The following is a 115,343-nucleotide window of genomic DNA, read 5'->3' on the forward strand; positions in this document are numbered from 1 at the left end:
CGGCGCGGAAGTGCAGATGCTCGCCGCCGGCAAGGTGGACGCGCTGTGGGGCTATTCCTTCGGCCAGGCGCTGACGCTGGAAGACAAGGGATTCCCGGTCAACATCATGGCCATGAAGGACAATGGCCTCGTGAATTACGGCACGGTGATCTACACCAACGAGGCGCTGGTGAAGAGCGACCCGGGCCTGGTGCAGCGCTTCGTGACCGCGACCCTGCAGGGCTACATCTGGGCGCAGAAGAACATGGAGCCGGCGGTGGCCGAGGTCATCAAGGCGGCGCCCGACCGGGACCTCAAGCTTGAGACCCGCAAGCTCGCCATCATCTACGACCTCTACAATTCCCCTGATTTTGCCGAGCGCTTCGGCAAGATGAACGATGCCAAGTGGGCGGCCACCATCGACTCCCTGGCCGAGGACCTGCCCACCAAGCCCACCCCCGCCAGCATGTACACGAACCAGTTCGTAGACGCGGCGGACGAGGCCAAGACCCTTTCGGCGGCCGTGCGCAAGCCGACCAACTGACCTTCCTCCGCGCGGCGGTCCTCCCGCCGCGCTTTTTCATGACCTGGGACACGCACGCCGGAGCGGGCTCGCGCCGGCAACGATCCCGCACGCTTGGCGAACGACCGGGAGTACCTTTATGAGCGACGACCAGCACAAGATCGAAGTCCGCGACGGCATGAGGGTGGAATGGGATGCGCCCGTTACCATGCCCGACGGCATCGTGCTCCGCGCGGACATCTTCCGGCCGCTGGACGACGGCAAGTATCCCGTGATCCTCCATTACGGCCCCTATGCGAAGGGCCTGCATTTCGAGGACGGCTACAAGAGCGCGTGGTCGCGCATGGTCGCCTCCTTCCCCGAAGTGCTGGAAGGCACCACCAGCGCCTATCAGAGCTGGGAGCTGTGCGATCCCGAGCGCTGGGTGCCGGACGGCTACATCTGCCTGCGCATCGACAGCCGCGGCGCCGGCCGCTCGCCGGGCTTCCTCGACCCGTTCGGCCCGCAGGAGACGCAGGATCTCCACGACTGCATCGAATGGGCGGGCGTCCAGCCCTGGTCGAACGGCAAGGTCGCCGTCTCGGGCATCTCCTATTATGCGGTGAACCAGTGGTTGGTGGCGCCGACGCAACCCAAACACCTCGCCGCGCTGTGCATCTGGGAAGGCTATTCGGACTTCTACCGCGAGCAGCTTCGCTCCGGCGGCATCCTCAACGAGTTCATGGGCAACTGGTACGAGCGCCAGGTGATCTCCATGCAGCACGGCCAGGGCGAGCGCAGCAAGAAGAGCCGCGTCACCGGCGAGCATGTGGGCGGCCCCGAGACCCTTTCCGAGGAGGAGCTGAAGGCCAACCGCATCGATCTTCTCGGCGAGATGCGCGGCAAGAAGCTCATCGACAAGTTCCACAAGGACCGCTCGCCGGCGGACTTCTCCAAGATCACCGCGCCGCTGCTCTCCTCGGGCAATTGGGGCGGCGTCGGCCTGCACACGCGCGGCAATTTCGAGGGCTATCTGAAGGCTGGCACCAAGCAGAAATGGCTGGAGGTGCACGGCGACACACACTTCTCGCATTTCTACTCGAACTATGGCCTCGCGCTGCAGAAGAAGTTCCTCGGCTACTTCCTGAAGGGCGAGGATACGGGCTGGGACAAGCAGCCGCCGGTACAGCTCAACATCCGCCATCCCGGCGAGAAGTTCGTGCTGCGCGACGAGCAGGAATGGCCGCTGGCACGCACCCAGTGGACCAAGTTCTATCTCGACCCCGACACGATGACGCTGGGCACCGAAAAGCCCGCCTCCGAGACCACGCTGACCTATGAGGCCATGGGCGACGGGCTCTATTTCACGACCCCGCCCTTGAAGGAGCCCATGGAGATCACCGGGCCGCTCGCGGCCAAGCTGTTCCTCTCCTCGCAGACCGAGGATGCCGACGTGTTCCTCGCCATCCGCGTCTATGACGAGGAGGACAAGGAGGTGGTATTCATCGGCTCCAACGATCCGCGCACGCCGGTCGGCCTTGGCTGGCTTCGCGCCTCCCAGCGCAAGCTCGATCCCGCGCAGACCCTGCCGTACCGGCCCTGGCACACCCATGACGAGACCTGGCCGCTGGAGCCCGGCAAGCCGGTGGAGCTGGACGTGGAGATCTGGCCGACCTGCCTCGTCATCCCGAAGGGCTATCGCCTCGCGCTCAACATCCGCGGCAAGGATTACGAGTATGACGGCACGCCGGCGGACCTGCCGTACAATTCCTACAAGATGTACGGCGTCGGCCCCTTCACCCACAACGATCCGGTGGACCGGCCCATGGACGTCTACGGCGGCAAGAACACGCTGCATTTCGGCCCCGGCGGCGAGACCTATCTGATGCTGCCGGTCATTCCGATGAAGTGAGTGTCGTCGGAGTACGCAGCAGACTCCCTCTCCCGCTTGCGGAGGAGGGCTGGGGAGGGGGCCGGGGCCTCACGACAAAAGCCACACCCGCCCATTCCTCACCATTTCCCCCTCCCTAACCCTCCTCCGCAAGCGGGAGAGGGAACAAGGCTTCGGCGGAGACCTCCCATGTTCGAATATTTCCGCGGCAATTATCCCTGGAACCTCGCCATCTGCGCGGCGCTCAACAATGGCGCTGTGATCTCGGAAATCGACGAGGTCTGCCGGCCCTTGGTGGAGAAAGCGGGCGACGGCGTCGCGGCCTCCGGCGACTGGGGGCGGGCCTGGGCGATGCTCGGCGAGCGGCTGGAACGCCTCGCGGAAATCGACGCGAAGGCCGGCCACCGGCGCAGCGCGGGGCGCAAGTACCGCCGCGCGGCGCTCTATGATTTCGTCGCCGAGCGCAACATGTCCTCGGAAGACCCCCGGCGCCTCGAATTCTACGAGAAGGCGCTCGGCCAGTTCCGCAAATATGTGGAGTTCATGGACGAGCCGGTGGAGTTCGTGGAGGTGCCCTACCGGGGCGACACGCTCCCCGCTTTGTTCGTGCCGGCCAAGGGCGTGGACGGCCCCGCGCCCTGCATGATCCATTTCGACGGCTTCGACGTGATGAAGGAGATCCTGTTCCTGCGCGGCATCGCCCATGAGCTGCGGGAGCGCGGCATCTCGGTGCTGCTGGTGGACCATCCTGGCGTCGGCGCGGCGCTGCGGCTGAAGGGCATGAAGCTGTTCCCGGAGACCGAGGTCCCCGCCAGCGCGTGCGTCGACTATCTGGAGACGCGGGCGGACGTGGACCCGAAAAAGATCGGCATCATCGCCATCAGCCTCGGGGGCTATTTCGCGCCGCGCGCGGCATCGTTCGAGAAGCGCCTCGCCTGCTGCGTCGCCTGGGGCGCCATCTGGGATTACGGGGCGATCTCGCAGAGCCGCGCGCAGAAGCTGGAGGGCAAGGCGCTTTCGGTCTCCGACTGGGTGGACCACATCAAGTACGTGTTCGGGACCGAGACGGTGGAGGAGGCGCTCGCCATTACCCGGCGCATGACGCTGGAAGGGGTGATCGAGAACCTGACCTGCCCGCTCCTCATCACCCACGGCGCGGCGGACAAGCAGGTGCCGCTGGACTATGCCGTGAAAACCTATGAGGCGGCGGTGAACGCCTCCCGGCGCGAGCTGAAGGTGTTCACGGCGGACGAGGGCGGCATCGAGCATTGCCAGGTCGATAACGCGCCGAACGGCACGGACTATATGTGCGACTGGATCATGGACGTGTTGAAGTAGGAGCGGGCGTCCTCCCCTGATTTGGGGGCCGTGCTGGCACGAGCCCGGCGCAACCTGCGGGCGCGACGATGTGCATGCGGACACGGCCCGGTGCGCCCCTTAACGTTGGTGGCGCAGGCGGTGTCCGGCGCATCCTGCAAAAGACAAAACCGTCAAATTCCGACCCGCGCCGAAGACGGCCTGCGGCAGGATTGCGCCTTTGTCCGACCACGGTTATTCGATCTTTATACAGACAAGCCCCAGCCAGCGGCGGGATGGAGGTCCTGAATTGAGGGTTGGCGAGGAAGAAGGGTAATGCTGGATTTCACATCCCTCCTTCTTTCGGTGTGCCTGTCCACCGCTGGCGTCAGCGCGGTCCTGTTCTCGGCATGGTTGTCCTCCCAGCGTGACGGCTTCCTCCTGACCTGTGCCGTGGGCGCGGTGATGGTCGGGCTGAGCGGCATCTTTTCCGCCTTCTATGCGCAGTCCCCTCAGGTCTGGCTCGTCACCGGCGCCTATGTGCTGCTGCTCAGCGGCCTTGCCACGATCTATGGCACCGCCTGGCAGTTCAGGAACGATGCGTCTCCCTGGCGCGTCATCCTCTGGGCGGCGGGGCTGACCATCGGGGTGACTGTCCCGTTTCATCTGCTGGGGTACAACGGGATCGGCTTTGTTGTCGGGTTTCTCTCCGCCGCCGTGCTGAATTTCCTCACAGCCTTCAATTTCTGGAAGGCGCGCTCCGAGGCGCCCGGGACGCTCATCACGCTAACGGTGTTCTATTCCGCCATCGCTCTCTCGCTCCTGGTGCGGGCGAGCCTGGTCGCAATGGAGGGCAGGGCCATCATGCCCGGGCCGCCGCAGAATTGGGCGCAAACCCTCAGCCTCGCGCTTGCCGTCGCGGTCGTTCCCGTCCTCGGCGCGCTGACGTTTTCCCTCAATCAGAAGCGTCTCATCCGCGACCATCGCCAGCAGGCTCTGACCGACCCCCTGACCGGCCTGCCCAACCGGCGCGCCCTGTTCGAGAGCGTGGCGGCATTCACCGGCACGGTCGCGCTCGTCGTGTTCGACATTGACCGGTTCAAGGCCATCAATGACAGCCGGGGCCATGGGATGGGCGACGAAGTGATCGCGCTGTTCGCGCGCACATTGCGCCGCCACATCGAGCCGGGGCAGGTCATCGCGCGGCTGGGGGGCGAGGAGTTCGTGCTGGTCTGCCCGCGGGGCGACATCGCGGCCCTCGGCGCGCAGGCCGAGCGGCTGCGCCACGACTTCGCCGAGCGGGTCTCCGCCGATCTCCATCTTGAATGCGCGGCGAGCGGGGGCATTGCGTGCGGAGAGGTCACGGGCGATCGCTTCACGCGGGTGATGGCCGCGGCCGACAAGGCCCTCTACCGCGCAAAGCGGCTCGGCCGCGACCGGCTGGTTGTTGCGGAAAAGGACATGTACCGGCTCGCGCCGGCGAAGGATTAGCCCAGCCGTCGAAGAGACTTTCGGGACGACGGCGTCCGCGCTTTCAGATCACCGCCTCGATCAGGAACGGCCCGCTCTGCTTCAGCGCGGTGTCGAACAGGTCCATGAACTCTTCGATGGTGGTGGCGCGCGCGGCTTCCACGCCCATGCCCTTGGCGAGGCTTACCCAGTCGAGGTCGGGCTCGTTGAGATTCAGCATGCGGCTGGCGTTCCGGCCAAAGGCGTTGACGCCCACATTGCGCATCTCGCCCTGGAGGATGGCATAGGCGCGGTTCGAGAAGACGATGGTGACCACGTCCAGCTTCTCGCGTGCCTGGGTCCACAGGCCCTGCACGGTGTACATGCCGGAGCCGTCTGCCTGGAGGGTCACCACCTTCCGCCCGGGGGCTCCCACGGCGGCGCCCGTCGCCAGCGGAATGCCGATGCCGATGGAGCCGCCGGTGATAGGCAGATGATCGTGGGGCGCCATGGTGGGCGCCAGCACGGCATAGCGCCCGCCGGAGGTGAGCGCCTCGTCACAGATGATGGCGCCCTCGGGCAGAGCACGGGCGACGGTGAGGGAAATGTTGTCCGGGTTCAGCGCGCCAGTGGGGCGAGGCAGGTCGCGGGCGGTCCAGCCGCTGGTCGCCGGCTTTTCGCGCGGGGCATTGAGCGCGTCCGCGAGCGCGTCCAAGGCTGCGGCAAGGTCCTGGCCTTGGCGCGCCAGCTCCACCACCTCGCAGCCCGGCGGCAGCAGCACGCCCGGCTTGCCGGGATAGGCGAAGAAGCCCACCGGCGCGCGGCCGCCGATGCACACCACCACCTCAAGATCGGCCAGCGCGGTGATGGCCATGTCGATGGGGTAGGGGACCGGGCGCGCATAGACCCGTCCCGCGCCCCGCTCGCCGCGCCCCGACACCTGCGAGAACAGGCTCGCTCCCGTGGCGGCGGCGATGCGGCCGGCCGTCACCAACGCGCCTTCGCGCAGCGCCCCGCCGGCGAGGAGGAGCGCGGCCTTCCGGCCGCTTCGCAGGGCGGCGACGGCGGCCTTCAGCGCATCCGCCGAAATCGCCTCCGGCACCGGAATGGCGGTTGGGCTCAGAGGCGTGTCCTTCGCCTCGCTCCAGGCGGCGTCCGCCGGCAGGATCATGGTGGAGATGCCCGGCGTCGACATGGCGGCCGCATAAGCGGCAGCGCAGGTCTGCGCCACGTCGTCCGGCCCGGTGGCGCGGCCCACCCAGTGGGACATGGGACGCGCGAGGCCTTCTATGTCAGAGGTGAGCGGGGCATCGTGCTGGAGATGGTAGCTCGCATGGTCGCCCACCACGTTGATCATGGGCGTGCGGGCGCGCTTGGCGTTGTGGATGTTGGCAAGGCCGTTGGCGAGGCCGGGGCCGAGATGGAGCAAGGTTGCCGCCGGCTTCTCCGCCATGCGGGCATAGCCGTCCGCCGCCCCCGTCACCACGCCCTCGAACAGGCCGAGCACGCAGCGCATCTGCGGCTTGCGGTCCAGCGCCGCCACGAAATGCATCTCAGACGTGCCGGGATTGGCGAAGCACACATCGACGCCGTTCACCAGCAAAGCGTCGCACAGACGGTCCGCACCATTCATCACGCAATACTCCAACGCAGGGGGCGGATTGATCGTCAGGCGGCGACGGCGGGCGCCGCGGAGAAGGCGGCTTCCACCGCCTGCTCCAGGATCGCCAGCCCCTCGGTGAGGGTGTCGTCGCCGATGGTGAGGGGGGTGAGAATGCGGATCACGTTCGCCCGCGTGCCGCAGGAGAGCAGGATGAGTCCGCGCTTCTCGGCCTCCTCGACGATCCTGTTGGTGAGCGCCGGCGCCGCCTGCTTGGAGGCGCGGTCTTCCACCAGCTCGAAGGCCACCATGGCGCCGAGGCCGCGCACGTCACCGATGCGCTCCATGCCCTGGCGTTCGGCAAGGCCCTTCAGCATGGCGGTGATGCGCTCGCCGATGCGGGTCGCGCGCTCGCACAGGCCTTCCTCGGCGATCACGTCCAGCACCGCGTTGGCTGCCGCCACCGCCATGGGGTTGCCGGCATAGGTGCCGCCGAGGCCGCCGGGATGGGCGGCCGACATGATTTCCTTGCGCCCCACCACGGCGGAGAGCGGAAAACCCCCGGCGAGGCCCTTGGCAAGCGTGATCACGTCCGCCTGGACGCCGGCATGCTCGAAGGCGAACATCTTGCCGGTGCGGCCCATGCCGGCCTGCACCTCATCGGCGATGAAGACGATGCCGTGGCGGGTCGCGATCTCGCGCAGGCGCGCCAGGAAGTCGAACGGGGCGACGTTGAAGCCGCCCTCACCCTGCACCGGCTCCACGATCATGGCGGCGACGCGCTCCGGGTCCACGTCCGAGGCGAACAGCCGCTCGATGTCGGCGATGGCATCCTCCGTGGAGATGCCGAGATAGGGGTTGGGGAAGGCCGCGTGGTAGATCTCGCCTGGGAAGGGGCCGAAATTACGCTTGTAGGGCATCACCTTGCCGGTGAGCGACATGCCGAGCAGCGTGCGCCCGTGGAACGCACCGGAAAAGGCGAGGATGCCCGAGCGCTTGGTATAGGCGCGCGCCACCTTGATGGCGTTCTCCACCGCCTCTGCCCCGGTGGTCACCAGCATGGTGCGGTTCTCACCGCCCGTCGGGGCGATGGCGTTCAGCCGCTCGGCCAGCGAGATGTAGCCCTCATAGGGCGCCACGTGGAAGCAGGTGTGGGTGAAGGCGTCCGCCTGCGCCATCACTGCCTGCATCACCTTGGGGTGACGGTGGCCGGTGTTCACAACGGCGATGCCGGCGGCAAAGTCGATGAAGCGCTTGCCGTCCACGTCCCAGATTTCGGAGTTCTCGGCCTTCGCCGCGTAAATCTTGCGGGTGGCGACGCCGCCGGCCACGGCCGCGTTCTGTCGCTCCATGAGCTGAGCCGTATGTGTCATGGGGGAAGCCTCGGGGAAGGAGGAGAGGAGGGCGGGGACATGATCCTCCCAGACGGCCCGAGGTTCAATCGGTCGTTTGATCTTTTTCTTCGGATATTAGCGTCCTGATGGCCTCGAGATTGAACTCGGCGTGCCGGCGGCTCAGCTCGCGCAGCCCCTCGAAATCGCGTGCAATGATGAGGCGGATCATCTCCTCATGCTGCGCGGTGGCCTCCGACACGAATTCCAGCCCGCGCTTGAACACCTGGGAGCCGCGCTCCCCCCGGTCCCACACATCCTCGATTATGGAGATCAGCTTCTCATTGGGGCAGAAGGCGAGGATGGTGCGGTGGAAGGCGCGGTTCAGCTCGGAATAGCGCGTCGCGGTCTTGATCTTGCGGCGGTCGGCCATCTCCGCATTGATGGATTTGAGCTGCTTCACCGCCGCCTTGTCCACGAGGGGACCGGCCAGGAAATTGGCCTCGGGCTCCAGAAGGGTACGGATCTGCGTGTAGTCGAGGATCTCGTCCACTCGCAGCTTGGTGACATAGGCGCCCGAATGGGGAATCAGCTCCACGAAGCCCCGCGCCTCCAGCGAGCGGAAGGCCTCGCGCACGGGGATCTCGCTGCAGCGGAACTCCTCGGCCACCGCTTTCAGGAGAAGCCGCGCGCCGGGCTGAAGGCTCCCTTCCACGATGCGCTGCTTCAGTTCGGTGAAAACCACCTGGGTCTTGGTCTGGAAGTCCGCCGGCTGCACCCTGGCCATGGAACGGGTCCTTGTGGAAACGGCCCGGGAATCCCGGGCACCGCACGCTGCGGACAATGAAGTCTGCCTTACGGCATATACCAGCCGCCGTTCACATCCAGAATTGCGCCTGTGACATAGCTTGCTTCATCGGACGCAAGATACATGGCGCACGCCGCCACTTCCTCCGGCCCGCCGAGGCGGCCGGCGGGGATGAAGGTGTCGATGAGCTGGTCCGAAGTCCCCTCGGATTTGTTCATCTCCGTGGCGATGCGGCCCGGCGCGATGACGTTCACGGTGACGCCCGCCCGCGACACTTCCAGCGCCAGGGTGCGCGACATGCCGATGAGCCCGGCCTTCGACGCGGAATAGTGCATGCCATTGATGCGCGAGCCCACCCGCCCGCCCATGGAGGACATGTTGATGACGCGCCCCCAGCGCGCATCCACCATCAGCGGAACGAAGGCACGCACGAACAGGAAGGCGCCGGTGAGGTTCACGGCGAGCACCCGGTTCCAGTCGTCGAGGCCGAGCTGAAGCGCCGGCACCTTCCGTCCCTGCTTGCGCAGCACGATGCCGGCATTGTTGATGAGGATGTCCACCTTGCCGTGCCGGGCCTTCACACGGTCGGCGAGGAGGTCGACGGCGGCTTCGTCCGAAACGTCGCAGACCATGCCCTCGGCCTTGAAGCCGGCCTCCTCCAGCTCCGCGGCAAAGGCAACAGCACGGTCCGACTGGTCCACGACGATGACATGGGCCCCCGCTCCGGCAAGGCGCCCGCAGATCTGGCGGCCGATAGAGCCGGCGCCCCCCGTGACGAGTGCGACGCGGCTGTCATGCATACCCATGATGGTTCACTCCGGGCAAAGAAAAGGCGGCCGGCGCCCGCATGCGCGCGCCGGGAGGTTCGAGCGGGACGGCCGGCGGGCGCCGGCCGGGGATCACTGGGTGGTGTTGGACTTGATCTTCTGCGCGAGGTCGGCGGTGTCCTTGGCGCCGTCCACGAACTTGTTGGTGTACATGTCGGACGGCTTGAGGGCCTGCCCGAGATCGCCGCCCTCCTTCAGATAATCGATGGTGGACTGCCAGCGGTCGTCATTCATCTTGCCGAAGCGCTCGGCGAAGTCGGGCGACTTGTAGAATTGGTTCTGGATGATCTTGAGCTTGGTGGTTTCCAGCTTCTGGTCGCGGTCCGGAGACACCTTGATCACCTCCGCCACGGCGGCGTCGGGATTGTCCATGGCGGCCATGATCGAGCGCGTGGTCGCTTTCACGAAACGCTGCACGAGGTCGGGATTGGTCTTCACCAGGTTCTCGTTGGTGTAGATCAGAACCCCGTAGAATTTCACGCCATAGTCTTTCAGCGCCATCACGTTCATGGGGAAGCCGCGCATTTCCATGGTCAGCGGCTGGCCGTGGATCTGCGCCCACATCACGTCGGTCTGGCGCGCCGCCAGAAGCTGCGTCTCGGTGCCGGGGGCGATGACCACATATTCCACGTCGTCCACTTTCAGGCCGCCGGCTTTCAGGAGCGGCAGGAGCAGGCTCTTCACGTTCTGGTGAAACCAGGAGATCTTCTTGCCCTTCAGCTGGCTCGGCTGGGTGATGTTGTCCGCCTTGAGGGACGCCACCGCGAAGGGCGTGTCCGGCTGCTCCGCCATGATGGCGACGATGGGCAGGCCGCTGCCCTTGGCGCGGGTGAAGGCGTCCGCATTGGTGACGCCGAACTGCTCGCGCCCGGAGGCGATGAAGCCCTCATTCTGCTGGCCGGTGGAGGGCGGGCGGATTTCGAGGTCGATGCCCTCCTCGCGATAGATGCCCTTGGCGAGGCCGTAGAAATAGGGGGCGTGCATGCCCCAGGGCGTGAAGTTGATGCGCAGGATCACCTTGTCGAGGGGTTTCTGCTGCTGGGCTTGGCCCGGCCCGGCGGCGGCGAAAACCCCCGTCAGCGCGAGGGCGAAACCCCATAACCACGAACGTCGGCTGCACGTCATCGTACTCCCTCCATCGCGCTGGTCGGAACGGAACATCGGTGATTTGCTCGTAGAATGCAACCTTAAGTAGTGCATCGCCCTCAATGCCGCCATTCCGGGGCCGGCATCGGGATCCAAGTGCGCTCAAGCCCAAGATCATCCACGACAGCATTGGCGGCAATATAGCCGGGCGCGCCGTTGAGCCCGCCGCCGGTGCCGGTGGTGGAGGAGCCGCAGAGATAGAGGCCGGCAATGGGCGTGCGCGTGCCGGACAATTCAGGATGCGGCCGGTTGATGCCGAGCTGGCTCGGCACCCAGGCGCCCATGCGCGCCGCACCCTGCACCATGTTGATGTTCAGCCTCTCATAATCGAGCGGGGTGCACAAATGGCTCGCGCGGATATTGTCGCCGTCCAGATTGTCCGCGTGGACGCGCCAGTTCTCCAGAAGCCGGGCAGCGTATTCCTCGCCGCGCGCGTCCCAGTTGGCGGGGCTGCCATCCACCGAATAGGGGGCGAAGGGCCACCAGAAGGCCACGTGCCCGTCCGCCGGGCTGTAGAGGGGATCGACCGCGCTGTTGCAGGCGCCATTGCCCATCAGGATGTCGGGGAAGCGGCCGGTCTCGCAGGCGTGGAAGGAGGCCTCGATATCGTCCAGGCTCTCCATGCCGAAGAAGGTGTTGAACGCCTTGCCCACGTTCGCGTCATAGGCCGCGCTGCGATAGGTGGGCGGGCGCTTGAGGGCGAGGTGCAGGGTGACCGAGGAATGGTTGCCCCAGTACCAGTTGTTGAGCTTGTCGCGCACGCTCTGGGAATAATGTTCCTCGCCGGAGATGCGCATGGTGGTGGGCGCATCGATGCCGGAGGCGATGAAGCGGGTGCCTTCGAGATATCCGCCGTCATCGAGCCTTACGCCGGTGGCGCGGCCGTCTTTCACCACGATCTCGCGTACGTCGGCATCGGTGATGATGGTGCTGCCGCCGGCCTCCAGCACCCGCGCCAGCGCCCGTGTGAAGGAGGCCGAGCCGCCGACCGGCAGCGTATAGCCGCGCACGGCCGCCATGGTGCCGGGGAACATGGCGCCTGCGCCCGGCGCGTTCTCGATGGTGCCCACATGCATGAGCGCGGCGAACATGGTGCGCACGCGCTCTTCCTCGAAATAGTGCTTGATGACGCCGAAGAGGTCGTACTGGGAATGGGAGAGGAATTCCTTGCCCTGCGGCCCGGGGAGGCGGTCGCGCAGCACGTCCGGCGCGAGTGGCGCGCAGTAGCGCAGCGAGGTGAGGAGGGGGCGCATCTCCCGGTCATAGCGGATGGAGAGGTCGCGGAAGGTCTCCGCGTCGCGCTTGGAGAAGCGGGCGATGGCCGCGCAGCTCGCCTCCAGATCCTGCTGGAGCACGATGCATTTGCCGTCCTTGAACATGGTGCCCTGCTGCACCAGCGGCTCCACGAAGGAGAAGCCGAAGCGATAGAGTTCCAGGTCCCGCATTAAGGGCGCGTGGCGGAAGCCCATGTAGAAATTGGAGTGGATGTTGAAGCGATAGCCGGGGAGGGTGGGCTCCTCCGTGGTGCAGCCCCCGCCGATGCGGTCGTTGCGCTCCAGCACCGCGACCTTCAGGCCGGCTTTGGTGAGATAGGCCGCCATGACCAGGCTGTTGTGCCCCGCGCCGATGATCACGCCATCATAGGTGCTCATTTCGACCCCATCCCCAGATGTTGGCTTCTTTCGATATCATATATTTGATATCTTTTTCAGGATCGTCAACAAGTCGGTTAGACTGTGGCCTGGAAAGGTTTGTTCTGATGAAAAATATTGCGAAATATCAATTGGATAATTCAGGTCCGGTACTGGTCTGGGGCGCTGGCGCCATCGGCTCTACCATCGGCGCCCATCTGGTGAAGGCGGGTCGCGATATCGTTTTCGTGGACGTGAACGACGCGCATCTCGCCGCCATCCGCGACGGCCGGCTCTCCATTGACGGGCCGGTGGCGCAGATGACGGTCGGCGCGCCCGCGCTGCGGCCGGAGGAGGTGGAGGGCACGTTCGGCCTCGCGCTGCTGGCGGTACGGCTTCCCCAAACCACGCAGGCCATGGCCGCTTTGCTGCCGCATCTGGCGCAGGATGGCATCGTGGTGTCCTGCCAGAACGGCCTCGGCGCCCGCGACGTGGCGCGCGCTGCCGGCGTTGAGCGCACCGTGGCGGCCTCTTTCTTCCTGCCCGCCGACTATATCGGGCCGGGCCATGTCACCTATGGCGCGCGGGCCAGCCTCACCCTCGGCACCCTGGACCCGCAGCGCGGGCCGTCGCTGGACCGGGTCCTCGACGTGTTCCACGACTTCGATCCCGACATCCATGTCTCCGACGACATTTTCAGCGTGGTCTGGACCAAGATGGCCTATGGCGCGCTCCTGGGTGCAGCGGCCATGGATGATGGGCTCACGGCAAAATTCCTGAGCGACCCGCGGCTGCGGCCCATCGCGGTCCGCATCGCCCACGAGGTGACCGCGGTGGCGGCGGCGAGCGGCCACCCGGCGCAGGACGCGCCCTGGTTCCAGCCCAATGCGCTGGGCTCCAGCGATCCGGTGCGGCAGCAGGCGTGCGTCGACGCGGTGCTGGCGCGGCTGAAGGGCTCCGCCAAGCAGCACAGCGGCTACTACACCCAGATCGTGAACGGTGCCGTTCCGGAACTGGGCGTCCAGTTCGAGCCCATGCTGACCCTGGCGAATGCCTATGGGCTCTCCGTGTCTGTGGCCCGGAGGATGCTGGAATTGCTGAGCGAGCTTGAAGCGGGACGCCGGACGTTCGGGCCGCACACGATGGATGAGCTACTGGAGGTGGCGGTAGCAGCATCCAGGGCCGCTCGCGCTTATTAGGAAAATATACCTTGATTCTTTGCGTGTCTTTTGATAGGAATAATAGCCTACATCGACTCCTGGAATGAGGTGGCTATGTCGATTAGAGAGGGTATCTACCGGGACATTCTAAGGTACAGGTCGCTTGTTGCCGCAGAAGTTTTTCTTCTGAAGCTGGCGGTAAACAATCCAATTTGTGTAAGAAAATCAGAGATTGCTCGAATAAATTCAAATCTTGCAGCACGCAAGTTCCAGTTGGCATGCGCTCTCTATTTCGAATCCCAGCAGAAGGCTGGTTACAGAGAGGGCCAGCCGCGCTGGTCCGCTGGAAATGGCATATTCAGCGGCCGGTGGTCTGGCGGGTCAGGCGCTGGCCTTTCCGCGGAAGGATCTCCGAGCCCGCCGATCAGGGGGCATCATTTCGTTCCGAAAGAAGTATTTAATGATCCGGAGATGGGTTTATCAGAGGTAGCTCGTAATGTATTTAACGAATCTGTAACAGGGCGTCTTCAATACGGTCATCATCGATGGAGTGAATCTCATCGCAGATACAATAAAGCAATAAAAGAAACGCTTGATTCATTTTTACGAGAGCGAGGAGTAAATCCATCAAGTATGACAGATAATCATGCGAAGGAGTTTATTGATGTAGTAAAAAGATCGAACGATCCTCGGATCCGTGATTTTAATCTCAAAATATTCCGACGCGAAATAATGTATTGGCTTCGCCGCGCCCCACGTGGAAATGAATGAGGATTTTCATGGCCAAGCACAATGATGATGACGCAGCTATTGCGATCTTTGAGGATATATGCGGACACGCTCGGGCCGAGCTGCAGCGTCATGGAAAAGAGGGGACATTCGAAGGAGACTTTTGGATTCTTCAGAGTTATTGGGGTGAGCCTCAAGTCAGGCTGTCGATACAGAACCTCGATCTGCTGCGACCGCACGTCGTTCATGCACTTCGGGCTATCGTCAAAAAATTTCCCGGATGGGAAATTGTTGTTGTTGTGGAGGTTGACGAGCACCTGGACGACTGGCCAAGTATGGGCCTTTATATTCGCTCGCATGAGATCATTGACGGTCTTCAGCGGCAATATTTTCCTTTGGAACTCCAAAATATAGAGTATGATGGAGCAAGGCGTGGCACGGAGATGGACTAAACTAAACTAAACGGCATCGATACTCGATGAAGTGCTTTTAGAGAAGAGAATGTCATGGCCGAGCTTGTCCTGGCCATTCACGCGGTTTCGCTGGGCATAGGCTAATGGTTGACGGGCGCGCGCCTGGGACGGACCCAGGTGCGCGCCGTGGCCGCCGCGAGCGGCCATCCGGCGCAGGGCACATCCTGGTTCCTGTACAATTGCTGGGCTCGGGCAATCCCATGCGGCAGTGGGCGCGCGAGGATCTGGTACTGCTGCGCCTCAAAGGGTTGGCCAAGCAGCACAGCGGCGACTGAACCCAGATCATGCAGGGGGTAAGCCGGAACTGCTCGGTGAGCCTTGAGGAGGGCCGGAGGCGCATTAGGCCGGAGGCCATGGACCTTCTGCTCGCGGCAAGGTGAGGGCCGATCCGTCAGCGCCGCACGTTCGCGGTGGTATTTTGCCCGCACACTTGCATTGCCGGCGATGGTCAGCCTCGCGCAAGCTTCGAGTATAACTTTACCTTAGGTTCGAGCCTCACGCCGCGTGGTCACAGGGGGATGCCATGCTCATCGTCTCGCCGATGATGCCACCCGTAAATCCCGGCAGGGCCGGGAAATTGGCCATCGATGACGCGATGGTCAGGCTGAGGATTAAGAAGATCGGGCTGGACAGTCAGCTTGATAAAGCGATGACAGCGCCTCGCGCCACCGGCGAGGAGGGAATCGCGCAGAAGAAGCTCATCAAGCGTCTGGAGGACGAACTCAGGGAGCTTAAAACGCAGCTCGCCGAATTGTCAGCCAAGCTCGATATGATCAAGGCCGAGACGGTCAAGGAACAGAACTCCCCTTCCACGGCCCAGACTGGCAGGGCAGCCAAACCGGAAGAAAGCCGGAAGCTGGAAGATGGCAGGGAAAGCAAAGATCCCTATGCCAGAGTTACGGCCGACCTGACGCCGTTTGGCGAAGACGCAGATGCAAAGACGGCGAAAGCCGGGCCGAATAAGGATTCGGTGCAGGGACGCGCGCTCCTGGATGCGTCAGAAGAGGATCCCAGAGATCCAAGGACCTTCGACAGGGTTCCGGGCCGGGACGCGAACCACGACGGGCGCGACGACAAGGAGGCCAAACAGGCCCATGCCGCCAGGGAGCGCCGGTCGGGCAACCTGACCTATTGGCTGGACGGCCGCCGCTAACCGGGGCTCCCGGTTCCCATGCGCTCTACGGCGTGAGCGGCCGGTCGGTCCAGCGTCCCTCGCGGCTGGAGCAATAGCAGGTATCTACGGATTGCAGCCGCTTTGCGCCCTCGATGGGCGCTGAGGGGAAGGGCGTGTCTCGCTACACCTTCGCTGATCCTGCAGATTCATTGCCGACAATGGTCAGCCTCGGGCCAGCTTCCGTTGCGAACCTACTCTGAGTTGTATTTTTTATCTGAGATTGCCATGGTTTCCGTGTCTGCGACCAAACCGCCCGCCCCCACCGGACCGGCGGGAAAGGCTGACATCACGGCTGCGATCGTTACCCTCAAGATCAAGCAGCAGGAATTGGAAAAACAGCTGGAGGAGCTCAAGCAGGCGGGGGTTCCCGCTGACAGCGGGGCCGCTGCCGATCAGCGGAACGACATCAAGGACCTGGAAGACAGGCTCAAGCTGATCAAAGGGCAGGTCAGCCAGTTGTCCATGAAGCTTGAAATGACCAAGAGCGACGAGAGGAAGAAGGAAGAGAAATCCGGGTCGGAGGCGGGAAAGGCCGGGATGCAAAAGGCCGAAGAAAACAATGCGAGGAAAAATCCCTACGCGCCTCTGTTCAAGAACGATCTGACGCCTCTCAGTGAGGAGACCGATCCTAAGAAAATCGAAGCCGCGAAGAACGGCAAGGATGTGGTGCGCATCCTCCACAAACGGGGCGATCGCGACACCATGGACAAGAATGCCGTCGCCACGGCCCTGCTGGTGCCCCAGGCCGGCGCGGCGCGGGCCGCTGATGAAGAACGCAAGGCTGACGACCGGAACCCGCTGCATGTGGGCACGGCCGGGGACAAGAACCGCCCGGGGTACGACGATGAAGACAAAACAGGCGTGCGCGGAACCAGGGAACGCCGCCCTGGCGACCTTCCCGAGTGGATGGACGGCGACCGCTGACGCCAGCGCCGACACCCCTTTCCGTCATCCCCGCACTTGATCCGGGGATCTCTTGAAAGTCCTGGCACACCGGTCCTGGGAGAGAGGCCGGGGGTGTCGACCTAGAGCGTCAGCTCCGGCAGGTCGATCCAGCGCCGCTCGCGGTTCGAGCGATAGCAGGCATCTACCAGTTGCAGGCCCTTGGCGCCCGCGAGCAGCGGGGAGGGGAAGGGCGTGCCCTCCACCACATGCTTCAGGAACAGCTCCCAGCCGCAGCGATAGCTGTTCTTGAAGGGATCTACGTCGGGCACCTCCTGCCAATGGGCAAAGAGGTCCTGGTCGAGCTTCGTCTGCACGTCCCAGGCGGGCTTGGGCGTGGCCACCTCCGGCTGGATGAAGCAGCGGTGCAGGGTCGCCACCGCCGAGCCCTTGGTGCCGTCCACCTGGAGGGTCAGCATGTCGTCCTTGCGCACGCGGGTCGCCCAGGAGGAGGAGACCTGCACCAACGCGCCGCCCTCCAGTTCGAAGGTGGCGGCCACCTCGTCCTCAACGTCCACGTCATAGGGCCGGCCCGCCTCGTCGCGGCGCTTCGGCGTGACGGTGGAATGGCGGCAGGTGACGGCCGTCACGGGCGCGACGAGACCGTCGATCATGTAGCGCCAGTGGGGGAACATATCGAGGATGAGGCCGCCGCCCTCCGCCTTCTTGTAGTTCCAGGAGGAGCGCTGGGCGGGGTGCATCTCGCCGTCGAAGATCCACCAGCCGAAGTCGAGCTTCACGGAGAGGACGCGGCCGAAGAAGCCGGCGTCCTTCAGCTTGCGCAGCTTGCGGAAGCCGGGGAGGAACACCTTGTCCTGAACCACCCCGTTCTTCACCCCCGCTTTGTCCGCCGCGCGGGCGATGGCGAGGGCGTCCTCCAGCGTGTCTGCGATGGGCTTCTCGAGATAGATGTGCTTGCCGGCCTCGATGGCCTGGAGGGAGCGGGGAAGCCGCCCGGCGGTGGCCGCCACGTCGAAATAGATCTCGACGGAGGGGTCGGCGAGAACCGCCGCCATGTCGGTGGACCATTCGGCCACATTGTGGGCGGCCGCCAGCTTTTCCAGCTTCTCCGCATTGCGGCCGACAAGAATGGGCTCCGGCACCAGCCGGTCGCCGTTGGAGAGGGCGATGCCGCCCTCCTTGCGGATGGCGAGGATGGAATTGACGAGGTGCTGGTTCTGGCCCAGCCGCCCCGTCACACCGTTCATCGCGATGCGGATCTGACGTGCAGCCATGGTGCTTTTGATCCCGTCAGGCCTTGGCCTTCAGCGCGGCTTCCGCCGCCACATAGGCTTCCGCGATCTCGGTGCCGGTGGCGAACCACACGCCGGGGAAGCGCCGCACCTCCTGGATGAACTTGCGCAGATTGGCGATGCGCGAGGGCCGCCCGGAAATCTGCGGGTGCATCACCACGTCAACGAGCCCGCCCCAGCGGTAGATCTCGTAGAATTCCTCGAGCCAGCATTCGAGGATGTGGCTGTTGGGCTGGATGGTGCGCGGATTGCGCACCGAGAACAGCGCCATGGGGGAATCGTCGATGGACCAGTGCCAGGGGATCTCCACCACGCCCGGCGTGCCGTCAGCCAGTTCGTGGCGATAGGGCACGATGCCGTCCATGAGGGTGGAATCGTAGAGGAAGCCCTTTTCCGTGAGCATGCGGATCATGTTGGGGCTGGATTCGCCCGCCGGCGAGCGGAAGCCCTTGGGGGTGACGCCCACCACGCGCTTCATGGCGTCGAGGCCCTTGTTCATGGCCTCCTCTTCCTGCTCCGGGAAGTCCGGGTCGATCCATTCGTGGAGATAGCCGTGGTGGCCCAGTTCATGCCCCTCGGCGAGGATGCGCTCCACTGCCTGGGGATAGCGCTCGATGGTCCAGCCGGGCGTGAAGAAGGTGGCCTTGATCTCCTCCTCCTTCATGAGGTCCAGCACCTTATGGACGCCGACGCGGCCGCCATAGATGCCCTGGCTCAGGATGCCGGGCTTCCTCGCATTGTCGGGATCGCGGGAGAACCACAGCGTCTCCGCATCGAAGTCGAAGGTGAGCATGACCGCGCAGCGTGCCCCGTTCGGCCAGGGGAACGGCTCGTCCATGCGCGAGAAGGGCCGCTCGGTAATGGGTGTCGGCGGGACCGGGATGGCCGGATGCATGTTCTTATTCCTCCCCATCGATGGTGAACGGCACGTACGGATAGGTGCAGGGCGGGCCGTTCGCGACGTGCATGGTCCGCGTGTTGAGGTCGATCAGCACTGCGCCGGTGGTCATGGTCCTTTTGGCGGGCGGCTGGGTCTCGTCGGGATGCCGGCAGATGGCGTTCGGGAAGCCGAAATGGTCCTGCGCCGCCGCCTTCATGTCGTCGAGCGAGATGGCGCCCGCCGTGCGCGTCAGAAGCCGACGGATGCGCGAGGAGCGGTAGAGCGTGTTGGGGGCGATCTTCTCCATCTGCGATTCCCCATGGCCCGTTCCCACGAAATGGTTGGAATGGGTGAGGACGCCGCCTTCGGGATGGAGATAGGTGAGGTGGTTCGGCGAGGTCTCGATGTCGATGATCTCGCCGTCCGCATGGCCGATCATGAAATTGGCCGAGCAGGTGCGGCGGGTGTCCACGATGGGGCGCAGCGCATTGTCGTAGCGCCCCGCGTCCAGCACCTCCCGGCAGCGCATATGGAACGGCTTCTCATAGGGGTTCACGCCGTCATTGGAGGAGGCGAGGCCGTTCTCCACGAGGCCGATGCCCTCTTCGTTCACTCCCATCTTGCCGCCGACGATGCCCGCCTCGGTGAGGCAGACGAAGCTCGGGCGGTCCTTGCGGCGGACGCGCAGGACAAGGTTGCGGTTATGCACGCCTTCCAGCCAGTCCCAGTTCTGGCCGAGCCAGGTGTGGCCATCGGCGGTGGTCTCGGGGAGGAGGCCGAACGTGGTGCAGCCGTCGGGGCCGACGGTGAGCAGTTCCTTGCGCAGCGCCTCGTTGCGCGCCGCATCCTGGCCGAACAAGGTGAAGGCCAGCTCATAGCGCGCATTCAGCACGGCGATGGCGGGATCCCCATGCCGGGAGCCCTCGGCGATGCCGCGCATCTCCTCGGCATATTCCTCGTTCTGCCGCCGGATGGAGGCGAACCAGCGATTGCCTTCCAGGAAGGCGGTGTCGCGGTCGAGGCCGGAGGCCTCGAAGCGCCGGAGATAGGTTTCGAGATTGGAGGCGATGTCGTCGGCGAAGCGGGCGCCGTGGAGGCGCCCGCGCTCGCGCGGATCATCGCCGACCGTCAGTGAGGGAACGGCCTGCATGGCGTCAAAGCCCCTTTGATCGGAAGGATGCGTCAGGACATGACCTCGTAGAGCTCGCGGTTGAGCTCCAGCACCAGCTTGGAGAAGCCCTCGGTGAGCCGGGTCTCCGGCGTGCGGGGGCGGGGAAGATCGATCTCGAAGACGCGGTGGATGCGGCCGGGGCGGGGGCTCATGAGCACCACGCGGTCGGAGAGCAGCACCGCCTCGCCGAGGCTATGGGTCACGAACAGCACCGTCTTGCGATACTGCTGCCACACCCGCATCAGCTCGAAGGCCATGCGGTCGCGGGTGATCTCGTCGAGGGCCGCGAACGGCTCGTCCATCAGCAGCACGGCCGGGTCGAGGGCGAGCGCGCGGGCAAGGGCCGCGCGCTGCTGCATGCCGCCGGAAAGCTGGTGGGGGAACTTGTCGCCGAAGCCGGTGAGGCCCACCACATCGAGCAATTCCTCCGCCGAGGCGCCGGTGGTGGAGACCTTGCCCCCGTGCCCCTTCACCAGGGATTTCAGCAGCCCGATGTTCCGGCGGATGGTGAGCCAGGGCATCAGATTGGCCTGCTGGAAGACAAGGCCGAGCCGGCCTGCCTTGCGCATCTGGCTGGGGGACGCCCCGGCGATGGTCACCTGGCCGCCGGTGGGCCGCATCAGATCGGACACCACCTTCAGAAGGGTACTCTTGCCGCAGCCAGAGGGGCCGATCAGCGAGACGAACTCGCCGTCCTTTACCTGGAGGTTGATGTTCTTCAGCGCGGTGACCGGCTCGGTGCCGCCGGCGCCGTAGACCACCGTGACGTTGGAGATGGCGATGGAGGCGCCCACATCCGCGGGCGCGGCCACTGCACGATCTGCATCCATGACTGTCATGACCTGCTCCTATGCTGTGGCTGTTATTCCTGGGTGGTCTGGTCGCCGGACGCCCGCCGTTTCCACGACAGCCGGCTTTCGATGAGCGACATGAGCCAGAAGAAGCTCGTGCCGATCACGGCCAGGGAGATGATGGCGGCGAAGGAGCGGGCGGTGTTGAAGTTGAAGCTGCCCGACAGCACCAGATAGCCGAGGCCGTTCGAGGCCGCGAGATATTCGGCGACGATGGCGCCCAGCACGGCCAGGGTCGTGGCGATGCGCAGCCCGGCGAAGATGTAGGGCATGGCATAGGGCAGGCGGAGCTGGAAGAAGATCTGCCGCTCGGTGGCCGCCACCGAGGTGAAGACGTCCCGCAGGCCCCGGTCCACTTCCTTGAACCCGGTCATGGTGTTGATGACGATGGGAAAGAAGGCGATGGCGGTGACCACGAGAAGCTTCGAGTGGAAGCCCGCGCCCACCCACACCAGGATGAGAGGGGCGATGGCGATCTTCGGCACGCTCTGGAGCGCCACGAAGATGGGCATCACGCACTTCTCCACCAGGGGGAAGCGGATCATGATCGAGGAGACCAGAAGCGCGAAGAAGACCGCGCACAGATAACCCGAGACCATGCTGGTGATGGTGGCGGTGGCGTGCATCTGAAGCAGCGACCACTCATTGTACATGAGCACCGCGATCTGCGAGGGCGCCGGGAGGAGGAAGGCGGGCACCTTGAAGAAGCGCACCGCGAATTCCCAGAAGCCCAGGAGGAAGGCCGTGAGGATGAACGGGCCGAACCTCTCGATCACGCCCCGCAGCGTGATGCCGCGCGCGGCGGGGGCGGGGGTGGCGATGGAAGCTTCGGTGTTCTGGATGTCCGTCATCGTGCCCACCTCCCGGATCGGGAGGTGCCGGCCGAATGACGCCGGGACGTGAACAGCGGGACGTCATCCCCGCTTGAAGCGAGACCGCTTGCCATGAAAGTCCCCATCTGATATTTGCGTATCGATATACAATACGATCGTTTTTATTCTATGAGAAAGGAACGCCCCTTGGGTGGGTTTGTCAACTCCCTCGCGACACCGGAGGAGGCCCCTGTGGAAGAGGCTCCGGGGATCGATCCGCGGCAGTTCGTCAACTCGCTCGGCAAGGGGATCGCGGTGCTCGAAGCCTTCTCGGCGCATCCCGGGCCCATGAGCCTCCAGGAGATCGCCGGCCTTGCGAAGCTGGACAAGAGCACGGTGCAGCGCATGGCCTATACGCTGCACCAGCTCGGCTATCTCAGGAAGGGCCTCGACGGGCGCGGCTTCTGCCTCGGCCCCAAGGCGCTGGACCGCTCGTTCGACTTCCTGCGGAGCTGGCCTTTGATCGAGCGGGCGACGCCGGTACTCAACGAGCTCCAGCAGACCTCTCACGAGCGCGTCGATCTTTCCATCTTTGACGATCTGTCCATCTGCTACGCCATCCGTCGCCAGAGCAAGCGGCAGACCTTCTATGCGACGCTGATCGGCCGGCGCATTCCCACTTATTGCTCCTCCGGCGGGCGCGCCATCATGGCGAAGCTCTCGGATGGGGAAGTGGACAGCATCCTGAAGCGCTCCGACCTCGTGGCGCTGACCCCGAGGACCATCACCGACCCCGCCGAGATCCGCCGCCAGGTGGCCCGCGCCCGCAAGGAAGGCTATTCGCTGGTCTATGATGAGAGCCTGATCGGCGAAGTGGCGGTGGCCTGTGCCATCCTCGACCACCGTGCCCGCCCGGTGGCCGCGATCCACATTGCCGGCACCCTTTCGGAGTGGGACCCGGAGAGCTTCGCCAAGCGCTTCTCGCCTTTGGTGGCGGAGGCTGCGGGCGCGCTCAGCGGGGCCATCGCGCCGTTCTGAGGGGGCCGATCCTCACAGGATGAGGAAGAGGCCGGTGGCGGCCAAAGCGGCGGTCCAGATCAAATCGAGATTGATCCAGCCCCGCCGCAGGAAGGCGAGGCCGGCCCATTCATAGACGATGCCCGCGACCGCCGCGGTCACGGCCAGCGTCGCGCCCGCATGCACGGCCACGGCCGCAAGGGAGATGGGGAGCGATCCCGCCGCCAGCAGCTCATGGGACGGCGATGCCGAAAGGCACAGCGGAATGACCACGGGGAGGAGCATGAGCCCCGCGCCATGGGCGGTGGCCATCATGAACGACCATAGCCCGAGCCCCACAAGGCCCGTCCGCATGCCCACGCGCACGCGGTGGCGGTGCCCGTAGAGCGCATAGTACAGCGCCCAGCCGAGGAGCATGGCACCGGCCGCGAGATTCAAAATGCGGGGGTCCACGATCAGCCCGAGGGTCACGACCGCGGCCACGACCATTGCGATCGAAACCGTATGGCCCACGGCGATGGGGATGAGCGACAGCCACACCACCCGCCGGCTGTGCCGGTTGAGCCCGAGCCCGACCGCGAACAGCCATCCCATGGCCGGGTTGATGCCATGGAACGCGCCAAGGCCCGCGAGCACGAGCCAGGGCGAGATGTTCGTCATGGATCGCCACCGCCTGCGCCACCCGCTCCGTCACGGGTAGCAATAGGAATCCGACGAGCAGTCGCCGCCCTCCAGGCGCACCTGGTGGGGGCGGTGGCCCTTCGGCCAGTCGACGAAGAATTTTTCATCGAACCCGATGCCGCCATTCTCCCCGACATCTAGCTTCACCATCCAGCCGTCGATGCCCTCGGGATAGAATTGCGGATCGATGGCGCCGTAGAGCGAGTTGGTGAAATAGACCCGCTTCCCGTCCCGGCTGATCTCCACCATTTGCGGGCCGCCATTGAGCGCGCCGTTCGCCGCTTTCGGGTGGGTGGCCTTCGCCACGATGCCGCCGATGCGGACCTTGCCGGCGAGCTTCGGGCTCATGGGGTCCGACACGTCATATTGCAGCATGTCGCCGGTGCCCCAGCAGGACACGTAGAGGAAGCGGTCGTCCATGGACAGATCGATGTCGGTGACCAGCGGCGGAACCGCCTTGAACCCCTTCAGGAGCGGCGGCAGGTCGTCGGCGTCGGCGGGCTCGGCCGGGATGTCGATGATCTTCCTGACCGCCCATTTGTCGCCGTCGCGGTACCAGGTCCAGATGGAGGAGGACAGGTCCTTCAGGCTGATCACGCAGCCCACGAATCCATAGGCTTTCCTCGGATCATGGGCGGGCCGAAGCTCGAACACGAGCTGGTATTCCGCGCCGAGGTCGATCTCCTGGAGGTGCTTGCGCGTGTGCAGATCCCAGAAATGCAGCCGGCGCCCATATTTGCTGCCGAGCAGGATTTCCGGGACGAGGCCGTTCTCGAAGGTATCAGGCGTTCCCCACTCGCTGGTCACCATGGTGTCGTGGCCGAGGTGCCACCAGAAATCATAGGCCAGCTCCTGGGACCCGCGGTCGATCTCCCATTTGCCGAGCACGTTGAAGCTCTCTGGGTCCAGCAGGAAGATCCCGCCGGGCCGCTTGCCCTCGCGATTGCCGAGCGCGTTGACGTAGATGCCCTCCGGCCCGCAATGGATGGTGTGCAGCCGGGAATAGCCGGCTTTCTCGGCGATCTCCTCGGGCTCGATCACCCGCACGATCTTCGGGTTCCGGGGATCGGGCTTGGTGTCGATGATATGCAGCCGGGACGAGCGAAGCCCCGGCACCACGAGATAGCGCCGCTCCATGTGCGGGTGCGGCGCGTTCGGGCACAGGCAGGACGAGCAGGCGTTCCAGCCGAAATGGTGGAGTTCGTCCCCCACATTCGGCATCTCGACCTGGCCGACGATCTGCGAATAGCGCGAGGACTTGGGGTCGACGTCCACCACGGCGATGGCGTCCGGTCTTTTGCGATCGGGATCGAAGGCCGCCACATAAGCGAGGCCTTCGCGGGGCGCCTTGGCCGCCATGCGTGGTGAAGGGTAGAATGAGGGGTCCGGTTGCCACGCCGCCATAACTCATTCCTCCCTGTTGCGCCGCTTTTGGCCGCCATGGGGACTAAGTTAAGCCTGACACCGGAAATTGTCGCCCGAGCCTTCGTACCCATTTGGGATAGTCGAAGAGGGTAAATGTTACCCCCATGCTCTCCCAATGCTGACGAAGTCCTTTCAGGGTTTCTGTCTAGGCCACTGCGACCGACCGCAAGAACCCGTCAATCTCCACTTCAAGTTTGTCGGTGACGGTGTTCACCGTGCGCGACACGTCGAGCACGCGCACCGCGGAAGAATTCGTGCCGATCACGGCCGCGTTCAGCTCGGCGATGTCCTCGGCCACCGCGCCCGTGCCGCTTGCCGCACTGTCGATGTTGGAGACGATCTCGTTCGTGGAGGCGCTCTGCTGCTCGATGGCGGCGGCGATGGCGGCGGCGAACCCGTTCACCTCTTCCATGGTGGTAGCGATGGCGCGGATGGAGAGGGCGGCCTCCTTGGTCTCCGTCTGGATGGCCGTGATCTGCCCCGCAATCTCCTCGGTGGCGCGCGAGGTCTGCGTCGCCAGCGTCTTCACCTCGGAGGCGACCACGGCAAAGCCGCGGCCGGCATCGCCCGCGCGCGCTGCCTCGATGGTGGCGTTGAGCGCAAGGAGATTGGTCTGCTGGGCGATGGCCTCGATGAGGCCGATCACCTCGCCGATGCGGTTGGCCGCCGCCGCGAGGGCCGCCACCTTCTCGTCCGCGCCGCGTGCCCCTTCAGCGGCCGTGCCGACCATGGCAGAGGTGCGGGCGATCTGCCCGGCAATCTCGGTGATGGAGGCGCCGAGCTGCTCGGCGGCGGAGGCCACCGACTGCACATTGGTGGAGGCGCGGATGGAGGCCACCTTGGCGGAATCCGCCCTCGACCGGCTGGCCGTGGCGGAGGCGGTCAGTTCGCTCGACACGGCGTTGAGGTCGTCGGACGCCCGGTTCGCCTGGTCGATCATGTTCTTGGAGGCTTCGCGGAAGCGGGCGATCATGTCCTCCACCGCCTGCTGGCGCGCGCGCTGCTCCGTCCGCTCGCGCTCCTTCTCGGCCTCCTGCGTGATGCGCTCCACGGCATGCAGGCGGAAGATGTCGATGGCGCGGGCCATGTCGCCGATCTCGTCCTTGCGGTCGGTCCCGTCCACCACGATGGAGGTGTCTCCGGCGGCGAGCGCGCGCATCTTCTCCGTCATGCGGGAGATGGGGCGGGCGAGGAGGCCGGCGCCGAAGAAGACCAGCGCCATGACGACCACGAGGGTCACGGCGGCGGCGAGAAGCAGCTTGTTCCGCGCCTCGGTGACGGTGGCGTAAAGGGTCGCCTGCGGGATGCTCATCAGCAGCACCCAGCGCTCCCGAACCCCCGGAAGCTGGATCGCGCCCGCGATGACGTGATGGCCGACGCCGTTCGCATCGACCACATCGAGCCTGGGGATCGCGTTGCCGATGGCGCCGCCCATGAGGGTCTTTAGGGTGTCTTCTTCCACCGGCTTGCCGAGGAGCTTGTCGTTCTCGTGCGCGATCCACAGGTCGCCGGTGCCCACGAGCGAGACCTTGCCGTCACCGAACGGCTGGAGCGCGGTCACGAACTGGGCGATGCCGGTGAGGGACAGGTCGGCCGTCACGATGCCGATGGGGGTGCTGCCCCGGTGGATGACCATGCTGGTGGTGGTCATCAGCACGTCCTTGCCGTCGACCGGATAGTGATAGGGCGGCGTCGCGAGCGCGCGGTTCTCCGCCATGGGCTTGTCGTACCAGCTCTCGGTGCCGGCCTCCTTGGTCATGACAAGCTTCTCGACGCCGATGCTGCCGTCCAACTTATGGAAGAAGTAGGGGACGAAGCGCCCGGTGGCGTCCGAATAGGGGTGGCCGACGAATTGGGCATCCTTGCCGTCGAGCGCGTTGGGATCGAAGCCCAGCGTCATGCCGACGAGCTGCCGGTTCTTGTCGGTAATGCTGGTCATGAGGGCGCCGAGCGCATCGCGGTCGACGTCGCCGTGCGCGACCAGCCCTTCCACCGCTTGCCCGGTGGTCCGCGCGGTGGAGATGGTGCGCTCCATCTCGCCCGAGATGGTCTTGGCATATTCGCCGAGCAGCGCCTCGGCGCGCGCTTCCGCATCGGCAGTGGCCGTGCGGGAAAGGATCCATAGGGACACCCCGACCACGACGAGCATGGATGCGGCGGTCAGGGCGCCGGCGGCGAACACGAGCTTGGTGCGGATGGGAAGATCGGCAAGACGCATGAGGGGTCTCCCGCTGCGCGAAATGGGGTGTCCCCCAGCGCGTCATGGGCTGCCGAATACCGTCCGCATGTGACAAATCGATTTTGAAGCTTGCGCGAGGCTGACGTTTTGGTGCGTCGCACAAATTAGTGATCGAGCGATAAGCTTGCCTCTGTGCGTGCCTGCAGCTGCGCCAGGGTGCGCCCGAAAATTCCATCATCATTGAGCGCGCGGGCGAGGGTGAGGGCGCCCTGGATGCCGACCACCGCTTCCTCCGCCAGAAGGCGGGCACGGGCCGTCTCGACCCCGCCCCGCACGAGCGCGCCTTCCAATGCCTTGATCCAGCGCTGGAAATACAGCCGGATAGGCGCGGCAAAGCGGTCGCGGGTTTCATCCAGCGCGAACGCGCCGATGAGGCAGACCCGGCGGCCGGAGCGGAAATAGGCGTCGGTGGCTTCCCACATCTGCGCGATGGCGGCGCGCGGCTCGTCCTGTTCCAGGGGCACGAACATCTCGGTGACGAACCAGCCGTCCACATGGGCCAGGATTTCCGCCGCCATCTCCTCCTTCCCGCCGGGGAAGAAGTGGTAGAGGCTGCCCTTGGACAGCCTGGTGCGGGCCGTGATGGCGCTCATGGACGCGCCCTCATAGCCGAGCTCCCGGAAGACCTCGGCCACGAGGGGAATGACGTCCTGCTTCTCGAAGACGGTCCGCACCATGAAAGTCCTGTCTGAAGGCTACAGGCCGAGATCGGACAGGCCCGGATGGTCGTCGGGGCGCCGGCCGAGGGGCCAGTGGAATTTGCGGTCGGTTTCCTTGATGGGCATGTCGTTGATGGAGGCGAAGCGGCGCTGCATCAGGCCCTCCGCATCGAACTCCCAGTTCTCGTTGCCGTAGGAGCGATACCACTGGCCGCTGTCGTCGTGCCACTCATAGGCAAAGCGCACGGCGATGCGGTTGCCCTCGAACGCCCACAGTTCCTTGATGAGCCGGTAGTCCAGCTCCTTCGCCCATTTGCGGGTCAGGAACTCGACGATCTGCTGGCGGCCCACCGGGAATTCGGCGCGGTTCCGCCAGCGACTGTCTTCCGTATAGACCTTCGACACCCGTTCCGGGTCGCGGCTGTTCCAGCCGTCCTCGGCCATGCGGACCTTTACGATTGCAGTCTCCCGCGTGAAGGGGGGCATGGGTGCGGGCATATCTGTCTCCTTTTGTAAACCGATAGGACTATTCTGTACCGATCGGTTTATGAAGGCAAGGCCGGAATGATCCGGCTGTCGGACAGGATCCCCTCTCCCGCTTGCGGTGGAGGGCTGGGGAGGGGGCACTTCAAGCAGAGCAACGCATCCAGATCTGCGGCGAGCACCCTTCCCCCTCCCTAACCCTCCCCCGCAAGCGGGAGGGGGGACGCGGCAAGCGGGCGCCCTAAGGCGCCGCGCGGCTGAGGGGAGAGCGGCCGGTGGCCGGTGGCACGTCGCTCGCGGGGATGGCCGGAAGGTCGAAGCTGACCTTGCACCTTTGCCCGCCGGGGAGCTTGTTGCCGGGATTGGGCAGCTTCAGGCGCACGCCGAACGTATTGCTGGCGGGATCGAACACGCGGTCCACCACGGCGACGGTCGCGGCATAGGCGCCGCCGATGGGCGCCTCGGGGCGGACCGTTCCCGTCATCCCAAGCTCCAGCTTGGTGTAGAGGGCGACGGGCAGGAACACCTCCACATACAGCGGGTCCAGCTTGGCGACGGTGACGATGTAGCCGTCCTGGTTCACGAACTCGCCCGGCCCGAGCTTGCGCTCGGTGATGACCCCGTCGATGGGGCTCTTGATGGCGCGCTGGTCGAGATCGGCCCGGGAGCGGGCCGCGTCCAGCTCGGCGAGGCGCCGGTCCAATTGCTTGCTGGCGAGATCCTGGCGCGCCACTTCGAGGTCGGCGGTGATCTCCTCGAATTTTTCCTGCGGCACGAGCTTGCGGTCGAGCAGTTCCTTCGCCCGGTTCACGCGGCTGAGCGCATAATCCACCTTGGCGGTCGCGGCATCGATCTCCGCCCGGTTCTCCGCCTTTGCGCGGTTCAGCGCGAGCGTCGCCCGCTCCACCCCGGATTCCAGCTGCGCCAACGGCTGGCCCGCCGTCACCTTGTCGCCGCGCGCGATGGTCACGTCCGCCAGGATGCCCGTGACTGGGCTGCCGATCTTCAGCACCTCGGAGGGATCGATCACACAATCATAGCCGCGCGGCTCCTGCGCGGCCGCCGGGACCATCGACAGCAGCACGGCGGCGGGGAGGGCCCACCACATGCGGTTATTCCGGTGAGCCAGTGAACGCCAACGCATGATCCAAGCTTTCGTCCGTGTTCAGAAGATCGCGCCGCATGCGCGCATGCACGTGCTCCGCCTTGCGCTGGGCGGCGCGGACCGACCAGCGCAAGGCCGCGCCGCCGGCGAGCCCGGAGACGAGCGCCGCGAAACGCCGGAGCCAGCCGCCGCGATCCCATTCGAAGATGGCATCCTCCAGCGACAGGATGGCCTGGAAAGTGCCCGGCTGTCCCTGGCGGGCGGTGCGGCCGGCGAGCTGGCGGTCGATGCGGCCCGCCTCGTGGCGTTCCGACATGATGACGAAGATGCCGCCCAGCGCCGCGACGCCCTCGCCGGGTTTGATGTCCGTGCCGCGGCCCGCCATGTTGGTGGCCACCGTGATGCGGCCGCGCTCGCCCGCCACCGCGATGATGTCCGCCTCCTCGCGGTCCTGGGCGGCGTTGAGCACCTGGTGCGGCAAACCGGCGGCGGCGAGATGCCCGCTCGCGACCTTGGAGGCCGCGACCGAGCGGGTGCCGAGCAGCACCGGGACGCCGTCCGCGTGGAGCCGTTCGACGAGACGCGTGATCAGCGCCCATTTCTGCGCCTCGGTGGCGCAGACGATATCGGGCCGCATCTGCCGCAAAGGCGGGCGGTGGGTGGGAATGTGCGTTACGGCCAGCCTATAGACACGCCACAACTCGCCGGCGATCTCGCGGCCCGTGCCGGTCATGCCGGAGAGGCGGCGATAGCGGCGGAAGAAGCGCTGGTAGGTCATGCGCGCCAGCGTCACGCGCCCCCCGGAAAGGGCGCAGCCTTCCTTGGCCTCGATGGCCTGATGGAGGCCGTCGCTCCAGGCGCGGTCGGGCATCACGCGGCCGGTGGATTCGTCCACGATGGCCACCTTGCCCTCGCGCACGATGTAATGCTCGTCGCGATGGAACAGCAGCAGGGCGGTCAGCGCCTGGATCGCCCGCTCCTCCCGTTCGAGGCGGCTGCGCCAGGGGCCGCCGAGCGGGTCCGCGAGCTCCTGGACGCGCTTTGTGCCTTCCGGCAGCAGGAGGACGCGCCGCTCGTCCAGCCGGAGCTGATAATCGGTGCCCTCGCGCAGCGCACGCGCAAGATCGAGGGCCTGGTGGAACAGCTCTTCTCCCGCCTCCAGCCGCACCTCGCGGGAGATGATGAGGGGCGTGCGGGCTTCATCCACCAGCACGCTGTCCGCCTCGTCCACAACAGCAAAATGGAGGCCGTTGAGCAGCAGCGGCGTGTCGTGGCCTGCGGCGAGCAGCCGGTCCATCTTCAGGCTGAGATTGCCCCGCATGTTGCCGAGCGCCATGCGGTCGCGCAGATAGTCGAAGGCCAGCTCCTTGTTGGTGCAATAGGTCACGTCGCAGGCATAGGCCGGGCGCTTCTCCTCCGGCGACATGCCCTGCACCACGACGCCCACCGACAGGCCGAAGAAGGCGTAGAGCGGCGCCATCAGCTCGGCATCGCGCTGGGCGAGATAGTCGTTCACCGTCACCACATGCACTGGCATGCCGGCGAGCGCCGCGGTCACCACGGCGAGCGTCGCGGTGAGCGTCTTGCCCTCGCCGGTCTGCATCTCGGCGCAGCGGCCTTCCAGCAGCGCCGCGGCGCCCAGCATCTGCACCGGAAAATGCGCCATGCCGAGGCACCGACGGGACGCCTCGCGCACGATGGCGAAGGCTTCCGCCACTGCCGCCACCTCGCGTGCGCCGCTGAGCCGGAGCGGGTGCCGCAATTCACCGGCGCGCAGCCGCAGCGCCTCGTCGCTCGCGCCGAGGAGCACCTCCTCCATGGCGCAGGCCCGGGCCACAAGGCGCTTCAACCGCCGGCGCCGCCAGGGGGCGAGGGGGAGCACGAGGCTGGCCGCAAGGTTGCGCGCGATGCGGTCGAGCGGGCCGTCGTCTGCGGGCGGGCGCTCTGCGAAGGCCACCGGGCGGGGCAAAGCGAAGAGGGCGCGCTCAGACATTGAACTCACGCAGGAACAGCTGGCGCAGCGCGCGCACCATGCGGAAGCCGATGGGTTCCCACCCATGGTCGAACCGCACATAGACGCGCCCGCCGATCCGCTCCGTCGCGCTCAGGCCCGGCACCTGAAGCTCGAACTGGAACAGGCTTTCCAGAGCGCGCGGCGCGTCGGGCTTGGAGGCATCGACGGCGATCTCGCCGCCGCCCATGGTGCTGAGCGCCGGGCTCGGCAGGTCTTCCTGGGCGGCCGGCACCTCGCGCGACAGGCTCGCGGGAACAGGGTGGTCGATATTGTCGGCGAAGCGCACCAAGACGGCACCGGTGCGCCGCCGCACGAGGTCCACATCGGCCTGAGGCACCACCGTTCGCACCACGGGATCGTCGGCCCCGACCACATAGCCGAGCATGTCCCCCTGGCGCACATAGCGGCCGGGCAGATCGGACGCCTCGGGCACGAGGAAGCGCCCGTCATGGCTCGCCGTAACCGTGCGCTCCTCGTTGCGCTGGCGGTTCACCTCGAGCTCCCCGCGGATCTGCCGCACCTGCTCCTGAAGGATGTTGGCCTGGACCAGATCGACGGTGCGCACCGCATCGAGGCGCAATTGCAGCGCCTCCGCCTGCTTCTCCAGCACCTCGGCCTCGGCGGAAAGTTCGGGGTCGTCCAGCTGGAACAGCGGCGTGCCTTCGCGCACGCTCTCGCCGGCATTGGCTGTGATGGCACGGACATCCCCGCCGGTGCGGGCCCGCACCACCGCCCGCTCGGGCAGCCAGACCACGCCCTGCGCCACGGTCGCATAGGGCACGGGAACCACGAGGAGCGCCGCGAGGATGATGCCCACGACGGCCGCGGTGAAGGTGAGGGCACGGCCGCGCCGGCCCTGCAATTGCGGGCTGAAGGCGAGGTAGCGCAGCCCGGTGACGAGGGGCATGACAAGGCCGTTGATCAGGCCCCAGGCGGCCAGCGCGATGCCGAGGAAGAAGAATTTCGTCCCCACCATCAGCGCGACGCCCAGCATCACCAGGAGGCGATAGAAGAAGGCGGAAACCGCATAGGCCACGAACCAGAGGGGCTCGCCGCGCGCGGTGGCGGGCGAGGTCAGGTCGGGAATGCGGAAGATGTAGCGCTGCACGAGATAGAAGACGTAGCGGTTCGCCCGCGATCCCAGATTGGGCATCTCCAACAGGTCAGCGAGCACGTAATAGCCGTCGAAGCGCAGCAATGGGTTGCCGTTGAAGGCGACGGTGGAGACGCCGCAGATCAGCATCACGTTGAAGGCGACGGCCCGCACCGCGCCGGGCTCCACCAGCGTCCAAACGATCATGGCGAGAGCCGCCAGCGCCGCCTCCACCATGATGCCGGCGCCGCCCACGATGATGCGCCGCCATTTTTCGCGGAACGCCGCCGAAGAGGACGCGTCCACATAGGGCATGGGCACGAAGACCAGCAGCATCACGCCCAGCTCGTGCACCTCCCCGCCCCAGACCTTGGCTGCATAAGCATGCCCCAGCTCGTGGATGGCCTTCACCACGGGGTAGATGAGGATGATGAGGATGAGATTCTGGGCGCTCAGCAGGCGGTCCAGAAGGTCGCCGGTCAGCGCCCCCCAATGCATGGTGGCGAGCACGATGCCGGCAACCACCAGGGCGGCCCAGGCGAGGAAGCCGAGCCGCGTGAAGAGGGGGCGGACCAGCGGCAGGGTCAGGTCGAGGAAGCGGTCCGGATCGAGCAGCGGCACCTTCAGCGACAGGGGATTGCGCAGCTTCATGAGCATGGCCCGCTCGGCCTGCTTCTGGGAGCGGTGCGCCAGCTCGTCCATGTGGGGGAGCACTTCCCCCATCAGAAGGTCCGCGCCGTGAAGCTGGGTGAGCAGCCCGATCACCTCGGTCTGGGTGGGCTGGTCCTCGCCGAGCCGGGTTCCCACCTGCTGCCAGATCTCGTGCACGGTGCGGCGCCCGTCCATGAGGCAGACCACCAGATGCGCGGCGGGGGACAGGCGGTGGAAGCGGCCGCTCTGGTGGTCCTGGAGGATGTACCAGACCTCGCCGCGAAAGCGCTGGCGGTGGAGCTGCGCGTAGGAGCGCAGGCGCGGGCGGAGGTTCGCGACCCGGTACCAGGAGGGATTTTGCAGCGTCCGCGCCATGGCCTTACCCGGTCCAGCGCCAGGTCCAGAGCTTCAGCCAGGAGACGAAGGAGCGGGTCCAGATCCAGACCAGCCGCCGCTCGTCCACATTGATCTTGCCGACGCCGCGCATGCCCGGGCGGATCTGCGGGGGCACGGTGTCGAGCTGGGCCTCCACTCGGAACAGGTTGCGCCCTTCCTTCGCCTTCGCCACGGGCGTGATCTTCGTCACCTTGAAGCCGAACGCCTCGTTGGGCAGCGAGGTCACCACCAGCTCCCCGCTCTCGCCCGCATGGACATCGCCGATCTGGCTTTCATCCACTTCGAGGATGACGCGGTAGCGGTCGAGCGGCGCGACCTCGAACAAAAGCTGGCCCCGCTGCACCGCCCCGCCGATGGCCTGGGAAAGATCGCCCGAGACCACTAGGCCGTTGAACGGCGCGTAGAGCTTGGCCCGTGCCATCTGCTCGTCGATGAGGTTGATCTGCGCCTGGGCCTGCTCCGCCTCGGTGGAGGTAATCTTGGCCTCGGCCCGGTTCCGCTCGCCGAGCGCGCGCTCGTATTCGTACATCTTGCGCTGGCGCTCGGTGACCCAGCGCAGGCGCTGCAAGGCGAGGTCGCGGTCATCGAGGGTCGCCAGGATCTCGCCTTCCGCGACCCGGTCGCCCGCCCGCACCGGCGCCTCCCGGATGAAGCCGTTATAGGGCGCGACCACCGCGCGCTGCACCTCGCCCTCCACATTGGCATCCGCGACGATGCGGTAGGGGCCGGTGGCGAAATAGCTGAAGGCGGCGGCTGCGGCGAGGGCGACCAGGATCGCCTTGCGCACGAGATGGCCGGGCCCGAACAGGCGCACCGCCTGGGTCCCCAGCGCATCCGCCGCCTTGGCCGCCAGCCAGCGGTCGTTCAGCCGCTTCTCGTCGAGGATGGCGCCGAGCACGGAGGCGACGCATTCGGCGGTGGCGATCTCGTCCGCCGTGAACGGACGATCTGCGGGCCGCTCGAAGGTGACCGCGCCGACGAACCTGTCCTTCACGAAGAGCGGGGTGGTGAGGATCGCGCCGCACCCATGGCTCTCCGCTAGAGCGGCGTGGGCGCGCGTCACGTGCGGGTCGGGTGCCAAGGGCGGGAAGAGCAGGACCGCCTGCTGGTCCAGCGCCTCGTCCATGGCCTCACCCAGCTGGCGGACGAGGTTCATCTGCTTGCCGAATTCGGCGCTGTGGGAGACGGCCACCACATGGGCATAGCCGCGCCGCACGAAGCCGATGCCGACCCGCTCGCAACCAAGCTTCAAGGCGAGGCGCGTCACCACCGTGCGGCACGCGGACTTGAAGCTTTCCTGGTCGAGCCCGGCGGCCAGAAGATCCAGCACGGTTTCCAGGCGCGCGCGCGCATCGACTGCGTCGGCGCTCGCATCGCGCAGCAGATGCTCCCGCATCCAGGCGGTGCCCCACTGGAGCTGGCGCATGGCGGCATGGAGGCCGGGCAGGCCCGACGCGCTCATTTCCAGGCCGACAGCGCCCCGCGCCGCGCCGGCCACGAGGATGGGGTAGGCGATCTCTATGGGGGCGTCCGGCAGGTCCGGATCCCGCTGCACCACCCCCTTGCCGGCGGCGAGGGCTTCCTCCATGGCATCGGCAAGCCGCAACGCTGCGTCCGAACCCTGCGGATGGACGGCAAGGGGCGTCAACGCTGTGCCCGGCGCGCCCATCGCGACCACGCCGCACCGGATCGCCGGGATCATGGCGCATTGCAGCGGCAGCCAGGCGGCGGCGAATTCAGCCGGGGGCGCGTTGGCGTCTTCGGCCGCGGCCGACAGCCCGAGCCAGAGCGCCTCATCGATGGTCGCTGAACCGCGCGCCACGCCGTCTTCGGCGGCGCGCCGCGCCGGCCCGCTCACGGCGACGGAGGATATCTCGGCTCTGCTCGCGCTCATCACCCTTCCCGAACCGACCGGAACCCGTTGTCGCGCCTTGGCGGCAGGGGCGGCCGGCGCTTATCGCATATCCACCTTCAGGATGCCGTGCTTGGTCTCATAATCCTTCAACACGCCGCCCAAAGCGAGCCACAGCCGCTTTGCCGCATGGGGGCTGAGGATGATGCGGTCGGTCAGCTCGATCCTCACCTGCTTGTCGTTGGCGACGTTCCAGGTCTTGTTGGTGCCGAAGAACAGGTCCACCTGCTCGAGCGTGCTCTGGATGTTCACCACATTCGCGAAATGGGTGGTCATCTTGCTGTCGTCCCAAAGGACGGCGGCGCGCGGCGCCTCCGCTTGCTCCACGGTGCTCGGGGCACTCGCGGTGAGGTCTTCGCCCGTCTGGCTCATCTGGCTTCTCTCTTCGCTCTCACTCAAGGCTTCAACCCGCCGGCATCCGCCGGCGCGGCATGGGTCGCCGGCAGGAGACACGCATCGCACCATCCGCCTTTGAAAGGTGCAACCCGTCATCCTGTTTCCGGATGACGCCGGCGCGCTATGGTCCTTCCGCCGCCAGTGTCAGACGACGCGCTTCTGTGTCCTGCCCTTGTCGCGCACCGACCAGCCGGATATCCGCGCCGCGTCATTGTCTGCGCGCGCGGGAAGCGCGGCCAGCGAGCCGAGGTAGAGCCAGTCCGGCACGGCATTGTCCACGCGCCGGCCGGAATCCTCCGATGCCGGCTCGGGAGCCAGGACCTTGTCCTGGCCGCCGGGGGCAGGGGGCTCGCCGCTCTGCTGCTTTGCGGGCTGGCCATCCTGCGGGAGGGCGCGTTCCGCCGGTGCAGGCGTGTCGCCCAGGCCTTGCGGCGTGCCTTCGGACGGCTTGTCGTCCTCCGGAGCCTTACCCTGCGGAGCGTCGCCCTTTGCGTCAGGCGCGTTCTGCTGGTCCTGGGCGGGCTTCTTGGCCGCCGCCGGCTCCGTGCGTTGGCTGCTCGCGGCCGCCTTGCCACCGCCCTGGAAGGCGAACTGGTAGGAGCCGGGGATGATCTGCTCCAGATCGGGGAAGTCCGGCGCGAACGGCGCGAAGGTCGCCACGATGCTGAGGGGCGCCTGGAGCTTGAGCGCCAGGGCAGCGCCGCGGGCGGCCGGCGGAGAGGTGGCGGGCGCCGCCGCCGCCAGGTCCACATTGACCACCGTGAGGCGGGTGATGGCCGTGGGGCCGGCGTCGCCGTTCTGGTCGAACGCCTGTGCCGCGATGGTATAGATGCGGGACTGCATGGCCCCGGTGACGTCGCCGTAATGATGGCTCGCGGTGAAGAGGCGCGTGACGGGATCCACCGCCACGTCCTCGAGCGCGGTGCCGTCGCCCCAGTTGATCCGCACCGTCACGATGTCCCGCAGGCCCGGATCATCCACACGGCCGCTCACCGTCACGGTTCCGTTCTCGTTGATCTCCGGGATGCTCGTGGACAGATCGGCCACCACCGGCGGCACGGCGGCCACCGTGACGGCGGTCGTGAGGCTGGTGCTGGCGCCGTCATCGTCGGTGGCGGTGATGGTCACGAGGAAGGACGTGCCGTCGGCCGGCTGGTCCAGATAGCGGTGGGTTGCGCTGAAGGCGCCATTGGCGCCCACGGTCGCGAGCGAGCTGGTCCCGTCGCCCCAGTCGACCATGACCGTCTGGGTGTCGAGGGTGCCGATATCGACGATGGTGCCCGTCAGCGTGACGCTCTCGCCTTCCCGGATCGAGGCCGGCGTGATGGCGATATTCGCGATGGCGGGGGCGGTGTTGAGTACGGTGGCGGTGGTGGTGGCGGCAGCGCTGCTGGCGCCATCGCTGCCCTGCGCCGTCACGCTCACCGTATAGGTGGCATTGTCCTGGTAGGTGTGGGTGGCGCTGAAGGTGCCGTCCGCATTCACCGTGACGCCCGCGCTGGTCGTGCCGTCGCCCCAGGCGATGGTGACCAACTGCGTGCTGCCGGCACGGGCATCTGTCACGACGCCCGTAAGGGTGAGGCTTCCCCCTTCGGCGGCGGGGTTCGGCGTCACCACGAGGCCCTGCACCACTGGCGCCACGCTGTTGACCATCACCGTTGCGGTGACGGCAGCGCTGGTGGCCCCGTCGCTGTCCTGCGCCGTCACGCTCACCATATAGGTGGCGTTGTCCTGGTACGTGTGGGTGGCGCTGAAGGTGCCGTCCGGGTTCACGGTGACGCCGGTGCTGGTCGTGCCGTCGCCCCAGGCGATGGTGACGGTCTGCGTGTCGGCGGTGCCGGCATCGGTCACGGTGCCGGTGAGGGTGAGGTTTGCCCCTTCGGCGGCGGGGTTCGGCGTCACCGCCAGTCCCTGCACCACCGGCGCCACATTGTTGATCGTCACGGTAGCGGTGGCGGCGGCGCTGATGGCTCCGTCGCTGTCCTGCGCCGTCACGCTCACCGTGTAGGTGGCATTGTTCCCATAGGTATGGCTGGCGCTGAAGGTGCCGTCCAGATTCACCGTGACGCCCGCGCTGGTCGTGCCGTCGCCCCAGGCGATGGTGACGGTCTGCGTGTCGGCGGCGCCGGCATCGGTCACGGTGCCTGTGAGGGTGACGTTTGCCCCCTCGGCGGCGGGGTTCGGCATCACAGCCACGCCCTGCACAACCGGCGCCACGTTGTTGATGGTCACGGTAGCGGTGGTGGGATCGCTGATGGCCCCGCCATTGTCCTGCGCCGTCACGCTCACCGTATAGGTGGCGTTGTTCTGGTAGGTGTGGGTCGCGCTGAAGGTGCCGTCCGGGTTCACCGTGACGCCGGTGCTGGTCGTGCCGTCGCCCCAGGCGATGGTGACGGTCTGCGTGTCGGCGATGCCGGCATCGGTCACGGTGCCGGTGAGGGTGACGCTCGTTCCTTCATCGGCGGGGTTCGGCGCCACCACCAGGCCCTGCACCACCGGCGGCGTATTGGCCACAGTGAGCGGCACCGAGAGGCTGGTGCTGGCGCCGTCATCGTCGGTGGCGGTGATGGTCACAAGGAAGGACGTGCCGCTGGCTGGCTGGTCCAGATACTGGTGTGTGGCGCTGAAGGTGCCGTCCGGGTTCACCGCCACATTGGTGCTGGGGGTGCCGTCGCCCCAATCGACCGAAACCGTCTGGATGTCGAACATGCCGGCATCGACGATGGTGCCCGTCAAGGTGACGCTCTCGCCTTCGGATATTGAGGCCGGCGTGAAGACGACGTTCGTGATGACGGGGGCGGCGTTGAGCACGGTGGCGGTGGTGGTGACGGGTGCGCTGGTGTCCCCGTCGCTGTCCTGCGCCGTCACGCTCACCGTATAGGAGGTGCTGGCGGTGGAGCCGGGCTGGTCGTTATAGGCGTGGGTGGCGCTGAAGGTACCGTCCGGGTTCACTGCGACGTTGGTGTTGGCGGTGCCGTCGCCCCAATTGATGGTGACGGTCTGCGTGTCGGCGCCGCCGGCATCGGTGGCAATGCCGGTGAGGGTGAGGCTCTCCCCCTCGGTGGTGGGGTTCGGCATCAAGGTGAGGTCGCTGACGGTCGGCGCCACGTTGGGAATGGTGGCGTTCACGGTCGCCGTCGCCGTACCGCCGTCGCCGTCGGACACCGTCACGGTCACGCTCACCGCGCCGCTCTGACCATAGCGGTGGGACAGGTCGAAGCCGGTGGCGCCGCTCGCCAGGGTCACCACCTCGGGGTCGCTGCCGTCGCCCCAATCGATGGTCAGGGTGAAGGTGTCGGTGCCGGGGTCGGAGATGGTTCCGACCAGGTGGCTGACGCTGCCCTCGGGGGCGGGGTCCAGCGCCACGCTGGAGAGAACGGGGACGGCATTGGACACCGTCACGGTCTTGTCGACGCTGTAGCTGCCGTCATTGTCGACCAGCGTCACCTTGATGTTCATGACGCCTTCGTCGGCGAACACATGGGTGAGGGTGGCGGTCGGGGTGGTGACGGTGCTGGTGCTGCCGTCGCCCCAGTCCACCACCCAGCGGATGACGGCATCCGCGCCGGGATCGGTGCTGCTGAGGGTCAGCGTATAGGGCGCGCCTTCCACTGACGTGGAGGCGCCCGAGACGGTGATGGACGGCACGACTTCGGTCACCGTGACGGTGGCGTAGACGTCCGTGCTCAGGCCGTCGCTGTCGGTGACCCGGCCATGGATGACATGGGTGCCGGCGACTGTGAGGTATTGGCTGGGAATGACTGCGCTGGATGCGCTGGAGCCGACGATCTCGAAAACCCCATCATCGTCGAAGTCGTAGCTGTAGGTGAAGGTGTCGGTGCCGGACGGATCCCGGACGTTCACGAACGAAACCGTCGCCGACCCGCGCTCGGGCACGCTCGCCGGGTTGACCTCCAGGGTGGCCGTGGGGGCGACGGCATCGACCGTCAGCGTCGTGGCCTGCGCCGCCGTCACGGTGATGTTGCCGGCATAGATGGCAGTCACGCTCACCGTAAAGGTGCCGTCATCGGAGACGCCCAGAGCGGAGAGCTGTGCCCAGGTCAGCGTGGCGCTTGCGCCGGATGTCGGATAGCTGGCCCCGTTGATGGTCCATGTGAACGACACCGGCGTGCCGGGGGCGCTGGCCGTCAGGGTCACGCCGCTGCCTTCGTCAGTCACATAGGGGCCGCCCACGCCGATCTGGCTGGGAGCGACCGTGGCGGTGATGGGGAAGGGATTGGCCGAGACGAAGTTCGAGGAATCCTCGTCCATGGCGCTGACGACGATGCTGCGCGGGCCGGGTGTCAGATAGACATGGCTGGCGCCGGTGGCGTCGGCCCCCAGTTCCTCCACCACGCCGTCGCCCCAGTCGATCTGCCACTTGACGATGGTGTCGTCGCCGGGGTCGGCCGCGGAGAAGGTCAGGTTGTAGGTGCCGCCCACGTTCGCCGTGGACGCGCCGGTGACGGTGATGGTCGGGCTGGCATTGGTGATGATGAAGAAGACCTGCGCGTCCGAGGACAGGCCGTCCCCATTGGTCGCGCGCACCCAGACCGAATAGGTGCCGTCGTCGACGATGCCGATCTGCGCCAGCTGCGCCCAGGTGAGGGAGAGGCTCCCGCCGCTGGTCTCGAATGTTCCGTCGCCGTCCAGATCCCACGCCACGCCGGTGAGCTGGTTGGTGGTGCCGAGCGGGGTGATGGAGACCGAGAGCGTCAGGCTTTGCCCCTCGGCGATGGTCACCGGGTTCGTGGGCGCCGTAATGAGGGGGGCCGCGACCACAGCCGTGGATGCGAACCCATCATAGGTGAGCGTTCCCGCGCCATCGACGGTCAAGGTGCCGGCGGAGGGGTCCGGAACCGTGGGCAGGTAGTTCGGCGTCTGCGGGTTCGGGTTCTGGGGATCGAAGATCAGGGCGTCGTCGGCATTCGTTCCGCCGCCATGGGCGGTGGTGGTGGCGCTCGCCGGCAAGTTGGCGCCCGAGACGATGACCTTGTCTTCCCCCGCGCCGCCGGAGACGGTGGTGTTGGCATTCGCCCCGACGCGCGAGATGCGCAGGGTGTCGTCGCCATTCCCGCCATCCACCGTGACGGTCGCGCCTGCGGTGGTGAAGGAGAGGATGGCTTCGTCCGCGCCGTCGCCGAGGTCCACGCTGGTGGTTGCAGCCGCGGCCTTGAGTGTGACGCGGTCGTCTCCCCCGCCCGTCGAGATGGTCAGCGACGTGGTCCCCGCGCCCGGTGCGGCATCCACGGAGATGGTGTCCGCGCCCGCGCCGGTGGAGATGGAGAGCTCTTCGATCCCGGAATGGTCCACCACAAGATCGGAGCGGCGCGCATCGGAAAGGTTGATGTTCAGCCAGGCGAGGCCGCCTTCGCCGCCCGCGCCGCTAGCCACCAGAAGCCGCGCGCCGTCCACGGCCAGCGCGGCCGGCGCGCCGATGCCGGAGACGCCGCCGACTGCGTCGGTCACGATCTGCACGAAGGTCAGCTTGCCGGTGTCCGCGTTGCGCTTGAACACGGAGACGCTGTTGCTGCCGGCGCCCGAGACGAGGACATATTGCCCGTCCTGCGTCGCCACCACGTCGCTCGGGCCCTCAAGCCCCCGCACGCCATTGACGCCGTTGGCGAGCGTCTGCTGGTGGGTGACGGTCACGCCCGACACGTCGAACACCGTCAGGGTGCCGCCCGTGGCGCTGGTGACGTAGAGATCGGTGCCGCTGAGTGTGAGGTCCGAGGCGCCCGCAAGGCCGAGGCTTGTGCCGGCGAGCGTCTGCTGGACGGCCAGCGTCTGGCTGTCCAGCACCAGGAGGGCGTTGTTGGCCGCGCTGGCGACGAACACGCGCGCGCCGTCGGCGCTCACCGCGATCTCGCTGACGCCGGAGATGCCGGTAGTGCTGGTGCCGGCGCTGAGGGCGCCGGTGGCAATATCGACATTGAAGACCGCAAGGCCACTGGCGCCGCCCGCATAGAGGCGGGTGCCGTCCGCGCTCAGGGTGATGGTGTCGAACATGTTGTTCGCGCCGGTCACCGTCTGGAGGAAGGCGAGGTCGCCCGTGCTGGTGGAGCGGGAGAAGATGGCGATGGAATTCGAGGTCGGCGAGGACACATAGACGAACCGGCCGTCGGCGCTGAGGCTCACATCGCTCGCGCCGGCAAGGCCCGAAACCCCCGCCGCGCCGTCATGGAAGGCCTGGCGCTGGCTGCCGTCCGCATTGATCACCACCAGGGCGTTCTCCTGGGCCGAGACCGCATAAGTCTGGTCCAGGGTGTCATTGCTGGCGGCGATGGCGGTGAGGCCCGAGATCGGGTTCTGCGCCGGCGCGGCCGGCGCGTCCGCGCGCAGATAGAGCACTTGCCCATCGACGATGGTGACGTTGGAGAGGCTGCCGCCGATGCCGCCAATGCTGGCGCTCACCGTGGTGGCGCTCTCGGGGATCAGGGTCGCCCACACGGCATGGGAGGCGAGCAGCGACATCACACTGCCGGTGCCATTGCCGCCGAAAATCTGCTGGGCGCTGTAGCCGCCGGTCATCAGCGCCTGAGCCGCCTCGCCGACACCCAGTGAAGGGTCGGCGAGGGCGAAGCCGGTCAGGTTGACGTACAGCAGCATGTCGTAGCCGGTGTAGTCCTCCCCGTCCGCCCCGATGTCGAGCCGGATGACCGCGATCAGCGCGTCGCTCGGCGGCGTGGTCATGGCCGACATGATGTCGGTGGCGGTGATGCCGTCCAGCACGCCGTAGATCCAGGAACCGCCCACCATGTCGGCGATTAGCGACGTCTGCCCGTCGCCCGCGAGGTAGGTGTTCGCCTCGCGCGGGCCAGTGGAATAAATGGTAGTCGAGCCGGTCACATTGGCGCCGCTCGGCGCGCCGCCCACGGAGGTGATGACGTTGCCGGGGCCGGTCACGATGGACGTGTTGCCGGCGAAGATGAAGCGGCCATTGCCGCCCACCGTGCCGCCGGTTCCGCCTGATGTGTTGACCTGGATGCCGTCCGCCACGATGTCGGTGGCGTAGAGCTTGATGGTGCCGCCCGCCCCGCCTGCGCCATCGCCGCCCTGGCCGCCTGCGCCACCCACGCCGCCCGCGGCGCCCGTACCGCCCGCGGCACCGTCTCCGCCGTCGCCCGCGCCATCGACGGGCTTGTCGCCCGGCAGGCCAGCGGTTCCGCTGCTGCCGCCGCCGCCGGTAGAGCCGCCGGTGCCCGACTGGCCCGTCGTGCCGTTGCCGCCGGTGGCTCCGAAGCTGGTGGACGCACCGGTGGAGACCGTGATGCGCCCGAGCGCGCCGATTTCAAGCGCGCCGCCGCCAGCACCGCCGACACCGCCCGCGCCGCCCGATCCGCCGACACCGCCCGCGCCGCCCGCGCCGCCGCTGCCACCGGCCCCGCCATTATTGCCGGTGTCCGGGGCTGCGGGATTGCCCGAGGCGAAGCCGCCAGCACCACCGCCGCCGCCGCTGGTGCCGCTCGCGCCACCACCGCCGCCTGATCCGCCGGCTGCACCGCCGCCCGCGCCGCCACCACCACCGCCGGAAAGCTGGGTGCCGGCGCCGGTGTTCTGACCGGCGCCACCATCGCTGCCGTCGTTGCCGCTGCCGCCCGCGCCGCCGCCGTTTCCGTTGTTGCCGCTGGAACCGGCGCTGCCGTTATAGCCGGTGCCGAAGTCCCATTCGCCGCCCGCGCCGCCTGCGCCGCCGCCGCCGGTCGTGCCTGCGCTGCCGCCGCCGGTGTGGGTGCCGGCCGTGCCGCCCGCGCCGCCGCCGCCGGACGCTGCATTCACGCCGGCCCCGCCCGCCGCGCCCGTGCCGCCATTATTGCCTGTTCCGCCGGTCTGTCCCGCATTTGCGGTGCCGTTTCCGCCGGGATTGCCGTCATCGTCGGTCCCGGTGCCACCCGCGCCGCCATCCGTCGCGCCGCCGCCGGCACCCGCCGTGCCGCCCGTGCCACCGGTGCCGGCCGTGCCGCCCGCGGTGCCGCCGCCGGCGCCGGCCGTGGTCCCGCTCGCGGACACGTCGAATATGACGCCCGCGCCGATGGTCACATCGTTGCCGGCAAAGAGCGACAGGGCATGGGCGCCGGTGGCGCTGATGCGGACGCCCGCCGCGATCACGAGGTCGCCGGTGAACGCGAAACGGGTGATGCCGCCCTGTGTGCTCACCACAATGCCCGCCGCCGCGATCTCGGCGGACGAAGAGCTGGCGTTGAGCGTGACGCTGCCGGCCACGATGGAGCCACTGGCGATCCGGCCGGTCGCGGTGTTGAAGGAGATATTGCCGGCGATCTGGAACTGCTGGATCTGGTTCGTCGCGGGCGGGACCTGGGCGATGATCACGTCCTGGGCGACGATGTTGTCCACCGATACGCCGGACGCGGTCCACGTGACCTGCGTCACCGTCGCGAACGCCGCGCCGAGCGTGTAAGTCCGGAAGCCGACGCCCGCCGCCACGCTGATGGTGGTGGTGACCGTCTGCCCGTTTGCCGTGAGGCCCGTGAAGGTGACGTTCCGCGTGCCGGTGCCGTCGGCCGCGAGCGAGATGGAATAGAGCGCGAAGGCGTTGCCGGTGGCCGTGCCGTTTGCATTGGCCGAGCGCAGGGTGAGCACGTCCGCGTCGGATGCGCCCGACGCGGATGGGCTGAAGCCGTCATTGCGCACCAGTGTGCTGCCGGAAGTGGAGAGGCTGAAGCCGTCCTCCACATAGGCGACGAGGCCGTTCTGCATGCCGTCGAAGGTCAGCGCGTGCGTGTAGTCCACATAGGTCGCGGACCCCTGGCCGGAGACCACCTGGAGGCCGGCGTGCAGCTCCACGCTGTCGCCGTCGATGGTTCCGTCCACGTCGCCGGCATCGGACACGATGGAGAGCGTGTCGCTCTGGCCGCCGCCGATGATCTTGGTCCGTTCGGCGCCATCGGTGGAGACCACGGTGGCCAGCGCGCCGCCCGCCCGGGGGGCCGCCTGGATCACGCCGTTCGCGACCGTCCAGGCGATGGCGCTGGAGGTATTCGCCGAATTGTCCACCACAAGAAGTTCGAGATCGAGGCTGAGGCCCGTGAAGCCGCCGCCCGCCGGGATGCCGGGGATCTGCAGGGTCAGGCTGTCGCTGCCGCTGCCGCCGGAGATCACGGTGGGCGCGGTGCCGATGGTGGAGGCGAAGAAGGTGTCGTTGCCGCCGCCACCGTCGATCTGGAGCTTGGTGGCGGCGAAGCTCTCATTCAGGCTGAGCGTGTCGTTACCGCCGCCGAGGGCGATGCTGACGAGGCCGAGGCCGGAGAAGGTGATGTCGCCGGCCGTCAGGCCCTCGATGACGCCTTCGCCGGCGCTTGCGCCATCACGCACCTTGCCCGCCGTCACGGCGCTGGTGCGGCTCGCCTGGTTGATGGCCAGGGTGTCGGCGGCATCGCCCGTCACGCGGATATCCGCGGCGGTGTCGATCACCGTCAGCGTGTCCGCGCCCGCGCCCAGGTTGAAGGTGCCGCTCTGGGCGAGGCCGCGCACCTCTATGGTGTCGTTGCCGCCATTGGCGTTGACCGTGATGGGAGCGGAGCTGCCCAGGACGACCAGCGTGTCGGCGGCCTCGCTCAGCGACACGGCAAGCGACTGCATGCCCGAGAAGGCGACCCCGCCCGCCATGCCGCTGCCGGTGATGAGGCTGCCGCCGGCCGCGTTGGCGATGGTGAGGTTCGCGGCCTGGAGCGACGACACGGAGAGGGTGTCGAGACCGTCGCCCGTGAGCGTGAGGAGACCACCCATCTGCGTGAGGTTGGTGCCGACCAGGAAGGCATCGGCGCCACCACCAGCATCGATGGTGGTGGCGGCGGAGGTGCCGGAGACGGAGATCGTGTCGCCGAGCGTGCCGAGCGAGAGCCCAACCTGTTCGAGGCCGCCATAATAGAAGCCGCCGGAGGCATTTCCGGGCGTGAGGCCGAGAATGCTGGTGGCGCTCACGGCCACGTTGCGGGCGACCGTGTCCGCGGTGTCGACGATGGTCAGCGTATCGCTGCCTGTTCCGCCTGATATATCCAGGCGGCTCGCGAAGGCGGCCAGCGTGTTGTCGTTGCCGGCGAGGCGGATCTGGTCGTCGCCGCCGCCGAGGTCCATCTGGACATTGATGTTGGCGCCGGTGACCGTCACCCCATCCGCGCCCGAGCCGAACTGGAGGGCAAGGCTGGCCAGCGTGCCGAACTGCACCGAGGCGCCGAGGCCCATGCCGGTGATCTGGGTCGTCGACAGGGTCGCGGTCCGGCCGGACGTGGCGCCGCTGTCATCGAGCAGCAGCGTGTCCATGCCGTCGCCGCCCTGCAGCACGACTTGGCCGAGAATGGTCGAGAGGACGCCCCCGCTGGCGCCCGCCGCGGTGGCGGTGCTGCCCAGCAGGATGGCGTCGGTGCCGAAGCCGGCATTGATGGTCAGGGTCGAACCGTTCTGCAGCCGGCGCAGCGAGATAGTGTCGTTGCCGGCGCCGGTCGCAACCGAGATGGCGGTGGCCGCGATGAGGCCGCGCAGATCGACGGACGCGCCCGTCGCCGGATCCTGGTCCCCCGCGTCCCCGACGATCGAGACGGTGCCGCCGGCGGAGATGGTGCTTGTATCGGAGGTGAGGACATTGTCTCCGGCCTGCAGCGTGACGGTGCCGGCCAAGGCCGAGACCTTCGCATTGTCGGAGAGGGTGAGGTCCTCGCCCGAGGCCAGGCTGTCCAGTACGGAGAGCACGACATTGCCGCCGGTCGAGATCACGCTGTTGACCGAAAGCCCGCCGCTGACATCGGTGATGAAGATGCCGCTGGAGGTGCCGGTCGTCAGCGCAGTGAGTGCGCCGGACGCGCCGCGCGCATCGATCAGGAGCGCCTGCTGGGCCGTGCCGATGCTGCCGGTGGTCGCGGTGAGCGATATGGTCTCGGCCACAATGCTCGCGCCGGAGCCGGACCCGGTGATTGAGCCGGCATTCAGGCTCACCGTGCCGTTGCTCGCGGTGGCGGAGGCGACGGCGAGCGCCCCGGCGGCGCTCACATAGACGCCGCTCAGCGCATTGGCCGTGAGCCGGGTAGAGCCGCCGGGATTGGCCGAGATCAGGATCGGCGCGGCGGAGGAGCCCACGGAGCCGGCCAGCGCGGACAGCACCACCGCGGCGCTGACGATGCTGCCGCCATTCGCCAGGATGCTGCCGCCGGCATTGGTGATCGTGGTGGTGCCGAAGGGATTGGAGATGACGCCGGAGATGAGGACGTTGGCGGCGCTGGTGTTGACGATCTGTATGTTCGTCGCCGTGGTGATCGCACCATAGGTCGGCGTGAATCCTGAATAGCCGGCGGTGCCGGTCACTTGCGGCCGCTGGTTGGAGGCGCCGTAGACCGCGTTGATATTGCCGATGGCCAGCGTCATCGCCGAATTGTTGGTGATGAAGACGTTGGCGAAATTGCCGATGGTGTTGATGGTGGGCGCGCCGGTGAGGCTCGCGCTCGACACGGACGGCACCACGTCCAGGGTCGAGGAGGACAGGACGAACGCGATGGTGCCGCTGGAGGACGCGCTTCCGGCGATCGACCCCACGGTGATGGTGTTATTGGCGATGGTGGCGGTCGCGCCGCCGCTCGCCGTCACCTGTCCGCTGGCGTCCACCACCAAAGTCGGGTCCTGAGCGCCGAGCATCGTCACCGTCCCGTTGAAGACGATGGTGCGCGTGTAGGTGAGGGTCCGCGCGCTGGACGTGTTGCCACCGATATTGATCAGGCCGCCGCTGACGGTGCCGCTGGGGTTGAGGTTCGGCGTCGCCTGGGCGGAGGCTTCGACGGTGAGGGCGCGGGTGGAGATCTGCGCGCCCTGCGCCACGCCCACGCTGGTGGTGAAATTGGCAATGAGGGTGGCGAGGCCGTAGGGCGTGGCGATGAGGTTCCACGCATTGGAGAAGGCCGTCGGAGTGGCGGTGAGGTTCGACTGGTTCGCCGTCAGGGCGACGCTGGTCGTTCCCGTGATGGCCGCGCCGGCATTGACGTTCACGGTCGCGGACGAGGTGACCGTCGCTGTCGCCTCGGCATCGAGATAGCCATAGGCGCCGCCGGCAAGGGTGTTGAAGCTTGGTGCGATGTTGAGCTTCGCCACCTGGGCCGTGACCGCGACCGTCACGCCGGTGAGGGAGGCGTTGTTCGAGATGGTGACCGTGGTGGCCCCGGTGAAGGTGATGCTGCCCGTGGCGACGGGCGCCGCCCCCAGCGCCGAAATGGTGGTGGCGTCTCCGCTCAGCGTCGCCGCATTCGACGATGTGGCAGAAACCGAGAGATTGCGTCCGGCCGCAAGCGCGGCGCTGCCACCCACCGTCACGCTGGTGGTGTCCGTCATGGTCGCCCCGACCGTGGCGGAATCATAGCTGCCCAGCAGGGCCCCGCCGCCGGTGACAGCCGTCTGGGTGAGGGAATTGTTGGTGGTGGCGGAGATGGTGATGTCGCGGGACGCGGTCAGCGCCGCGCTGGTTCCGAGCGTGATGGTGTTCGTGCTGCGGAGCGATGCGTTGGCGTTGGTGCCGCCATAGGCGATGCCGACGGCCCCGCCATAGCCGCGGGATTCGACGGACCCGGAGATTGCGACGTTCGTCTTGAGGCTGATGTCGCCCGCGGTCGCGGTGAGCACGGCGCCTGTGCCGATGGCGATGGTGGTGCTGGACGTGATGGTGAGCGTGGAATAGAGCGCCGCGACATTGGCGATGAGCGAGCCCGTCGCCGCGAAGCCTTCGAGCTGCGGCGTCACGGTGTTGGAGGCGTTCACGCTCAGCGATGCGCCCCGGACGCGGCTGTTGTTGCCGATATTCGCCTGGACCGTGTTCGCGATGGTGTTGTTTGCCGACACCACGCCCACGCCCACCAGCGACAAGAGGCCGGAGCCCACCTTCATCGAGGTCGTGATATGGTCGCTCGCGGCAACGGACACCGCGCCGGTGCTGGTGAGGGTGACGGAATTGCCGATCTGGGCCGACACCGTGCCGGACACCTCGACGCCGGCATAGGCCACGGGAACGGCGCCGATGGCTGCCGCCAGGGCCGCCGCCACATAGCCGAACGAATTGCCCGGGGGCGTGATGGTGACGGAGCGCGTCGCGCTCAGCGTCATCGGCCCGGTCACATCCATCTGCGTGTTGTCGGAAATCTGCGCGCTGACGCCGCCGTCATAGGTGGTGTGCAGCACCGTCACGCCGACGCCCGCGAAGGCGGACCCGCCCAGCGAGCCGGCGAACACTTCCTGCGTTACGGTCGCCGTGGCGGCGACCGTGGTCGCGCCATAGCCGGAAAGGGTGGCGCCGCTGGCCCCGGTCGCGCCGGGCTGGTTGCCCACCAGCGCTGTCACCGCGGAATGGTCGTTGATGACCGCCACCGCAGCGCCGACGCCGGCGTAAAGGCCGCCGCCCACCGCCATGCCGGCGACCCAGATGTCGGCGGTGCGCGACGCCGTGACGGAGAGCGCGCCGCCGCTGCCGGTGAGCACCGCGCCCGCGCCGATATAGGCCTGAACCCCGGCGTCCACATAGACGATGGCGATGCCGGCGCCGACGCCCGCCGCCGCAAGGCCGATGCCGACGGCGCCGGTGAGGGCGACGAGGTTGACGCTCTGCGCGGCGTTGACGGAGAGGCTCCGCGAATTGATCCGGGCGCCGGCCTCGACGCCCGCCGTGGTGCCGCTGGCGACGGGGCCGGCGGAGAGCACGCCGTTGCTGAGCTGGTTCTGCGGCGCCCCGGCAATCATCTGGTTGCGGGCCTGCGCGCCGCCCTGGCCGTCGAGCGTGAAGCTCTGGGTGGCGCCGGTGGCGGCCGGCGTGAGCTGGATCGACCGGCCGTTCAGCGCGTCCGCAAGGCTGGTCGCGAGCGCGATCCTGTTGGGATTGCTGGCATCGACGATGGCGTAATAGGTGCGGCCACTGGTCAGGCCGCCGATGGGCGCGCCGCTGCCGGCATTGTAGATGACCGCCTGTCCGGTCGCGAGATTGTAGTTGGCGCCGAGATTGATGGTGTCCGTAGTGGGATCGACGGCGGTGCTGGAATTGAAGCTCGGCGCGGGGTTCGTGGTGGCGGCCGACTGGATGGCGCCCGACAGGCTCTGGTCGAGGAAGGAGCCGACATTCCCGTTGCTGTTCGCAAGCACATTGGTGGTGTCGTCGGCACCGGTGATCTGGCCGTCGCCATTGCTGTCGGTCTGGTAGGTCCCGTTGACGTTGCCGCCCACATTGTAGACCACGACCGAGCCCTGCACGCCCACCGTGCCGCCGCCGCCGCCACCCACGGCATGGCCCTTGAACGTCCAGTCATTGAGCGCGTTGACCGAGACCGCCCCAGCGGCTGAGACCTGCGTGCCCGCGCCGATGAGCGCGACCGTGTTGTTGTCGATGGTGCCCACATCCACGCTGGCGCCGACACCCACCGCGCCGCCGATGGCGAGGTTTCCGGCGAAGCTGTAGATGTTCATCCTGTTGGTGGCGGAGACGTCCACCGCCTGGTTGGCGTTGGTCCCCGCGCCGGTGTTCTGGTTGATCTGGGCGGCGCCGGAAATGGTCGCCCAGGTGCCGCTGTTGATGCTCTCCACCGTGACCGCGCCATAGACCCCGACGCTGCCGCCGCCGCCGGCGCTTCCGCCGACATTGGTCACCGTCTCGGAGGACGACGCCTCCACCGCCACGCCCACGAGGCTGCCGGTGCTGTTCGCGCCGGGCCAGTTGGCGTTCGGGATGCCGGTGATGCTGCCGGGGCCGTTGCCATAGGCATCGACGCTCGCGCCGCCGCCGATATTGGCGCTGGTCTGCTTGTCGACGATGACCACGCCCGCGCCGGCGCCGATGCCCGCGCTGCCGCCGATGGAGATGGAGCCGCCCACATTGACGATGGAGGTGTTGTCGCTGGCCCCCACCAGGACATTGCCGTTCGCCGTCACCGCCACAGCGCCGCCGATGCTGGCCTGGGTCTGCAGGTCCATGCCCACCCAGCTCATGGAGCCGGCGATGCCCGCGCCCCCCGCGGCCCCGCCGACGCCGGCGGCCACGCTCACCACATTCTCGCTCGCCCGCGCGGTGACGGACACGTTGCCCTTCGCGTTCACCACGGTGCCGGTGCTGCCGTTGCCGGCGATATAGGCCTGCGTGATGCCGTCCAGATAGACGCGCGACAGTCCCGGCATCACGGCGGCGCCGCCGGAGCTGTAGCCGGCGACGGCGGCCACCGAGAGCATGGTGTATGAATGGCCCGCACCCACCGACACGTTCTGCTGGCTGGACGCCTGGCTGGTATCCGCGTTGATCTGCGCGCCGCTGTTGATGTAGGCGAGGGTGCTTACGTAGTGGTCGCTCCACTCACCCGCCGCCGCGACCAAGGCACCGCCGGTGCCGACGGCCAGCCCCACGCCGAAGCCCTTCAGGTTTTCCAGGCTCACGGCGGAGACGATGACGCCGCTCTGCAGGGATTTCATCGCCGTCTGCTGGCCGGTGAAGGACTGGTTGACGTTGAGGCCGGCACTGGAGGCGCTGGCGGTCTGGACCGGGTCGGAGAGCGACATGATGGTCTGCGTCGCCGTCGCGTCCATGCCGGTGGTGTCGAGCACGATGAAGGTGCCGAGCTGCGCGTTGGCGGCGCTGGACGCGAACCGCACATGGTTCGCATCCACCACGATCACATAATAGGTCTGGCCGCTCTGGAGCCCGCCGATCACCGGGCCGGTGGCGATGTAGAGGACCTGCTGTCCCGTGACATAGCCGTGGCCCGTCGCCGTGATCGTGCTGCTCGCCACGTCGCCTGTGGTGAAGGCGACGCTGCCGCTCGATCCGGCGGGGGAGGCCACGAGGAGCGACTGCACCGAGGCGCCCGGCGTCGCGGAAAGGGCGATCGCCGGCCCGCCGTTCGTCGCCGAGAGCTTGATGGTGTTCGCATCGATGACGATGACGTAATAGACCTGCCCGGCGGTGAGGCCGCCGATGGGCGTGTCCGCGCTGAGCACCACCTGCCGGCCGTTCTGCAGGTTGTGGCCCGGTAGTGTGATCTGGTTGTTCACCACGGCGCTGGGCAGGAAGGCGAGGCCTGGCGCGGTCTGGCCGGTGAGCGTCGCGATGCCCGCACCCTGCGCATTGGCCGTCACGCTGGCGCCGGTGTCGATATAGGCCGTGGTGGTCTTGTAGAGCTTGTTGAGCCCGAGGCTGGCGCCGACGCCGAGGCTGGTGCCCCAGCCGAGGCCGCCGGAAATCTGCGTCGCATCGGTGGAATCGAACGCCGTCACCGCGACATTGTTCTGGGCCGTGACTTGCGCGCCCGCGCCGATATAGGCGGTGGTGTTCAGGGTGAGGACCGTCACCGCCGCATTGGCGCCGACCCCGGTCGCGCTCGACGATACGCTGAGCGCCAGGGAGCCGGACCACACGTCCGTGGAGGCCTGGGCGTTCACCACCACGTTGCCGCCCGCGGCGACCTCGTTGTTCCCGCCGATATAGGCGCTCACGTTGCGGGTGATCCAGGGCGTGTCGACGCCCGCGGTGCCGGCCGAGCCGCCGCTGGTGGAGATGCCGAGCGCCCCGCCGACGCCGACCACGAAGGTGGAGCCGTAGGCGGCCACGTTTACGTCTGCGGCGGAGTTGATGTTCGCCGCTGTCGGGACGGCGGTGCGCGCGCCGACATAGGCGCTGACCGTGCTGTTGATGGTGGTCCAGGAGACGGAGGCGGAGCCAGCCCCCTGGCCCCCGACGGCGCCGCCAGCGGCAATGTTGGTGATGCTCTGGGTGGAGGAGGCCTCGATGGAGAGGCCGTGGACGGTGGCGCCGGTCACGTCGGTGATGGCGGTTCCGTTACCCGCGGAGACCGTGGCGGCGCCATCCAGATAGGCCGTGACCGTGTCGGTCACGTTGGAATGGGCGACGCCGAAGCCGAAGGCCTTGGAGCCGGTGTCCTTGCCCAAGGCCGCATCCCCGGCGATGTTGCGGATCACCGACTGGTTGGTGGCGAGGATGCGGACATTGCCGTCGGCCGTGATGGCCGACGCGCCGGTGATCTGCGCGGCGATGGTGGTGTTCACCGTGCTCCAGGAGACCGAGCCCGCATAGCTGCTCTCCGCAAAGGAGATGCCCGCGGCCACCGACACGATCTGCGCCGCACCGCTTGCCTGGACCAGGACGTCGTCCTCGGCGGCCACGGTGGTGCCCGTGATCTGCGCCGTCACGGTGGCGGAGACGATGTTGACCGCGATGGCGGCGCCGGCGGCGCTGCTGTAGTCGCCGCCGATCATGGCGATGCCGCCATTGACGGCGGTGATGACCGTGCCGTCGCTGGCGGAGACCGAGACCCCGCCTGCGCTGTCGATGCTTGGGGTGATGCCGGCGGTCACGCCGCTGGTGGGCGTCGTGGTGGTGAGCGATGCCGTGATCGTCTTCACCATGACGTTCACGGACAGGCTCGCGGCGATCGAGTTGCCGCCGCCCGTGGTCAGCGCGGCGCCGATCCCCACAGCGACGATCTGCGCCGTGCTGCCGGCAGAAACGGAAACATCGCCGTCAGTGCTGGTGGTGATGGAGGCATAGTTGATGAACGCGTTGACGCCGATGGCGATCTCGTTCCAGGCGAGCGCGGCGCCCACGGAGTTCGCGCTCGAGGCCATATCCGCCTGGCCCCAGGCGAGGCTGCCGGCGATGGACAGGATATTGGACGAATCCGAGGCCGAGACCGAGACGGATCCCGCGTCCACGATCGCCTGCTGAATGCCGGCGCTCACCGGGGTGCTGGCGCCGTCCAGCGCCTTGACGACATTGACGGTGACGATGCCCGCGACTTCCGAGCTCTGCTGGCCGGAGCCGATGGCGGCGGTGACGCCGATGGCCTGGATCGAGTTGTCGTTCTTCGCGCAGACGGTGACAGCGCCGGTTGTGGTGATGTCGGACAGGGCCGTCTTGCTTGATATCAGCGCGCTGGTGCCGGAGGCGATCTCGTTGAACGCGATGGAGGCGCCGATCCCGAGCTTCGACTTGCTGGCGGAAATGCCGCCGCCATAGGCGTAGATGCTGAGCGAGCTGTTTGCGGTCACCGCCAGCGAGGCGGCGCTCAGTATCACGACGCTGTCCACCAGCGCGGCCGCGACGTCGGTGACGCGGTTGACGGCCACGTTGCCCGCCGCCGCCCATTTCCCCTGCGGGTTGGAATCGTAGCCGAGGCCGGCGGAGACGGACACGACCGACCCGGTGTTCGCGGCTTTGACGGTGACGGCGCCGCTGGCGGTCAGGTCCGAAAGGCCGATGAGCGAGGCGCTGGTCTGGAGGTCGAGCAGATTGATGTTGACGGCGCCGGCGACGGTGGTCGAGCCGGAACTGTTGGACACGAGGCCGAGCGATGCGGCGCCCACGAGGCTGACGACGCCGGTGCTGTCGGTCGCATTCACGTTGAGCGAGGCGACGTCGAAAGGCCCGGATGTGGAGACGTAGGCGTTGGTGGTGTCGCTGAGGGTGAGGAGGTTCACCGAGCCGGCGATGCCGATGCCGGTCTCATCATTCCCCACGCCGGCGACATTCGGCGCGCCCACATTGGGCACCTGGGCGCCGGCAAGCGCGTTCTGGCCGCTGGCGGCCGGCTGGTCCGGGGATCCGCTATAGGTCCCTGCGACGGCGATGGACCAGAAGGTGCCGGCATTGGTCGACGTGACCGAGACGGCGCCGGCATTGATATTGATGCCGGCAAGCCCGGTCGTCGACGCGCCGGGCTGCGCGCCGATATAGCTGACGACGTCGCGGTCGACGACCTTGACGATGACGCTCACGCCCACGCCGAGGCCGCCGCCGGTGAAGGAGGCGGGCGTGCCGGCGATCTCGATCTGCGTGCCTCCGGTGGAGGCCGTCACGTTCACCGCCCCGCCGGTGATGGTTGTGACCTGGCTGCCATCCTGGATGGCGGCGACAACATCGCTGTTCTGCGTGGTGACGATGAACGACCCGGCGATGGACTTGCCGTTATTGGAGGAAACCGACGCACCCGCCTGGACGATGTTCAGCAGGAAGGTGTCTTCGGACGCATTCACCGTGATGCTGCCGGACACCCCGGAACCGATCTTGGCCCCGCTCTGGACGATGGCCTGGGTATTGTTGTTGAAGACGTTGACGGCCACCGCGCCGCCGATGGTCTTGCCCGTCGAACTCACGGAGAAGCTGGCGAAATCCGACGCTGACATGGACTTGTGCTTGGCCGGGTCCGGATCGCTCAGGCTCTTGCGGACGTCATAAGCTTTGAAGCCCAGGCCCGAATTCAGGTTCAGCGAATAATTGCCGCTGGCGTTTATCATCGTAATCGACGTGACGGCGGAAATATTCACGCTCTGCGCCGCCAGCGGAAGGGTAGTCTGGCCGAGGACGGTCAGGCTGCTCTTCTGGTTGATCTCCGCGCCCGATGCGACCGTGACCGTGCTGTTGTTGAAATACGTGTTCACATTGGCCGAGAGGCCGATGGTCGTTCCATCCTTCGTTCCGTCGCCGCTTGAGGCGGACACCGTGGAGGCGTTGTTGAGGAGGTTGGTCAACCCCCCGACGCCGTCATTGTAATAGGTGAGGCCGCCCAGGCCCTTGCTCTGGATGTTGCTGAGAATGCCGGTCCAGAGCTGGCCTAAGGTTCCGGCCTGGCCGACGCCGGAGGATGTGCCGAGCGGGTAAGTGACGTTGGAGGTGATGGAGACCGAATTCGCCGCGTCGAGCCGTGCTCCGGCGCCGATAAGGACGGTGGCGGTGTTGTTGTAATAGCCGTACCCGATCGACAGGGCGATCCCGGCGGTGGAATTGCTGCCCTTCGGCTTGCTGGCCGTGGCGCTGGTGGAGAGCGAGGTCGACTGCCAGATGGTCGATGAAATGGCCATGGTGCCGGCGGAGACGATGTCGGTCGTGTCCGGTCCGGTGACGTTCTGGCCGATGCTGACGCCGACATTGTGGTTCGCGACCGTGACGGCGACCGCGCCCACCCAGGAATTCTGCCCGTTATTGAGGGGGTTCTTCGCTGCGTCCAAGCCCTTCGCGATCGGGCTGTCGAGATCGAGCTTGAGCCTGTTTTGCAGGACAGCGAGGGTGATGTCGGGCTTGCTCAGGAAGCCGACATATTTTTTGTAGCCGAACGTGCCGCCGATACCGGACGATGCGGACTGGGACTCGCTCGGTGTCAGCGTGGCGCTGATGGTCAGCGCCCCGGCGGTGTCGCCGAACTGCTGGTTGCCCGAACCGGCGCTGGTCAGCGCGATGACGGTTGCCGCCTGCGCCTCCTCAAGCGAGGACACGAGGCGGATCGTGTTCGCGTCCACCACCACCACATAATAGAAGTGCTGGTTCTCCAGGCCGCCGATTTCGGTGTCCGTGGTCTCGATCTGCGCCGTGCTGATCTGCTGCAGGGTCTGCGCGTCGAGGACGGCGACGGTGCTCGTTCCCGAAATGGTGGGATCGATACTGTAGAGCAGCACGTCCCCGGTCTGCAGGCCGTGATTGGGGATCGCGATGGTGTCTTTGGCGCCGCTCACCGCGGATGTCGGGTCGATGGTGAAGGTCTGCGCGGTGTAGAAAAGCGCCTGCAGCGAAGAGACGGTCCCATTGGCGATGTCGACCGCCTGCCCATTGGCGCCGATCAGCTGGAACTGGTTGGCGCTGATGACATGGACCGTGTAGGTGGCGCCGTCGTTGAGCCCCGCTATATCAGTGTCGTCCGAGCCGGACAGGTTACTATAGGTGACGCTGAGCCCCTCGGTGAGGCCGTGATTGGCGACCGAGATGATGTTGGTATTGGCATCGATCGAGGCGAGCGTCAGCTCCACGCCGTAGCCCAGCGCCTCGTCCATGAACGTATGATCCCCCAGCGATGCGCCCTGGCTGACCAGGATGACCTGGCCGTTCGCGCCCATCAGCTGGAAGGAGGATTGGTCGATGACGTGGACCTTGTAGGTCGCGCCGTCGGTCAGGCCGATGAGAGGCGTGTTGCCATTGGCCGAATAGACGACCTGCTCGCCCTCGGTGAAGCCGTGGCCGGGCACGGCGAACGTGCCGCCCGCGCCGATGGCGTTGAGCATGAAGGGCGTTGCGGCTTGCTTGCCGAAGGTCTGCTGCGCGCCGGCATTGCCCTGAGTGGGCGACAGGTCGATGAACTGGCCGTTGGTGAGCTGGATCGTGTTCGCGTCGATGACCACCACCGTGTAGGTGGCGCCGTTGGTCAGCCCGCCGATGGCTGTGCCGCCGTTGGTGTAATAGGTAATCTGCTGCCCGTTCGTGAAACCATGGTTGGGCAGCGTCAGGGTGTTGTTGGTGGTGTTGACCGCGGTCGCGGCGTTGAAGGCGGCGGTCGGCGCGCCCTGGATGGCGCCGGCGGAAATATCGCCGTCGACCACGGTCTGAATGTCCGAGTTGTTGACGCCGACGGCCAGCGAGATCCCCTGATTGCCGTCGATATTGGCCTGGGTCGAAACACTCGTGCCGGTCTTTTCCTTGCCGGTGGAGGTCACCAGCACCGAGCCGCCCGCCGTGATGGAGGCGGCGGCGCCGAGCTGGGCGAAGGCCGTGACTTCGCTGATCGCCACGCCCAGGGCATAGGCATAGTTCGTGGTGTTGATGTCGCCGATCAGGTTGACGGACGAGCGCGCCGTGGTCTTCACCGTGCCGGTCGCGCTGGAGGTCACGGAAACGGTGCCCGGCGTGGTGATCGTGCTCGAGCCCGAGATCAGCACCTGCGCGTTGCTGTCCACATAGCCGACGCCGAATGCGATGGCGAACTTGCTGGTGGCACCGTTGAGGCCGGAGACCAGCGCCTGGCCGCTGGCGTCCACCGACGTTGTCGCGCTGATGGAGATGGCCGGGGACGAGGTCGAAAGCGTCGAGGGCAGGGTCGAGGTGGCGTTGATGCTCGTATCATGGACCGCGACGCGCGCATTCGCCTTGTGGACCACGACGGACGGGTCGAAGCCCGCGAGGGAGCCCAGCAGGCCTGCGACCGCCTGATTGAGGGTGGTGACGATGGAGGACGTGATGCCCTGCAGGTATCCGCCCCATACCGTCGAGAGCTGGTTGGTGCCGGGAACATCCATGCTGGTCGCCGTGATGGTGACCGTGCTGCCGACGATGGTGGCGTTCGAAAGGTCGATGGTCGCGGCGAGGGGGCTGAATTCCCAGCTGATGGGCAAGGTGAGGTAGCGGAAATTGACATTGGACGCGACGATGGAGATCTCACCGTCGCTGGTGGTTCCGTCCGCCAGGATCTGGGCGCCGCTGCCGACGCGGATATCGAAGGCATTGATGGAGATCTTGCCCGCCGCCGCGGCGCTGTTGCTCGCTGTGTTGATGATGGCTGTGGCGGCAAGGTTGAGCACCTTGAACGTCATGGTGCCGCCGGCGCCGGTCACGCTGATGGTGTCGCCCACCGCATAGCCCGTCCCCGCGCTCAGGATATGCACGGCTGCCTCGCCCACGGCATTCGTCGTGATGTCGACGGTCATGCCCGTGCCGCTGCCGCCAGTGGTGGCAACGCCGTTATATTCCCTGTTGGCCGTCCAGCCGGTTGTCGCGCCGCTGGGGTCGCCGATGACGTTACCGACCAGCACCCGCTCGGAATTGATGGTGATCGACCCGCCGGCGAGCTGGATGTTGCCGTTGATCCTGACGACCTGCTCCAGGTTCGACTGCAGGCTGATGATGTTGAGCGTGGTGGTGTTGCCGCCAATGGCGCTGGTGCCGAGCGTGTTGGCGTTGACCGTGAACGCTCCCGCGAAGGTCGGATCGAACGACTGGATCTTCAGATCGATGCTCGACGGATCGCCTATCTCATCCTGAGCCGTGATGGTGAGGGTGGACAGGCCGGATGCGGCGAACAGCTGGGTCTCGAATTCACCGTCATTGCTGACGAGCGACATCATCTGCGTCGACGCATTGTAGCTGAGCGTCGCGCTGCCCCAGGCATAGAGCGAGATCGCGCTCGCCTGCGCCGTGACCGTCACCGGCTCCAGGCCGTCATAGGCGATGGTCTGGCTGCCGACGATCATCACGCCGGAATTGGGCCCCGTGGGAATGGAGGTGACGCTGAGGCCCTGGGCGTTGCCGAGCACCATGGTGTCGTAGCCGCCGGCCCCGCCGTCGACGCCGTTCAGCATCGAGCCGCCGGGGGCGAAGGTGAAGACATCCTGGTTGCCGGCTGCGCCCACGAGCTTCTCGAAGCCCGCAAAGGACTGCCCGCTGACGGCGCCCGACCCCGCGCCGGTGATCTGCCAGTCGACGTTGGAGGCGGCGCCCTTCAGCGTGTCATTGCCCGATCCCGCCACGAGATGGCTGACGCCGGAGAACGTGACGGCCGCAGTGCCGGAAACCGTTCCCGCTCCGGGCGCGCCGAGCTGCCACGTGGCGCCTTGCGGGTCCCGCACGTCCAGCGTGTCGTTTCCGCCGCCGCCGGTGAAGCTGATGGCGGGTGTCGCATGTCCGGCGAAAGAGGTGGCGTCTATGGTGACGCGGTCATCGCCCGCGCCGCCGTTCAGCGTTACCTGGCTGATAGCATTGGCATCGCCCGACGCAAGCAGGGTCCCGTTGGCCGTGTCGAGAATCTCGATGCGCTGCTGGCTGGCCGCCGTGCTCTGCACCTGGTCCGCCTGATCCACGAGGCGCACGAGCACCTGGTGTTCCTGATGGGCCGGCAGGGTCGAAAGGTCGACCGCGAGCAGGTCCGCCGACATCAGCAGGCGCGGCTCAAGCGGATCGAACAGGAGGGGGGCGTGGCGCCGGGCGGGCGGCAGGAGCAACCTCGCCGCCGAGGATTTCAGCCGGCGCAGCAGGCCAGCAGGGTGTGTGCGGACGGCAGGCGACACATCGCCGGGCGCGGCATTGGCCGGCGCGGCTTCCGGGCCGTCCTGCAGGTGCATGTCAACTGGCAATGCGCGAAAAGCGCTCTTTGGCTTTGACCCCCGACCCACCACGATCGCCCCCGCGATTGGTTGACGCGTCACATCTAATTTTGGCGGGATGCATAGGAGCGCCCCACACAATCAGGAAGGGCGCGGGCAATCCAGCAAATTATACCTTTTTGGGTAGCACGGATTTATTAAGAGCAAAAGACGCGCATCGCTTCAATGAACGTTTTGTGATGGGTAGTTGCGGCCGCGCGTCAATGCAAATGCAGCAGGCGGGAATGTCGCATCCTCAACAAGTCAGTTCCGCACCGTGCCCACTGACTTTCGGGTTTTGTTACATTTTCTTTATGCCAAAGCTTATGCTTCCAGGTCAGCCTCGCTGAAACTCGAGATCCTGGATGAATACAGAAAGCACGGGAACGCCCTGTCTCCCGCTGCGCGGTCCGAGAATGCTGCCGGAAGCGGGCAATGGCCGTCTTTATGAAGGTATAATTATACTATCTACCTGTGGCTCCTGGCGGATCTTCATTTGATTCGCCAGGAGCCGCCGTTTTGATGGCCAAGGTCAGGCAGCGAGCAATTCGTCAGCCGGGCCGAAGAACTCGTAGTGAATCCGATCCGACAAGACGCCTGCCTGCGAGAGGCCGCTGACGAACGCCCTGAGGAAGGGTTTCGGCCCACACAGATAGATGTCGGCTTCGTCCAGCGGCGTATTCGCCTTCAGCCAGTCCATGGTGATCATGCCGCTCACGTCATGGCTCTGACCAAGGGCGTCATGGGGCGCCGGCTCGCTGTAGAAGGTTGAGACCGAGATGCCGCCATGTGCCCTGGCGAGGGAACGGACATGCGCGTCCATGGCGTGGGTCGCGCTGCTCATGGTGCCATGGACATAGTGCGCCTCCAGCCCCGGATGGGCCGCCGCGATGGTCTCCACCATGCTGACCATGGGCGTCAGCCCCACGCCGCCCGACAGCAGCACCACGGGGCGCTGGAGCGTGTCGCCGAGGAAGAAATCGCCGGCGGGAGGGGTGACCTCCAGGATATCGCCCAGCTGGATGGTGTCGTGCAGATAGCGCGAGCCGCCCTGGCCATTGGCCTCGCGCTTCACCGAAATGCGGTAATGGTCATCGTTCGGCGCGCAGGAAATCGAATAATTGCGCTTCATGGCGGGCTCGCCCGCGGCGCCGAGCCGGAACGTCAGATACTGGCCGGGCCTGTGCCGCAGCACGGGGCGACCATCGGTCGGCCGCAGGATGAAGGACGTGATGATCTCGCTCTCGCGCCGCTTCTCGGCGACCTTGAAGGCACGCCAGCCGTTCCACCCGCCCGTGACCGCCTCGATCTTGGAGCGGATGACGGCTTCGCGGGCCTTGAGGATGTCGGCAAGGAACCAGTAGGCCTCGCCCCAGGCGTTCAGCACCTCGTCGGAGGCCGCCTCGCCGAGCACTTCCTTGATGGCGCCCAGCAGTGCCGTTGCCACGAACGGATAGTGCTCGGGCAGGATATGATAGCCGATATGCTTGTGCGCGATGCGCTCGACCGTGGGCGCGAGGGCGCCGAGATTGTCGATATTCTGCGCATAGCCGAGGATCGCCGCCGCCAGCGCGTGGACCTGCGCACCGCCTTCGCCCTGGTTGCTGTGATTGAAGAGGGCGCGGATGTGCTCGTCCTTGAAGAGGCGCCCATACATGACGCGCGTGATGGTCGAGCCGTGGACGGCCAGCGCCGGAACGGTGGCTTTGACGATGGCGATCGTCTGCGGGGACAGAGGCCGGGTCATGTAGGCTCCAGGGTTGGACATTGATTGCAGTGCCGGCGGCGCGCGCTCAGCGTGCGGGGGTGAAATGGATGACGGCCTTCAGGCTCTCGGCAATCCTCAAAGCCTTGGCCTGAATGGCTTCTGCGGCGGCGGGAGAGAGCAATTCGTCGGTCGTTGCCGCCCATAGCGCGAGCCACCGATCGAACATGGCCGGAGTGATGCGGTCCGCATGCAGCAGGTGCATGGCGACCGGATTTCCCTTGTAGCGGCCGCTCGCGAACATCACGGACGACCAAAAATCCCCGATCCGCCTGAGGTGATCGTCCCAATCTTCCACCGCGTCGTTGAATACGGGGCCGAGCAGGGGATCGCTGCGGACACGCGCATAGAAGGCGCGCAACAGATGGGGGATTTCCGCCTCGTCGATGGCTGTCGCTTCCGTCTCCACCGCTGTCGCCCCCAAAATCATGCGTACGACATGCATCTATTGGATCGGCGGAAAACATGCAATACAGATGCATCTTAAAGTCGCGGCAGATGGAGCGAGCGTGAGGCTAACCCGCTACACGGATTATGCGCTGCGGGTGATGATCCACCTGGGCGTGAACGAGGGTCGGCTGGTGTCGATCGCCGAGATCGCGCGGGCCTATGACATCTCGCAGAACAACCTCATGAAGGTCGTGCAGGATCTCGGACAGGCGGGGTTTGTCGAGACGATCCGGGGACGGGCCGGCGGCATCCGGCTCGCGCGTCCCGCCACTGAGATCAATGTCGGCCGGCTGGTCCGGCACACGGAAGCCGGCTTCATGGTCGCGGATTGCGCCCATTGCCCCATCGCGCCGGCGTGCGGGTTGACCGGCGTTTTCGCAGAAGCGATCCAGGCTTTCCTCGGCGTGCTTGATCGCTATGCCGTCGCCGATCTTCTGGACCAGCGCTCGCAGCTCGCGGCGCTGCTGGCGCGCACGGTGGAGCCGTGCGGCGGAGAGTAGAGCCGCGCCGACGTCGTTCAGCCAGATCTGTAAGGAGAGGATGGTGCGGGCGGTCGGAATCGAACCGACACTCTGTCACCAGAACCGGATTTTGAGTCCGGCGCGTCTACCAGTTCCGCCACGCCCGCGCGGAGGGTCCGTATAGCGGGGCCGTTCCGCGGCGCCAATGGAAAAATGTTCGCTCTCCGCAGGTCCGCACGCTCCCGCATCGAAGGGAAAGCCCCTAGAACGGAGGCGAGCGGGGGGACGGGGATGAAGCGGATCGCGCATATTCTGCCATGGGCAGGCATGGCGGGAACGGAGCTGGCCACGCTGCGCGTCGCCGAGGCCGCGCGGCGTGCCGGCTATGAGAACCTCTTCTACCTGCCGCGCATCAAGGACCCCGATCCCGAAGCCTTCCTCGCGCTCGCGGCCAAGCACGGCTTCGAAACCGTCTGGTACGACCAAGTCTATGCGAGCTGGCGCAATCCGCTGCCATACCTGCGCAATGTGGCGGCGCTGGCGGCGGATTTCCGCCGCCGCCACATCGCCCTCGTGCATTCGGCCGATATTCTGGGCGCCTATTACACCGCCTGGGCGAGCCGGCTCGCCGGCATCTGCACGGTCTGCCACGTGCGCAACGAGCATGGCGACGTCACACCCTTCGAGCGGCTAGTGCTGAAGGCGGTGCAGCGCTTCCTCCTCACCTCCGAGGGGGCGGTGCTGGGGCAGGGGTTCCACCTGCCGCCCGAGCGCACCGAGATCCTCTATGACGCCGCCATCCTGCCCGGCACGCTCATCCCGGCGCCCGAGGCGCGCGCGCATTATGGCCTGCCGCAGGACGCTATCGTGTTCGGCATGGCGGCGCGGGTGGCCGACCAGAAGGACCATACGACGCTCATCCGCGCCATGGCCATCGCCGCCCCGCAGCGGCCGGACCTCCACGTCCTCCTCGTGGGGGATCATGAGGTCAACCCGCTCCACCGCAAGCATTTCGCGGGCCTGTCCGTCCTCATGGATGAGACCGGGACGCGCGAGAGGATGCATTTCGCCGGTTTCGAGGCGGACATGGCCCGCTTCCTGGGCGCCATCGACGCCATGGTGCTCGCCACCCACAAGGAGGGCTTTCCCCTGGTCATCCTGGAGGCCATGGGGGCGGGAAAGGCGGTGGTCGCCACCGCAGTGAACGGCATCCCGGAAGCCATCGTCGATGGGGTGACTGGCTTCCTCGTGCCGTTGCAGGACCCGGACGCCCTGGCGAAGGCGCTGCTCACCCTCGCGAACGATCCCGAACTCCTCGTGCGCATGGGAGAAGCGGGGCGGGCGCGGGCGGAGGCCGTGTTCGGCCCCGCGCGCTTCGATCGCGCGGTGGCGGATTTTTATGGGCGCATGATCGGCCCGCCCTGAGCCGGGCGCGCCAAGGCGAGCAGAAGCTGGGACAGAGCGAAGACCAGCCGCCGCCTGTCCGCGCGTGCCACGGGTCCCTTGCCGGGCAGATGCACGAAGATTGCGGGCGTGTCGGTGTCCGCGAGGCGGGCGAGGGCGGTGTAATAGGCGCCGTTGCAGAGATAGCGGCCGGCATCGCGCGAGCGGCCCGCCTTCAGGCCAGCGGCTTCAAGGGCATGGACGAGGGAGGTGGGGGCGGCGCGGGTCGCAAGCATCTCCCGGCCCTGGGCCGAAAGCTTACGGCCGGGTACGCGGCGGCGGGCGGCGTCGGCGCCGCGCGCGCAATTGACGGCGCGCACCTCCACATCCACGCGCCGGCGGCGAGGGGCGACGCCCAGCAGCAGCACGGCATCCGGCGCGAACGTGGCGATGCGGGCGTCGAGATCGGCGAGCGCGCGCCATTCCGTCGGCAGCAGCATGACCTCGCGCACCATGCCGGCGAGCGCCGGGCGGCGCAGGGCGCCGAGAAGGCGGGCGGCCTCGCCTGCGGGATTGCGGGGCACGCCGGGGAAGGGGCCGAAGCCGGTGATGAGGATTTTCAGGGGACGGCCGCTGCTCATAGGCCCAGCATGGCGGCGATTTCATTGGCCGCAAGGGTGGGGGCGAGCGTGCCGTCGGACACCTGACGCTCCAGTTCCGGCAGGCGCGCCTTAATGGCGGCGTCGGTGCGCACCCGCTCGCCGAGGCGCTCCTGGATGAGGGTCCACATCCAGTGCACCTGTTGGGTGCGGCGGGTGGCGGCAAAGGCGCCGGCCGCCTCGCAGCGGACGCGGTGGGTCTCCACCTCCGCCCAAAGCTCAGGGATGCCCTGGCCGGTCAGGCCGGAATAGATGAGCACCGGCGGCGACCAATGGGCCGCCCGCGCGCCCAGCAGATGGAGGGCCGCGCGATATTCCCCAGCCGCCGCGCGGGCGCGGGGCAGGTTGTCGCCGTCCGCCTTGTTCACGGCGACGATGTCGGCCAGTTCAAGCACGCCCTTCTTGATGCCTTGCAGCTCGTCGCCGGCACCGGGGAGCATGAGGACGAGAAAGGTGTCGGTGAGGTCCGCCACTGCGGTCTCGGACTGGCCCACCCCTACGGTCTCCACCAGCACCACATCGAAGCCGGCAGCCTCGCACAAAAGCATGGTCTCGCGGGTCTTCGCGGCGGTGCCGCCCAGGGTGCCGCCGGAGGGGGAGGGGCGCACGAAGGCGGCGGGGTCCACGGACAGGCGCTGCATGCGCGTCTTGTCGCCGAGGATGGAGCCGCCGGTGCGGGTGGAGGAGGGGTCCACCGCCAGCACCGCCACCTTGTGGCCGTTGCCCGTGAGATAGGTGCCGAGCGCATCGATGGTGGTGGATTTGCCCACGCCCGGCACGCCGGTGATGCCCACGCGATAGGCGCCGCCCGTGCGTGGCAGCAGGCCCTGGAGCAGCGCTTCCGCCCGGCGGCGATGGTCGGGGCGGCGGGATTCGATGAGGGTGATGGCGCGCGCCAGCGCCGCGCGCTCGCCGCGTACGAGCTTCTCGGCCAGAGCCAAGTCGTCTCCCGTCCCGGCCGGCCGCGTCATGCCCCCTCCGCTCGCCCGCGCGCCGACTCGGCGCATCGCCAAGGATGGCGCGTTCCCGCATTGCGCTCAACGCTGGCGGCGAGACGGAACCCGTTCGTGCAGGCGGCGTTTATCCCATGTAATTCCCTCCCCGCGGCAGGAGACAAGGTCATGAATTGGGATCGTATCGAAGGAAATTGGAAGCAGCTCACGGGTAACGTCAAGACTCAGTGGGGCAAGCTTACCGATGATGATATCACGCAGATCAATGGAAATCGCGAAATTCTGGAGGGTAAGCTCCAGGAGCGCTATGGTCTTGCCAAGGACGAGGTGGCCAGGCAGGTCAATACCTGGTCCGAGAACGTGAAGCGCATGTGAGGAGCAACGGAGCTTTCCTTAGCTCCATCTCCTTCGTGCAAGAGAGAGGCGCCCCGTACCGCGGGGCGCCTTTTTCTATGGCAGGCGCTCGATGCCGGAGCGGTCGAGCCTTTCGAGCGCGGCCACGGCTTTTACGCCCGCAACCACGATGTCCGGCGCGATCTCGGTGAGCGGCACCAAGGCGAAGGCCCGTTCCAGAAGGCGGGGGTGGGGGAGGACCAGATCCGCCTCCGAAACGCTCTCCTCGCCGAACAGCAGGATATCGATATCGATGCAGCGCGGGCCGTAGCGCTCCTCCCGCGCCCGGTCGCGGCCGAGGAGGCGCTCCACCTTGAGCGCGAGGACGAGGAGGTCGCGGGGGCGGAGCGGGCTGAACACTTCCAGCACCTGGTTCACATAGTCCGGCTGGGGCACCGGCCCCCAGGGCGGCGTGCGGTAGAAGGCGGAGCGCCGGCTAATAGTGAGGCCCGCCTGCTCCAGCAGGCCGGCGGCGCGGTGCAGCGTCTCGCGCGGTTCGCCCAGATTGGCGCCGAGGCAGAGATAGGCCCGTTCGTTCATCTGGCGTCGCGGATTGCTTCCGCCACCCGCGCGGCCTGCACATGGGCCGCCACGTCGTGCACGCGGATGATCTCCACCCCCGCCATTATGCCGATGGCGTTGGAGGCGAGGGTGCCCGGCAGGCGCTCTTCCGTCGTCGTTTCGATCACCTTGCCGATGAAGGATTTGCGCGAGGTGCCGAGCAGCAGCGGCTGCCCCAGGGCGCGCAGCGCCGGCAGGTGCCGCAGCGCGGACAGGTTCTGCTCGAAGGTCTTGCCGAAGCCGATGCCGGGATCGAGCACGATGCGGTCCCGCTTCACGCCGGCCTTCTCGGCGCGCTCCAAAGCGCGCTCGAAGAAAGCGAGCATGTCGGCGACGATGTCGAGCGTGCCGTCGATGGCCTCGCGATTGTGCATCACCACCGCCGCCGCATCGCTGTCGGCCACCACGTGGGCCATGTCGGCATCGCGGGAAAAACCCCAGACATCGTTGACGATCACCGCCCCGGCCTTAAGGGCGCGGCGGGCCACGTCCGCCTTCCAGGTGTCGATGGAGACGGGCGGCATGTCCTCCCGCGCCAGCGCCTTGAGGACGGGCGCGACGCGGGCCCATTCCTCTTCCGCCGGGACGGGGGCGTGGCCCGGCCGGGTCGATTCGCCGCCAACATCCAGAATGTCCGCGCCCTCGCGCGCCATGCGGCGGCCATTGGAGACCGCGTCCTCAGGCGCGGCATTGAGGCCGCCATCAGAGAAGGAATCGGGGGTTATGTTGAGGATGCCCATAATGAGGGTGCGCGGCCCCAGAGGGAGCCTCCGCCCGCATGCCTCGATCACCCGCGCCGGCACGGCGCCAGGGTTCATCGTGGGGGCCTCACGCCACCTGCCGGAGGCCGGGAATGGCGACGACGATGCGGTTCACCACGTCCTCCCCCGCCTTCTCGCGGGCGAAGCACACCACTTCGTGCGTCGCCTGCTGCACCTGGGGCATGGTCATGCCGGCCGCCATCATGCGGTCCGCCACCTCCATCAGCCGCGCCATGCCGCCGAAATGGCGCGTTGAGGCGGGCAGGGTGGTTTCGGCAGGAAGGCGCGCGAGCAAATCGGCAATGCCGGGGATGGTATTGGAGAGTTCCGCCATGGCGTCCGCGGGCGCTTCATGGGAGAGGAATTCGATCACCACTTCCACGGCGCGGTTCGCTGCGGCCTCGCTGACGCCGACCTTTTCCTTGAGTCGAGCAATCAACTCGTCCATGCGCACCTCCCGCTGGGCTGGGCCGGGATATTGACCGCGCCCCGCCCGGGAGGCAAGGGCGGAGGATGCCGCACGCAGGCCGCCGCGCCCCCTCCGGGGAGAAGAGTGCCCCTTGTTGCCGCCGCGCGGGTGCGCGAAAAAGGGCCGCAGATGCAAGAGGGGAGGTCGGCATGTCGATGACGGAGACAGAGGGCAAAATACTCCTCGGGCGCAGCTTTTCCAGTGCGCCGGCCAAGGGCGCCAAGGCCAAGGGAGCGCTCGCGCAGCCGGGCTTCAAGGATGAGTTCCTCTCCTTGCGCCTCGCCAACCGCCACGGCCTCGTCACCGGCGCCACCGGCACCGGCAAGACGGTGACGCTCCAGGTGATGGCGGAAGGCTTCTCCCGCGCCGGCGTGCCGGTGTTCGCGGCTGATATCAAAGGTGACCTCTCCGGCATCGCCGCCAGGGGCGAGCCTAAGGACTTCCTGGTGAAGCGCGCCCAGGAGATCGGTGCCACCTATACGCCGGACCAGTTTCCCGTGGCTTTCTGGGATTTGTTCGGCGAGCAGGGCCATCCCATCCGCGCCACGGTGTCCGAGATGGGGCCGCTGCTGCTGGCGCGCCTCATGGGGCTGAACGAGACCCAGGAAGGCGTCCTCAACATCGCCTTCCGGGTCGCCGACGAACAGGGCCTGCTCCTGCTGGACCTGAAGGACCTCAGGGCCATGATGAGCTGGGTGGCCGAGAACGCCTCCACCCTCACCACGGAATATGGCAACGTCTCCGCCGTCACCGTTGGCGCCATCCAGCGGCAGGTGCTGGTGCTGGAGAACCAGGGGGGTGACGCCTTCTTCGGCGAGCCGGCGCTGAACATCAAAGATCTGATGCAGGTGGACCGCTCCGGCTACGGGGTCATCAACATCCTCGCCGCCGACAAGCTCATGGGCGCGCCGCGCCTTTATGCCTGCTTCCTCCTCTGGCTGCTGTCCGAGCTGTTCGAGGAACTGCCCGAGGTGGGCGACGTGGACAAGCCGAAGCTGGTCTTCTTCTTCGACGAGGCGCATCTCTTGTTCGACGATGCGCCCAAGGTGCTCCTGGACAAGGTGGAGCAGGTGGTGCGCCTCATCCGATCCAAGGGGGTGGGCGTCTATTTCGTCACCCAGAACCCGCTCGACGTGCCGGACAAGGTGCTCGCCCAGCTCGGCAACCGGGTGCAGCACGCGCTGCGCGCCTTCACCCCGCGCGACCAGAAGGCAGTGAAGGCGGCGGCGGAAACCTTCCGGCCCAATCCCACCCTCGACACGGCTTCCGTCATCACGGCGCTGGGCAAGGGCGAGGCGCTGGTCTCCATGCTGGAGGGCAACGGCACTCCCTCCATGGTGGAGCGCACGCTCATCGCCCCGCCCGCCGCCCGCGTCGGACCGATCTCGCCGGAGGAGCGCAAGGCGATCCTCTCAGCCAGTGTGCTGGGGCGGGTCTATGACAGGACCGTGGACCGGGAATCGGCCTTCGAGATCCTGCGCGGCCGGGCGGAGCGCGCCACGGAGGCGCCAGCGCCTTCCGGCCCGTGGTCCGCACCCACGCCGGCCCCAACCCCCGGCCGAGGCCGGTCCACTTCCGTCCCGACCACGGGGAAGGAGCACGCGCCGGCGCCTCAGCCCACGGCGCCGCGCGAGCGGGCCGCGCCCCAGCCGCGGGCCTCTACCCGCATGTCGACGACGGAGGTCGTGGTGCGTCAGGTCGCCCGCTCGGTGGCCTCCCAGGTGACCACCCAGCTGACGCGGGCGATCCTGCGGGGCATCCTGGGCGGCATGCGCAAATAGCGAAAACGCCGAGGCTGAAAATGACCGGACCCCGGTAGCGGTTGCTTCGCAGTAGGGTTCTTTGTATCCTAAAGTCGAGTCGGACGTATTGCGGGGATTACGTTCGGCCGGAGTCGCTCAACCAGCGGCCCGGTCGATTAAAGGCCGGAGCCGCTTCCTAACAGGAGCGCCCCATGAAGGTGTTGCCTACTGCCCGCATTCTCATCATCGATGCCGACATGGATCGGCGCCAGACGACCCGCCTGGGTCTCACCGCTCTTGGGGTCGGCACCGTAACGGAAGTCGCCTCGGTCACCGAAGCCCGCGATCTGCCGCGCACGTTTGACGTGGTGGTGGTCCAGGCGAGCACCCTGGATGACGTGCCCGACCACCCCTTCAAGGATACCGGGGATGCCATCCCCGCCGTGGTCGTGGCGGATGGATCGCCGCATGCCTTGGCCCGCACGGCGGGCCGTTGCGGCTATGACGCGGCGGTGGGCATGCCGCTCCTGCCGCGCCTCCTCTACCGGCGCATCGGCTCGGTTCTGCAGCGCGCGCGCCGCTTGCAGCGCCCAACGGTTGATGCGCCCCTCAGCAGCGCGGTCACCGGGACCACTGCTGCGGCGAACTGAGCCGCATCAGCTGAAAATCCTTGTGCGGGATACGTGAGAGCGCAGCTCGAACGCTGATCCGGGACCCAGCGCAAGGGACCGCCGACGGCGCTTCGCCCCATCTCCCGCGCTTTCGCGGCGGAGATGCTTTGCGCTGGTCGCGGGTTGCCAGCCCCTCCGAAATCTTGTGCCGGGCCTCAGGCCCGCGCTCAGCCTGCGGCGCCACGTGTCCGGGACAAACCCGTCCGGAAGCGCGGCCCCGCACTTGACGCCCGCACTGTCCTGGCCCCCCATGGCGCCCACGCAAACGACCCATCGGGGGAAGCATGGCTGCGCTGGACGACGTCTTGGACCGGGTGGATGGGCAGCTCGACCAGAGCCTCGAACGGCTGTTCGCGTTCCTGCGCATTCCCAGCATCTCCACCGACCCGGCCTATGCAGCCGACTGCCGGCGTGCGGCGGAGCTGGCGGCCGCGACCCTGAACGAACTCGGCTTTGCCGCCGCCGTGCGCGACACATCAGGCCATCCCGTGGTGGTGGGGCGCACCGACACCGGCGCATCCCGGCGCGTGCTGTTCTACGGCCATTACGACGTGCAGCCCGTGGACCCGCTGGATTTGTGGGACACGCCGCCCTTCGAGCCCGCGCTGAAGACGGATGCCGCCGGCCATAAGCGCATCGTCGGCCGGGGTTCCTGCGACGATAAGGGCCAGGTCCTCACCTTCCTGGAGGCCCTACGCGCCCATCGCGACGTGACCGGCCACCTGCCGGTGGATGTCACCATCCTGCTGGAAGGGGAGGAGGAGTGCGGTTCGCCGAGCCTTCCCGCCTTTCTCACCGCCAATGCCGGCGAGCTTTCGGCCGAAATCGCCCTCGTCTGCGACACCCTCATGTGGGACCGCGACACCCCGGCCATCACCACCGGGCTGCGCGGCATCGTGCATTGCGAGCTCACCATCTCGGGCGCGGACCGGGACCTTCATTCCGGCCTGTTCGGCGGCGCCGCGCGCAACCCGACCCATGTGCTCGCCGGCATCATCGCCGACATGCACGATGAGGACGGCCGCGTGACCATTCCCGGCTTCTACGACGCGGTGCGCGAGCCGCCCGAGGCGGTGCGCAAGCAGTGGGCCTCGCTGGGCTTCACGGCCGAGGCGTTTCTGGGGCCCGTCGGCCTCTCGGTCCCCTCGGGTGAGGCGGACCGCATGCTGATCGAGATGATCCAGTCCCGCCCCACGGCGGAGGTGAACGGCATGTATGGCGGTTATACGGGGCAGGGGAGCAAGACCATCATTCCCGCCTCCGCCACCGCGAAGATCTCGTTCCGTCTCGTGGCCGACCAGGACCCCGAAGCCGTCAAGGCCGGCTTCAGCGACTTCGTCGCCGCCCGGGTGCCGGCGGATTGCAAGACCAGGCTCACCTTCGGCGAGGGCTCGCGCGCCGTGCTCGTGCCTCCGGAGAGCCCGGACCTTGCGAAGGCCGCGACCGCCCTCGAGCAGGAATGGGGCAAGGCGCCGGTGGAGATCGGCTCCGGCGGCTCCATCCCCATTGTCGGGCAGTTCAAGGCGATCCTCGGGGTGGACACGCTGCTCATCGGCTTCGGGCTCGATGACGATCGCGTGCACTCACCCAACGAGAAGTATGACCTCAATTGCTTCAGGAAGGGCACGCGGAGCTGGGCGCGTATCCTGGAGGCCCTTGCGTAACAGCATCTTGGTGCTTTCCGAGGGGCCTGCTTTCTGGCAGGAAGGCGTGACCAATCGCGGGGGGTTGGATGGCGGACCAGCATAATGAGGGCCTGCTTGAGGCCTGGATGTTCGACGGCCACGGCGGTGGCCGGCGCCTCGCGTGGGACGAGGTCCAGACGCTCAAGGACCCGACGGAAGGCTTCCTCTGGCTCCATTTCCGCTCCATGCCCAAGCATTCGCAGGACTGGCTGCGGGACCAGAGCGGCATCGACCGCATCATCCTCGAAGGCATGCTGGACGATGAGAGCCGGCCGCGCTGCTCGCTGTTCAATGACAGCGCCTTCCTCGTGCTGCGCGCCGTGAACCTCCAGCGCAATTCCCTGCCCGAGGAGTTGCTGGGCCTGCACATGTGGGTCGATGCCCGGCGCATCATCACCCTCCAGCACGAGCCCATCTCGGCCATTGCCGATTATGTGGACGCGCTGGTGCGCGCCCGATGCCCGCGCACCCAGGGCGAGATGGTGGCCGACCTCAGCCTGCGCCTCGTGGACCGGCTCGACACTGTGATCTCCGCCCTCATGGACGAGGCGGACGAGCTTGAGGACGGGGTCGAGACCGCGGAGTCCAAGGATCTCCTGCCGAAGCTCGCCATCCTGCGCCGCGTCTCCATCAAGCTGCGCCGGCACATCGCGCCCCAGCGCGAGGCGCTGAACCATTTCTCCACCGAGGACGATCCCTGGCTCGGCCCCAAGGACCGCACCCGCATCCGCGACGCCTCCGACCGCGTGGCGCGCTTCACGGAAGAGCTCGATTCCATCCGTGAGCGCGCCTCGCTGATCCGCGACCAGATGGTGGATCGGCGCGCCGAGCAGATGAACAAGTCCATGCTGGTGCTGGCGGTGGTGACGGTGGTGTTCGCCCCGCTCACCTTCGTCTCCGGTCTGTTCGGCATGAATGTGGGCGGCATTCCCGGCGTGGACGATCCGGAATCCTTCTGGCTCATCTCCTTCCTTCTTGTGACCTTCGCGCTTTGCCTGGGATGGCTGTTCCGCAGGCTGAGGTGGATCTGAGGCAGGCTGCATGGCCGGAAGTGATACGCGCCGGCGTGTCGTCCACAGCTATCGGGCTCTGAGGATAAAAGGGATTTTTCTCGCCTGACGCTGGGTCATCCAACTGTCGCCAAGACGTCTCCGCAGTGACATCCCCGCGCCCCAAGAGAGCGGCGCGGGGGAAAATCTGGAGACTGCCATGCGACACTTTCCTTCCCTGGCCACCCTTCTTTTAGCCGGCACATCTCTGTTTGCATTCTCTGCGTCCGCCCAGCAGGTGGCGCCGGCGCCCGCCGCCGCGGCTGCAGCTGTCGCAGCCTCCGGCGCGGCGCTGACCGCGGCGCAGGGAACCGCCTATCCGGCAACGGTCGAGGGCCATGTGGCCCTTCCGGCCGCCTCGTTCGTTCCGACGCCGGCCGACGCGCCGGCCGACCTTGCCACCTCCGGAAAATATACCAGCGCGAACCGGGTGCGGAACGATCAGGTCGGCTCCGTGCCGGCGGTCAGCGTCCTGTCCGACAAGGAGGCGCCGCGCGCCACAGGCCTCAACCTGCCGTTCAAGGGCCAGCCGGTGCAGGGCTTCTCCGGCATCGTCAACGAGGGCGACGGCCGGTTCCTGATCCTCACGGACAACGGGTTCGGCTCGAAGGCCAATTCCAGCGACGCCATGCTGATGTTCCACCGCATCTCCATGGACTTCAAAGCCGGCTCCATTACCCGCACCGACACCTTCTTCCTGCGCGATCCCGACCGGAAGGTGATGTTCCCCATCGCCATGGAAGGCACGACGACGCGCTATCTCACCGGCGCGGACTTCGACATCGAGTCCATCCAGGTGGCGGGCGATTCCGTGTGGTTCGGCGACGAGTTCGGCCCGTTCCTGGTGGAAACCGACGCCACCGGCAAGGTGAAGGCCGTCCATGAGACCAAGGTGGACGGCAAGGTGGTCCGCTCCCCCGACCATCCCAATGTCACCACCCCCGGCGCGCCGGGCGGCAAGGTGGCGTTCGAGGTGTTCCGCTCCAAGGGGTTCGAGGGCATGGCCCTTTCGCCCGACAAGACCAAGCTCTACGCGATGCTGGAAGGCCCCCTCGGCACGGCCGACGGGGCGAAGGAAGCTGATGGCGGCGTGGAATATCTGCGGGTGCTGGAATTCGACATTCCGAGCCGCCAGTGGACCGGCCGCTTCTGGAAGTACCCGCTCGCGGTGGCCGGAAACGCCATCGGCGACTTCAACATGATCGATGCGAACACCGCTCTGGTGATCGAGCGCGACAATCTGGAAGGCACGAAGGCCGCGGCCTGCCCGGCCGGCAAGGTGGAGCCCACCTGCTTCAGCAAGCCGGCGCAGTTCAAGCGGGTCTACAAGGTGGAATTCTCGCCGGAGGCGGCGGGGCAGACCATGCGCAAGGTCGGCTATATCGACCTGATGGCCATGAAGGACCCCAACGGCAAGGCCAAGCAGGGCGCGTCCGGCGGCACGCTGGACTTCCCCTTCTTCACCATCGAGGACGTGGTGGTGGTGGACCCGACCCATATCGTTGTCGGCAACGACAACAACCTGCCTTACTCCGCCGGCCGCCAGCCCCAGAAGGCGGATGACAACGAGTTCGTGCTTCTGGAAGTGGGCGAGTTCCTGAAGGCGAAGTGAAGGAGGCGGCCGCCATCTGCGCCGCTTTCGACCGTAAATGGCCGGGCTTGTCCCGGCCATTTACGGCGCTCCGCTGGGGGGATGCCAATGGAGAGATACGTGGATGCCCGGGCCAGGCCCGGGCATGACTGTCGTGTGGGGCGGTGCGGGGGCTACTGCCCGACCGCGAACACGCTCGGGAAGCTGCGGCCGCGGGTGTCGTAGACGCGGGCATAGACGACGCCGTCGCGCTCCACCTTCACGATCACCGGCGCCTGGACGTTGGCGCAGTAGAATTCACCTAGCATCAAGGCGAAGTCGGCGTCCGAGGTCTCGTAGGTGGTCTCGTAGCGCGGGCCAAGTTCCACCGCAGCCGCGCGGTGGGGGCCGCACACCGCCACCTTGAACTTGCGGCCCTGCGGCAGCTGGCGGCGGTGCTCGTCCACATATTCGTCCAGCTCGGCGGCGGCCTGCTTGAAGGCGAGGCCCCAGTAATCGAGCATGAACTTGTCGTCCGCCCCACGCACCCCGCCTACCAGATGGTTGTAGTAGGTGTACTGATAGGGATGCAGCTGGGCCAACTCTACCGTGGGCAAGGCGAGGCCGAAGGCGAAGACCGCCGCCGCGCCTGCGCGTACCGCCCGGTGCTGCTGCGACAGCCAGCTCCAGGCCCAGGCCGCCGCCAGCCCGCCCAGTATGGCGAAGGCCGGGGTGATGAAGACGAAATGGCGGATGCCGTTATACATCACCGGGCGCTCGACCACGGTGAGCAGGATGGGGAACAGCGCCGCCGCCACGATCAGCATGAGCTGCGCACGTTGGGTGGCCGTGCCCTTGCCGAAGAAAGCCCCCACCAGCGCGCCGGCGACGCCCGCCACCGACAGGCCGAGGAACAGTTCCGGCATCTGCACCGCGAACAGGGTCGGCACATAGGTGCGCGGCATGTCCGGCACGAGGATGGGACGGCCCTCATAAAGCTCGCGCCAGGGCACTTCCCAGAAATGGGCGTAATAAGCCAGCGCCCGCACGGGGTTCAGAGGGTCCACCACTGCCCAGGGCCAGACGAGGCCCAGCACGAGATAGGCCAGAGGCAGGCCGAGGGCCATGAGGCCAAGGCAGCCGGCAAGGCGCAGGCCCATGGCGCGGAAGCCGAGCTGGCGCCATTCGATGCCCGCCAGGAGCATGAGGGCGAGGCCCGCATAGGCCACCGTGATGACGCCGAGCACGCGCGTGCCCACCGCAAGGCCAAGGCTGATGCCGAACAGCGTGACCGTGCGCCAGGAGGGCGTCGGATATTCATCCAGCGCGCGCACCATGGTGTAGACGAGGGCGGCGACGGCCACGGCGAAGGGCGCATCCTTCGCATTCATGAAGATGTGCCCGTAATAAAGCGGGCAGATGAGCAGCAGGCAGACGGAGACGAGGCCGCAGACCGGCCCGCCGATGCGCCGGCCGGTGCGCCACACGATCAGCAGGCCGACAATGCCGACGACGCCACCCAGCAGGCGGCGGATGTCGAACACGTCCACCGGCACCATCTTGGAGATGGCGGTGGCCACCAGATCGAACCCGCCCCCGTAATAGTAGAGGTTTACGAAAGAGAACACGCGCTGGTAGACCAGCCCGGATTCGAAATAGCGGTAGAGCAGGTCGCCATACTGGGAATGTGTGAAGTCATCCCAGCCGAGGCCGTAATCGTGGAACGTAAAGACAGCGACGATGCTGGCCACGATAATGACCAAGAGGGAGCAACGGTCCGCGAATGACGCGGGCAGTGAGGGACGGGCGATACGCATAATGTTGTGAGATCCAACTCGAACACGCTGCATCAGCCCGCAAAACATGTCCCCCCGGCGGCAGCGTAACGGCAGCCACTGGTCACATATCCGTGAGCTTTTTTATCTTCCCGTTAACCCGGAACTTTGCAAGAAAAATATGCATTGCGCCGCAGCAGAGGCGTTGCAGCATTTCGCGCCACAGCGTCCTAAGAGGTATAGGCTAATGCCAATGCAGTCATAGGCTGTAGCCAACTCTTGATATAAAAAGAAAAACGCCGGATGCGATCTTCGCATCCGGCGTTAACCAACAACGTAACGCGCGGGCCTAAAGTGCCCGGCGCCATCTTCAGGAGGCGTTGCCGTAGAGTTCGGCCACATACTCCCAATTGACCAGATGGTCGACGAAGGCCTTCAGGTAATCGGGACGGCGGTTGCGGTAGTCGATATAATAGGAATGCTCCCACACATCGACGCCGAGCAGCGGCGTGCCGCCGTGGACCAGCGGGTTTTCGCCGTTCGGGGTCTTGGTGACGGAGAGCTTGCCGTCCTTGAGCGTAAGCCACGCCCAGCCGGAGCCGAACTGCCCGACGCCGCCAGCGATGAATTCTTCCTTGAACTTATCGACCGAGCCGATGTCCTCGATGATCTTCTTTTCCAGCTCGCCCGGAATGGCGCCGCCGCCATTCGGCTTCATCCACTTCCAGAAATGGAGGTGGTTATAGTGCTGTCCGGCATTGTTGAAGAGCCCAGCATTCTTGCCATAGGAGCCCTTCACGATGTCTTCCAGGGATTTTCCCTCGAATTCAGTTCCCTTTAGGAGATTGTTACCATTATTGACATAAGCGAGATGGTGCTTGTCGTGGTGATATTCGAGCGTCTCGCGCGACATGTAGGGCGCAAGAGCATCATACGAGTAGGGAAGATCTGGCAGCGTGAAGGACATGAGGCGTCTCCGCGTTCGGTCCGGGAGGAGTCCGGCGGCTTCATCCCAGGATCGAAATGGGCCGCCTGAACTGCGACCTAGATAGGCCGGGCGCGGGGATCGGACAACAGTGGGCGCGCCGATTTCTGACGTAACCGGAGATTGGGTTGAACTGGACCGGCCCCGCCGGTCGTGCGTGGAGTGAGACGATGTGGCGGTTCCTGGTAGCTCTCGGTTTCCTGCTCGCGCTCGCGGGCCTCGTGATCATGGCGCTGGGGGTTGCGATTTTCGTGTCCTCCTTCGGCAACACGCTCATCGCCACGGGCGCGGTGAGCCTCTCGGGCGGCATCGTCATCATCGCGGTGGCGCTGGTGCTGAAGGAGTTGCGGGAGCTTTCGGGGCGGCTTGACGCGGTTCTCGCCGTCGGCACGCTGCCCGCCAGCCGCGCCCCGGCCTTCCCCGCTGCGGAGCGGGCGACGGACCTGATGGTCGAGGATGAGGATGGAATGGTGGAGGAGGACATCGAGCCCGAGCTTCCGGCCGAGGCTCCGCCGCGTGCCTTCCCGCCGCCTCCGTCCTTCCCGCGCCCGCGTGGGGCTGAGCGTCCCGTAGCCCCGCCGGCCTTCGAGCCAGCCGCTCCCTTGCCGGAGGCGCTGAAGCGCGGCCGGGTGCTGGGACGTGCGCCGGAGGGCGAAGCCTTCACGTCCCGCATGCGGCCCCTTGATGCACCCGCGCCGGAAGCCAACGAGCCCGAGCCCGCCCCGCTTCCTCCCCGCGCCTTCACGCCGCCTGCGCGGCAGCCGGAGCCCCCGGCTCCGCCCGCAGCGCCGGAGCCTTCGGTGCTGAAGTCGGGCATTGTCGGCGGCATGGCCTATACGCTCTATTCCGACGGCTCCATCCAGGCGGAGCTTCCGGACGGCACGCTGCGCTTCGCCTCCCTCCAGGAGCTGCGCGACCACGTGGCGCGCTCGTCCCACCCGCAATAGGCCGCGCCGCTTTCAAAGATCGGCAGAGATCGTAAATCCGGCCGGCATCGCACCCCGATGCCGGCCGGATGCGTTCTGGCCTCACACCAGCAGGCCGCTTCCGGAAGCGGAGGTGAAGTCGAGCTGGATGACGAGGTCATTGAAGTCCCTGTCGCCGCCGCCATAAAGGTCTTCCCAGCCCCAGGTGTTGAGGCCGTAATTCCAGAGATGGCCGACACCCTGTCCGTTCACCGCCTCGTTCGCCTGGGCGAAGGCGTAGAAGGTGTTGGTGCCGTTGAAGAGCTTCATGGCGATGAGGTCGCCGGCATCCACCCCGACAATCTCGGTCTGGCTGTACTGCCCATACCCCGCCCCCGCGATCCAGCTTCCGCCGGCGATCGTCTGGTAGGCATGGACGGCGGTGGCCGCATCGTAGCCGGTCTGGCCGGGGGCGATGCCGGCGATGGTGCCGGAGAGGTCGTCCACCTTATAGAACAGCACCGATATGTCGTTGATGCCGTTCTGGCGCGTGCGCACCACGGCATCCTGATCGTTCCCGCCGCCCGCGGTCTCGGCGATGGCCACCGCGCGCGAGACCTGCACGGCATTGTCCCCATCGTCCGACACGAAGCCGGCGAAGCCGAAGGCGGACGATAGCTGCGCCTGAGGCGGGGCGGTGCCTTGGCCGTCGATGGACACCGCCACATTGGCGCCTGCCGCCACCACCGCCTGATAGACCACGCCCTGGGACTGGCGGTCGAACATGGTGACGAGGTCGGAAGAGAAATCCACCTGGAGGCTCTGCTGGGCGAACTGGTTGGTCCAGGCATGGGTGTCGGCGGCCGTGCCGATGAAGGAGACCGAAGAGGTGCCAAGGGACAGGGACCAGTCGCCGGCCGAGGACAGGATGGGCTGAAACAGCAGGTTCTGCGTGGCGCCGCTGGCCCAGCTGGACCCGCCGGTCGCATCGATGAGGTCCGGCGCGTCGGGGAAATACATCTGGGAATGGGCGATGGCGGTCAGCGCCCGCGCCAGCAGCAGGCCGTTGGGCGTGCCGAGCCCGGTCGCCAGATCGTAGCCGGTGCCGGCTTGATAGCCGAAGCCGGTGGCATTGATGGAGACCCCCTCTGACACCAGCCCGCCTCCGTCGGTGAAGGAGGACGTGTTGTTGCCGTAGGTGACGTCGTTGAACGAAGCCGGCGCCACCGCCGCGGCGATGTAGAGCAGGTCGTTCATATAGCCGAGCTGCGGCAAGTTCTGGTTCACGAAGATGGCGTTGAGCTGGGCGGTGAGGGCGGCCCAGAAGGGCGTCGCGGCGCTGGTGCCGCCCTCATCGGTCAGGCCCTTCATGTCGCCCTTGGGCGTCAGGTACACCATGTTGGCGTAGGAGAGGGCCGAGACGTCCGGGGCGCCGCGCCCATGCTGGGCCAGAGGATCCGTGGTGACGGGATCGAGCCCGAAGGCGGTCTGGTACCAGGGGGTCTCCTGGGTAGGATCGACGCCGCCCCGGCCGGAATTGTTCTCCTGATAGCTCGGGCTCATGTGCGCCCCGAGTAGGTAATATTGGTTCCACACCGCTTCCAGGAACGTGGTGGAGAGCGTCACGTCCGGCAGGACCGTCATGCCGCCGGCGACAAGCCGCCAGATGATGTCCTCATTGCCCTGCTGAGCCTGCTGCAGGATGCCCTGGATCGTCGGATCGTTCTGCGCCGACAAGGGCGTGCTGAGCGAGGTTCCGCCCACCAGGATGCCGTAGGGGCTCGTGACCGTGGTGGAAAGGTTGGTGAGGCCGTTGGCGATCTCGCCGCTCGAGCCCCCGTCTCCGTTCGCCGTGAAGACGGAGATGTTCCTGAGGGCGGCGTCGATGAAGAGTTCCCAATAGGCCGCCAGGAAAGGTGAATCCGGAGCCGGCTGCATATCGTCCGTCCAGGAGGACGAGACGATGTTCACATTGTGGTTCGGGTCCCAGATGGCGTTCTGGTAGGCGACGAACGTGGTGCTGTCCTGGCTGGCGCCGGCATAGAGGCCGATCAGGCTGTTCGGAGCAGCGGACGCGATGACGCCAACGTCCAGGGAGCGCTCGCCGCCGCCATTGTCGGACGCCTGCCCGTCATGGGTGAACTGGGCATAATAATTGCCGGGCGTGCTGATGCCGGCCGTCTGGCGGAACTGGTTCAGCAGCGTGCCGAACTGAGTGCCTTCCTTGTCACCCGGCAGGGCGCTTCCCGTGCCGGGCTCCGCCAAGGCGATGGTGCCGGTGTTGACCTGGCTGCCATCCAGCGGAAAGTTGTAGAAGTCCTGCCCGAGCTGGGCCGCGAAATACTGCGTCGGCTGGGTCGAGGAGTTCCCGACGCCTTGCGCACCTTGCGGCGGAGTATAGGTGGCGCCGCCCGACAGGTTGGCGGTTGCAGGCGCAGCGCCGAAATCGAACCAGAGGCCGGCGACATTCCAATCCTCGGAATGGAGAGGGCGTTATCCCAGTAATACGTGTCGTATTGCTGCTTGCTTGAGTAACCGTAATTCAACTGCGTTCCGAACATCTCCTTGAAGCCGGCCGCCGTGAGCTGAAGCCAGACCGTCCGGGATTCCGCCGACGAGACATAGCCTTCGGTCTCGTAATTATCGAGAAGCACGGCGCCTGCGCCGCCGCTGGCGATGGAGGCCGTCGCCTGGCTCACCACGGTCGCGTAATCCGCCGGGTTGGCACCGTATTTCTGCCAGAGCTCTGCCTGGGTCATGGAGGCGAGCATCTGCTGCCGCTCGCCCCAGCTGGCGTTGAGGAACGCGGTCGGGTCTGTCGCCCGATTGAGGATGATCGCGACATTGATGGTGCCGGTCGCTTCCGTTGGCGTGGCGGGCAAGCCATAGGCCGCGTGTGGCGTCGTGGCGTTGGTGGTGCGGTAGCTTGTGAAATCGAGAAAGCTGGAATTCGCCAGCGGAACGAGCGGCAGTGCCATGGTTTCCCCCAAACCAGACCAAAGCCAGCGTTCCCAGCATTCGCAGGGGCGTGGCTTTGAGGCATAACAGAAAATGCCGTAGGGGGCGGCAAGAGGAAATCGCGGGTCTGGACTTTCGCTTCAGTAAGTTCGGCCCGGACCGTTGCAAAATTGCCTTGGAATGAGCTTGGAAATTAAGCTTCATCCATGATGTGAAGTCGAGCGCAGCGCCACCGTCGAAATAAGAATGCGCTCCAGGCACGCATGGACTGTCGCGCCGCAGCGGGATGGAGTTTCGGGCCTTGCCGGGCCGTAGCGTCCTCGTCCGCTCGGCCCGGGAGAATTTCAGTGTGACCCCTTCGCCACCTCAAGGGCGAAGATGTAGATCAGCGCCACCTCTTCCAGCCGGTCGAACCGCCCTGCCGCGCCCCCATGCCCCGCATCCATGTTGGTGCGCAGGAGGAGGGGGGCGGACCCTTCGTTCACATCCCGCAGCCGCGCCATCCAGCGCGCCGGTTCCCAATAGGTCACGCGCGGGTCGGTGAGCCCGGCGAGGGCGAAGATGGCCGGGTAGGGAAGGGCGGACACATTGTCCACGGGGGAATAGGAGCGGATCAGCTCGAACGCCGCTTCGCTCGCAATGGGATTGCCCCATTCGGGCCATTCCGGCGGGGTGAGGGGCAGGGTGTCGTCCAGCATGGTGGCGAGCACGTCCACGAACGGTACCTCGGCGACGATGCCGGCAAACAAATCCGGCCGCGCATTGGCGATGGCGCCCATGAGCATGCCGCCGGCGGACCCGCCATGGGCCACGATGCGGTCCGCCTGCGTCACCTTCTCGCGCACCAGATGCTCGGCCACCGCGATGAAGTCGGTGAAGGTGTTGGTCTTCTTCTCCAGCTTGCCGTCCGCATACCAGTGCCAGCCCTTGTCGGTGCCGCCGCGCACATGGGCGATGGCATAGACGAAGCCACGGTCCACCAGCGAGAGCCGGTTGGTGGCGAAGCTTGCGGGGATGGTGATGCCATAGGCCCCATAACCGTAGAGGAGGCACGGCGCCGAGCCGTCGAGCGGGGTGCCAGCGCGATAGAGCAGGGTGACCGGCACGCTCTCGCCATCCGGAGCGGGCGCGAAGATGCGCCGCGTCACATAATCTGCCGGGTCGTGGCCGCTCGGGATCTCCTGGCGCTTCAGAAGGTGCCGGCCGCGGGTGTGCATGTCATAGGCCCACACCTCGGCCTGCGTGGTCATGGAGGCGTAGGTGAAGCGCAATTCGTTGGTTTCGAACAGGAAGCCCCCGTCGATCCCCAGAGCATAAGCCTCCTCGTCGAAGGCGATGGGATGCTCGTCGCTGGAGAACACCGTGCGGATGACGATGCGGGGAAGGCCGTCTTCACGCTCCAGCCGCACCAGGAAGCCGCGATAGGCCACCTGGCTCAGGATCATGCATCCGGGCCGGTGGGGCACGAGGTCTTGCCAGAAGGCGCGCTCGGGCGTGGCGCTGGGCGCCATGACGATCTTGAAATCCTCGGCCTCGTCCGCATTGGTAAGGATGACGAGGCTGTCTTCGCCGCCGAGGTCGGGATGATGCTCCACCTCGTAGCGCACGCCCTCCTCGCGCGGGGCCACCACGCGCAGCGGCACGTCGGGGTTCAGGAGGTCAATGAGGTGGACCTCGGAGGTCTCGTGGTCGCCGCAGGCAACGAGGCCGAAGGCGCGAGACTGGGTCTCGCCGAGGGAGACGAAGAAGCCCTTGTCCGGCTCCTCATAGATCAGCACGTCTTCGAGGGGGTCTGTGCCGAGACGGTGGCGGAACACCTTGGAGGGGCGATGCTCGGCATCGCGGCGAATGTAATAGAGGAAGGCGCCGTCCTGCGACCACAGGATGTCGCCGGTGGCGCCCTCCAAGCGGTCCGGCAAGTCGAGGCCGGTCTCAACATCGCGGATGCGGATGGAATAAAGCTCCGAGCCCTGCTCGTCCGCCGCGAAGGCGAGGCGCCGGTGGTCGGGGGCGTGGCGCACATGGCCGAGGTGGAAATAGGCCTTGCCCTTCGCCTCGCCGTCGCCGTCGAGGAGGATCGTCTCCTCGCCCTCGGGCAGCACCTTGCGGCAGAAGAGGGGATGCTGGCCGCCCTGGCGGTGGCGGGAGTAATAGGCGAAGGGACCATCGGGCGAGGGGACGCCCGCATCGTCTTCCTTGATGCGCCCGCGCATCTCGGCGAGCAACGTGTCCTTCAATTTGGAGGACGGCGCGAAGAATGCGTCGGAATACGCATTCTCCGCTTCAAGATAGGCCCTGATGTCCGCATCGAGGACAGTCGGGTCGCGCATCACCTCGCGCCAGTTCTCTGCCTTCAGCCAGGCATAGTCATCGCGAAGCTCGGTCCCGTGGATGGTGCGCGCGGTGGGGCGGCGCGGGGCGCGGGGCGGCTCAGGCCGCATTGCCGGCCCCGGTGTCCTTATCCAGCTTCAGGGACAGGGCCGTGCCGTTCATGCAGAAGCGCAGGCCCGAGGGCTGCGGGCCGTCGGGGAAGACATGGCCGAGATGGCTGTCGCAGCGGGCGCAGCGGATCTCCACGCGGCGCATGCCGTGGGAGATGTCCTCATGGCTGGTGATGGCGTCGGCGGACACCGGCGCAAAGAAGCTCGGCCAGCCGCTGCCGGAATCATACTTGGTATCCGAGGAGAAGAGCGGGGCGTCGCAGGCAACGCAGCTATAGAGGCCGGCCCGCTTCTCGTCCCAATACGGTCCGGTGAAGGCCCGCTCCGTTCCCGCACGGCGGGCAACACGGAACTGCTCAGGAGTGAGGCAGGACATCCATTCGGCGTCGCTCTTCACGATCTTCTCAGTGGGAGCATCATCGGCCATTGGGCGTCCTCTCATGTTTTGCGCCGTCCGCGCCACATCTATGCCATTCGGGCGTGACGTGTCGTCGACGAACGTTCCAGCGTCAAAAGGGGTCCGAGCCTGTGAGTTAAGCATTGGAACGCCTCCTCGCAAGGCGTGCGCTGCGTCCGTTTCGCTCGCTGCAAGCGCGGCATACGCTGCGCAGCGGGGGGATGGACTTGAATGTCGCTAGTCCATCCGGGGGTTTCCCTCTGATTGCTGAAGAGCATCGAAGAAGAGGCGTGCTTATCTCGAAAATGAACTTGCAATTCATATCCGAACAACATAACAAGCTATGGCGGTGTGGTCATCGAATCGCTACGCCGCCGCGCGCAGGCTGGAGTTACAGCGTTCGTCCTGGAATGCAGGCTTCATTCAAGCGGGCCTTTGCGATTTTCGTTTCAACCTTGAAGAAAGTCCCATGAGCGAAGCAACGGAATCGACCTCCTATATCGAGCTGGCGGCGGATATCGTCTCTGCCTATGTCAGCAACAATTCGGTCGCGGCGGGCGATCTGCCGAGCCTCATCAATGAAGTGCATGCCGCGTTGCAGCGCGTGTCGAAGGGCGAGGCCGAGCCGGCGCCCGAGCCGCTGAAGCCGGCCGTGCCGCTGAAGAAGTCGGTCACGCCCGACTACATCATCTGCCTGGAAGACGGCAAGAAGTTCAAGTCGCTGAAGCGCCACCTGCGCACGCAGTACAATATGAGCCCCGAGCAGTATCGCGAGAAGTGGGGCCTGCCCGCCGACTACCCGATGGTGGCGCCCAACTATGCGGCTGCCCGTTCCGAGCTTGCCAAGCAGATGGGCCTCGGCCAGCAGCGCCGTCGGCGCCGCTGATCTGACGTTGCGGGGACATTTCTTCATCTGATTTTGGACTTCAGTCCGATTCGGTTTGGCGCCGCCTGCAAGGGCGGCGCCTTTTTTATCAGGCGCAGCAGCGCCGCATGGCGGGCGGGGTCATAACCCTCCGCGCGCGCATGGCGCGCCCGCCGCATGGCCCGCAATGCCGAGAGAAGGGCCTGCGGATCACTTGAGGTCAGGAAGGTGAGGGCCGGCATACGTCCCTGAATGTCCTTCTCCCGCCCTCCGCTCGAAAATCCCCGAACCCGCTGCCGCGCCGTGCGGCCGCTCTTGCGTCTCGTGTCCATGATGAAGCCTCCGCGTGGATGGCGCGATCATGGGACGCCCTGCCGGGGTGGCGGAAAAAGATCCTAGAAGAATTTTCGCGCCCGAACCTCCTGCCTGCGCAAACCATTGGTAAGAAATGGGTTGCAGGCGAGGGTTGCGCGATGTCATTCTCTCTTGCCAAGGGATGCTTTGCGATGTAGGAATATAAACCTATATCGGAGACCCCCATGACGCACGGCCCCGCCCAGACCTCGACCTCCGCGGAACCGAGGCCTTCACCCACACCTACACCTCTGCCCGCCGCCATCCTCGCAAGGGTTGCGCTCGCCGTTGCGGCAGGCTGGGCCGATCTGCCGCCGAACGCCATCGCCGCGCCGGGCCGGGCCGCCAGCAGGATCGCCCGGGCGCGCCACCTCGCCTTCTATCTCGCCCATGTGACCTTCGGCCTGTCTCAGCACGAGGTGGCGCGCAGGTTCGCCCGCCACCGCGCCAGCATCGCCTATGGCTGCGGGCGCATCGAGGAAGCGCGGGAGGAGGGGGCGTTCGACCGCGCGGTGGATCTTCTCGAAGCGGAGGCGCGCCGCGCCGCCGACAATGTTCTCAGGCTGTAAGGGGGTGTCATGAAAGGTCGTGTTCGCACCAAGGCCGCCCGCGAGGCGTCGCGCCGCCCCGCCTTCGCCTGCCGCGTGCTGGTGGATGGCCACGAACGGGTGCTGGAGATGGATCTGGCGGAAAGTCCGCTTGCCTGGCTCGCCAACCGCAAGGGCAGGGACGGGCAGCCGCTCATTGATCCCGCACAGTTCATGGCCGGTGAGCGGTTGAGGCTGGATTTCACCCGCGCCGGGATGACGCCGCGCATCACCACCGATTGGTCGCCGGGCGGCCGGGGCGGGGGCGGCGGCATGGAGGCGTTCAGCGATGTGGTTATCGCCGCCAAGCGCCGGGTGGATGCGGCCCTCGCGGCCGTCGGGCCGGAACTCTCCGGCGTGCTGCTGGATGTGTGCTGCTTTCTCAAGGGCCTGGAACTGGTGGAGCAGGAGCGCGGCTGGCCGGCCCGCACCGCGAAAGTGGTCCTGGGCCTTGGCCTTGATCGCCTCGCTGCCCATTACGGGCTCGCGAGCGTGGCGCGCGGCCGTGACCGGGCGGCGCCGCGCACCTGGCGCGCGGAGGTGGGGGAGTGACGCGCGCGCATTCAGGCGCAATGATGCAGAAGCAAATTGGGGGGCTCCATGAACGCTTATCTCGACGCCATGCGGAACTACGCGACCTTCACCGGCCGTACCCGCCGAAGCGGGTTCTGGCTGTTTGTGCTGGTCCTGTTCTGCATCGAAGTGGCCGCCGGCATCATTGATTACGGGCTCCTGGGGCGCAGCGTGGAGCAGGGCGGCCCCATCAGCGGCATCGTGCATCTCGTCCACCTGATCCCCGGCCTCGCCATCGGGGTGCGGCGGCTGCACGATATCGACCGCACCGGCTGGTGGATGCTGCTCTACCTCACCGGCATCGGCGCGCTGGTGATCCTCATCTTCAATATCTGGCCCGGCACCCAGGGGCCGAACCGCTTCGGCCCCGATCCGCGCACCTACCTTCCGGCCTGAGCCGGCGGCTCAACACACGCGCTATCCCCGGGCTTGCCCCGGGGATCCTCACGCCTCCGCCAGCGCGGCGCGCGCGTCGGCGCGGATGCGGTTCACCATGGAATTGAGGCCGTTGGAGCGCTGCGGCGTCAGGTGTCCCTCAAGGCCGATCTCGCGGAACACTCCAAGCGCGTCCGTCGCCAAAATCTCCTTCGGGGTGTGGCCGGACATCAGCGTGAGCAGCACGGCGATAAGCCCGCGCACGATATGGGCGTCGGAATCCCCTTCGAATTCCAGCACCGGCCCGTTCGGTCCTTCGCGGCGGTGAGAAACGAGCCAGACCTGGCTGGCGCAGCCCTGCACCTTATTTTCTTCCGTGCGCTCGGCCTCGGGGAAGGGCGGCAGCGCGCGTCCAAGCTCGATCGCATAGCGGATGCGGTCTTCCCAGTCGTCGAGGAACTGGAAGTCTTCAATCAGGGTCTTGGCGTCCAAGGTCTTCGGGGCCAGTGTCTTGGCGTCCATGGGTCCATGCGCATAAGCGGCCGCCCGATGCGGTCATACCCGAATATAGGCGCTCGCAGGCCCGGGAGAAACCCGTCTCAGGCCGGGCGGCGCGGGGGCAGGGGAACGCTCGCCGGGATGATGGTGGGCCGCGCGCCGGCAGGCTTCGGCGCCTCCGTGGCCTCCCCGCCCCATGTGGGTACCAGATCCTGTGGGGTCAAAGCGTGGCCTGTGGCCGCCTTCTCGACCGCGGCGGCGGCTTCCGACGCATCGTGAGCGCTGCCGACATTCTCGAGCAGCCAGCCGGCCGCGGCCTGTGCCTTGTCGCCGAGATGACCGAGCAGTTGTCCGCCCACGGCGCAGGCATCCGGCTGGCGCTGGCAGAAGCCGCTGGCGTCCGCCAGCGCGGACTGTGCGGCGGAAAGGGCCTGCCACGCGCCGATCTGCCGGGTGCCATCCTCCGAGGTGGAGATGGGCAGCAGCAGCAGCACGATGCCGAGCCAGAAGGACATGCGGATCAGAAAGAACATCGACGCCCTCGCCACGCCCGGCCAGCCTCCTCCACCGGGCCACGCCAGGATAGCAAAGGCCGGCGCCTGCCGCAGCGGCGGCGGAGGCCGCGCGCACCGTCTTTTAAAGACATCGTTAATACTGAGGCGATGAAAGCGGCTGCCGTTGTGTCGCATCCGCTGCGACAAGTGCTCATCTTGTAATCACATGGTGCCGGCTCAATATGCAGCCCGACATTAACAAGAAGAAAGCAGGAGCGACTGATGTCCGGTCCGGACCAGACGCGGCATTGGCCGCCTCTATCACCGATGCAGACAGGTATTCGCGGACGGTGTCCGCGGTGCGGAGAGGGGCATCTGTTCAAGGGCTTTTTGAAGCTCGCACCAAAATGTGAAGTCTGCGGGCTTGATTACTCGTTCGCGGATCCCGCGGACGGTCCTGCTTTTTTCGTCATCACGTTCGGCTGCCTTCCCTCCACCGTTTTCGCCATCTGGCTGGAGGTGGTGTGGCAGGCGCCCTATTGGGTGCATCTGTTCACGACGCTGCCCTTGCTGCTGCTCACCTGCATTCCTCCCTTGCGGCCCCTGAAGGGCTGGCTGGTGGCCAGCCAGTATTTCTACAAGGCCGAGGAAGGCCGCCGGGTGCCTCTGAGCAAGGGGCCGGCATAGTCGCTTAAGGACGCAAAGCAGGCCTGCACGGGCAGGCCGGCCTACATCTTCTCCACCGCCGCACGCGGCTCCTTGCCGCGGATCTGGGCCTCCTCGACGCCGGATGCGGCGGCCTGGAGCATGGGGAGGATGTCGTCGATCTCGTGCGCCACCAGCACCTCCACAGGCGTGGTGCTGCGGATGAATTCGCAGCCGCGCATATGGTCGAGGAGGGCCAGAAGCGGGTCCCAGAAGCCGGCGATGTTGGCAACGAGGATGGGCTTGCGGTGGCGGCCGAGCTGCGCCCAGGTGAGCTGTTCCACCAGTTCCTCCAGCGTGCCGACGCCGCCGGGCAGCGCCACGAACGCATCCGCCCGCTCGAACATGAGCTTCTTCCGCTCGTGCATGTCCTCGGTCACGATCATCTCGGCCGCATAGTCGAAGGCGCGTTCGCGAGAGAGCAGGAATTCCGGGATGATGCCGGTGACGGCCCCGCCGTTCATCGCCGCCGCCGCGGCCACCTCGCCCATGAGGCCGATGCCGCCGCCGCCATAGACGAGGCGCACGCCGTTACGGGCGAGAATCTCGCCGAAGCGCCGGGCCTCGGCGGCGAAGAGGGGCGTGCCCCCCCGGGAAGAACCACAATAGACGCAGACGCTTTCGATATGGGCCATGGGAGTCAGTTTATCAGTTTTGTGCATTGCGTCACGAGCTGCCGTTTGTTCCCCGTCGCGGCTTTCTGCCCGATGCCCGGCTTTCGCCTTCCCGTTTGCAGTTGAGGACTGAAGAGGAAGCAGGTGAGGCGAATCGATCGCCGGCACGCTCATATGATCGGTCATATCTCGCTCCTGACCCTCCTGCGAACAGGAGAAGGATTCGGGCAGGGTCCCCATGGGGAAATCACATCCAAGTTGGTCATGCTCCTGGCGACGGGAGGATGACGGCGGGGGACAACGCGCCAGCCTTGAATCCGATCCAATCATCGTCTATCGGCGATGGACGATGGATAACCCTGACCTCGATTCCCATAGCCTCGCGAGCCGGCTGAAGGCGCTCGCGCATCCCGCCCGGCTGAAGGTGCTGGAGACGCTGGCGCGGCGCGAAGGCTGCCAGTGCGGCGAGATCGTCGCCGGCCTGCCTCTGGCGCAATCCACCGTCTCGCAGCATATAAGGGTTCTTCTTGAAGCGGGCCTTGTCCGGGGCACCCTGGATGGGCCGCGCTCCTGCTATTGCATCGACCATGACGCGCTGAACACCCTGCGCGCGGATCTCGATGCGGTGTTTTCGGCCCTCGCTTCCGGCCCCGGCGGGGCGGCGTGCGGTCCGCAGAAATAGGTTCCCATGTCCAATTCCCCAAAGCCCGGCGCCGCCCGGCACTCCTTCAAGGCCGTCTCGGCCGCCGGCGGCGCCCTGTTGGGCACCGTCACGGCGCTCTGGCCCTACCTCTGGCCACAGGATCGCGGCGACTTGCGCAAGCGCGTGGTGGCGACGCTGCTGCTGCTGTTCCTCGCCAAGTTCGCCACCATGTCGGTGCCTTTCTTCTTCAAATGGGCGACGGACGCGCTCGCCCACATGCCGGACGGGCAGGGCGACGTGGACATCGCCTGGCTGCTCGCCGCGCCCGTGATGCTGACGCTGGCCTATGGCGGCGCCCGTCTTGTCATGGCGGCCATCACCCAGCTGCGCGACGGCATGTTCGCGAAGGTGGCGCTCCATGCCGTGCGCAAGCTGGCGCTGGAGACATTCGAGCACATGCACGCGCTGTCGCTGCGCTTCCACCTGGAGCGCAAGACCGGTGGGCTCACCCGCGTTCTGGAGCGGGCGCGCGAGGGCATCGAGACCATCGTGCGCATGCTGGTGCTCCAACTCGCGCCCACCATCGTCGAGCTGGTGCTGGTGCTCGCTGTCCTCGCCTTCGCCTTTGACTGGCGCTACGTGGCGGCGGTCGCGGCGACGGTGGTGCTCTATACGTGGTTCACCTATGTCGCGAGCGAGTGGCGCATCTCCATCCGCCGGGACATGAACGAGAGCGACACTGAGGCCAACACCAAGGCCGTGGACAGTCTGCTCAACTATGAGACCGTGAAGTATTTCGGCGCCGACCACTGGGAAAGCTCGCGCTACGACAAGTCGGTGGCGCGCTATGAATCCGCCACGGTGCGCACCTTCACCTCGTTGGCCTGGCTGAATGCGGGCCAGGCGCTCATCTTCACCATGGGCTTGACCGCCACAATGGTGCTCGCCGCCTTCGACGTCAGGGCGGGGCGGCAGAGCGTCGGCTCCTTCGTCATGGTCAATGCCATGATGATCCAGCTCTACCAGCCGCTGAACTTCCTCGGCATGATCTATCGCGAGATCAAGCAGGCCATCGTGGACATCGAGGCCATGTTCGCCGTGCTCTCGCGCGATCCCGAGATCGAGGACAAGAAGGACGCGCAGGCGCTCACCGTCCATGGCGGCACGGTGCGGTTCGAGGATGTGCGCTTCTCCTACGATCCCGGCCGGGAAATCCTGAAGGGCGTCACCTTCGAGGTGCCGGCGGGGCGCACGGTCGCCATCGTCGGACCGTCGGGCGCGGGCAAGAGCACCATTTCCCGGCTCATGTTCCGCTTCTACGACGTCTCTTCCGGCCGCATTACCATTGACGGGCAAGACATTCGCGACGTGACGCAGGAGAGCCTGCGCGCCGCCATCGGCATGGTCCCGCAGGACACGGTGCTGTTCAACGACACCATCGGCTACAACATCCGCTACGGCCGCCAGGGCGCGACCGAGGCCGAGATCGAGGATGCGGCCCGTCTCGCCCAGATCGACGCCTTCATCCAGGCGACGCCCCACGGCTACAAGACCGAGGTGGGGGAGCGCGGCCTCAAGCTCTCCGGCGGCGAGAAGCAGCGCGTCGCCATCGCCCGCACCATCCTCAAAGCGCCGCCCATCCTGCTGCTGGACGAGGCCACTTCCGCCCTCGACAGCCACACGGAAAAAGAGATCCAGGACGCCCTCGACCGCGTCTCGAAGGGGCGCACCACACTGGTCATCGCCCACCGGCTCTCCACCGTGGTCTCCGCCGACGAGATCCTTGTGCTGGCTAAGGGTGAGGTCGCCGAGCGCGGCAGCCATGCCGAGCTTCTGGCGAAGGGCGGACTGTATGCGGCCCTGTGGCATCGGCAGCGCGAAGCCGACGAAGCCCGCGAAAAGCTACATGCCGCTGGGGAAGGTAGCGAGCTGCCCACAACTTCTACGGATTCAACGCCCGCAAGCGCTCGGACGCCGTTGCCGGAACCTTCGGAGGCATGGTAGCGACTCGCTCGTCGAGGCTTCCTGTATCCAAAGGTTGGACGTGTGATCGGCGATCTCTATCTGACCTCCGCGTCCGCCGCGCCGAAGCTGCGCATTGGCCTGATGATCGATGAACCGGTGCTGTCGTCGGTCTCCGCCGCCATCGTCGATCAGATCCGGGCGTCCTCCTTCGCCGAGATCGTGCTGGTGGTGCGCAACGGCGCATTCCCGGCCGAGACCGGGCCATCGGCCTCGTTCCTGTCGCGGGCCTGGAAATTCCTGAAGCGTCCGGCGCTCCGCCGCCTGATCGCCTATGCGATCTACCTGAAGCTCGATGCGCGCCGCAGCTATGATGCCCATCGCGATCCCCTGAAGCCGGTGGATTGCACGGAGCGTCTGGCTGGCGTCGAGGAGATCGTCGTCGCGCCGCAGAGCAAAGGCTACGTGCACCGCCTTCCGGCCGAGGTGGTGGAGGAGATCAAGTCCCGCGATCTCGATGTTCTCATCAGGTTCGGCTTCAACATCCTCAAGGGCGACATCCTCTCCGCCGCCAAGTCCGGCGTCTGGTCGTTCCATCACGGCGACAACGACTTCTATCGCGGCACCCCGCCTTACTTCTGGGAGATGGTGGAGGAACGGCCGCGGTGCGGCGCCATCCTCCAGGTGCTGAACGAAGAACTGGACAACGGGCTGGTGCTCGCCAAGGGCCAGTATGCGAACGAGGGCGGGCTTTCCTTGTTCCGCAACAGCGTGGGGCCTTATTGGGGGTCGGCGCACTTCATCATCTGGAAGCTGAAGGAACTGCACGAGCAGGGGTTCGAGGCGCTGAAAGCCCGCGCCATCCCGCGAGCGCCCTATGGCGGGCAGCGGGCGGTTTATCGCAAGCCCGCCAATTGGGAAGTGGTGAGCTGGCTCGGCGGGGCGGTGCTGCGCAAGCTGAAGGAGCGGCGGGAGCGGCGCATCCTCCATTGGCAGATGGCGCTGCGCAGGGATGGGGCGACGCCGTCCATCCAGCCAGGGACCGGTGCGGTCGATCTCTCCGGCTTCCATTTCATCACCGCGCCCAAGGGGCACTTTTACGCCGACCCGTTCCTGTTTGAGCGGGACGGGCGCATGTATCTGTTCCTGGAGGATTATTCCTACGCCGAGCAGCGCGGCGACCTGGTGGTCATGGACGTGACCGACGGCGTTCCCGCCACTGCCGATCTCTGCCTCAAGACCGGCTCGCACCTTTCCTATCCCTTCGTCTTCGCCCATGGGGGCGAGACCTACATGATCCCGGAGACCATGGCGGCGGGGGAAGTGGCGCTCTACCGGGCGGAGGCGTTCCCCCACCGCTGGGTCAAGGAGAAGGTGCTCTACGAAGGCTCCATCGTCGACACGACGCTTTGGATCGAGGACGGGGTCTTCTACTTCTTCGCCACCTTCATCGTCCCCGGCACCGAGGCCATGTCGCTGCACCTCTTCACGGCGGACAGCCTCACCGGCGCATGGCGCCACCACCCTGCGAACCCCATTTCCAACGATGTGCGCGATGCGCGCGGGGCCGGGCACATGTTCCGGCAGGACGGGGTGCTCTACCGCCCCGCCCAGGATTGTTCGGGCACCTATGGACGGGCCATCCGATTCTATCGGGTGGATGTGCTCACCCCCAATGCCTATTCCGAGACGCTGGTGCTGGATCTGGAGCCGGACGCGGTGCCCGCCTTTGCCGGGATGCCGGCGGAGGGGATCCACACCTATAATCGCACCGGCGCGTTCGAGGTGATCGACGCCAAGTTCAGGCTGCCCGCCGATACCATCTGAGCCGTCAGGCTCGTGATTTGACGCCCCGTCAGGGGCGCTCTACCTATGCCGCTCCTTGATTGGCGGAGCCGTCGTGTCCCTTCTCACCACCATCCGGAAGAATATTCCCCCGGTCCATCGCGAAGGCTATCCGTTCATCGCCATCGCGGCGGTGATCACGCTCGCGCTGCTCATGGTCTCGACATTCTTCGGGATGCTGGCGCTCGGCCTCACCATCTGGACCGCCTTGTTCTTCCGCGACCCGGCCCGGGTCACGCCGCTGCGGGACGGGCTCGTCGTCTCTCCGGCCGACGGCGTCATCTCCCAGATCACCATGGCGCTGCCGCCGCGCGAGCTGGACCTGTCCGACGTGCCGCTGCTGCGCGTGTCCGTCTTCATGAATGTGTTCAACGTCCATGTGAACCGTGCGCCGGTCTCCGGCCGCATCGAGCGCATCGCCTACAAGGCCGGCATCTTCCTCAATGCCGATCTCGACAAGGCGAGCGAGGACAATGAGCGCAACGGCCTCATCTTCCGCACCTCCTACGGCCCCGTGGGCTGCGTGCAGATTGCAGGGCTCATCGCCCGGCGCATCGTCTCCTTCGTCCGCGAGGGCGAGGAACTGGGCGCGGGCGAGCGCTTCGGCCTCATCCGCTTCGGCTCGCGGGTGGACGTCTATCTGCCCGCCGGAACGCGGCTCCTTGTGGCCGAGGGGCAGCTCGCCACGGCCGGCGAGACGGTGATTGCGGACTTCTCCGCACAAGGCGGGCGCGAAACCGCCTTCAGGGTGAGCTGAAGCCGCCATGAGCACGCTCTTCCCCCAGTTCGATCCCGAGGGCACGCCGAGCCGCTTCGGCCGCTTCGGCCGCATCCCGCTGCGGGTCCTGCTGCCCAATCTCGTGACGCTGCTGGCCCTGTGCTCGGGCCTGACCGCCGTACGCATGGCGGTGGAGGACCGCTTCGAGCTGGCGCTGGCGGCCATCGTGTTCGCCGCCATGCTGGACGGCATAGACGGGCGCCTCGCCCGCGCGCTCAAGGGCACGTCGCGTTTCGGCGCGGAGCTGGACAGCCTTGCCGACTTCGTGAATTTCGGCTGCGCCCCGGCGCTCATTCTCTATCTCTGGGGCCTTGATCAGGCCGGCTCCATCGGCTGGATCGCGGCGCTCATCTTCGCCATCTGCGCGGCGCTCCGCCTCGCCCGCTTCAACGTGATGCTGGACGACCCCGACCGGCCGCCCTTCGCCGCCGATTTCTTCACGGGCGTGCCGGCGCCGGCCGGTGCCATCACCGTGCTGCTGCCGGTCTATCTCGAGCTTCTGGGCCTGCCGCACGGCCCGGCCAATGCCCCGCTGGCGCTGATCTACACGGTCGCCATTGGCCTCCTCATGATCTCCAAGGTCCCCGCATGGTCCGGCAAGACGCTGGGCAAGCGCGTGCGGCGGGACATGGTGCTGCCCCTGTTCGTGCTGGTTGCGCTGTTCGCCGGGCTGCTCGCGAGCTATCCCTGGCTGGTTCTCTCGGTGTGCAGCGTGCTTTATCTGGTGCTGCTGCCGGTTTCCTATGTGCGGTACCGCCGCCTGATGGACGCCTACAAGGCCGAGCAGGCTGCGGCGGGGGACGCGTAGCTCCCTCTTTCCGCTGCGAGCTGCGCTCTCTCTCCCGCTTGCGGGGGAGGGGAATGGGCGACTTCCTGCGCTGGAAATGAACTCTCCAGCCTTCGCTGCGTTGTCCAGCGATGCATGCGTTCGAACCCACCCACACCACCCCAGCTCCTGAAGATCCAAGACCGTCTCCGCCGGCACCCCCCGCCCGGCTGCGCGTCGTCACCTACAATGTGCGGCGGTGCTACGGCCTTGACGGGCGCTATTCGCCGGAGCGCATCGCCGAAGTGCTCACAGAAATCCAGGCGGACGTGGTGGCGCTCCAGGAACTGGATGTGAAGCGCGTGCGCAGCGGCGGCATCGATCAGGCGCTTGCCATCGCCTCGGCCCTGCGCATGAACCTGCATTTCCACCCCGCCGTGCGGGTGGTGGAGGAGCTTTATGGCGATGCCATCCTCTCCGCCTTGCCGCTGCGGCTCGTAAAAGCCGGACCGCTGCCCGGCACCGGGGGACCGCTGCGCATCGAGCCGCGCGGCGCGCTCTGGGTGGAAGCAAGCCTTCCGGGCGCGCAGGTGCAGATCATCAACACCCATTTCGGCCTGCTCTCCCGGGAGCGGCTGATCCAGGCGCGGGCCATGCTTGGGCCGGACTGGCTCGGCCATCCCGCCTGCACCGGCCCGGTGGTGCTGCTGGGGGATCTCAATTCCCGGCCGTCCTCGCTCGCCTATCGCCATCTGGCCGCGCGGCTGGAGGATGCCCAGAGATCGGGCGGACGGCGGCCCCTGCCCACCTTTCCCACCCGCTGGCCCGTGCTGCGCATCGACCATGTGTTCGTGGGCGGCGGGATCGAGGTGGAGAATGTGAGAACCCTGCGGGGCGGCATCGCCCGGCGCGCGTCGGACCACGTGCCGCTATGCGTGGACCTCGCCGTGCCGGTGCGGGCGTTGCCGGAACCGGCGCCCGCGCTCGCGGTTGCGGGTGAAGGCAGATGAGCTCCTGGCAGGAGCGCGAGCGCTCGTCGAACTGGGGCGATCTCTGGCGCCGGCTTGGCGGCCTGTTCCAGACCCGAGCGTTCCATGTCGTGTTCGCGCTGGCCGCCGTGGCGCTGGGCACCTTTCTCATTTACCGCTCCCTGAGCCGTTACAGCCTCAATGAGCTGGCATCGGCGGTAGCGGCGGTGCCGCCCTGGCGGGTCGCAGCCAGCGCGGCGTGCGCGGCGGCGAGCTATCTCTGCCTGACGCTGTTCGACTATCTCGGCCTGCGCTATGCGGGCAAGCCGCTGCCTTATCCCAAGGCGGCGCTGGCCTCCTTCGTCAGCCTTTCGCTCGGCCACACCATCGGCCTTGCGGCGCTGTCCTCCGGCGCGGTGCGCTATCGCTATTATTCGCGGTGGGGGCTCGATGCCGGGGACGTGGCGAAAGTCATCGTCTTCTGCGGCATGTCGGTGGGGCTAGGCCTGTCCGGGCTTGCGGGCATCGCGCTTTTCCTCGCGCCCGGGGTGGCACAGGAAATGGCGGGCCTCTCGCGTGGCTCGACTTATGGCCTTGCTTTGGCTTGCCTTGCTTTCCCGGTCGCCTATGTGGCGCTCGCGGCCTTCTGGCGGGCGCCTCTGGTGGTGCGCGGCTGGTCCATGGAGATGCCGGGCGTGAAGCTGGCGCTGGCGCAGGTGGCGGTGGGGATTACCAATTTCGTCTGCGTCGCCGCCTGTCTGCACAATGCTCTGGCCAGCGTGGCGCAGGTGGATTTCGCCTCGGTGACCGCCGCTTATGTGGTCGCCAACGTCGCGACTTTGGTGACCCATGTGCCCGGCGGCCTCGGCGTGATCGAGACGGTGGTGCAGCATCTTCTGCCGGGGGGCGATCTGGTGGGCCCGCTCCTGGTGTTCCGCTTCACCTATTTCCTCGCCCCCCTCGCCCTGGGCACCCTCGGCCTCATCGCCAGTGAAGCGCTGCTGCGGCGGTAGGCGGGGCTCACTGAAGTCCGGGCGCACCTTTCTTCCGAGGGGGCCATTGCAGCTTTCCCCTAGAGAGGCCCGTATGCCGGCGCCGTGCCCCCTCTCCCCGTGGGGGAGAGTGTTGGGGTGAGGGGGAACCACCCTCTCAAGTCCTGAAGCGCCGGAACCCCCTCACCCGCCGCCTGCGGCGTCGACCTCTCCCCCTCGGGGAGAGGTGGGAAATCCTGCCACCCGAGTCTTTTTAGGAAGAGGACGACACGATGCGCTACCCCGCCTTCCGCTTCCTCCGCTTCAGCATCCACAGGGGTTCGAAGGGGCGGGCGGGGTCCAGGAGCCGGGTGGCGAAGACCGGGTGGATCGAGCCCTTGGTGTCGATGGCATCGAAGGCGCGCAGGCCGCGGGCTTTCGTGTTCAGCGCCTCAATGGCGCGCAGCAGCGAGCCTTCCCGCTCCAGTGCCTCCGCCACCTGCGCCGGTGCGGCGCCGAGATGCTCGCCGAGCAGCCGGTTCCGCACGGCGGCGATGGCGGCCCTCTCATTCTCGTCCTTCGCCTCGATGGACATGTCCAGTTCCGTGTCGAGGCCGATGGAGCGGTTGTTGAGGTTGGACGAGCCCACCCTCAGGAAGCAGTCGTCCACCAGGATCAGCTTGGAATGGATCAGCACCGCGCAATCATTCTCGGGGGAGGGAACCACCGGGTGGTAGACGCGGAACCGGTCGAAGCGGTCGGCGCGGGTGAGGCGGCGGATCAGCCGGTCGCGGTTCTCGCCCATGATCATGCGTTCGGGGAGGGTGTGGGTGGCCCGGCTCACCAGCGCCACCACGTCCGGCCCGTCCTTGTCCTTGAGCTTCTCTTCCAGCACGTCGGCGATGAAGCCGGCGGTGAGGTATTGCGCCTCGATGAAGATGGAGCGGCGCGCGGCCCGCAATGCATCCGCCGTGAGCCGGGGGGATTCGCCAATGGCGGCGCGCGGGCCCCATTCCGGCATGGCGCGGGATATGCCGATGTCCACGTCCTCAAAATCCGGGTCGAGATCCCCAGGCCAGAAATCCACCTCATCGGGCCGGAAGGCGACCTCCTCGCCCGTGCCCTCGGCCCAGCGGGTATGGGCGAGGGAGCAGACCGCGCGGGCGGCGTCGCCGTCCATCAGGAGCTGGGTGTCGTGGACCGGGCCATAGGGCGTTCCGCCCGGCGTGAGGCGGCGCGGGTCTTCATAGAGGTGCTCGGGCGTGTCCCAGCGGTCGACGGTGAGGTCCATGCCGCCGACGAAGGCGAGCGCCCCGTCGATGCACACGATCTTCTGGTGGTGCGCGGCATAGAAAGGATGGGTGGTGTCGAGGCGCAGCTGGATGCGCGGGTGCTCCTGCCAGGTATCGCCGATGAGCAATTCCGAAGGCGCGCTCGGCGCATGCACCACTGCGCTGCTCCAGACCAGGATGCGCACATGCAGGTCCGGACGGATCTCCACGAGCTGCCGCAGCAGCCGGCCGAGCGTCGTGTCGTCCGCGTCTGGCCTCAGCTTGATGCGGCCGTCGAAATCCCAGCCGACGATGAGAATGGAGCGCTGCGCCTTGCGCAGCGCGGTGTCGAGCTGGGCGAAATAATTGCAGCCATCCACCAGCAGGGCGGCGCGGCGCGCCCGCGAGAGGCGCCAGCAATTCCAGCCGGGGGAGAGGATGGGGCTGCGATTGTCCTGCCGGCTGCGCTCCACCTTGGCCGTGCGGACAAGCGGAACGGCAAGGCCAGCGGAGGGATCCGCCGTCCGCCTGAGGAGCGAGGGGGTGAGAAAGGGAGACTGCGCCACGATGCTCCTCCGGCAGGGGGTACCGTGAACGAAATTCCGCAGCCCCCTGCTTCGTTCCAGGTCGGCCTGACCTTCGGTGAGGAGAAAATGCCTTTGCGCGCTTTGCCGCCGAGCGGAACCTGCGGCGCGGCTCACGCATTGAGGGCACGAGATCGAAATGCCTCCACGCGCTCCCACCACATCCTTCCGAATGCCCGGCCGGGCCGCGCTGGCCCGCCGCGCCGGGCTCACGCCCGTATCGCCGGAGGCCCTGACGCTCGCGCGCCGCAAGGCGGGGAAAGGCTTTTCCTATCGCGACGCCAAGGGGGGGCCGATCCGCGATCCGGCGCTCGTCCAGCGGCTTGCCGCGCTCGCGGTGCCGCCGGCCTATGAGGATGTGCGTTATGCGGCGGACCCGCGCGCCCATCTCCAGGCGGTGGGCCGAGACGCGGCGGGACGGCTGCAATATCGCTACCATCCGGACTGGGAGAAGGTACGCGAATGGGTGAAGGCCAAGCGCCTCGCCCGCTTTGCCCAGGCGCTTCCCCGGCTGCGGCGGCGGATCGGGCGCGACCTTGCGTCCAAGGAGCCCACTCGCGCCTTCGCGCTGGCCGCAATGGTGGAACTGGTGGCGCTCACCTCCATCCGGGCCGGCGGCGAGGCCTATGCGAAGGAGCGCGGCACGCGCGGCGCTTCCACCCTGATGAAGTCCAACGTCACCATCGAGGGCGAGCGGGTCATCCTGCGCTTCAAGGCCAAAGGCGGGCAGATGCAGACCCGCGAAGTGTGCACGGCGCGCTTTGCCGATGTGATGTCGCGCCTCAAGGCGCTGCCGGGGCGGCGGCTGTTCCAGTATCGCGGAGCGGACGGTGACCTGCATGCGGTGCGCGCCGCCGACGTGAACCTCTATCTGAAGGAGATTTCCGGCGCGCCCATCTCGCTGAAGGATTTCCGCACCCTCGTGGCCTCCGCGGGCGTGCTGGAGACCCTGGCGGCGACCGTGCCGGCGGGCAGCGCGCGTCAAAGGCGGGCCCAGGTGCTGGCCGCCGTGCGCGAGGCGGCGGAGGAATTGGCGAACACGCCCACGGTGTGCCGCAAGAGCTATGTGCACAGCGCCGTCGTCACCGCCTTCGAGGACGGGGCGCTGGAGCGGTTCTCCAAGATCCTGCGGGGCTGCCGCTCGGAACTGAAGCGGGCGCAGGTGCTGGCAGACATCGTCGCCCAGGCGCGGCTCGAACCTGCCGAGGTCTGATCCGTCTTCTTGGTCGCTGGCATTCCGGTCCGCTTGCGGCGAAACTGGACTGAGGCGGTCCCGAGACTGCCCCGGCGGCATTCACCGGCCTGTCAAAATCGGCGGGGATAGTCGCGCGCCTTAGAGCGAAGGGAGAACGCCCATGACGTCCATGCACGGCACATTCGTCTGGTACGAGCTGATGACCACCGACATGGCGGCGGCGGAAGGCTTCTATAAGAACGTCGTCGGCTGGGACACGCGGGATTCCGGCATGCCCGGAATGTCCTACACGCTGCTCTCCACGGGCGGCTCCGACGTTGGCGGCATTATGACCTTGCCCGATCAGGCCAAGCAGATGGGCGCGCCTCCCTCCTGGATCGGCTATGTGGCGGTGGACAATGTGGACACCGCCGCCGCCGCTTATGCCGCCGGCGGCGGCAAGATCTATCGCGACCCGTCCGACATCCCCACCGTCGGCCGCTTCGCCATCGTCGCCGACCCGCAGGGCGCGGTGCTATCGCTGTTCAAGGGCGAGGGAGAGATGCGCCCGCCGCTCGATCCCATGGCGACGCTGGGCGCCGTGGGCTGGCACGAGCTTCTGACGGAAGACCGCGAGAAGGCCTTCACCTTCTATTCCGGCCAGTTCGGCTGGGAGAAGGACACCGCCATGGATATGGGGGAGATGGGCATCTACCAGCTCTGGAAATATGCCGGGGACAGCAACGCCATCGGCGGGATGATGACCCGGCCGCCGGGCGTCCCCGCATCCTTCTGGATGTTCTACTTCACCTGCGATGACATCGACGCTGCTCAGGGTCGCGTGACCGCCGGCGGCGGGCAGGTCGTCAACGGTCCCATGGAAGTGCCGGGCGGGGCCTGGATCTTCCAGGCTATGGACCCCCAGGGCGCCATGTTCTCCATGGTCGGCCCGCGCAAGTAAAACCGGCACGAGTGAATGAGGCGTCATCCCCGGATCATGTCCGGGGATGATTGCGTGTCATGAGGTTTTCCCGGCATCCGCCACCAGCGCCGCATGGATTACGTCCGGCGAGAAGGGCGGGGCGGTGAGGCGCACGCCGGTGGCGTCCCGGATGGCGTTGGCGAGTGCCGGCGCGACCGGATTGTACGGGCTCTCGCTCATGGACTTGGCGCCGAACGGGCCAAGGGCGTCGCAGGTATCCGCGAACAGCACTTCGGTGCGGGGAATGTCCGCGAAGCGGGGCATCAGATAGGAGCGGAAGGAAGGGTTCACCACCGCGCCGCGCGCGTCGATGCGCAAATGCTCGCTCATGGCCGCGCCCAGCGCCTGGGCGACGCCGCCTTCCACCTGCCCCCGGCATTGGTTGGGGTTCATCACCGTCCCCGCATCCGCCGCATGCACGCTCTTCAGGATGCGCAGCTCGCCGGTGACGCGGTTCACGGCCACCTTGAAACCCTGCACGTTGAAGGAGACCGAGCGCGGCGTGCCCTCGGTGCGTCCCTCGGCGGAAAGCGGCGCGCCCGCCGCATGGGCGGCGGCGGCAAGCTCCGCCAAAGGCACGAGCCGCCCCCCGGCGCGAATGCCTGCGGGCTCCAGGGTGCAGAGGGCGGCGCCGGTCCATTCCTTGGCGAAGGCGAGCATGCGCGCTGAGAGGGCGCGGGCGGCGCGCTCGGTGGCGAGGCCCGCCACGACAGTGCCCGTGCTGGCGAAGGCGCCGGTGTCGTGGCCCACATGGTCGGTGTCGGACTGGAGCAGCCGGATGCGGTCCGCCAGCGTGCCGAGGAGGGTCGCGGCGATCTGGAGGTGCACCGTGCTGGTGCCGTTGCCGAACTCGGCCGTGCCGACCGAGAGTTCGTACAGGCCGTCCGGGGCGAGCGCGATGCGTGCGTCGGCGAAATGGCCGTTGGGCGGAATGGTGTCGATCATGGCGGCGGCCATGCCCTGGCCGGTGAGCCAGTCCGCGCCCGGCGGCGCTGGCTCGGCCGCCACGTCGAGCGCCGCCTCCACCATGTCCAGGCACTGGTCGAGCCCGTAGCTGCCCATGGTCACGTCATGGGGGTGGTCGTGATAGGACACAAGCGGATCGCCGGGGCGGACTATGTTGAGCCGCCGCAGGTCGAACGGGTCCATGCCGAGACCCCGCGCGATCTCGTCCATGGCGGATTCAACCGCGAACAGGGTCTGGCTGAGGCCGTATCCCCGGAAAGCGCCGCTCGGCAAGGTGTTGGTGTACACGCAATAGCCGTCCGCCTTCTTGTTGGGGCAGCCATAGAGGATCAGCGCCTCGTTGCAGCTGTGGAACAGCACGCCGGCGCCGTGATTGCCATAGGCGCCGGTATTGGAGAGCACGCGAAGCTGGATGGCGGTGAGCGTGCCGTCCCGCCGCGCGCCCATCTTCACCCGCACCGAGAAGGGATGGCGGCAGGTGGAGGCGGTGAACTGCTCCTCGCGGGTCATCTCGTATTTCACGGGCCGGCCGGTCTTCAGCACGGCGAGGGCGACGATGTCCTCGGTGAGCATCTCCTGCTTGCCGCCGAAGCCGCCGCCCACGCGCTCGCAGAAGACGCGCACCTTCGTGCGGTCCAGGCCGAACAGGGCGGCGAGGGCGTCGCGGGTGAGGAAGGGCGTCTGCGTGGACGAGCGCAAAGTGAGGCGGCCGTCCGGGTCCAGCCAGCCGATGGCGCCGTGGGTTTCCATATGGCCGTGCTGGATGCGCTGGGAGGAATAGGTCTCCTCATGGATGACAGCGGCGGCCGCAAAGCCCGCCTCAACGTCGCCCACCTCCCCATGAAGCTCGCCCACGAGATTTCGCTCCGGCGCCGCGATGCGGGTCGCTGCCGCATCCTTTGGGTGGAGGATCGGCGCCCCGGGGCGGATGGCCGCCTCGGGATCAAAAACGGCGGGCAGCACGTCGTAATCAACGACCAGCCGGCGGCATCCTTCCTCCGCCGCCGCCTCGCTCTCCGCCACCACCGCCGCCACGCGCTGGCCGATGAAGCGCACCACATGATCGAGGATGCGGGTGTCATCCACATCGTCCTGGGGGATCTGGTGGCGGGCGGTGGAGAAAAGGGTACTGGGGGCATCCTCATGGGTGAGCACGGCGATGACGCCGGGCACCTGCAGCGCTCGTGCCGTGTCGATGCCGGTGATGCGGGCATGGGGATGGGGCGAGCGCAGGATCTTCAGGTGGGTGAGGCCGGGGGGCGCCACATCCATGGTGTAGCGCACAGCACCCGTGACGATGCCGAGGCCGGCGGGGGCGGGCAGGCTCCGCCGGCAGGCGGCACCCGGCTCCGGCGCCTCCACATTCACCACGCCGGAGATGGCATCGGCGATGCTGCGATAGCCGTTGCAGCGGCAGAGATTGCCCTTGAGCGCGGTCGACAGGTCGGCGCGCTGGGCCTGGTTGAGGCTTGCCGCGGTCATGATCATGCCGGCGGTGCAGAAGCCGCACTGGAATCCCTGGGCCGCGAGGAAGTCGCGCTGCATGGGGTGGAGCACGCCATCTTGGGCGAGGCCCTCGATGGTGAGGATCTCCCGTTCTTCGGCGCGGAAGGCGGGATAAAGGCAGCTATGGATGGGCTCGCCGTCCACATGCACCGTGCAGGCACCGCAATCGCCCGTGTCGCAGCCCTTCTTCACGCCGAACCAGCCGAGATCGCGAAGGAGCGTGCGCAGGCATTGGCCGGGGCGGGGCTCGGCCTCCTGGAGGGCGCCGTTCACGCGCAGCCTCATGGGGTGGCCTTGTTCTGAGGCGTGCCGTGGGTTCTTTCGGTTAGATGCAGGGTGATCAGATCCATTGCCTTACCGCGTGCGAAGCGAAAATCTTGGGAAGCAAGAACCGTTCCCTAAAGGCAATTTCCGTTCGGCCGCGCTGGTCTTCGAGGAGGGCGTCATTCCCTCTCCCGTTTGCGGGGGAGGGTTAGGGAGCGGGCACCTCAAGCAGAGCGAGGTCGCGATGATCTGAGAGGGCGGCATTCCCCCTCCCCAGCCCTCCCCCGCAAGCGGGAGAGGGAGCCAGTCTCAGCCCAGCGCCCGCAGCTCCCGCCTTAAAATCTTCCCCGTCGCCGTCATGGGCAGCGCCGCCGTGAACGCCACGTGCCGGGGATATTCGTGGGCCGACAGGCGCTCGCGCACATGCTGCTGGATGTCGGCCACCAAAGCGTCCGAGCCTTCATGGCCGTTTTTCAGCACGATCCAGGCTTTCACCGCCTCGGTGCGCACGGGGTCGGGAATGCCCACAACCGCCACCATGGCCACCGCCGGGTGCTTGAGGATGCAGTCCTCGATCTCCCCCGGCCCGATGCGATAGCCGGCCGAGGTGATGACATCGTCGGAACGGCTGACATACCAGAGATAGCCGTCCTCATCCTGCCGGCCGAGATCGCCGGTGAGGAGGAAGTCGCCTGCGAACTTCGCCGCGGTGGCCTCGGGATTGCGCCAGTATTCCAGCATCATCACCGGGTCGCCCTTGCGGATACCGATATGGCCTTCCGTGCCTGTCGGCACTTCCCGTCCGTCCCCGTCCACGATGCGGACGTCATGGCCCGGAATGGGTTTGCCCATGGCGCCGGCGCGGATGGGGAAATAGGTGGAATTGGAGCCCACCACCAGATTGCACTCGGTCTGCCCGTAAATCTCCCGCGCCTCGACGCCGAGCCGCTCGCGCACGAAGGCGCCCAGCTCGGCACCCAGGCTCTCACCGCCCGTGAGGAGCGAGCGCAGCTTGAGGCCGGGATTGCGCACATCCGCCTGCCGCAACAGCTTCAAGGCGGTGGGTGGCAGGAAGACGTTGCGCACCTCCTGGGCCGCCATGAGCGCCATGGCCGCCTCGGGATCGAACTTCTTCGCGCGATAGGCGAGCACCGGCACGCCCAGATGGAGCGAGGGGAAGAGAACGTCGAACAGACCGCCGATCCAGGCCCAGTCGGCGGGCGTCCAGTGCAGGTCGCCGGGCTGGGGCATGCCTTCGTGGATGAAGGAGATGCAGGGCAGGTGGCCGAGGAGGATGCGATGGCCGTGCAGGGCGCCCTTGGGATTTCCCGTGGTGCCCGAGGTGAAGATGATGATGGCCGGGTCGTCGGGCCCCGTATTCACGGGCGTGAAGCGGTCCGTGGCCTGGGCGAGGGCGGCATCGAAGGAGAGTTCGGCCACGCGGTCCGGGCCGGTGACGTATACGTGCGTCAGGGCCGGCAGGCCGTGGCGGATGCGCGAGAGCTTGGCGAGGCCGGCCACGTCCGTCACCAGCACCTTCGCGCCGGACGCCGCGAGCCGGTATTCCAGCGCCTCGTCGCCGAACAAGGTGAAAAGCGGCACCGAGACCATGCCGGCCTTGAAGGCGCCGAGATGCGCGATGGCGGTCTCCGGCGCCTGAGGCAGGAACACGCCCACCCGGTCGCCGCGCTTCAGGCCGGCGGCCACCAGCACATTGGCGAAGCGGTTGGTGAGGCGGGCGAGGTCGTCGAAGGAAAAGCGCGTCACCGCGCCGTCCTCCTCCACGAAGATCAGCGCCGTCTTGCCCGCGCCCGTCCCATGCACGTCCACGCAGGCCACGCCCATATTGAGGCGCGCCGGGATCTGCCAGCGAAAAGTGCGAACCAGATCCTCATAGGTCTGGGGCATTTGGCGTTTCCTCTCCTCGAAGGATCTTAGCAGGAAAGGCTCAGCAGGCCGCTCCGGCAAGACTCCCCGTAGGCCCATCTGCGTAGGCCTTGCGGAAACAATCGAACGTTCTTTTCTCATCCCGTCAAGGGGCGCCCCTGAGGGAATGCCGTCATGGCCGGGCTTGTCCCGGCCATCCACGGGGCTCCGCTAGGTGCGGGCCAAGGGGTGAGGCGTGGATGCCCGGGACAAGCCCGGGCATGACAAATGTAAAGAGTTAAGCCAGCGTCACGCCACCAGCCCGATGGCGCCCTGAGCCTTCTCGCGGATGGCGGAGATGTTGGCGCGGTAGCCCTCGATGCCGCCCTTGAACACGGCGGAGCCCGCCACCAGCACGTCCGCGCCCGCCTTGGCGCAGAGTGCGCCGGTCTGAGGGTTCACGCCGCCATCCACCTCGATGCGGATGTCGCGCCCGCGCACCATGTCGCGGATGCGCTCGATCTTGGGCAGCACATCGGGGATGAAGGTCTGCCCGCCGAAGCCGGGGTTCACGCTCATCACGCAGATGAGGTCCACCTTGTCGAGCACGTACTGGATGGCGCTCTCGTGGGTGGCCGGGTTCAGCGCCACGCCGGCCTTCTTGCCGAGGCCGCGGATCACCTGGAGGCAGCGGTCGAGATGGTCGGTCGCCTCCACCTGCACGGTGATGATGTCCGCCCCCGCCGCCGCGAAGGCTTCGAGATAGGGCTCCACCGGGGAGATCATGAGGTGCGTATCGAACACCTTGTCGGTGTAGCGCCGCAGCGACCGGATGATATCGGGCCCGAACGTGATGTTGGGCACGAAATGGCCGTCCATCACGTCGAGATGGATATAGTCCGCCCCCGCCGCCGCGACATCGCGCACCTCCTCGCCCAGGCGCGAGAAGTCGGACGCGAGGATGGAGGGGGCGATCAGCGGCAGGTTCATCATGTCTCTCCGGCGGCGCCCCTTATGTAGGAAGGCGGCGCCCAGTCTCAATAATAGGAGGCGATCTTCGCCACTTCGTCCTTGGAGCCGAACACCAGCGGGATGCGCTGGTGCAGCTTCTCGGGCTGGATGTCGAGGATGCGGGTCTTGCCGTCGGTGGCGGCGCCATTGGCCTGCTCGGTGATGAAGGCGACGGGGTTCGCCTCATAGATCAGCCGCAGACGGCCCTGCTCGTAGCCCTTCCGCTTGTCGCCCGTGTAGAGATACACGCCGCCGCGGGTGAAGATGCGGAAGGCATCGGCCACCATGGAGCCGACCCAGCGCATGTTGAAGTCCTTAGCCCTGGGGCCGTCCTTGCCGGCAAGGCAATCGTCGATATAGGCGCGCATGGGGGTGTCCCAGTGGCGCATGTTCGACTGGTTGACGCCGTATTCCTTGGTCTGGGCGGGGATCTCGACGGCGGCCTTGGCGAGGATGAAGTCGCCGCTCGCCCGGTCGAGGGCAAATACCTGCGTGCCCGCGCCGAGGGTGGAGACCAGAACGGTAGACGGGCCGTAGATGAGGAAGCCGGCGGCGAGTTGGGCCGACCCCTTCTGCTTCAGCGCGTCCACCGGGTCCGGGAACTGCGCGGCGGAATAGGGCAGGATGGAATAGATGGTGCCCACCGAGACATTGGTGTCGATGTTGGAGGAGCCGTCCAGCGGGTCCACCGCCACCACCAGCGAGCCAACGTCGTTCAGCGGAATGGGGGTCTCGCTCTCCTCGGACCCCAGGAAGGCCACCGGCGCCTGCTTCAGCTTGGCGATGATGACCTCCTCGGAGATCACGTCCAGCTCCTTCTGGGCATCGCCGCCGGCATTGGCCTCATCGCCCATGATCTTGGCGAAATGGTCGGCCAGCGGGCCCTGCGCCACGAGATCGGCGATGGCGATGCCGGCTTCCGCGATGCGCTCGACAGCGGCGGCCACCGCCTGCTTCTGAGGATCGCTGCCGGCGAAGTCGCGCAGGAACGCCTGGAGGGTCACGCTCACCTTGTCTCTCCTTGTGCCGCAACAGGCGCCCTTATGGCGCATGTGGGCGGAGGCGTCGAGGGTGGGCAGGGGCCGTTGTCCCGGACAAGCGAAAGCGCAGCTTGAGCGCAGATCCGGGACCCAGCGCGGGACTCCGGCGAAGCCGGCAATGAGCGACCAGCGTGCAAGCGCCATCGCCGCGTGGCGGCTCCGGCTGGTTGAAGCGCCTTCGGCCGTCCTTTGCGCTGGGTCCCGGGTTGCATTCCGCGCCTTCGGCGCTGCATGCCCCAGGACAAGCTCCTACCGCCGCCGATAGATCTCCACCCCCACATCCCCGAACACGCCGGTAATGGGCGCTCCGGGCTTGTGGACCACCACCCGCACCTGCTCGACCTGCGCGAAATGGTCCAGGACGCGCATGGCGATGCGCTCCGCCAGGGTCTCGATGAGCCGCACGGGCGCGGTCTCCACCGCCGCGCGCACGTGGTCATAGACCTCCTGGTAGGAGACGGTGAGCGACACGTCGTCGGCCCAGGCGGCGGGGCGGGTGTCGTGCCACCAGTCCACATCTACCACGAAGCGCTGTCCGATCTCCTGCTCGGCCTTCTTCAGGCCGTGCCGGGCGTAGAAGGGCAGGTCGCGCAGGAACACGCGGTCTCCGCGCGGCGGGGCTGCGGCCACCAGCGTTTCCGGTTCGGGCGCGGCGAGAGAGCCGGGGTCGGTGGGATCCATCATGGCGTCACGTTCAGGCTGGAATCATGAAATCGGCTGGCGTTTGCCGGCGAAAGGCATCTTTGCATCAGAAAATGCCCGAGGTCCAAATGAGGCCGGGCAGGGTGTTCAGGATGCCGCGCCGTCCCCGCCCGGCAGGCCGAGGCGCTGGCGCACTTCCGCGAGCCGCGCATCGGCGCCGGCCCGGGCGGCCTCCAGGGTCGCGCCGTGCGCTTTGACGGTGCAGACCGGCGCGCCCTCGGGGATGACCGTGCCCGCCGCCGTGCGGTCGCGCACTTCGGGCGGCCAGTCGCCGTTGGGGATCATCACCTGATGGTCGGCATAGAGGATCGCCGCGGCCATCACCTCCTTGGGCGAAGGCAGAGCCTGCGGCAGCTTTCCCCCGCAGGCGGCGAGGTGCAGCGCCAGAAGCGGCGGCATGGGGTCCACGTCGAAGATTTCGAGGCTGGCGCCGGGGCGCGGGTTCACCTCCAGCAGCCACCACTCGGTGGGCGCGATCATGAGGTCGAAGGAGATGAGGCCCACCAGCCCGCACAAGGTGGCGATCTTCGTGGCCGCCGCGAGGATTGCGGGGCCATGGCCGTGCGGAAGGGCCACCGGGCCGGCGGCGCCGCCATAGCGGAAGGGCCGGTCCGGGGTGGGGTCGAGCCATTGGCGCACTGCGCCCACCGCCCGCGCTTCCTTGCCATTGGAGAGGAGGAGCAGCGAATAGGTCTCTCCCTCCACCTGCCGCTCCAGATAATAATCCGGTGCCGGCGGTGAGATGTCCCCCGGCGCGCGGGGATGGATATGGAAGCCGGCCGTGCCGCCGATGCGCTTTTCCAGCAGCGGCGCCGTGAGAAGCTCGCCCGTCGGCGCTTCCAGGGTGATGGCGGGGAAGGGAATGCCCAGATGCCCGCAAAGGGCGGCCAGCGCGATGGGGTCCTTCAGCACCCGCACCGTCTCGGCCATGTTGCCGAGAATGGGGTTGCGCTCGCCGATGCGCTGCATGAGCGCGGTGTCGTGCTCGAACCCGCCGCCCAGCACCACGGGAAGGCCGGGCGGGGAGAGCGAGGCGAGCGCCTGCAGAAGATCATCGCCGTCGAACGCGAAGCCGTCCTTCTTGTGCACCCGCACGCAGCGCGCCGCATGGGCGCAGGTGTCGAGATCGGCGAACAGATCGAGCGCGAGCGCCGCAAGGCCGGCGCGGGCGGCGCTGGCGGCAAGCGGGCGGGCAGACAAAGCGATGATGGCAAGGTCCATGGGATCACTCCGCCGGAGGAAAGACCGCCGCGGCCGAAGGCGGCACGGGTGATCAGGAAGCGAGGGCCGCCTTGAGCATTTCGGCGTGCTGGGCCAGCACGGCCATGTCTTCCTTGAAGCTCGCAGCCGGCTTCATGGGCTCGCCCTCATGGCGCGGGATCACATGCACATGCAGGTGGAACACCACCTGCCCGCCGGCCGGCTCGCTGAACTGCTGCACCGTCACGCCGTCGGCCTTGAAGACGGCCTTTCCGGCCCTGGCCACCTTCTGGGCGATCTTCGCCACGTAAGCGAGGTCGTCGGGATCGATGTCCAGGATATTGCGGGAGGGCGCCTTGGGAATCACCAGCGTATGGCCGGGGCAGCGCGGCATGATGTCGAGGAAGGCGAGCGCGCGATCATCCTCATAGACTTTGAAGGCGGGGAGCTCTCCGCGCAGGATCTTGGCGAAGATGTTCTGGGGATCGTAGGCGTCGCTCATGAAGGGCCCTCCCATGCCTGTGACGGTTCGCATCGCAGGCGCGGGGCCGGGGGTCAACCCCCCGCCTTCATTGCTGACGCTGGCTCTGTCCCTGGCGGTCCTTCGACGGGCAGCGCGCATCGCATGCCGACACCGTCTCGCGGGCATTGAGGCCGAGGCCCTTGAGCACGGATACGCCAAGGGAATCCAGCCCCACCGCAAGGCGCACATAGGCTTCCGTGGCGCAGAGCGAGCGGCCGCAATCGAACGCGACCCAGCCGATCTTCGGCACATGGGCCTCCGCCCATTCCCGCGCTTCTCCCGTGCCTTCCTCGTCAGCCACGTAGCCGGACACATGGCGCGCCGGAATGCCGAGATGGTGGGCCGCGGCGGTGAAGAGGTGGGTGAGGCCGCCCGGGCATCCCGACTTTGCCTCCAGCACCTCGGCGGCGGCGCGCGCGGGCACCTCCAGCGCGCGCTCCGTTTCCTCCACCGCCTCGTTGATGGCGTTCATCAAGGCGTGGAGCCGGCCAAGCTCGTCCTTCGCCTCGGCGCGCACGAGATCGGCAAAGGCGACGATATCCTGGGTCAGCTCGGTGAGGGGAGTCGGGCGCAAGAAGAGCGAGGGGGGAAAACGCTCCATCGTGCCCCGGACGATGCCGCTCGTGTCCTGGGTATCCACCTCGCCGGCGGCGGTGAGGATGATCTCCTCGCCGGGCGCCTCCACCGAGAAGGTATGGGCGAGATTTCCGAACGCGTCTTCCTGGGGGTACAGCCGGCAGTCCGGCTGCACGTCGAGCGACCAGCGGTGGACATATTGTCCGTAATGGTTTCGCGGGGTGATGCGGATGGACGCAATGGCCGTACGCATCCCCGGTTCCAGCCGGTGCACCACTTCATGCCGCACCCGAACGCGCATCGCTTCCTCGTTGAACGGGGCGACGCCGGGCGCCGCGCCTCAGGTAAGATACTGCTCGGTGATCTCCGCACCTAGCTTGTTGTTGTCGGAGATGAAGTCCGAGATGAATTCGTGCAGCCCGGTCTGAAACACGTCTTCGATGGATTGGTTGCTTAAACGCGCCCGGGTCGAGCGGGCCAGGCGCTGGGCCGGACCCTGCCGGCCATAGGCGTCGGCGATGTCGTCGAGAGAATGCGTCAGATTCTCATAACAACTTGCCAACGAGCGGGGCATGGCGCGGTTGAGCATGAGGAGGTCCGCCACCAGCCAGGGCTTCACCGAGTCCCGGTAGACCCAATGGAAGGCGGTGAGCGCGGAGACCGAGCGCAGGATGGAGGCCCACTGGAAATAGTCCAGCGGCCCGCCGACCTTCTCCTTCTCCGGCAGCAGCACGTGATACTTCACGTCGAGGATGCGGGCGGTGTTGTCGGCGCGCTCCATATAGGTGCCGGTGCGCGCGAACCAGAAGGCATCGTTGCGCAGCATGGTGCGGTGCATGGCCCCATCGAAGCGCATCGCGGCTTCCTTCACGAAGGCGAGGAAGCGTGTCAGCTCGTCCCGCGAGAGCGCGCGGTCGGGGAAGGCGCGCAGCTCGATCCAGGACGAGTTGATGGCGTCCCACATCTCCGAGGTGAGCGCGGTGCGGACCGAACGCGCATTGGTGCGGGCCGCCTCGAAGCAGTTGCGGATGGAGGTGGGGTTCTCCGGGTCGAGGGCGAGGAAGGAGACCACATTCTCCTCGCTCGCCTTCTCGATGGGCCCGTGCTTCTCGATGAACTGGTCGGCGCAGCCTGAGGTGAGCACCACGGAGCTCCACTCATTGGTGGAGCCGCCATAGGTCACCGGCATGTAGGAGAGGCGCTGGGCCACATCGAGAATGCGCGCGAGGCAATCCGCGCGCTCCACGTAGCGGGTCAGCCAGTAGATGTTGTCGGCGGTGCGGGAAAGCATGATGGGCCCGTCTGTCGAATGGCAGGTGGCGGCGCCGGAGGCACCGGTTTCAGGTGTCGAGAACCCAGGTGTCCTTGGTGCCGCCGCCCTGGCTGGAATTCACCACCAGCGACCCTTCCTTCATGGCGACGCGGGTGAGCCCGCCGGGCACGATGCGCACCCGGTCGCTCCCCGAGAGGATGAACGGCCGAAGGTCCACATGGCGCGGCGCCACGCCTTCCTCCACCAGCGTCGGGCAGGTGGAGAGGGCAAGGGTCGGCTGGGCGATGAAATTGGCCGGGTCGTGCTTCAGCTTGGCGCGGAACACCTCGATCTGCGCCTTGTCCGACTTCGGCCCCACCAGCATGCCGTAGCCGCCCGAGCCGTGGACTTCCTTCACCACCAGTTCCTCCAGGTGGTCGAGCACGTATTTCAGGTGCTCCGGCTCCCGGCAGCGCCAGGTGGGCACGTTGGGCAGGATGGGCTCCTCGCCGAGATAGAAGCGGATGATCTCCGGCATGTAGGAATAGACCGCCTTGTCGTCGGCCACGCCCGTGCCCACTGCATTGGTGAGGGTGACGTTGCCGGACAGATAGGCGCCCATGAGGCCGGGCACGCCGAGCACGCTGTCGGGCCGGAAGGCGAGGGGGTCGAGGAAGTCGTCGTCGAGCCGGCGGTAGATCACGTCCACCCGCTTCGGACCCTCCGTGGTGCGCATATAGACCACGTTGTCCTTCACGAAGAGGTCGCGGCCTTCCACCAGATCCACGCCCAGCTTGTCGGCGAGGAAGGAGTGCTCGTAATAGGCGGAATTGTAGATGCCGGGGGTGAGGATCGCGACATTCGGCTCGGACCCGCCGCGCGGGGAGAGGGAGCGGAGCGTCGCCAGGAGGTCGTCGGCATATTTGTCGACCGGGGCCACCTTGTGCATGGAGAACAGCTCGGGGAACAGCCGCAGCATGATCTCCCGGTTCTCCAGCATGTAGGACACGCCGGACGGGGTGCGCGCGTTGTCCTCTAGCACATAGAAGGTGTCGGGATCGGTGCGCACGATGTCGATGCCGGCGATGTGCACATAAAGGTCGTGCGGCACCTTCTGGCCGTTCATCTCCGGGCGGAAGGCGGGGTTCTGGTAGACCAGCTCCTCCGGCACGATGCCGGCGCGCAGCACATCGCGCTTGCCGTAGACGTCGTTGATATAGAGGTTGAGCGCCTTCACCCGCTGCTCCAGCCCCTTGGCGAGGCCGGTCCATTCGTCATGGGTGATGATGCGCGGGACGATGTCGAACGGGATCAGCCGTTCCTGCGAATTCTGCTCCCCATAGACCGCGAACGTGATGCCGATGCGGCGGAAGATGAACTCCGCTTCCTTGCGGCGCTGGTTGAGCACGTCGTGCGGGACTTTCTTCAGCCAGCTATCGAGCGCTTCATAGGCTTGACGGACTGCGCCGTCTTCACCGGACATCTCGTCGAATATACGCCGCATCTGGACTGCCACTCCGCTTCGCTTCAGCCTATGTACAAACATCGTGCCAAGGAAGAGGAAAGCGCGCTAAGGCCATGCCAGGGTTAAGCTGCCGGCAAGGCTGCTGAAATCATGGGCACATGGCGCGTCGGTGGCGCCGTACCGGGCAAGGGAGACTGACATGGAAGAGGCACAGGGCGCGCAAACGATCACGGCCGCGATCCTGGTGATTGGCGACGAGATTCTCTCCGGCCGGACCAAGGACAAGAATATCGGCCACATCGCCGAGCGGCTCACCGATATCGGCATCGATCTGCGCGAAGTGCGGGTGGTGCCTGATGTGGAGGAGGAGATCGTCGCGGCACTGAACGCCATGCGGGCCCGCTACACCTATGTCTTCACCACCGGCGGCATCGGCCCGACCCATGACGACATCACGGCGGATGCGGTGGCGAAGGCGTTCGGCGTCTCCATCGACGTGGACCCGCGGGCGCGCGCCATGCTCCTGGAATATATCGCCGAGAAGGACCTGAACGAGGCGCGCCTGCGCATGGCGCGCGTCCCGGCGGGGGCGGAGCTGGTGGTGAACTCGGTCTCCAAGGCGCCCGGCTTCAATATCGGCAATGTCTATGTGATGGCCGGGGTGCCGCGCATCATGCACGCCATGCTGGAGGCCATCATCCCCACGCTGAAGACCGGCGCGCCCATGCTCTCGGAGACCGTGCGGGCCGATGCCAAGGAAGGGGACATCGCCGCGCCGCTCGGCGATATCGCCAAGCGCTATCCGGACGTGGCCATCGGCTCCTATCCGTTCATGGACGACAACGGCCCCAACACCAACATCGTCGTGCGCTCCCGCTCCCGCGAGCGGGTGGAGGAGGTGCGCGACCTGGTGGCTGCCATGGTGGCGCGGCGCTGAGGTTTTCCGGCAACGCTGACGCTGGTTGAATTCGGGCGCGGCGCGCACAAGCGTTGCGCGCCGCGCCCCCGCTTCCCAAATGGAATGTGAGCGCCTCTCCCGCCATTTTCATCCCGCCTGCCGGAGCATTGCCCATGAACACCATGAAGTTCGGCCATGGACAGCCCTATACGCGGGTGGAAGACCCGGCCCTCCTGACGGGCGCCGGCCGCTATGTGGGGGATGCGGCGGCGGCGGTGGGGGCCGCGGCGGCCTATGTGGTGCGCTCGCCCCATGCGCATGCGCGCTTTGCCATCAATGACGTGGACTTCGTGCGCGCCATGCCGGGCGTCCGCCTCGTGCTCACCGCGGTGGATATCGAGAAGCTCGGCGGCATGCCCATCGGCGCCGTGATCCCGGTGGTGGGCGAGCAGCATCTTTGGAAGCCGCACCGCCCCATCCTCGCCCATGGGGTGGCACGCCATGTGGGCGACGCCATCGCCTTCATCGTCGCCGACACGCTCGACCAGGCCCGCGATGCCGCCGAGGCGCTGAAAGTGGATTGGGACCCCCTCGACGCGGTGGTGGACATGGAGGCGGCCATGGCAGACGGCGCGCCGCTGGTGTGGGCCGAGCGCGCCCACAACATCGCCTTCACCAGCGAGCTGGGCGCGGCGGGGCCGGTGGCGGAGGCGTTCGCCAAGGCCGCCCGCATCGTGCGCCTCAAGCTCGTGAACAACCGTGTCGTGACCAATTATCTGGAACCGCGCGGGGTGCTCGCCGAGGTGGAGGAGACCGGCCGGGTGCGGCTCACCCTCGGCAGCCAGGGCAGCCACCGGCTGCGCGACGCCATCGCCGAGAAGATCCTCCACTGGCCGCGCGAGGACTTGCGGGTCATCACCCCCGACGTGGGCGGCGGCTTCGGCACCAAGATGTTCCCGTTCGTGGAATATCCCCTGGCAGCGCTGGCCGCGCGCATGCTCGGCGCGCCGCTCGCCTGGCTGTCGGACCGCAACGAGCATTTCCAGGCGGATAGCCACGGCCGCGACAACATCACCACCGCCGAACTGGCGCTGGACAAGGACGGCCGCTTCCTGGGGCTGAAGGTGGACACCCTCGCGAACATGGGCGCCTACCTCAATTATTTCGGCCCCTTCGTGCCGG

Annotated in this window: 85 protein-coding genes and 1 tRNA gene (2 of these 86 running past the window's edge); 35 read left to right on the forward strand and 51 right to left on the reverse strand. The window is 66.9% G+C overall.

Annotated features, from left to right (window positions below):
- The 4 genes from ABLE91_RS18690 to ABLE91_RS18705 form a co-directional block, all read left to right on the forward strand.
- On the forward strand, positions 1-523 hold the 3' portion of the coding sequence (locus ABLE91_RS18690; protein WP_348933240.1) for an ABC transporter substrate-binding protein. Its footprint begins 500 nt before the window's first position; 523 of the gene's 1,023 nt are visible here — the last part of the coding sequence; the start codon falls outside the window, past its left edge; the stop codon is at positions 521-523.
- Positions 524-641: 118 nt separating this feature from the next.
- Positions 642-2,393, forward strand: a complete 1,752-nt coding sequence (locus ABLE91_RS18695) for a CocE/NonD family hydrolase (RefSeq protein ID WP_348933241.1) — start codon at positions 642-644, stop codon at positions 2,391-2,393.
- Positions 2,394-2,561: 168 nt separating this feature from the next.
- On the forward strand, positions 2,562-3,710 hold the full coding sequence (locus ABLE91_RS18700) for an alpha/beta hydrolase family protein (protein ID WP_348933243.1): 1,149 nt from the start codon (positions 2,562-2,564) through the stop codon (positions 3,708-3,710).
- A 294-nt stretch (positions 3,711-4,004) separates the two neighbouring features.
- Positions 4,005-5,159 (forward strand): GGDEF domain-containing protein, encoded by a 1,155-nt coding sequence (locus tag ABLE91_RS18705; protein ID WP_348933245.1) that lies wholly within the window; start codon positions 4,005-4,007, stop codon positions 5,157-5,159.
- Between the two features lie 43 nt (positions 5,160-5,202).
- Here the strand turns inward: ABLE91_RS18705 and ABLE91_RS18710 are convergent, their stop codons facing one another.
- From ABLE91_RS18710 to ABLE91_RS18735, 6 genes are all read right to left on the reverse strand, one after another.
- Positions 5,203-6,750: an acetolactate synthase large subunit gene (locus ABLE91_RS18710; RefSeq protein WP_348933247.1), complete on the reverse strand. Its 1,548-nt coding sequence runs from the start codon at positions 6,748-6,750 to the stop codon at positions 5,203-5,205.
- 35 nt (positions 6,751-6,785) lie between these two features.
- A complete protein-coding gene (gene gabT / locus ABLE91_RS18715) occupies positions 6,786-8,090 on the reverse strand; it encodes a 4-aminobutyrate--2-oxoglutarate transaminase (protein WP_348933249.1) in 1,305 nt (434 codons plus the stop codon).
- A gap of 64 nt (positions 8,091-8,154) precedes the next feature.
- A complete protein-coding gene (locus ABLE91_RS18720; protein WP_348933251.1) occupies positions 8,155-8,835 on the reverse strand; it encodes a GntR family transcriptional regulator in 681 nt (226 codons plus the stop codon).
- A gap of 68 nt (positions 8,836-8,903) precedes the next feature.
- Positions 8,904-9,662 carry an SDR family NAD(P)-dependent oxidoreductase gene (locus tag ABLE91_RS18725; protein WP_348933253.1) on the reverse strand — a complete coding sequence of 253 codons (759 nt, stop codon included), beginning with the start codon at positions 9,660-9,662 and terminating at the stop codon, positions 8,904-8,906.
- 93 nt (positions 9,663-9,755) lie between these two features.
- On the reverse strand, positions 9,756-10,808 hold the full coding sequence (locus tag ABLE91_RS18730; protein WP_348933255.1) for an ABC transporter substrate-binding protein: 1,053 nt from the start codon (positions 10,806-10,808) through the stop codon (positions 9,756-9,758).
- An 80-nt stretch (positions 10,809-10,888) separates the two neighbouring features.
- Positions 10,889-12,481, reverse strand: coding sequence for a phytoene desaturase family protein (locus ABLE91_RS18735; RefSeq protein ID WP_348933257.1), 1,593 nt, complete (start codon positions 12,479-12,481; stop codon positions 10,889-10,891).
- 131 nt (positions 12,482-12,612) lie between these two features.
- Here ABLE91_RS18735 and ABLE91_RS18740 point away from each other — a divergent pair, with 131 nt between their 5' ends.
- The 5 genes from ABLE91_RS18740 to ABLE91_RS18760 all read left to right on the forward strand — a co-directional run bounded on the left by ABLE91_RS18740 (position 12,613) and on the right by ABLE91_RS18760 (position 16,920).
- The gene (locus tag ABLE91_RS18740) at positions 12,613-13,659 is read left to right on the forward strand and encodes a ketopantoate reductase family protein (protein ID WP_348933259.1); all 1,047 of its coding nucleotides are present in this window, start codon (positions 12,613-12,615) and stop codon (positions 13,657-13,659) included.
- A 75-nt stretch (positions 13,660-13,734) separates the two neighbouring features.
- On the forward strand, positions 13,735-14,391 hold the full coding sequence (locus ABLE91_RS18745; RefSeq protein WP_348933261.1) for a hypothetical protein: 657 nt from the start codon (positions 13,735-13,737) through the stop codon (positions 14,389-14,391).
- A gap of 8 nt (positions 14,392-14,399) precedes the next feature.
- Positions 14,400-14,801 (forward strand): hypothetical protein, encoded by a 402-nt coding sequence (locus ABLE91_RS18750; protein ID WP_348933263.1) that lies wholly within the window; start codon positions 14,400-14,402, stop codon positions 14,799-14,801.
- Positions 14,802-15,345: 544 nt separating this feature from the next.
- Positions 15,346-15,975 (forward strand): hypothetical protein, encoded by a 630-nt coding sequence (locus tag ABLE91_RS18755; RefSeq protein ID WP_348933265.1) that lies wholly within the window; start codon positions 15,346-15,348, stop codon positions 15,973-15,975.
- 246 nt (positions 15,976-16,221) lie between these two features.
- Positions 16,222-16,920 (forward strand): hypothetical protein, encoded by a 699-nt coding sequence (locus tag ABLE91_RS18760; protein WP_348933267.1) that lies wholly within the window; start codon positions 16,222-16,224, stop codon positions 16,918-16,920.
- A 101-nt stretch (positions 16,921-17,021) separates the two neighbouring features.
- Here the strand turns inward: ABLE91_RS18760 and ABLE91_RS18765 are convergent, their stop codons facing one another.
- The 5 genes from ABLE91_RS18765 to ABLE91_RS18785 are packed head-to-tail and all read right to left on the reverse strand — an operon-like array spanning position 17,022 to position 21,944.
- The gene (locus tag ABLE91_RS18765; protein ID WP_348933269.1) at positions 17,022-18,173 is read right to left on the reverse strand and encodes a Gfo/Idh/MocA family protein; all 1,152 of its coding nucleotides are present in this window, start codon (positions 18,171-18,173) and stop codon (positions 17,022-17,024) included.
- A 16-nt stretch (positions 18,174-18,189) separates the two neighbouring features.
- Entirely contained in the window at positions 18,190-19,086 is an 897-nt protein-coding gene (locus tag ABLE91_RS18770) for a polysaccharide deacetylase family protein (RefSeq protein WP_348933271.1), read from the reverse strand.
- 4 nt (positions 19,087-19,090) lie between these two features.
- Positions 19,091-20,221, reverse strand: coding sequence for a C45 family autoproteolytic acyltransferase/hydrolase (locus tag ABLE91_RS18775; RefSeq protein WP_348933273.1), 1,131 nt, complete (start codon positions 20,219-20,221; stop codon positions 19,091-19,093).
- Between the two features lie 32 nt (positions 20,222-20,253).
- Complete coding sequence (locus tag ABLE91_RS18780) at positions 20,254-21,081, reverse strand: ABC transporter ATP-binding protein (RefSeq protein WP_348933275.1); 828 nt, start codon at positions 21,079-21,081, stop codon at positions 20,254-20,256.
- Between the two features lie 23 nt (positions 21,082-21,104).
- The gene (locus tag ABLE91_RS18785; protein ID WP_348933276.1) at positions 21,105-21,944 is read right to left on the reverse strand and encodes an ABC transporter permease; all 840 of its coding nucleotides are present in this window, start codon (positions 21,942-21,944) and stop codon (positions 21,105-21,107) included.
- 213 nt (positions 21,945-22,157) lie between these two features.
- On the opposite strand from ABLE91_RS18785, the gene ABLE91_RS18790 reads away from it, so the two are divergent.
- Positions 22,158-22,943 (forward strand): IclR family transcriptional regulator, encoded by a 786-nt coding sequence (locus ABLE91_RS18790; RefSeq protein WP_348933278.1) that lies wholly within the window; start codon positions 22,158-22,160, stop codon positions 22,941-22,943.
- 12 nt (positions 22,944-22,955) lie between these two features.
- On the opposite strand, the gene ABLE91_RS18795 is transcribed toward ABLE91_RS18790, so the two are convergent.
- The 13 genes from ABLE91_RS18795 to ABLE91_RS18855 form a co-directional block, all read right to left on the reverse strand.
- Complete coding sequence (locus ABLE91_RS18795; RefSeq protein WP_348933280.1) at positions 22,956-23,582, reverse strand: hypothetical protein; 627 nt, start codon at positions 23,580-23,582, stop codon at positions 22,956-22,958.
- 30 nt (positions 23,583-23,612) lie between these two features.
- Positions 23,613-25,007 (reverse strand): selenium-binding family protein, encoded by a 1,395-nt coding sequence (locus tag ABLE91_RS18800; RefSeq protein WP_348933282.1) that lies wholly within the window; start codon positions 25,005-25,007, stop codon positions 23,613-23,615.
- 166 nt (positions 25,008-25,173) lie between these two features.
- The gene (locus ABLE91_RS18805; RefSeq protein WP_348933284.1) at positions 25,174-27,246 is read right to left on the reverse strand and encodes a methyl-accepting chemotaxis protein; all 2,073 of its coding nucleotides are present in this window, start codon (positions 27,244-27,246) and stop codon (positions 25,174-25,176) included.
- Between the two features lie 125 nt (positions 27,247-27,371).
- Positions 27,372-27,944, reverse strand: a complete 573-nt coding sequence (locus ABLE91_RS18810; protein WP_348933286.1) for a TetR/AcrR family transcriptional regulator — start codon at positions 27,942-27,944, stop codon at positions 27,372-27,374.
- Between the two features lie 18 nt (positions 27,945-27,962).
- Positions 27,963-28,424 (reverse strand): nuclear transport factor 2 family protein, encoded by a 462-nt coding sequence (locus ABLE91_RS18815; RefSeq protein WP_348933287.1) that lies wholly within the window; start codon positions 28,422-28,424, stop codon positions 27,963-27,965.
- 226 nt (positions 28,425-28,650) lie between these two features.
- A complete protein-coding gene (locus ABLE91_RS18820; RefSeq protein ID WP_348933289.1) occupies positions 28,651-29,517 on the reverse strand; it encodes an efflux RND transporter periplasmic adaptor subunit in 867 nt (288 codons plus the stop codon).
- 4 nt (positions 29,518-29,521) lie between these two features.
- Positions 29,522-31,507 carry a preprotein translocase subunit SecA gene (locus ABLE91_RS18825; protein ID WP_348933290.1) on the reverse strand — a complete coding sequence of 662 codons (1,986 nt, stop codon included), beginning with the start codon at positions 31,505-31,507 and terminating at the stop codon, positions 29,522-29,524.
- Positions 31,500-33,647 carry a PqqD family peptide modification chaperone gene (locus ABLE91_RS18830; RefSeq protein ID WP_348933292.1) on the reverse strand — a complete coding sequence of 716 codons (2,148 nt, stop codon included), beginning with the start codon at positions 33,645-33,647 and terminating at the stop codon, positions 31,500-31,502. Before ABLE91_RS18830 ends, ABLE91_RS18825 begins: the two co-directional genes overlap by 8 nt.
- Before the next feature lie 4 nt (positions 33,648-33,651).
- A complete protein-coding gene (locus tag ABLE91_RS18835) occupies positions 33,652-35,562 on the reverse strand; it encodes a GAF domain-containing protein (RefSeq protein ID WP_348933294.1) in 1,911 nt (636 codons plus the stop codon).
- Positions 35,563-35,622: 60 nt separating this feature from the next.
- Entirely contained in the window at positions 35,623-35,952 is a 330-nt protein-coding gene (locus tag ABLE91_RS18840) for a DUF3467 domain-containing protein (RefSeq protein ID WP_348933296.1), read from the reverse strand.
- A 168-nt stretch (positions 35,953-36,120) separates the two neighbouring features.
- Positions 36,121-59,829, reverse strand: coding sequence for a PKD domain-containing protein (locus ABLE91_RS18845; protein ID WP_348933298.1), 23,709 nt, complete (start codon positions 59,827-59,829; stop codon positions 36,121-36,123).
- Between the two features lie 553 nt (positions 59,830-60,382).
- Positions 60,383-61,597 (reverse strand): NO-inducible flavohemoprotein, encoded by a 1,215-nt coding sequence (hmpA, locus tag ABLE91_RS18850; RefSeq protein WP_348933300.1) that lies wholly within the window; start codon positions 61,595-61,597, stop codon positions 60,383-60,385.
- Positions 61,598-61,643: 46 nt separating this feature from the next.
- Complete coding sequence (locus tag ABLE91_RS18855; RefSeq protein WP_348933301.1) at positions 61,644-62,060, reverse strand: group III truncated hemoglobin; 417 nt, start codon at positions 62,058-62,060, stop codon at positions 61,644-61,646.
- A 64-nt stretch (positions 62,061-62,124) separates the two neighbouring features.
- Between ABLE91_RS18855 and ABLE91_RS18860 the strand changes: the two genes are divergently transcribed.
- Complete coding sequence (locus ABLE91_RS18860; RefSeq protein WP_348933303.1) at positions 62,125-62,565, forward strand: Rrf2 family transcriptional regulator; 441 nt, start codon at positions 62,125-62,127, stop codon at positions 62,563-62,565.
- A gap of 41 nt (positions 62,566-62,606) precedes the next feature.
- Here the strand turns inward: ABLE91_RS18860 and ABLE91_RS18865 are convergent.
- A tRNA-Leu gene (locus ABLE91_RS18865) sits at positions 62,607-62,693 on the reverse strand.
- A 124-nt stretch (positions 62,694-62,817) separates the two neighbouring features.
- On the opposite strand from ABLE91_RS18865, the gene ABLE91_RS18870 reads away from it, so the two are divergent.
- A complete protein-coding gene (locus tag ABLE91_RS18870) occupies positions 62,818-63,951 on the forward strand; it encodes a glycosyltransferase (RefSeq protein WP_348933305.1) in 1,134 nt (377 codons plus the stop codon).
- On the opposite strand, the gene ABLE91_RS18875 is transcribed toward ABLE91_RS18870, so the two are convergent.
- Both ABLE91_RS18875 and meaB read right to left on the reverse strand, forming a co-directional pair.
- Positions 63,924-64,550 (reverse strand): pyroglutamyl-peptidase I family protein, encoded by a 627-nt coding sequence (locus ABLE91_RS18875; RefSeq protein ID WP_348933307.1) that lies wholly within the window; start codon positions 64,548-64,550, stop codon positions 63,924-63,926. The genes ABLE91_RS18870 and ABLE91_RS18875 overlap by 28 nt on opposite strands.
- A complete protein-coding gene (meaB, locus tag ABLE91_RS18880; RefSeq protein WP_348933309.1) occupies positions 64,547-65,539 on the reverse strand; it encodes a methylmalonyl Co-A mutase-associated GTPase MeaB in 993 nt (330 codons plus the stop codon). Before meaB ends, ABLE91_RS18875 begins: the two co-directional genes overlap by 4 nt.
- Before the next feature lie 150 nt (positions 65,540-65,689).
- Here meaB and ABLE91_RS18885 point away from each other — a divergent pair, with 150 nt between their 5' ends.
- Positions 65,690-65,896 (forward strand): CsbD family protein, encoded by a 207-nt coding sequence (locus tag ABLE91_RS18885; protein ID WP_348933311.1) that lies wholly within the window; start codon positions 65,690-65,692, stop codon positions 65,894-65,896.
- Positions 65,897-65,971: 75 nt separating this feature from the next.
- On the opposite strand, the gene folK is transcribed toward ABLE91_RS18885, so the two are convergent.
- Genes folK through ABLE91_RS18900 form a run of 3 tightly spaced genes read right to left on the reverse strand, consistent with a single transcriptional unit; the run spans position 65,972 to position 67,684 of the window.
- Entirely contained in the window at positions 65,972-66,454 is a 483-nt protein-coding gene (gene folK, locus ABLE91_RS18890) for a 2-amino-4-hydroxy-6-hydroxymethyldihydropteridine diphosphokinase (RefSeq protein WP_348933313.1), read from the reverse strand.
- Positions 66,451-67,293 (reverse strand): dihydropteroate synthase, encoded by an 843-nt coding sequence (folP, locus tag ABLE91_RS18895; protein WP_348933314.1) that lies wholly within the window; start codon positions 67,291-67,293, stop codon positions 66,451-66,453. The genes folK and folP overlap by 4 nt, the downstream gene beginning before the upstream one ends.
- A 10-nt stretch (positions 67,294-67,303) precedes the next feature.
- Complete coding sequence (locus ABLE91_RS18900) at positions 67,304-67,684, reverse strand: hypothetical protein (RefSeq protein ID WP_348933316.1); 381 nt, start codon at positions 67,682-67,684, stop codon at positions 67,304-67,306.
- A gap of 176 nt (positions 67,685-67,860) precedes the next feature.
- On the opposite strand from ABLE91_RS18900, the gene ABLE91_RS18905 reads away from it, so the two are divergent.
- From ABLE91_RS18905 to ABLE91_RS18925, 5 genes are all read left to right on the forward strand, one after another.
- Positions 67,861-69,486 (forward strand): helicase HerA-like domain-containing protein, encoded by a 1,626-nt coding sequence (locus tag ABLE91_RS18905; RefSeq protein ID WP_348933750.1) that lies wholly within the window; start codon positions 67,861-67,863, stop codon positions 69,484-69,486.
- A gap of 173 nt (positions 69,487-69,659) precedes the next feature.
- A complete protein-coding gene (locus ABLE91_RS18910; protein WP_348933318.1) occupies positions 69,660-70,097 on the forward strand; it encodes an ANTAR domain-containing protein in 438 nt (145 codons plus the stop codon).
- A 305-nt stretch (positions 70,098-70,402) separates the two neighbouring features.
- The gene (locus ABLE91_RS18915; RefSeq protein ID WP_348933320.1) at positions 70,403-71,782 is read left to right on the forward strand and encodes a M20/M25/M40 family metallo-hydrolase; all 1,380 of its coding nucleotides are present in this window, start codon (positions 70,403-70,405) and stop codon (positions 71,780-71,782) included.
- A 68-nt stretch (positions 71,783-71,850) separates the two neighbouring features.
- Complete coding sequence (locus tag ABLE91_RS18920) at positions 71,851-72,834, forward strand: zinc transporter ZntB (protein WP_348933322.1); 984 nt, start codon at positions 71,851-71,853, stop codon at positions 72,832-72,834.
- Positions 72,835-73,012: 178 nt separating this feature from the next.
- Positions 73,013-74,464 carry an esterase-like activity of phytase family protein gene (locus ABLE91_RS18925; RefSeq protein WP_348933324.1) on the forward strand — a complete coding sequence of 484 codons (1,452 nt, stop codon included), beginning with the start codon at positions 73,013-73,015 and terminating at the stop codon, positions 74,462-74,464.
- Between the two features lie 152 nt (positions 74,465-74,616).
- Here ABLE91_RS18925 and ABLE91_RS18930 read toward each other — a convergent pair whose 3' ends face one another.
- Both ABLE91_RS18930 and ABLE91_RS18935 read right to left on the reverse strand, forming a co-directional pair.
- Positions 74,617-76,173: an ArnT family glycosyltransferase gene (locus tag ABLE91_RS18930; protein WP_348933326.1), complete on the reverse strand. Its 1,557-nt coding sequence runs from the start codon at positions 76,171-76,173 to the stop codon at positions 74,617-74,619.
- Positions 76,174-76,567: 394 nt separating this feature from the next.
- The gene (locus ABLE91_RS18935) at positions 76,568-77,164 is read right to left on the reverse strand and encodes a superoxide dismutase (protein WP_348933328.1); all 597 of its coding nucleotides are present in this window, start codon (positions 77,162-77,164) and stop codon (positions 76,568-76,570) included.
- Between the two features lie 188 nt (positions 77,165-77,352).
- Between ABLE91_RS18935 and ABLE91_RS18940 the strand changes: the two genes are divergently transcribed.
- Positions 77,353-78,129, forward strand: a complete 777-nt coding sequence (locus tag ABLE91_RS18940; protein ID WP_348933330.1) for a hypothetical protein — start codon at positions 77,353-77,355, stop codon at positions 78,127-78,129.
- Between the two features lie 81 nt (positions 78,130-78,210).
- Here ABLE91_RS18940 and ABLE91_RS18945 read toward each other — a convergent pair whose 3' ends face one another.
- The 4 genes from ABLE91_RS18945 to msrB form a co-directional block, all read right to left on the reverse strand.
- On the reverse strand, positions 78,211-80,352 hold the full coding sequence (locus tag ABLE91_RS18945) for a DUF4114 domain-containing protein (RefSeq protein ID WP_348933332.1): 2,142 nt from the start codon (positions 80,350-80,352) through the stop codon (positions 78,211-78,213).
- Entirely contained in the window at positions 80,283-81,065 is a 783-nt protein-coding gene (locus tag ABLE91_RS18950) for a hypothetical protein (RefSeq protein WP_348933334.1), read from the reverse strand. The genes ABLE91_RS18945 and ABLE91_RS18950 overlap by 70 nt, the downstream gene beginning before the upstream one ends.
- Positions 81,066-81,389: 324 nt before the next feature.
- Positions 81,390-83,486 (reverse strand): S9 family peptidase, encoded by a 2,097-nt coding sequence (locus ABLE91_RS18955; protein WP_348933335.1) that lies wholly within the window; start codon positions 83,484-83,486, stop codon positions 81,390-81,392.
- Complete coding sequence (msrB, locus tag ABLE91_RS18960) at positions 83,476-83,913, reverse strand: peptide-methionine (R)-S-oxide reductase MsrB (RefSeq protein ID WP_348933337.1); 438 nt, start codon at positions 83,911-83,913, stop codon at positions 83,476-83,478. The genes ABLE91_RS18955 and msrB overlap by 11 nt, the downstream gene beginning before the upstream one ends.
- A 439-nt stretch (positions 83,914-84,352) precedes the next feature.
- On the opposite strand from msrB, the gene ABLE91_RS18965 reads away from it, so the two are divergent.
- Positions 84,353-84,769, forward strand: coding sequence for a Ros/MucR family transcriptional regulator (locus tag ABLE91_RS18965; RefSeq protein ID WP_348933339.1), 417 nt, complete (start codon positions 84,353-84,355; stop codon positions 84,767-84,769).
- Between the two features lie 23 nt (positions 84,770-84,792).
- Here ABLE91_RS18965 and ABLE91_RS18970 read toward each other — a convergent pair whose 3' ends face one another.
- A complete protein-coding gene (locus tag ABLE91_RS18970) occupies positions 84,793-85,080 on the reverse strand; it encodes a hypothetical protein (protein ID WP_348933341.1) in 288 nt (95 codons plus the stop codon).
- A 207-nt stretch (positions 85,081-85,287) separates the two neighbouring features.
- On the opposite strand from ABLE91_RS18970, the gene ABLE91_RS18975 reads away from it, so the two are divergent.
- The 3 genes from ABLE91_RS18975 to ABLE91_RS18985 are packed head-to-tail and all read left to right on the forward strand — an operon-like array spanning position 85,288 to position 86,658.
- Positions 85,288-85,671 (forward strand): chromosomal replication initiator DnaA, encoded by a 384-nt coding sequence (locus ABLE91_RS18975; protein ID WP_348933343.1) that lies wholly within the window; start codon positions 85,288-85,290, stop codon positions 85,669-85,671.
- 9 nt (positions 85,672-85,680) lie between these two features.
- Positions 85,681-86,241, forward strand: a complete 561-nt coding sequence (locus ABLE91_RS18980) for a DUF6456 domain-containing protein (RefSeq protein ID WP_348933345.1) — start codon at positions 85,681-85,683, stop codon at positions 86,239-86,241.
- 48 nt (positions 86,242-86,289) lie between these two features.
- On the forward strand, positions 86,290-86,658 hold the full coding sequence (locus ABLE91_RS18985; RefSeq protein ID WP_348933347.1) for a DUF805 domain-containing protein: 369 nt from the start codon (positions 86,290-86,292) through the stop codon (positions 86,656-86,658).
- A 48-nt stretch (positions 86,659-86,706) separates the two neighbouring features.
- On the opposite strand, the gene ABLE91_RS18990 is transcribed toward ABLE91_RS18985, so the two are convergent.
- Together ABLE91_RS18990 and ABLE91_RS18995 are read right to left on the reverse strand one after the other, a co-directional pair.
- Positions 86,707-87,159 carry a SufE family protein gene (locus ABLE91_RS18990; RefSeq protein WP_348933349.1) on the reverse strand — a complete coding sequence of 151 codons (453 nt, stop codon included), beginning with the start codon at positions 87,157-87,159 and terminating at the stop codon, positions 86,707-86,709.
- 77 nt (positions 87,160-87,236) lie between these two features.
- Positions 87,237-87,668: a DUF5330 domain-containing protein gene (locus ABLE91_RS18995; RefSeq protein ID WP_348933351.1), complete on the reverse strand. Its 432-nt coding sequence runs from the start codon at positions 87,666-87,668 to the stop codon at positions 87,237-87,239.
- A 243-nt stretch (positions 87,669-87,911) separates the two neighbouring features.
- Here ABLE91_RS18995 and ABLE91_RS19000 point away from each other — a divergent pair, with 243 nt between their 5' ends.
- Positions 87,912-88,316, forward strand: a complete 405-nt coding sequence (locus ABLE91_RS19000; protein ID WP_348933352.1) for a DUF983 domain-containing protein — start codon at positions 87,912-87,914, stop codon at positions 88,314-88,316.
- 41 nt (positions 88,317-88,357) lie between these two features.
- Here ABLE91_RS19000 and ABLE91_RS19005 read toward each other — a convergent pair whose 3' ends face one another.
- On the reverse strand, positions 88,358-88,969 hold the full coding sequence (locus ABLE91_RS19005; RefSeq protein WP_348933353.1) for an LOG family protein: 612 nt from the start codon (positions 88,967-88,969) through the stop codon (positions 88,358-88,360).
- A 328-nt stretch (positions 88,970-89,297) separates the two neighbouring features.
- On the opposite strand from ABLE91_RS19005, the gene ABLE91_RS19010 reads away from it, so the two are divergent.
- The 7 genes from ABLE91_RS19010 to ABLE91_RS19040 all read left to right on the forward strand — a co-directional run bounded on the left by ABLE91_RS19010 (position 89,298) and on the right by ABLE91_RS19040 (position 96,923).
- Positions 89,298-89,630, forward strand: a complete 333-nt coding sequence (locus ABLE91_RS19010; protein ID WP_348933355.1) for an ArsR/SmtB family transcription factor — start codon at positions 89,298-89,300, stop codon at positions 89,628-89,630.
- Positions 89,631-89,636: 6 nt separating this feature from the next.
- Positions 89,637-91,595: an ABCB family ABC transporter ATP-binding protein/permease gene (locus tag ABLE91_RS19015; RefSeq protein WP_348933357.1), complete on the forward strand. Its 1,959-nt coding sequence runs from the start codon at positions 89,637-89,639 to the stop codon at positions 91,593-91,595.
- Positions 91,596-91,637: 42 nt separating this feature from the next.
- A complete protein-coding gene (locus ABLE91_RS19020; protein WP_348933358.1) occupies positions 91,638-93,380 on the forward strand; it encodes a glucosamine inositolphosphorylceramide transferase family protein in 1,743 nt (580 codons plus the stop codon).
- 73 nt (positions 93,381-93,453) lie between these two features.
- Positions 93,454-94,155, forward strand: a complete 702-nt coding sequence (locus ABLE91_RS19025) for a phosphatidylserine decarboxylase (RefSeq protein WP_348933360.1) — start codon at positions 93,454-93,456, stop codon at positions 94,153-94,155.
- Between the two features lie 7 nt (positions 94,156-94,162).
- On the forward strand, positions 94,163-94,984 hold the full coding sequence (gene pssA, locus ABLE91_RS19030) for a CDP-diacylglycerol--serine O-phosphatidyltransferase (RefSeq protein WP_348933362.1): 822 nt from the start codon (positions 94,163-94,165) through the stop codon (positions 94,982-94,984).
- Positions 94,985-95,094: 110 nt separating this feature from the next.
- Entirely contained in the window at positions 95,095-95,952 is an 858-nt protein-coding gene (locus ABLE91_RS19035) for an endonuclease/exonuclease/phosphatase family protein (protein WP_348933364.1), read from the forward strand.
- A complete protein-coding gene (locus tag ABLE91_RS19040) occupies positions 95,949-96,923 on the forward strand; it encodes a lysylphosphatidylglycerol synthase domain-containing protein (RefSeq protein ID WP_348933365.1) in 975 nt (324 codons plus the stop codon). The genes ABLE91_RS19035 and ABLE91_RS19040 overlap by 4 nt, the downstream gene beginning before the upstream one ends.
- A 256-nt stretch (positions 96,924-97,179) precedes the next feature.
- On the opposite strand, the gene ABLE91_RS19045 is transcribed toward ABLE91_RS19040, so the two are convergent.
- The gene (locus ABLE91_RS19045) at positions 97,180-98,718 is read right to left on the reverse strand and encodes a phospholipase D-like domain-containing protein (protein ID WP_348933367.1); all 1,539 of its coding nucleotides are present in this window, start codon (positions 98,716-98,718) and stop codon (positions 97,180-97,182) included.
- A gap of 190 nt (positions 98,719-98,908) precedes the next feature.
- On the opposite strand from ABLE91_RS19045, the gene ABLE91_RS19050 reads away from it, so the two are divergent.
- Both ABLE91_RS19050 and ABLE91_RS19055 read left to right on the forward strand, forming a co-directional pair.
- On the forward strand, positions 98,909-99,949 hold the full coding sequence (locus ABLE91_RS19050) for a DNA topoisomerase IB (protein ID WP_348933369.1): 1,041 nt from the start codon (positions 98,909-98,911) through the stop codon (positions 99,947-99,949).
- A 151-nt stretch (positions 99,950-100,100) separates the two neighbouring features.
- Positions 100,101-100,871: a VOC family protein gene (locus ABLE91_RS19055; protein ID WP_348933752.1), complete on the forward strand. Its 771-nt coding sequence runs from the start codon at positions 100,101-100,103 to the stop codon at positions 100,869-100,871.
- A gap of 57 nt (positions 100,872-100,928) precedes the next feature.
- Here ABLE91_RS19055 and ABLE91_RS19060 read toward each other — a convergent pair whose 3' ends face one another.
- The 10 genes from ABLE91_RS19060 to ABLE91_RS19105 form a co-directional block, all read right to left on the reverse strand.
- Entirely contained in the window at positions 100,929-103,649 is a 2,721-nt protein-coding gene (locus tag ABLE91_RS19060; protein WP_348933371.1) for a molybdopterin-dependent oxidoreductase, read from the reverse strand.
- A 288-nt stretch (positions 103,650-103,937) separates the two neighbouring features.
- The gene (locus ABLE91_RS19065; protein WP_348933372.1) at positions 103,938-105,536 is read right to left on the reverse strand and encodes an acyl-CoA synthetase; all 1,599 of its coding nucleotides are present in this window, start codon (positions 105,534-105,536) and stop codon (positions 103,938-103,940) included.
- A 267-nt stretch (positions 105,537-105,803) separates the two neighbouring features.
- A complete protein-coding gene (rpe, locus tag ABLE91_RS19070) occupies positions 105,804-106,484 on the reverse strand; it encodes a ribulose-phosphate 3-epimerase (RefSeq protein ID WP_348933373.1) in 681 nt (226 codons plus the stop codon).
- A 47-nt stretch (positions 106,485-106,531) separates the two neighbouring features.
- Positions 106,532-107,515, reverse strand: coding sequence for a class 1 fructose-bisphosphatase (locus ABLE91_RS19075; RefSeq protein ID WP_348933375.1), 984 nt, complete (start codon positions 107,513-107,515; stop codon positions 106,532-106,534).
- Positions 107,516-107,794: 279 nt separating this feature from the next.
- Positions 107,795-108,229, reverse strand: a complete 435-nt coding sequence (gene folB / locus ABLE91_RS19080; protein WP_348933377.1) for a dihydroneopterin aldolase — start codon at positions 108,227-108,229, stop codon at positions 107,795-107,797.
- Between the two features lie 105 nt (positions 108,230-108,334).
- Positions 108,335-109,468 (reverse strand): ATP-grasp domain-containing protein, encoded by a 1,134-nt coding sequence (locus tag ABLE91_RS19085; RefSeq protein WP_348933378.1) that lies wholly within the window; start codon positions 109,466-109,468, stop codon positions 108,335-108,337.
- A gap of 52 nt (positions 109,469-109,520) precedes the next feature.
- On the reverse strand, positions 109,521-109,949 hold the full coding sequence (locus ABLE91_RS19090; protein ID WP_348933380.1) for an HIT family protein: 429 nt from the start codon (positions 109,947-109,949) through the stop codon (positions 109,521-109,523).
- A 67-nt stretch (positions 109,950-110,016) separates the two neighbouring features.
- Positions 110,017-110,847 (reverse strand): transglutaminase family protein, encoded by an 831-nt coding sequence (locus tag ABLE91_RS19095; protein WP_348933382.1) that lies wholly within the window; start codon positions 110,845-110,847, stop codon positions 110,017-110,019.
- A gap of 39 nt (positions 110,848-110,886) precedes the next feature.
- Positions 110,887-111,837, reverse strand: a complete 951-nt coding sequence (locus ABLE91_RS19100) for an alpha-E domain-containing protein (protein WP_348933384.1) — start codon at positions 111,835-111,837, stop codon at positions 110,887-110,889.
- 49 nt (positions 111,838-111,886) lie between these two features.
- Positions 111,887-113,302, reverse strand: a complete 1,416-nt coding sequence (locus ABLE91_RS19105) for a circularly permuted type 2 ATP-grasp protein (protein ID WP_348933385.1) — start codon at positions 113,300-113,302, stop codon at positions 111,887-111,889.
- A 160-nt stretch (positions 113,303-113,462) separates the two neighbouring features.
- Here ABLE91_RS19105 and ABLE91_RS19110 point away from each other — a divergent pair, with 160 nt between their 5' ends.
- Together ABLE91_RS19110 and ABLE91_RS19115 are read left to right on the forward strand one after the other, a co-directional pair.
- Positions 113,463-114,200 (forward strand): competence/damage-inducible protein A, encoded by a 738-nt coding sequence (locus ABLE91_RS19110; protein WP_348933387.1) that lies wholly within the window; start codon positions 113,463-113,465, stop codon positions 114,198-114,200.
- Between the two features lie 134 nt (positions 114,201-114,334).
- Positions 114,335-115,343 carry the 5' end (the start) of a xanthine dehydrogenase family protein molybdopterin-binding subunit gene (locus tag ABLE91_RS19115; protein WP_348933389.1) on the forward strand. It continues 1,313 nt past the right edge of the window, so only the first 1,009 of its 2,322 coding nucleotides appear in the window; it begins with the start codon at positions 114,335-114,337; its stop codon lies beyond the right edge, outside the window.

Origin of the sequence: Aquabacter albus (genome assembly GCF_040049275.1) — a bacterium.
In the GTDB taxonomy this organism is placed as follows: domain Bacteria; phylum Pseudomonadota; class Alphaproteobacteria; order Rhizobiales; family Xanthobacteraceae; genus Aquabacter.

Bases quoted from the DNA above. Each gene is read 5' to 3' on its own strand.
- ABLE91_RS18970 (WP_348933341.1), bottom strand. From the start codon at position 85,080: ATGGACACGAGACGCAAGAGCGGCCGCACGGCGCGGCAGCGGGTTCGG.
- ABLE91_RS19035 (WP_348933364.1), top strand. From the start codon at position 95,095: ATGCATGCGTTCGAACCCACCCACACCACCCCAGCTCCTGAAGATCCA.
- ABLE91_RS18955 (WP_348933335.1), bottom strand. From the start codon at position 83,486: ATGCGGCCTGAGCCGCCCCGCGCCCCGCGCCGCCCCACCGCGCGCACC.
- ABLE91_RS18750 (WP_348933263.1), top strand. From the start codon at position 14,400: ATGGCCAAGCACAATGATGATGACGCAGCTATTGCGATCTTTGAGGAT.
- ABLE91_RS18775 (WP_348933273.1), bottom strand. From the start codon at position 20,221: ATGCAGGCCGTTCCCTCACTGACGGTCGGCGATGATCCGCGCGAGCGC.
- ABLE91_RS18910 (WP_348933318.1), top strand. From the start codon at position 69,660: ATGAAGGTGTTGCCTACTGCCCGCATTCTCATCATCGATGCCGACATG.
- ABLE91_RS18975 (WP_348933343.1), top strand. From the start codon at position 85,288: ATGACGCACGGCCCCGCCCAGACCTCGACCTCCGCGGAACCGAGGCCT.
- ABLE91_RS18935 (WP_348933328.1), bottom strand. From the start codon at position 77,164: ATGTCCTTCACGCTGCCAGATCTTCCCTACTCGTATGATGCTCTTGCG.
- ABLE91_RS19050 (WP_348933369.1), top strand. From the start codon at position 98,909: ATGCCCGGCCGGGCCGCGCTGGCCCGCCGCGCCGGGCTCACGCCCGTA.
- ABLE91_RS19055 (WP_348933752.1), top strand. From the start codon at position 100,101: ATGCACGGCACATTCGTCTGGTACGAGCTGATGACCACCGACATGGCG.
- ABLE91_RS19000 (WP_348933352.1), top strand. From the start codon at position 87,912: ATGTCCGGTCCGGACCAGACGCGGCATTGGCCGCCTCTATCACCGATG.
- meaB (WP_348933309.1), bottom strand. From the start codon at position 65,539: ATGACGCGGCCGGCCGGGACGGGAGACGACTTGGCTCTGGCCGAGAAG.
- ABLE91_RS18990 (WP_348933349.1), bottom strand. From the start codon at position 87,159: ATGGACGCCAAGACACTGGCCCCGAAGACCTTGGACGCCAAGACCCTG.
- ABLE91_RS18925 (WP_348933324.1), top strand. From the start codon at position 73,013: ATGCGACACTTTCCTTCCCTGGCCACCCTTCTTTTAGCCGGCACATCT.
- ABLE91_RS18965 (WP_348933339.1), top strand. From the start codon at position 84,353: ATGAGCGAAGCAACGGAATCGACCTCCTATATCGAGCTGGCGGCGGAT.
- ABLE91_RS18835 (WP_348933294.1), bottom strand. From the start codon at position 35,562: ATGAGCGCGAGCAGAGCCGAGATATCCTCCGTCGCCGTGAGCGGGCCG.
- ABLE91_RS18705 (WP_348933245.1), top strand. From the start codon at position 4,005: ATGCTGGATTTCACATCCCTCCTTCTTTCGGTGTGCCTGTCCACCGCT.
- ABLE91_RS18770 (WP_348933271.1), bottom strand. From the start codon at position 19,086: ATGCATCCGGCCATCCCGGTCCCGCCGACACCCATTACCGAGCGGCCC.
- ABLE91_RS19100 (WP_348933384.1), bottom strand. From the start codon at position 111,837: ATGCTTTCCCGCACCGCCGACAACATCTACTGGCTGACCCGCTACGTG.
- ABLE91_RS18900 (WP_348933316.1), bottom strand. From the start codon at position 67,684: ATGGACGAGTTGATTGCTCGACTCAAGGAAAAGGTCGGCGTCAGCGAG.
- ABLE91_RS18780 (WP_348933275.1), bottom strand. From the start codon at position 21,081: ATGACAGTCATGGATGCAGATCGTGCAGTGGCCGCGCCCGCGGATGTG.
- gabT (WP_348933249.1), bottom strand. From the start codon at position 8,090: ATGACACATACGGCTCAGCTCATGGAGCGACAGAACGCGGCCGTGGCC.
- ABLE91_RS19005 (WP_348933353.1), bottom strand. From the start codon at position 88,969: ATGGCCCATATCGAAAGCGTCTGCGTCTATTGTGGTTCTTCCCGGGGG.
- ABLE91_RS19060 (WP_348933371.1), bottom strand. From the start codon at position 103,649: ATGAGGCTGCGCGTGAACGGCGCCCTCCAGGAGGCCGAGCCCCGCCCC.
- ABLE91_RS18845 (WP_348933298.1), bottom strand. From the start codon at position 59,829: ATGCACCTGCAGGACGGCCCGGAAGCCGCGCCGGCCAATGCCGCGCCC.
- ABLE91_RS18805 (WP_348933284.1), bottom strand. From the start codon at position 27,246: ATGCGTCTTGCCGATCTTCCCATCCGCACCAAGCTCGTGTTCGCCGCC.
- rpe (WP_348933373.1), bottom strand. From the start codon at position 106,484: ATGAACCTGCCGCTGATCGCCCCCTCCATCCTCGCGTCCGACTTCTCG.
- ABLE91_RS19015 (WP_348933357.1), top strand. From the start codon at position 89,637: ATGTCCAATTCCCCAAAGCCCGGCGCCGCCCGGCACTCCTTCAAGGCC.
- ABLE91_RS18735 (WP_348933257.1), bottom strand. From the start codon at position 12,481: ATGAGCACCTATGATGGCGTGATCATCGGCGCGGGGCACAACAGCCTG.
- ABLE91_RS18695 (WP_348933241.1), top strand. From the start codon at position 642: ATGAGCGACGACCAGCACAAGATCGAAGTCCGCGACGGCATGAGGGTG.
- ABLE91_RS18825 (WP_348933290.1), bottom strand. From the start codon at position 31,507: ATGTCTGAGCGCGCCCTCTTCGCTTTGCCCCGCCCGGTGGCCTTCGCA.
- ABLE91_RS18980 (WP_348933345.1), top strand. From the start codon at position 85,681: ATGAAAGGTCGTGTTCGCACCAAGGCCGCCCGCGAGGCGTCGCGCCGC.
- ABLE91_RS19065 (WP_348933372.1), bottom strand. From the start codon at position 105,536: ATGCCCCAGACCTATGAGGATCTGGTTCGCACTTTTCGCTGGCAGATC.
- ABLE91_RS18840 (WP_348933296.1), bottom strand. From the start codon at position 35,952: ATGAGCCAGACGGGCGAAGACCTCACCGCGAGTGCCCCGAGCACCGTG.
- ABLE91_RS18815 (WP_348933287.1), bottom strand. From the start codon at position 28,424: ATGCCCGCACCCATGCCCCCCTTCACGCGGGAGACTGCAATCGTAAAG.
- ABLE91_RS18870 (WP_348933305.1), top strand. From the start codon at position 62,818: ATGAAGCGGATCGCGCATATTCTGCCATGGGCAGGCATGGCGGGAACG.
- ABLE91_RS18700 (WP_348933243.1), top strand. From the start codon at position 2,562: ATGTTCGAATATTTCCGCGGCAATTATCCCTGGAACCTCGCCATCTGC.
- ABLE91_RS18765 (WP_348933269.1), bottom strand. From the start codon at position 18,173: ATGGCTGCACGTCAGATCCGCATCGCGATGAACGGTGTGACGGGGCGG.
- ABLE91_RS18885 (WP_348933311.1), top strand. From the start codon at position 65,690: ATGAATTGGGATCGTATCGAAGGAAATTGGAAGCAGCTCACGGGTAAC.
- ABLE91_RS18920 (WP_348933322.1), top strand. From the start codon at position 71,851: ATGGCGGACCAGCATAATGAGGGCCTGCTTGAGGCCTGGATGTTCGAC.
- ABLE91_RS19105 (WP_348933385.1), bottom strand. From the start codon at position 113,302: ATGCGGCGTATATTCGACGAGATGTCCGGTGAAGACGGCGCAGTCCGT.
- pssA (WP_348933362.1), top strand. From the start codon at position 94,163: ATGAGCACGCTCTTCCCCCAGTTCGATCCCGAGGGCACGCCGAGCCGC.
- ABLE91_RS18760 (WP_348933267.1), top strand. From the start codon at position 16,222: ATGGTTTCCGTGTCTGCGACCAAACCGCCCGCCCCCACCGGACCGGCG.
- ABLE91_RS18995 (WP_348933351.1), bottom strand. From the start codon at position 87,668: ATGTTCTTTCTGATCCGCATGTCCTTCTGGCTCGGCATCGTGCTGCTG.
- ABLE91_RS18800 (WP_348933282.1), bottom strand. From the start codon at position 25,007: ATGGCGGCGTGGCAACCGGACCCCTCATTCTACCCTTCACCACGCATG.
- ABLE91_RS18905 (WP_348933750.1), top strand. From the start codon at position 67,861: ATGACGGAGACAGAGGGCAAAATACTCCTCGGGCGCAGCTTTTCCAGT.
- ABLE91_RS18725 (WP_348933253.1), bottom strand. From the start codon at position 9,662: ATGGGTATGCATGACAGCCGCGTCGCACTCGTCACGGGGGGCGCCGGC.
- ABLE91_RS18755 (WP_348933265.1), top strand. From the start codon at position 15,346: ATGCTCATCGTCTCGCCGATGATGCCACCCGTAAATCCCGGCAGGGCC.
- ABLE91_RS18950 (WP_348933334.1), bottom strand. From the start codon at position 81,065: ATGGCACTGCCGCTCGTTCCGCTGGCGAATTCCAGCTTTCTCGATTTC.
- ABLE91_RS19010 (WP_348933355.1), top strand. From the start codon at position 89,298: ATGGATAACCCTGACCTCGATTCCCATAGCCTCGCGAGCCGGCTGAAG.
- ABLE91_RS18915 (WP_348933320.1), top strand. From the start codon at position 70,403: ATGGCTGCGCTGGACGACGTCTTGGACCGGGTGGATGGGCAGCTCGAC.
- ABLE91_RS18720 (WP_348933251.1), bottom strand. From the start codon at position 8,835: ATGGCCAGGGTGCAGCCGGCGGACTTCCAGACCAAGACCCAGGTGGTT.
- hmpA (WP_348933300.1), bottom strand. From the start codon at position 61,597: ATGACCCGGCCTCTGTCCCCGCAGACGATCGCCATCGTCAAAGCCACC.
- folK (WP_348933313.1), bottom strand. From the start codon at position 66,454: ATGAACGAACGGGCCTATCTCTGCCTCGGCGCCAATCTGGGCGAACCG.
- ABLE91_RS18785 (WP_348933276.1), bottom strand. From the start codon at position 21,944: ATGACGGACATCCAGAACACCGAAGCTTCCATCGCCACCCCCGCCCCC.
- ABLE91_RS18830 (WP_348933292.1), bottom strand. From the start codon at position 33,647: ATGGCGCGGACGCTGCAAAATCCCTCCTGGTACCGGGTCGCGAACCTC.
- ABLE91_RS18820 (WP_348933289.1), bottom strand. From the start codon at position 29,517: ATGTGGTGGGCCCTCCCCGCCGCCGTGCTGCTGTCGATGGTCCCGGCG.
- msrB (WP_348933337.1), bottom strand. From the start codon at position 83,913: ATGGCCGATGATGCTCCCACTGAGAAGATCGTGAAGAGCGACGCCGAA.
- ABLE91_RS18810 (WP_348933286.1), bottom strand. From the start codon at position 27,944: ATGGTGCGGACCGTCTTCGAGAAGCAGGACGTCATTCCCCTCGTGGCC.
- ABLE91_RS19095 (WP_348933382.1), bottom strand. From the start codon at position 110,847: ATGCGCGTTCGGGTGCGGCATGAAGTGGTGCACCGGCTGGAACCGGGG.
- ABLE91_RS19110 (WP_348933387.1), top strand. From the start codon at position 113,463: ATGGAAGAGGCACAGGGCGCGCAAACGATCACGGCCGCGATCCTGGTG.
- ABLE91_RS18855 (WP_348933301.1), bottom strand. From the start codon at position 62,060: ATGCATGTCGTACGCATGATTTTGGGGGCGACAGCGGTGGAGACGGAA.
- ABLE91_RS19090 (WP_348933380.1), bottom strand. From the start codon at position 109,949: ATGAGCGACGCCTACGATCCCCAGAACATCTTCGCCAAGATCCTGCGC.
- ABLE91_RS18730 (WP_348933255.1), bottom strand. From the start codon at position 10,808: ATGACGTGCAGCCGACGTTCGTGGTTATGGGGTTTCGCCCTCGCGCTG.
- ABLE91_RS19085 (WP_348933378.1), bottom strand. From the start codon at position 109,468: ATGGACCTTGCCATCATCGCTTTGTCTGCCCGCCCGCTTGCCGCCAGC.
- ABLE91_RS18940 (WP_348933330.1), top strand. From the start codon at position 77,353: ATGTGGCGGTTCCTGGTAGCTCTCGGTTTCCTGCTCGCGCTCGCGGGC.
- ABLE91_RS18745 (WP_348933261.1), top strand. From the start codon at position 13,735: ATGTCGATTAGAGAGGGTATCTACCGGGACATTCTAAGGTACAGGTCG.
- ABLE91_RS18710 (WP_348933247.1), bottom strand. From the start codon at position 6,750: ATGAATGGTGCGGACCGTCTGTGCGACGCTTTGCTGGTGAACGGCGTC.
- ABLE91_RS18985 (WP_348933347.1), top strand. From the start codon at position 86,290: ATGAACGCTTATCTCGACGCCATGCGGAACTACGCGACCTTCACCGGC.
- folP (WP_348933314.1), bottom strand. From the start codon at position 67,293: ATGAACCCTGGCGCCGTGCCGGCGCGGGTGATCGAGGCATGCGGGCGG.
- ABLE91_RS19040 (WP_348933365.1), top strand. From the start codon at position 95,949: ATGAGCTCCTGGCAGGAGCGCGAGCGCTCGTCGAACTGGGGCGATCTC.
- folB (WP_348933377.1), bottom strand. From the start codon at position 108,229: ATGATGGATCCCACCGACCCCGGCTCTCTCGCCGCGCCCGAACCGGAA.
- ABLE91_RS18795 (WP_348933280.1), bottom strand. From the start codon at position 23,582: ATGACGAACATCTCGCCCTGGCTCGTGCTCGCGGGCCTTGGCGCGTTC.
- ABLE91_RS18875 (WP_348933307.1), bottom strand. From the start codon at position 64,550: ATGAGCAGCGGCCGTCCCCTGAAAATCCTCATCACCGGCTTCGGCCCC.